This window comes from Leucobacter faecis (genome assembly GCF_054456635.2).
This window is the reverse complement of record NZ_JBTJEP020000004.1, coordinates 140,676-248,283: the sequence shown is the minus strand read 5'-3', so window position 1 is coordinate 248,283 and position 107,608 is coordinate 140,676. Positions and strand designations below refer to the sequence as shown.

95 protein-coding genes, 1 tRNA gene, 1 other RNA gene and 3 pseudogenes (1 of these 100 running past the window's edge) are annotated in these 107,608 nt (G+C 63.9%); 36 read left to right on the top strand and 64 right to left on the bottom strand.

The genetic code is table 11. The annotated features are described in order from the left end of the window. Positions 1-77 precede the first annotated feature (77 nt). Positions 78-520: pseudogene (locus ACXR2T_RS05450) on the top strand (transposase); the annotation flags it as partial. A 447-nt stretch (positions 521-967) separates the two neighbouring features. Here the strand turns inward: ACXR2T_RS05450 and acnA are convergent. The 4 genes from acnA to dut all read right to left on the bottom strand — a co-directional run bounded on the left by acnA (position 968) and on the right by dut (position 5,728). Then, a complete protein-coding gene (gene acnA / locus ACXR2T_RS05445; RefSeq protein ID WP_458840335.1) occupies positions 968-3,643 on the bottom strand; it encodes an aconitate hydratase AcnA in 2,676 nt (891 codons plus the stop codon). Positions 3,644-3,704: 61 nt separating this feature from the next. Next, positions 3,705-4,532, bottom strand: a complete 828-nt coding sequence (locus ACXR2T_RS05440) for a DUF3159 domain-containing protein (protein WP_458840333.1) — start codon at positions 4,530-4,532, stop codon at positions 3,705-3,707. Beyond that, positions 4,529-5,218, bottom strand: coding sequence for a DUF3710 domain-containing protein (locus ACXR2T_RS05435; protein ID WP_458812781.1), 690 nt, complete (start codon positions 5,216-5,218; stop codon positions 4,529-4,531). The genes ACXR2T_RS05440 and ACXR2T_RS05435 overlap by 4 nt, the downstream gene beginning before the upstream one ends. 66 nt (positions 5,219-5,284) lie before the next feature. Next, positions 5,285-5,728, bottom strand: coding sequence for a dUTP diphosphatase (dut, locus tag ACXR2T_RS05430; RefSeq protein ID WP_458812779.1), 444 nt, complete (start codon positions 5,726-5,728; stop codon positions 5,285-5,287). A gap of 81 nt (positions 5,729-5,809) precedes the next feature. Between dut and ACXR2T_RS05425 the strand changes: the two genes are divergently transcribed. Further along, positions 5,810-6,277 carry a DUF3093 domain-containing protein gene (locus ACXR2T_RS05425; RefSeq protein ID WP_458840331.1) on the top strand — a complete coding sequence of 156 codons (468 nt, stop codon included), beginning with the start codon at positions 5,810-5,812 and terminating at the stop codon, positions 6,275-6,277. A gap of 113 nt (positions 6,278-6,390) precedes the next feature. Here the strand turns inward: ACXR2T_RS05425 and ACXR2T_RS05420 are convergent, their stop codons facing one another. Further along, positions 6,391-6,681, bottom strand: a complete 291-nt coding sequence (locus ACXR2T_RS05420) for a DUF4193 domain-containing protein (RefSeq protein ID WP_458812775.1) — start codon at positions 6,679-6,681, stop codon at positions 6,391-6,393. 258 nt (positions 6,682-6,939) lie between these two features. Here ACXR2T_RS05420 and sepH point away from each other — a divergent pair, with 258 nt between their 5' ends. Continuing rightward, positions 6,940-8,367, top strand: a complete 1,428-nt coding sequence (gene sepH / locus ACXR2T_RS05415) for a septation protein SepH (RefSeq protein WP_458840329.1) — start codon at positions 6,940-6,942, stop codon at positions 8,365-8,367. Positions 8,368-8,404: 37 nt separating this feature from the next. Here sepH and ACXR2T_RS05410 read toward each other — a convergent pair whose 3' ends face one another. After that, a complete protein-coding gene (locus ACXR2T_RS05410; protein ID WP_458840327.1) occupies positions 8,405-9,667 on the bottom strand; it encodes an alkaline phosphatase family protein in 1,263 nt (420 codons plus the stop codon). 135 nt (positions 9,668-9,802) lie between these two features. Here ACXR2T_RS05410 and ACXR2T_RS05405 point away from each other — a divergent pair, with 135 nt between their 5' ends. Beyond that, on the top strand, positions 9,803-12,181 hold the full coding sequence (locus tag ACXR2T_RS05405) for a DNA gyrase/topoisomerase IV subunit A (RefSeq protein WP_458840337.1): 2,379 nt from the start codon (positions 9,803-9,805) through the stop codon (positions 12,179-12,181). Between the two features lie 51 nt (positions 12,182-12,232). Here the strand turns inward: ACXR2T_RS05405 and ACXR2T_RS05400 are convergent, their stop codons facing one another. Further along, positions 12,233-14,368 (bottom strand): DNA gyrase/topoisomerase IV subunit B, encoded by a 2,136-nt coding sequence (locus ACXR2T_RS05400; RefSeq protein WP_458840325.1) that lies wholly within the window; start codon positions 14,366-14,368, stop codon positions 12,233-12,235. A gap of 216 nt (positions 14,369-14,584) precedes the next feature. Between ACXR2T_RS05400 and ACXR2T_RS05395 the strand changes: the two genes are divergently transcribed. Beyond that, positions 14,585-14,806 carry a DUF7455 domain-containing protein gene (locus ACXR2T_RS05395; RefSeq protein ID WP_458812900.1) on the top strand — a complete coding sequence of 74 codons (222 nt, stop codon included), beginning with the start codon at positions 14,585-14,587 and terminating at the stop codon, positions 14,804-14,806. Positions 14,807-14,881: 75 nt separating this feature from the next. On the opposite strand, the gene ACXR2T_RS05390 is transcribed toward ACXR2T_RS05395, so the two are convergent. Together ACXR2T_RS05390 and ACXR2T_RS05385 are read right to left on the bottom strand one after the other, a co-directional pair. After that, the gene (locus ACXR2T_RS05390) at positions 14,882-16,219 is read right to left on the bottom strand and encodes an RNA polymerase sigma factor (RefSeq protein ID WP_458840323.1); all 1,338 of its coding nucleotides are present in this window, start codon (positions 16,217-16,219) and stop codon (positions 14,882-14,884) included. A 191-nt stretch (positions 16,220-16,410) separates the two neighbouring features. After that, positions 16,411-17,394, bottom strand: a complete 984-nt coding sequence (locus tag ACXR2T_RS05385) for a proteasome assembly chaperone family protein (RefSeq protein ID WP_458840322.1) — start codon at positions 17,392-17,394, stop codon at positions 16,411-16,413. Between the two features lie 137 nt (positions 17,395-17,531). Between ACXR2T_RS05385 and lpdA the strand changes: the two genes are divergently transcribed. Then, positions 17,532-18,905, top strand: coding sequence for a dihydrolipoyl dehydrogenase (gene lpdA / locus ACXR2T_RS05380; protein ID WP_458840320.1), 1,374 nt, complete (start codon positions 17,532-17,534; stop codon positions 18,903-18,905). Positions 18,906-18,942: 37 nt separating this feature from the next. After that, on the top strand, positions 18,943-20,619 hold the full coding sequence (gene sucB, locus ACXR2T_RS05375; RefSeq protein WP_458840319.1) for a 2-oxoglutarate dehydrogenase, E2 component, dihydrolipoamide succinyltransferase: 1,677 nt from the start codon (positions 18,943-18,945) through the stop codon (positions 20,617-20,619). Between the two features lie 87 nt (positions 20,620-20,706). Here the strand turns inward: sucB and ACXR2T_RS05370 are convergent, their stop codons facing one another. Next, complete coding sequence (locus ACXR2T_RS05370) at positions 20,707-21,138, bottom strand: hypothetical protein (RefSeq protein ID WP_458840317.1); 432 nt, start codon at positions 21,136-21,138, stop codon at positions 20,707-20,709. Between the two features lie 159 nt (positions 21,139-21,297). Between ACXR2T_RS05370 and ACXR2T_RS05365 the strand changes: the two genes are divergently transcribed. The 5 genes from ACXR2T_RS05365 (at position 21,298) to ACXR2T_RS05345 (ending at position 29,677) form a co-directional block, all read left to right on the top strand. Continuing rightward, the gene (locus ACXR2T_RS05365) at positions 21,298-21,990 is read left to right on the top strand and encodes a DUF4191 domain-containing protein (RefSeq protein WP_458840315.1); all 693 of its coding nucleotides are present in this window, start codon (positions 21,298-21,300) and stop codon (positions 21,988-21,990) included. Positions 21,991-22,004: 14 nt separating this feature from the next. Beyond that, the gene (locus tag ACXR2T_RS05360) at positions 22,005-22,511 is read left to right on the top strand and encodes an RDD family protein (protein WP_458840313.1); all 507 of its coding nucleotides are present in this window, start codon (positions 22,005-22,007) and stop codon (positions 22,509-22,511) included. A gap of 157 nt (positions 22,512-22,668) precedes the next feature. Further along, positions 22,669-24,093 carry a type I glutamate--ammonia ligase gene (gene glnA, locus ACXR2T_RS05355; protein WP_458812753.1) on the top strand — a complete coding sequence of 475 codons (1,425 nt, stop codon included), beginning with the start codon at positions 22,669-22,671 and terminating at the stop codon, positions 24,091-24,093. Between the two features lie 277 nt (positions 24,094-24,370). Further along, positions 24,371-27,625 (top strand): DUF7927 domain-containing protein, encoded by a 3,255-nt coding sequence (locus ACXR2T_RS05350; protein ID WP_458840311.1) that lies wholly within the window; start codon positions 24,371-24,373, stop codon positions 27,623-27,625. A 546-nt stretch (positions 27,626-28,171) separates the two neighbouring features. Then, a complete protein-coding gene (locus ACXR2T_RS05345; protein WP_458837849.1) occupies positions 28,172-29,677 on the top strand; it encodes an IS1634 family transposase in 1,506 nt (501 codons plus the stop codon). A gap of 118 nt (positions 29,678-29,795) precedes the next feature. Here ACXR2T_RS05345 and ACXR2T_RS05340 read toward each other — a convergent pair whose 3' ends face one another. The 3 genes from ACXR2T_RS05340 to ACXR2T_RS05330 all read right to left on the bottom strand — a co-directional run bounded on the left by ACXR2T_RS05340 (position 29,796) and on the right by ACXR2T_RS05330 (position 34,497). Continuing rightward, positions 29,796-32,804: a bifunctional [glutamine synthetase] adenylyltransferase/[glutamine synthetase]-adenylyl-L-tyrosine phosphorylase gene (locus ACXR2T_RS05340; RefSeq protein WP_458837848.1), complete on the bottom strand. Its 3,009-nt coding sequence runs from the start codon at positions 32,802-32,804 to the stop codon at positions 29,796-29,798. A 3-nt stretch (positions 32,805-32,807) separates the two neighbouring features. After that, positions 32,808-34,145: a type I glutamate--ammonia ligase gene (glnA, locus tag ACXR2T_RS05335; RefSeq protein WP_458812748.1), complete on the bottom strand. Its 1,338-nt coding sequence runs from the start codon at positions 34,143-34,145 to the stop codon at positions 32,808-32,810. A 148-nt stretch (positions 34,146-34,293) separates the two neighbouring features. Further along, on the bottom strand, positions 34,294-34,497 hold the full coding sequence (locus ACXR2T_RS05330) for a methionine aminopeptidase (protein WP_458812746.1): 204 nt from the start codon (positions 34,495-34,497) through the stop codon (positions 34,294-34,296). A 49-nt stretch (positions 34,498-34,546) separates the two neighbouring features. Here ACXR2T_RS05330 and map point away from each other — a divergent pair, with 49 nt between their 5' ends. Together map and ACXR2T_RS05320 are read left to right on the top strand one after the other, a co-directional pair. After that, positions 34,547-35,413, top strand: coding sequence for a type I methionyl aminopeptidase (gene map, locus ACXR2T_RS05325; RefSeq protein WP_458812744.1), 867 nt, complete (start codon positions 34,547-34,549; stop codon positions 35,411-35,413). A 112-nt stretch (positions 35,414-35,525) separates the two neighbouring features. Next, positions 35,526-35,702 (top strand): hypothetical protein, encoded by a 177-nt coding sequence (locus tag ACXR2T_RS05320; protein WP_458812742.1) that lies wholly within the window; start codon positions 35,526-35,528, stop codon positions 35,700-35,702. A 34-nt stretch (positions 35,703-35,736) separates the two neighbouring features. On the opposite strand, the gene ACXR2T_RS05315 is transcribed toward ACXR2T_RS05320, so the two are convergent. The 10 genes and pseudogenes from ACXR2T_RS05315 to ACXR2T_RS05270 form a co-directional block, all read right to left on the bottom strand. Then, a complete protein-coding gene (locus tag ACXR2T_RS05315; RefSeq protein ID WP_458837847.1) occupies positions 35,737-36,192 on the bottom strand; it encodes a hypothetical protein in 456 nt (151 codons plus the stop codon). A gap of 118 nt (positions 36,193-36,310) precedes the next feature. After that, positions 36,311-37,240 carry a hypothetical protein gene (locus tag ACXR2T_RS05310; RefSeq protein ID WP_458837846.1) on the bottom strand — a complete coding sequence of 310 codons (930 nt, stop codon included), beginning with the start codon at positions 37,238-37,240 and terminating at the stop codon, positions 36,311-36,313. Then, a complete protein-coding gene (locus tag ACXR2T_RS05305) occupies positions 37,237-37,545 on the bottom strand; it encodes a hypothetical protein (RefSeq protein WP_458837850.1) in 309 nt (102 codons plus the stop codon). Before ACXR2T_RS05305 ends, ACXR2T_RS05310 begins: the two co-directional genes overlap by 4 nt. A 195-nt stretch (positions 37,546-37,740) precedes the next feature. Next, a pseudogene (locus tag ACXR2T_RS05300) lies at positions 37,741-37,905 on the bottom strand (helix-turn-helix transcriptional regulator); the annotation flags it as partial. Positions 37,906-38,034: 129 nt separating this feature from the next. Next, positions 38,035-38,411: RNase P RNA component class A (rnpB, locus tag ACXR2T_RS05295), an RNA gene on the bottom strand. A gap of 50 nt (positions 38,412-38,461) precedes the next feature. Continuing rightward, positions 38,462-39,205, bottom strand: coding sequence for a zinc ribbon domain-containing protein (locus tag ACXR2T_RS05290; protein ID WP_458837845.1), 744 nt, complete (start codon positions 39,203-39,205; stop codon positions 38,462-38,464). A 10-nt stretch (positions 39,206-39,215) separates the two neighbouring features. Then, on the bottom strand, positions 39,216-40,055 hold the full coding sequence (locus ACXR2T_RS05285) for a Nif3-like dinuclear metal center hexameric protein (RefSeq protein WP_458837844.1): 840 nt from the start codon (positions 40,053-40,055) through the stop codon (positions 39,216-39,218). 5 nt (positions 40,056-40,060) lie between these two features. Then, the gene (locus tag ACXR2T_RS05280; RefSeq protein WP_458812736.1) at positions 40,061-40,726 is read right to left on the bottom strand and encodes a methionine ABC transporter permease; all 666 of its coding nucleotides are present in this window, start codon (positions 40,724-40,726) and stop codon (positions 40,061-40,063) included. After that, on the bottom strand, positions 40,726-41,763 hold the full coding sequence (locus ACXR2T_RS05275; RefSeq protein ID WP_458837843.1) for a methionine ABC transporter ATP-binding protein: 1,038 nt from the start codon (positions 41,761-41,763) through the stop codon (positions 40,726-40,728). The genes ACXR2T_RS05280 and ACXR2T_RS05275 overlap by 1 nt, the downstream gene beginning before the upstream one ends. Positions 41,764-41,885: 122 nt before the next feature. After that, complete coding sequence (locus ACXR2T_RS05270) at positions 41,886-42,770, bottom strand: MetQ/NlpA family ABC transporter substrate-binding protein (protein WP_458837842.1); 885 nt, start codon at positions 42,768-42,770, stop codon at positions 41,886-41,888. 226 nt (positions 42,771-42,996) lie between these two features. Between ACXR2T_RS05270 and ACXR2T_RS05265 the strand changes: the two genes are divergently transcribed. From ACXR2T_RS05265 to ACXR2T_RS05245, 5 genes are all read left to right on the top strand, one after another. Then, positions 42,997-44,433: a glyceraldehyde-3-phosphate dehydrogenase gene (locus ACXR2T_RS05265; RefSeq protein WP_458837841.1), complete on the top strand. Its 1,437-nt coding sequence runs from the start codon at positions 42,997-42,999 to the stop codon at positions 44,431-44,433. Positions 44,434-44,529: 96 nt separating this feature from the next. Further along, on the top strand, positions 44,530-45,375 hold the full coding sequence (locus ACXR2T_RS05260) for a universal stress protein (RefSeq protein WP_458812728.1): 846 nt from the start codon (positions 44,530-44,532) through the stop codon (positions 45,373-45,375). A gap of 1 nt (position 45,376) precedes the next feature. After that, positions 45,377-46,024 carry an MBL fold metallo-hydrolase gene (locus ACXR2T_RS05255; protein WP_458812726.1) on the top strand — a complete coding sequence of 216 codons (648 nt, stop codon included), beginning with the start codon at positions 45,377-45,379 and terminating at the stop codon, positions 46,022-46,024. A gap of 31 nt (positions 46,025-46,055) precedes the next feature. Beyond that, entirely contained in the window at positions 46,056-47,297 is a 1,242-nt protein-coding gene (locus tag ACXR2T_RS05250; RefSeq protein ID WP_458837840.1) for an MFS transporter, read from the top strand. 243 nt (positions 47,298-47,540) lie between these two features. Continuing rightward, complete coding sequence (locus tag ACXR2T_RS05245) at positions 47,541-49,904, top strand: HNH endonuclease signature motif containing protein (RefSeq protein WP_458837839.1); 2,364 nt, start codon at positions 47,541-47,543, stop codon at positions 49,902-49,904. Between the two features lie 111 nt (positions 49,905-50,015). Here ACXR2T_RS05245 and ACXR2T_RS05240 read toward each other — a convergent pair whose 3' ends face one another. The 6 genes from ACXR2T_RS05240 to ACXR2T_RS05215 all read right to left on the bottom strand — a co-directional run bounded on the left by ACXR2T_RS05240 (position 50,016) and on the right by ACXR2T_RS05215 (position 53,989). Beyond that, positions 50,016-51,128: a glutathione S-transferase family protein gene (locus ACXR2T_RS05240; protein ID WP_458837838.1), complete on the bottom strand. Its 1,113-nt coding sequence runs from the start codon at positions 51,126-51,128 to the stop codon at positions 50,016-50,018. Positions 51,129-51,178: 50 nt separating this feature from the next. Beyond that, positions 51,179-51,703 carry a flavin reductase family protein gene (locus tag ACXR2T_RS05235; protein WP_458837837.1) on the bottom strand — a complete coding sequence of 175 codons (525 nt, stop codon included), beginning with the start codon at positions 51,701-51,703 and terminating at the stop codon, positions 51,179-51,181. A gap of 175 nt (positions 51,704-51,878) precedes the next feature. Continuing rightward, the gene (locus ACXR2T_RS05230; protein WP_458837836.1) at positions 51,879-52,787 is read right to left on the bottom strand and encodes a phosphotriesterase family protein; all 909 of its coding nucleotides are present in this window, start codon (positions 52,785-52,787) and stop codon (positions 51,879-51,881) included. Positions 52,788-52,924: 137 nt separating this feature from the next. Then, a complete protein-coding gene (locus ACXR2T_RS05225) occupies positions 52,925-53,311 on the bottom strand; it encodes a hypothetical protein (protein ID WP_489945489.1) in 387 nt (128 codons plus the stop codon). A gap of 176 nt (positions 53,312-53,487) precedes the next feature. Then, positions 53,488-53,829 (bottom strand): hypothetical protein, encoded by a 342-nt coding sequence (locus tag ACXR2T_RS05220; protein WP_489945488.1) that lies wholly within the window; start codon positions 53,827-53,829, stop codon positions 53,488-53,490. Beyond that, the gene (locus ACXR2T_RS05215) at positions 53,798-53,989 is read right to left on the bottom strand and encodes a hypothetical protein (protein ID WP_458837833.1); all 192 of its coding nucleotides are present in this window, start codon (positions 53,987-53,989) and stop codon (positions 53,798-53,800) included. The genes ACXR2T_RS05220 and ACXR2T_RS05215 overlap by 32 nt, the downstream gene beginning before the upstream one ends. 234 nt (positions 53,990-54,223) lie before the next feature. On the opposite strand from ACXR2T_RS05215, the gene ACXR2T_RS05210 reads away from it, so the two are divergent. Continuing rightward, positions 54,224-54,934, top strand: a complete 711-nt coding sequence (locus tag ACXR2T_RS05210) for a recombinase zinc ribbon domain-containing protein (RefSeq protein ID WP_458837832.1) — start codon at positions 54,224-54,226, stop codon at positions 54,932-54,934. Positions 54,935-55,152: 218 nt separating this feature from the next. Here ACXR2T_RS05210 and ACXR2T_RS05205 read toward each other — a convergent pair whose 3' ends face one another. The 9 genes from ACXR2T_RS05205 to ACXR2T_RS05165 all read right to left on the bottom strand — a co-directional run bounded on the left by ACXR2T_RS05205 (position 55,153) and on the right by ACXR2T_RS05165 (position 65,222). Further along, on the bottom strand, positions 55,153-56,784 hold the full coding sequence (locus tag ACXR2T_RS05205) for an ATP-binding cassette domain-containing protein (protein ID WP_458837831.1): 1,632 nt from the start codon (positions 56,782-56,784) through the stop codon (positions 55,153-55,155). Between the two features lie 221 nt (positions 56,785-57,005). Continuing rightward, positions 57,006-57,206: a hypothetical protein gene (locus ACXR2T_RS05200; protein WP_458837830.1), complete on the bottom strand. Its 201-nt coding sequence runs from the start codon at positions 57,204-57,206 to the stop codon at positions 57,006-57,008. 334 nt (positions 57,207-57,540) lie between these two features. After that, positions 57,541-60,369 carry a type I restriction endonuclease subunit R gene (locus ACXR2T_RS05195; RefSeq protein ID WP_458837829.1) on the bottom strand — a complete coding sequence of 943 codons (2,829 nt, stop codon included), beginning with the start codon at positions 60,367-60,369 and terminating at the stop codon, positions 57,541-57,543. 54 nt (positions 60,370-60,423) lie between these two features. Continuing rightward, the gene (locus tag ACXR2T_RS05190; protein WP_458837828.1) at positions 60,424-60,639 is read right to left on the bottom strand and encodes a hypothetical protein; all 216 of its coding nucleotides are present in this window, start codon (positions 60,637-60,639) and stop codon (positions 60,424-60,426) included. Further along, entirely contained in the window at positions 60,636-61,859 is a 1,224-nt protein-coding gene (locus ACXR2T_RS05185) for a restriction endonuclease subunit S (RefSeq protein ID WP_458837827.1), read from the bottom strand. The genes ACXR2T_RS05190 and ACXR2T_RS05185 overlap by 4 nt, the downstream gene beginning before the upstream one ends. Further along, positions 61,856-62,836 (bottom strand): virulence RhuM family protein/type II toxin-antitoxin system death-on-curing family toxin, encoded by a 981-nt coding sequence (locus ACXR2T_RS05180; RefSeq protein ID WP_458837826.1) that lies wholly within the window; start codon positions 62,834-62,836, stop codon positions 61,856-61,858. The genes ACXR2T_RS05185 and ACXR2T_RS05180 overlap by 4 nt, the downstream gene beginning before the upstream one ends. A gap of 61 nt (positions 62,837-62,897) precedes the next feature. Beyond that, positions 62,898-64,475: a type I restriction-modification system subunit M gene (locus ACXR2T_RS05175; protein WP_458837825.1), complete on the bottom strand. Its 1,578-nt coding sequence runs from the start codon at positions 64,473-64,475 to the stop codon at positions 62,898-62,900. Between the two features lie 128 nt (positions 64,476-64,603). After that, positions 64,604-64,679 (bottom strand) — tRNA-Val (locus ACXR2T_RS05170). 81 nt (positions 64,680-64,760) lie between these two features. Beyond that, complete coding sequence (locus tag ACXR2T_RS05165) at positions 64,761-65,222, bottom strand: peroxiredoxin (protein ID WP_458812703.1); 462 nt, start codon at positions 65,220-65,222, stop codon at positions 64,761-64,763. Between the two features lie 247 nt (positions 65,223-65,469). On the opposite strand from ACXR2T_RS05165, the gene aceE reads away from it, so the two are divergent. The 7 genes from aceE to ACXR2T_RS05130 all read left to right on the top strand — a co-directional run bounded on the left by aceE (position 65,470) and on the right by ACXR2T_RS05130 (position 73,889). Further along, entirely contained in the window at positions 65,470-68,196 is a 2,727-nt protein-coding gene (gene aceE / locus ACXR2T_RS05160) for a pyruvate dehydrogenase (acetyl-transferring), homodimeric type (RefSeq protein WP_458812701.1), read from the top strand. 9 nt (positions 68,197-68,205) lie between these two features. Beyond that, a complete protein-coding gene (locus ACXR2T_RS05155) occupies positions 68,206-69,411 on the top strand; it encodes a PucR family transcriptional regulator (RefSeq protein WP_458837824.1) in 1,206 nt (401 codons plus the stop codon). 79 nt (positions 69,412-69,490) lie between these two features. Next, a complete protein-coding gene (locus tag ACXR2T_RS05150) occupies positions 69,491-70,411 on the top strand; it encodes an ACP S-malonyltransferase (RefSeq protein ID WP_458812697.1) in 921 nt (306 codons plus the stop codon). 20 nt (positions 70,412-70,431) lie between these two features. After that, the gene (locus ACXR2T_RS05145; protein WP_458812695.1) at positions 70,432-71,436 is read left to right on the top strand and encodes a beta-ketoacyl-ACP synthase III; all 1,005 of its coding nucleotides are present in this window, start codon (positions 70,432-70,434) and stop codon (positions 71,434-71,436) included. A gap of 39 nt (positions 71,437-71,475) precedes the next feature. Next, positions 71,476-71,724 carry an acyl carrier protein gene (locus tag ACXR2T_RS05140; protein WP_458812693.1) on the top strand — a complete coding sequence of 83 codons (249 nt, stop codon included), beginning with the start codon at positions 71,476-71,478 and terminating at the stop codon, positions 71,722-71,724. Positions 71,725-71,792: 68 nt separating this feature from the next. Beyond that, positions 71,793-73,031 (top strand): beta-ketoacyl-[acyl-carrier-protein] synthase family protein, encoded by a 1,239-nt coding sequence (locus tag ACXR2T_RS05135; RefSeq protein WP_458812691.1) that lies wholly within the window; start codon positions 71,793-71,795, stop codon positions 73,029-73,031. A 114-nt stretch (positions 73,032-73,145) separates the two neighbouring features. After that, complete coding sequence (locus ACXR2T_RS05130) at positions 73,146-73,889, top strand: glutamine amidotransferase (RefSeq protein WP_458812689.1); 744 nt, start codon at positions 73,146-73,148, stop codon at positions 73,887-73,889. A 138-nt stretch (positions 73,890-74,027) separates the two neighbouring features. Here the strand turns inward: ACXR2T_RS05130 and ACXR2T_RS05125 are convergent, their stop codons facing one another. From ACXR2T_RS05125 to ACXR2T_RS05115, 3 genes are read right to left on the bottom strand one after another with little or no spacing between them, the layout of a single operon-like run. After that, positions 74,028-74,813: a phosphatase PAP2 family protein gene (locus tag ACXR2T_RS05125; protein ID WP_458837823.1), complete on the bottom strand. Its 786-nt coding sequence runs from the start codon at positions 74,811-74,813 to the stop codon at positions 74,028-74,030. A gap of 8 nt (positions 74,814-74,821) precedes the next feature. Next, positions 74,822-75,679: a TrmH family RNA methyltransferase gene (locus ACXR2T_RS05120; protein WP_458837822.1), complete on the bottom strand. Its 858-nt coding sequence runs from the start codon at positions 75,677-75,679 to the stop codon at positions 74,822-74,824. Beyond that, positions 75,676-76,548 carry an alpha/beta fold hydrolase gene (locus ACXR2T_RS05115; RefSeq protein WP_458837821.1) on the bottom strand — a complete coding sequence of 291 codons (873 nt, stop codon included), beginning with the start codon at positions 76,546-76,548 and terminating at the stop codon, positions 75,676-75,678. Before ACXR2T_RS05115 ends, ACXR2T_RS05120 begins: the two co-directional genes overlap by 4 nt. A gap of 111 nt (positions 76,549-76,659) precedes the next feature. On the opposite strand from ACXR2T_RS05115, the gene ACXR2T_RS05110 reads away from it, so the two are divergent. Beyond that, on the top strand, positions 76,660-77,361 hold the full coding sequence (locus tag ACXR2T_RS05110) for an exonuclease domain-containing protein (RefSeq protein WP_458837820.1): 702 nt from the start codon (positions 76,660-76,662) through the stop codon (positions 77,359-77,361). A gap of 160 nt (positions 77,362-77,521) precedes the next feature. On the opposite strand, the gene ACXR2T_RS05105 is transcribed toward ACXR2T_RS05110, so the two are convergent. Further along, positions 77,522-77,770 (bottom strand): type B 50S ribosomal protein L31, encoded by a 249-nt coding sequence (locus ACXR2T_RS05105; protein ID WP_458812679.1) that lies wholly within the window; start codon positions 77,768-77,770, stop codon positions 77,522-77,524. A gap of 118 nt (positions 77,771-77,888) precedes the next feature. Next, positions 77,889-78,674: an ABC transporter ATP-binding protein gene (locus ACXR2T_RS05100; RefSeq protein ID WP_458837819.1), complete on the bottom strand. Its 786-nt coding sequence runs from the start codon at positions 78,672-78,674 to the stop codon at positions 77,889-77,891. 62 nt (positions 78,675-78,736) lie between these two features. Between ACXR2T_RS05100 and serB the strand changes: the two genes are divergently transcribed. Beyond that, positions 78,737-79,375 (top strand): phosphoserine phosphatase SerB, encoded by a 639-nt coding sequence (serB, locus tag ACXR2T_RS05095; RefSeq protein ID WP_458812675.1) that lies wholly within the window; start codon positions 78,737-78,739, stop codon positions 79,373-79,375. A 117-nt stretch (positions 79,376-79,492) separates the two neighbouring features. Here the strand turns inward: serB and fabG are convergent, their stop codons facing one another. Further along, a complete protein-coding gene (gene fabG / locus ACXR2T_RS05090; RefSeq protein ID WP_458837818.1) occupies positions 79,493-80,203 on the bottom strand; it encodes a 3-oxoacyl-ACP reductase FabG in 711 nt (236 codons plus the stop codon). A 144-nt stretch (positions 80,204-80,347) separates the two neighbouring features. On the opposite strand from fabG, the gene ACXR2T_RS05085 reads away from it, so the two are divergent. From ACXR2T_RS05085 to ACXR2T_RS05075, 3 genes are read left to right on the top strand one after another with little or no spacing between them, the layout of a single operon-like run. Beyond that, positions 80,348-80,842: a DUF3099 domain-containing protein gene (locus ACXR2T_RS05085; RefSeq protein ID WP_458837817.1), complete on the top strand. Its 495-nt coding sequence runs from the start codon at positions 80,348-80,350 to the stop codon at positions 80,840-80,842. Further along, positions 80,839-81,081 carry a hypothetical protein gene (locus ACXR2T_RS05080; protein WP_458837816.1) on the top strand — a complete coding sequence of 81 codons (243 nt, stop codon included), beginning with the start codon at positions 80,839-80,841 and terminating at the stop codon, positions 81,079-81,081. Before ACXR2T_RS05085 ends, ACXR2T_RS05080 begins: the two co-directional genes overlap by 4 nt. After that, positions 81,074-82,012, top strand: a complete 939-nt coding sequence (locus ACXR2T_RS05075; protein ID WP_458837815.1) for an SURF1 family cytochrome oxidase biogenesis protein — start codon at positions 81,074-81,076, stop codon at positions 82,010-82,012. Before ACXR2T_RS05080 ends, ACXR2T_RS05075 begins: the two co-directional genes overlap by 8 nt. Positions 82,013-82,156: 144 nt before the next feature. Here the strand turns inward: ACXR2T_RS05075 and ACXR2T_RS05070 are convergent. From ACXR2T_RS05070 to sufB, 11 genes and pseudogenes are all read right to left on the bottom strand, one after another. Then, a pseudogene (locus tag ACXR2T_RS05070) lies at positions 82,157-82,486 on the bottom strand (ABC transporter ATP-binding protein); the annotation flags it as partial. Positions 82,487-83,847: 1,361 nt separating this feature from the next. Continuing rightward, positions 83,848-85,446: an ABC-F family ATP-binding cassette domain-containing protein gene (locus ACXR2T_RS05065; RefSeq protein WP_458812665.1), complete on the bottom strand. Its 1,599-nt coding sequence runs from the start codon at positions 85,444-85,446 to the stop codon at positions 83,848-83,850. 103 nt (positions 85,447-85,549) lie between these two features. Further along, positions 85,550-86,311 (bottom strand): 6-phosphogluconolactonase, encoded by a 762-nt coding sequence (gene pgl / locus ACXR2T_RS05060; RefSeq protein WP_458837814.1) that lies wholly within the window; start codon positions 86,309-86,311, stop codon positions 85,550-85,552. Positions 86,312-86,313: 2 nt separating this feature from the next. Beyond that, a complete protein-coding gene (gndA, locus tag ACXR2T_RS05055) occupies positions 86,314-87,750 on the bottom strand; it encodes an NADP-dependent phosphogluconate dehydrogenase (protein WP_458812661.1) in 1,437 nt (478 codons plus the stop codon). Continuing rightward, positions 87,747-88,679 (bottom strand): glucose-6-phosphate dehydrogenase assembly protein OpcA, encoded by a 933-nt coding sequence (locus ACXR2T_RS05050; protein WP_458812659.1) that lies wholly within the window; start codon positions 88,677-88,679, stop codon positions 87,747-87,749. Before ACXR2T_RS05050 ends, gndA begins: the two co-directional genes overlap by 4 nt. Then, complete coding sequence (gene zwf, locus ACXR2T_RS05045) at positions 88,676-90,205, bottom strand: glucose-6-phosphate dehydrogenase (RefSeq protein ID WP_458812657.1); 1,530 nt, start codon at positions 90,203-90,205, stop codon at positions 88,676-88,678. Before zwf ends, ACXR2T_RS05050 begins: the two co-directional genes overlap by 4 nt. A 4-nt stretch (positions 90,206-90,209) precedes the next feature. Then, positions 90,210-90,533, bottom strand: coding sequence for a metal-sulfur cluster assembly factor (locus tag ACXR2T_RS05040; RefSeq protein ID WP_458812898.1), 324 nt, complete (start codon positions 90,531-90,533; stop codon positions 90,210-90,212). 36 nt (positions 90,534-90,569) lie between these two features. Further along, on the bottom strand, positions 90,570-91,328 hold the full coding sequence (sufC, locus tag ACXR2T_RS05035; RefSeq protein WP_458837813.1) for a Fe-S cluster assembly ATPase SufC: 759 nt from the start codon (positions 91,326-91,328) through the stop codon (positions 90,570-90,572). A 4-nt stretch (positions 91,329-91,332) separates the two neighbouring features. Continuing rightward, positions 91,333-91,659: a non-heme iron oxygenase ferredoxin subunit gene (locus ACXR2T_RS05030; RefSeq protein ID WP_458812653.1), complete on the bottom strand. Its 327-nt coding sequence runs from the start codon at positions 91,657-91,659 to the stop codon at positions 91,333-91,335. Next, positions 91,659-92,837 carry a Fe-S cluster assembly protein SufD gene (gene sufD, locus ACXR2T_RS05025; protein ID WP_458837812.1) on the bottom strand — a complete coding sequence of 393 codons (1,179 nt, stop codon included), beginning with the start codon at positions 92,835-92,837 and terminating at the stop codon, positions 91,659-91,661. Before sufD ends, ACXR2T_RS05030 begins: the two co-directional genes overlap by 1 nt. Before the next feature lie 2 nt (positions 92,838-92,839). After that, complete coding sequence (gene sufB, locus ACXR2T_RS05020) at positions 92,840-94,258, bottom strand: Fe-S cluster assembly protein SufB (protein ID WP_458812649.1); 1,419 nt, start codon at positions 94,256-94,258, stop codon at positions 92,840-92,842. Between the two features lie 297 nt (positions 94,259-94,555). On the opposite strand from sufB, the gene ACXR2T_RS05015 reads away from it, so the two are divergent. After that, positions 94,556-95,461, top strand: coding sequence for a COX15/CtaA family protein (locus ACXR2T_RS05015; RefSeq protein ID WP_458837811.1), 906 nt, complete (start codon positions 94,556-94,558; stop codon positions 95,459-95,461). Between the two features lie 7 nt (positions 95,462-95,468). Here ACXR2T_RS05015 and ACXR2T_RS05010 read toward each other — a convergent pair whose 3' ends face one another. Both ACXR2T_RS05010 and ACXR2T_RS05005 read right to left on the bottom strand, forming a co-directional pair. Beyond that, a complete protein-coding gene (locus ACXR2T_RS05010; protein WP_458837810.1) occupies positions 95,469-96,269 on the bottom strand; it encodes a methyltransferase domain-containing protein in 801 nt (266 codons plus the stop codon). A 461-nt stretch (positions 96,270-96,730) separates the two neighbouring features. After that, positions 96,731-97,657: a heme o synthase gene (locus ACXR2T_RS05005; protein WP_458837809.1), complete on the bottom strand. Its 927-nt coding sequence runs from the start codon at positions 97,655-97,657 to the stop codon at positions 96,731-96,733. An 80-nt stretch (positions 97,658-97,737) separates the two neighbouring features. Here ACXR2T_RS05005 and tkt point away from each other — a divergent pair, with 80 nt between their 5' ends. The 3 genes from tkt to ACXR2T_RS04990 all read left to right on the top strand — a co-directional run bounded on the left by tkt (position 97,738) and on the right by ACXR2T_RS04990 (position 102,691). Continuing rightward, a complete protein-coding gene (gene tkt, locus ACXR2T_RS05000; RefSeq protein WP_458837808.1) occupies positions 97,738-99,804 on the top strand; it encodes a transketolase in 2,067 nt (688 codons plus the stop codon). An 83-nt stretch (positions 99,805-99,887) separates the two neighbouring features. After that, a complete protein-coding gene (gene tal, locus ACXR2T_RS04995) occupies positions 99,888-101,003 on the top strand; it encodes a transaldolase (protein ID WP_458837801.1) in 1,116 nt (371 codons plus the stop codon). Beyond that, on the top strand, positions 101,000-102,691 hold the full coding sequence (locus ACXR2T_RS04990) for a glucose-6-phosphate isomerase (protein WP_458837800.1): 1,692 nt from the start codon (positions 101,000-101,002) through the stop codon (positions 102,689-102,691). The genes tal and ACXR2T_RS04990 overlap by 4 nt, the downstream gene beginning before the upstream one ends. Before the next feature lie 99 nt (positions 102,692-102,790). On the opposite strand, the gene ACXR2T_RS04985 is transcribed toward ACXR2T_RS04990, so the two are convergent. From ACXR2T_RS04985 to rapZ, 7 genes are all read right to left on the bottom strand, one after another. After that, a complete protein-coding gene (locus ACXR2T_RS04985) occupies positions 102,791-103,156 on the bottom strand; it encodes an RNA polymerase-binding protein RbpA (RefSeq protein ID WP_458812607.1) in 366 nt (121 codons plus the stop codon). 72 nt (positions 103,157-103,228) lie between these two features. Next, entirely contained in the window at positions 103,229-103,474 is a 246-nt protein-coding gene (gene secG, locus ACXR2T_RS04980; protein WP_458812604.1) for a preprotein translocase subunit SecG, read from the bottom strand. Positions 103,475-103,535: 61 nt separating this feature from the next. Continuing rightward, positions 103,536-104,330: a triose-phosphate isomerase gene (tpiA, locus tag ACXR2T_RS04975; protein WP_458837799.1), complete on the bottom strand. Its 795-nt coding sequence runs from the start codon at positions 104,328-104,330 to the stop codon at positions 103,536-103,538. Next, the gene (locus ACXR2T_RS04970; protein WP_458837798.1) at positions 104,327-105,529 is read right to left on the bottom strand and encodes a phosphoglycerate kinase; all 1,203 of its coding nucleotides are present in this window, start codon (positions 105,527-105,529) and stop codon (positions 104,327-104,329) included. The genes tpiA and ACXR2T_RS04970 overlap by 4 nt, the downstream gene beginning before the upstream one ends. Positions 105,530-105,606: 77 nt before the next feature. Further along, on the bottom strand, positions 105,607-106,224 hold the full coding sequence (locus ACXR2T_RS04965) for a superoxide dismutase (RefSeq protein ID WP_458812595.1): 618 nt from the start codon (positions 106,222-106,224) through the stop codon (positions 105,607-105,609). A 168-nt stretch (positions 106,225-106,392) separates the two neighbouring features. Beyond that, positions 106,393-107,367: a DNA-binding protein WhiA gene (whiA, locus tag ACXR2T_RS04960; protein WP_458812592.1), complete on the bottom strand. Its 975-nt coding sequence runs from the start codon at positions 107,365-107,367 to the stop codon at positions 106,393-106,395. A 65-nt stretch (positions 107,368-107,432) separates the two neighbouring features. Beyond that, a protein-coding gene (gene rapZ, locus ACXR2T_RS04955) for an RNase adapter RapZ (protein WP_458812590.1) crosses the window boundary here: on the bottom strand, positions 107,433-107,608 show its 3' portion. Its footprint extends 703 nt past the window's final position; the window shows 176 of its 879 coding nt (coding positions 704-879); the start codon falls outside the window, past its right edge; its stop codon occupies positions 107,433-107,435.

Below are 107,608 nucleotides of genomic sequence, written 5' to 3'. Positions count from 1 at the left end.
CGCCGGAGCGCTACCGGGTGCACCCACGCACGCTACCGGGTACCCCCACAGGCGCTACCGAACAAGTCGGCTAAACACAAAGCTTCATTCAATGGAACATTCTTCCCGGGGCCACGGTTAGTACTGACGCGTGGACGGCGTACCCGAACGCGTTGGCAGGCTATGTGCATGAACCCGTAAATATTTCGGCTTCAGGGCTACAAGCGCATGAGTCTTTGCCGGCGGTCCATCGTCTATTCGCGCTTGCAAAACGCATGATTGAAGGCACCTACCAAGGCGCGGGTACTGCCGCCCACATGCAGGAGTACTTGGATGAGTTTGTGTTCCGGTTTAACCGGCGACACAGCACTCATCGAGGGCTCGTGTTCTTCAGGCTTCTCCCGCGGCCACGCCGGTCACCTACCGAGAACTCGTGCGGGACTCCAAACCAAAGACTGCAAAGCCTCGTGGCGTCAGTGGTGAACGCGGAACGCCGGGCACGTTGACCGCGCTCTCGCCGTTACGTCCATGGCGGGAGTGAATGCTCAGGCACCGAAATTTGAGTCAATGACTCGGCACTTAAATGGATAACCCTTCAATACAAATGGTGAAGGCCAGAGGGAGCGCTCATTCGCCCAACAATGAAGGCAGCAGCTCCGCCCTCGGTTGATGCCTTACATATTGAAGTTTGGTGAGCTCGCAAATCCTGACAAGACGGAGGCCGGCTTATGAAAATCTCAGTCCAAGTTCAGCCTCAAGAGGGTTGCCAAAATGCGATGAGAATGAATCGTCGAACAGCGTTAATGAATATGACGTGATCGTTTGCGGCGGATGACAGTAATGGCCGCAACCCCCTGGAGTTCAGGTTGTTGCGGCCATTACTGTCATCCGCCAAAGCGAGACGTGTGCCAAGCTGGTATCTTTCGCCGGCACGCTGCTCTTACACTGGACTCAGAGTAGACGCCGAATCGCGACGAAAGATAGAGTTCTAACTACCGGCAAGTTGGCGCAGCACGTATTGCAGAATGCCGCCGTTGCGGTAGTAGTCCGCCTCACCCGGGGTGTCGATGCGCACGACCGCGTCGAATTCGACCACCGAGCCGTCGGCCTTCGTCGCCTTCACTGCAACCGACTTGGGCGTTGAGCCCTCGTTGAGCTGCGTGATGCCCGAGATGTCGAACGACTCAGTGCCGTCGAGGCCGAGGCTATCGGCGCTCTCGCCCGCGGGGAACTGCAGCGGCAGCACGCCCATGCCGATGAGGTTTGAGCGGTGAATACGCTCGAAGCTCTCGGTGATCACAGCGCGCACACCCAGCAGGCTGGTGCCCTTTGCGGCCCAGTCGCGCGACGAGCCCGAACCGTACTCCTTGCCACCGAGCACGACGAGCGGCACGCCCGCAGCCTGGTAGTTCTGAGCAGCGTCGTAGACGTACGACTGGGGTGCACCCTCGAGGGTGAAGTCGCGGGTGAAGCCACCCTCGACGTTGTCGAGCAGCTGGTTGCGAATACGAATGTTCGCAAACGTGCCACGAATCATGACCTCGTGGTTGCCGCGGCGTGAGCCGTAGGTGTTGAAGTCCTTCGGGGCGATTCCGTTCGCAACCAGGTACTGGCCTGCGGGCGTCTCAGCCTTAAAGCTACCGGCGGGGCTGATGTGGTCCGTCGTCACCGAATCGCCGAGCTTGAGCAGCACGCGTGCGCCTGCAATGTCGGTGACGGGTGACGTCTCGAGAGTCATGCCGTCGAAGTAGGGTGCCTTGCGCACGTAGGTCGACTTCTCGTCCCACTCGAAGGTGTTGCCCTCGGGGGTCGGCAGGCCGGTCCAGTGCTCGTCACCGTCGAACACGGTGGCGTACTTGGAGCGGAACATGTCGGCGTCGATCGACGCGTCGGCAATCTTCTGCACCTCGACCGGGTCGGGCCAGATGTCGCGCAAGAACACGTCGTTGCCGTCGCGATCCTGGCCGAGCGCCTCGGTGTCGAAGTCGAAGTCCATCGAGCCTGCAAGCGAGTACGCTACGACGAGCGGGGGGCTCGCGAGGTAGTTCATCTTGATGTCGGGGTTGATGCGACCCTCGAAGTTGCGGTTACCCGAGAGCACCGCGGTGACCGCGAGATCGTTGTCGTTGACCGCCTGCGAGACCTCTTCGTTCAGCGGGCCCGAGTTACCGATGCAGGTGGTGCAGCCGTAGCCGACGAGGAAGAAGCCGAGATCCTCGAGGTCACCCTTGAGGCCTGACTTCTCGTAGTAGTCGGTGACGACCTTCGAGCCGGGAGCGAGGGTCGTCTTAACCCAGGGCTTGGGCTTGAGACCGAGCGCGTTCGCGTTGCGGGCGAGCACGCCTGCCGCGAGCATCACTGACGGGTTCGAGGTGTTGGTGCACGACGTGATCGAGGCGAGGGTCACCGCGCCGTGATCGATCGTGAACTCGCGACCCTCGGCGTCAGTGACCTGAGCGGGGTTCGATGCGGGAGCGTAGTTCTTGAGGTCGACCTCGAACTGCTCCTTCGAGCGGGTCAGCTCAATGCGGTCCTGCGGGCGCTTCGGGCCGGCGATCGACGACACGACCGTGCCGAGATCAAGCTCGAGGTACTCGCTGAACTCGGGCTCAACGGCGGGGTTGTGCCACATGCCCTGCGCCTGCGAGTACGCCTTGACGAGCTCGACCTGCTCGTCAGGGCGGCCCGTGAGGCGCATGTAGTCGAGGGTGACCTCGTCGATGGGGAACATCGCGGCGGTTGAACCAAACTCGGGGCTCATGTTGCCGATCGTGGCGCGGTTTGCGAGCGGCACCGAGCCGACGCCCTCGCCATAGAACTCGACAAACTTGCCCACGACACCGTGCTTGCGCAGCTGCTGGGTGATGGTGAGCACCACATCGGTGGCGGTGACGCCCGCAGGAATCTCGCCCTTCAGCTTGAAGCCCACAACCGGCGGAATGAGCATCGAGATGGGCTGGCCGAGCATCGCCGCCTCGGCCTCAATGCCGCCCACGCCCCAACCGAGCACGCCGAGGCCGTTCTGCATCGTCGTGTGCGAGTCGGTGCCGACGCTGGTGTCGGGGTACGCCTGAACAACGCCATCAACCTCGCGTGTGAACGTGAGGCGCGCCAGGTACTCAATGTTGACCTGGTGCACGATGCCGGTCCCGGGGGGAACGACCTTGAAGTCCTGGAATGCACCCTGGCCCCAACGGAGGAACTGGTAGCGCTCACCGTTGCGCTCGTACTCCTTGACGACGTTGCGTGCGGCGGCATCGGCGCGGCCGTACACGTCAGAGATCACGGAGTGGTCGATCACAAGCTCGGCGGGTGCCAGCGGGTTAATCGAGTCGGGGTTGCCGCCCAGGTCAGTGACGGCCTCGCGCATGGTCGCAAGGTCGACGATGCAGGGCACGCCGGTGAAGTCCTGCATGATCACGCGGGCGGGCGTGAACTGGATCTCGGTGTCGGGCTCCGCATTCGGGTCCCAGTTGCCGAGCGCTTCAATGTGCGCCTTCGTCACATTCGCACCGTCTTCGGTGCGCAGCTGGTTCTCGAGCAGCACCTTCAGGCTGTACGGAAGTCGCTCGTGACCAGGTACCTGGTCGATGCGATAAATCTCGTATTCCTTCTCGCCCACTGCGAGGGTGCTCTTAGCGTCGAAGCTGTTTACTGCTCCCATGAGGCTCCTCCAAATATCTCGATGTCAAGATAACTCTACACTGAATCGGCGAGTGACTCCCCTACTGCGCAGGGGTGTCCTCGCCCGTGGTTTCAACGATATCGCCCCGCGAATCATCTGATGAACGGTGCAGCCCGCTGAGCACCACCCACGTCACGATGACCACGAGCGCGAAAAGCGGCAGCCCCATCACGAGGCGGGCGACGCCCAAGGCGTCTGTATATACCGCGCTCGCTCCGGATCGTGCCGCGAAATACAGCGGCAGCTGCACGCCGAGGCGCGCAAGAAACATCCCCAGCCACACAACGGTCAACCAGAATGCTGCCCGGCGCACCGGCCGGTTCTGGCGCCAGGCCGCCCCCTGACCCGTCGCAAAGCCGTAGACGATCCCAAACAGCGGCCACCGCACGACAAGCGAGATCAGTAGGCCCAGCGACCACGCGGCGTTGGTAAGAAACCCGGGCAGGTAGAAGTCTTCGCCGCGGCCGGTCATCAGCGTCGCCGCGACCGCGACCGCGGCTCCCAGCGCGCCCGAAATCGCAGACGTGATGTTTTCGCGCCGGGCGAGCCGCACAATGATCGCGAGCACCACAAACGCCGAAGGCGCGATCGCCGACACGCGTGGATCACGCGTAATCGTGAACCCGACGAGAAAGAGCAGCCCGGGCACGACGGCCTCGACAATGCCGCGCGCTCCCCCGATCGCGTCCAACACGCCGCGCGAAGAGAGCCCTTCGCCCTGCTGCACACGCCCGATCGCGTGCCCCATGCCGCCCAGCGCCTTGGGGTGCTTGGCGGCCTGGGGATCCGGATCACACCCATCGCCCGTACCGGGCGCCGGGCTCGCTTCGAACCCGGGCCCGGGGGCCGCGCCGCTTTCGCCGGTCACGCCTGCTGCGTGGTGCCGGGCTGCTGGGCGGCTTGCACGCCCGCGGGCACTTTGAGCGGCAGCAGCTCACTCGGGGGCATCGGGTGGTCTCCGCGCACGACGACGATCTCGCGAAAGAGATCGATCACGTTTGCGAGCGCCTCGGCATCACCGGCGGCCTTGCCCATGATGACGCCGCGCAGCAGCCAGCGGGGCCCGTCGACCGCGATGAAGCGTACGGGACGGGTGCCACCGCCCTGATCTGCAGGCACGGGTGTCTGCGCGACGAGCTCGGTGCCGAGGGCGCCGGGCTCTTCGCTCGTGGTTGCGCCCTGCTGGGTCAGCTGCGCAGCAAGTTCGCCGCGCACACCGTGCCACAGGCCCGTCGACTTGGGGGCGGCAAACGCCTGCACCTGCAGCAGCGACTCTGAGTACTCGAGCGAGACGGCGACCACGCGGTTCGCGCGCTCATCGACCTCGAGCCGCAACTGCAGCCCCTCGCGGGGCGCAACCTTGATGCCGCCCAGATCGACATAGGGGCGCATCGCCGGCACCTCGGTGGCGTCAAACGGCCCCGCCTCGGCGCGGTCTGCGGGGGCAGACTTCGAGTCGTCAACCTCGGGCGTGGCGTCTTCGCCCTCGTGGAGCTCGACGGCATCGGCGCCCGTGTCGGTACTCGTGTCTGCCGGGTTTTGCTTTTCAGCCATGATTACTTCTTCACTTCCTGTGGGCCGCTCGTAAGCGGATTGATCTAGGGGTGCCGCGGGGACGGGCTAGCTGGCATCTTTGACGCCGGTGGAGCCAAAGCCATTCGTGCCGCGCACGCTGTCTGGCAGTTCGGCTACCGGCACGAACACCGCCCGCGAAACGGGCATGATGATGACCTGGGCGATGCGGTCACCCGGGTCGACCGTAAAAGTGTTCTCGAGATCTGTGTTGAGCAGCGTCACCTTGATCTCACCGCGATACCCCGCGTCAACGGTGCCGGGCGAGTTGAGCACAGTAATGCCGTGCTTGGCGGCGAGGCCGCTGCGGGGCACGACAAACGCAGCGTACCCTTCGGGCAGCGCGATGGACACGCCAGTGCCCACGAGCGCACGCTCGCCGGGAGCGATAACGACAGGCTCGCTCGCGCGCAGATCGGCGCCCGCATCGTCGTGGTGCGCATATACGGGGGCGGTCTCGCCCAGAATCGGAATAGTTACGACATCAGTCACGCGAACAGGCTACCGGATCGGGTTCGACGCGCGGTGACCGCGGGGCCCTGATTGTCAGGCACCACACGACATAATGAAGCTATGTCGAGCGACTCACAAGCCAAGCCCCCTCTCGTCAGCTACCGCGAGCGGCTGGTGCCCGGGCCAGGGCTATTTTTTGCCCTGTTGCTGGTGGTGCCTGCCGTGGCGCTCGTGCTCACCCCGGTGCAGGCGAACATTGCGTGGCCCACCGGCATAGCTGTTTACATCATCTCGGTGGTGACATTGATATTGCTCGCGCCCGTCGTAACCGTCTCGGGCGACACCCTCACCGCGGGTCACGCCAGTATTCCCGCGAAGCAGCTCGGCGAAGCAGAAGCGCTCGGATCCGATGCGCTTCGTGCAGCGATCGGGCCTGGCCTCGACGCGCGCAGCTACCTGCTCGTGCGCGGCTGGATTCACCGCGGCGTACGCCTCGAGAACATTGACCCGGCCGATCCGGCGCCGCACTGGATCATCACGACCCGTCACCCACAAAAGCTCATCCAGGCCGTCGCCGCCGCGAAATAGTTGTTCGCCGCAACAAAAAACCCCGCCGGTGGCGGGGTTTTTTCATGCGCGTTTTACGCTGAGCATTCCGACGCTGTGGCGTCGGCGCTGAATGCCGTAAAACGCTGCGCGTTTTACGCTGAGCATTCAGCGCACACCGGGCCGAGCTTCGACTGGTGGTCGAGCTGCGAGCGGTGGCGTACAAGGAAGCAGCTCACGCAGGTAAATTCGTCGTCCTGTTGTGGCAGCACAACCACGTCGAGGTCTACGTCAGACAGATCGGTTCCGCCTATCGCGAAACTCGGGTTGTCTGCGTCCTCGGTGTCAGAACCCGAAGCACCCTTAGCGGGGCCGCGCTCCTTCAACGCTTCAATGGACTCAGCGTCTTCTTCCGTCTTGCGCGGGGCGTCGTAATCGGTGGCCATTTTCTCCTGCAATCTACGTGCCGTGTCTCGGCACCTCAACTCTCGAGCGGCCACAGTCTGCCCTATTTATAGGGGTTCACGCAAACCCTAAATGCCGTGAGTTCACTGAGCGCGTAGAGTGAAGTGGGTCATCTCGAGGCTGGGAGTGGTCCGAGGCACGCAAATTCGGGCACGATGTCGGTCACGCGCCGCAGCAATGTACCAATTCTCTGGCCCAGTGTGACAACCTTGTTTGCGAACCACGAAGGGAGCGCGCCGATGAACGAATTGCGTTTTGTGCGACGCGAAGAGCGATCGCTGATTCTCGCGACCGAGAACGACGATGAATTCCGCCTCGTGATCGACGATCTGCTGATCGCTGAACTGAAGCATGCCAGCCGCAAGGAACGCGAGGGCGCCAAAGTGCGGCCGCGCGAGATTCAGTCGCTCGTGCGCGCGGGCAAGTCCCGCTCCGAGATCGCCGCGATCACCGGGCTCGAAGAGTCAGACATCGAACGGTACGAAGAACCTGTGCTGGCTGAGCGACGTTACATTCTCGAGCGCGCGCACGCCGTGCAGGTGCGCACCGAGGCCAGCGAAGAGTCCGATCAACGATTCGGCGCTGTCATTGGCGAGCGTCTCATCGGGCTTGAGGCCGACGCGAGCGAGTGGACGGCGTGGCGAGACGAAGAAGCCGGTTGGCTGGTGAGCCTCGAGTTCATCTCACACGATGTGGCCCACAACGCGCTGTGGAGTTTTGACCATCGCAAGCAGACCCTCGCCCCCATCAACCCCGACGCCGTAAATCTGTCTAAGCAGGGAGATGTCGGCGACCGACTGATTCCAAAGCTGCGCGCCGTCGACAACGGCGACCGCACCTCGCAGTTTCCGCCCGTCACCGATGCGTCGTCTGCGTCAGCGTCCTCCGCGGCGCCCGCGGCGCCCGCGGCGCCCGCCGCCCGAGCGGAGAAACCCAGCACACCCGCAAAACCTGCGGTGGCACAGCTTACGGCGGCGCGTGACGCCGCCCCAGCCCCCGAGGCCGAGGCAGCCGAGGCATCCGTGGCATCCACTCCAGCAGAGCAGGCTGCGGCCGAGCGTACCGCCGCACCGCTCGATGCCAACGCCGAGTATGCCCGTCGCCGCGAGATAGATCAGCGAGCGATCAAGAGCGACGATTCAGGCCCCGTCGACTTCAGCCAAACGGCCGATCTGCTCGATGCGCTGCGGCGCAGGCGTGGCGAACGGCAGCTTGCGCAGGCTCAAGACCCAGACGACACCGAAACATCTCCCATCACGGCGCCGCCCGTTTCAATTCCCGTGTCGGCGAAGCCCGAGCCAGCGACCGCCCCCGCCGCAGAACCGAATGCAGCCGCGCCGGCCGCTCCCGCTGTGAAGAAACCACGCAGCATCTGGGGTGGCGCGGGCGTCGCCTCGGGTGTAACGCAGGCTAAACTTGGCGCGCCCGAAGCGCCGAGTGCCGCCGCGCCCGCCAACCCACCGGCAGCCCCCGCTGCAGCCGCGGCTCCTGAGCAGTCGCCGGCGGCAGCAACTCCCGAGGCGCCTGCAACGTCAGTAGCCACGGCGTCAACATCCACGGCGTCAACTTCTACGCCACAGGCGGGCCCGAAGAAGGGGCGCGCGTCGATCCCGAGCTGGGACGATATCTTGTTCGGCACCCGCAGCGACGACGACCCCAGGGCATAACTGGCTGCCCCCGGGTCAGAGCAAGCCGCGTACGCGCCTAACGCGCGTACGCGGCCGCGGCCCGCGTCACGAGCGACACAAACGGTGAACCATCGAACTCCCCCGCGAGCGCGAGCGGCACGCCGCGCTCTTCCTCGCTAAAGGAGCCGTGCTGCCCGATCATCTCGCGGGCGGCAGGGTCGTCTGACCCGAGATAGTAGGCGACCCGCTTGCGCGCCGCGATGATCACATCGCCCAACCGCTCGCTCACCCCGGGGGCCATGTCGCCGAAGCAGCCCGATGCAATGAACTCCTCGCGCGTGCCCACAAACGCGCGCGCCCCCTCGTGCTCGGCCCACCTTGCAGAGACCGCCGCAGCGGCCTCCGGTCCAGCATCGGGCGCGAGATACAGCGACCGCATGCGCGGCTCCCCACCCACCTCGGCCACACCATCAAGCAGCTCCGGCGTAGCGTCGAGCAGCACCTGCTCGTGCGCCGCCACATCTACAATGCCGTGATCTGCCGTGAGCGCGACACCTACGCCCGCGGGCAGTGTGCGCAAGAAATCACTGAGCGCCGCGTCGAACTGTTCGAGCCTTCGCACCCACTCGTCGCTCTGCCACCCAAACTTGTGAGCGGCGCGATCGAGCTCATCGATGTACAGATAGACGTAGCTGGGGTCGCCCGTTCGAAGGGCTCGAGACGCCTGCGCGAAACGGTCCTCGATGCGCTGCCCCTCGAGGTACTCGGCGCCCGTGAGATTGGCCCGCGTGAGCCCGCTCAACCGATGGGCGGGGCGGCCGATCGCGTAGGCGCGCGCGCCCAGCTCGGTCGCGCGGTGAAACAGCGGCTGGGCGCGCTGCCACGCGCGCACGGGCGCTATACCTTCCCACTCGCTCAGGGTCGTACGCAGCCCCAGCTCAGGGTGCCGGATCCGGTACCCCACGAGCCCGTGACTTCCGGGCAGCTGCCCCGTCACGAGCGTCGTGAGGGCGGCGCCCGTCGTCGACGGAGCGACCGTCTCGATGCGCTTACGCGGCATCCGCGCAAGCGTGGGCGCGTGCCCAATGCGCGCACCCAGATTCGCGTGCCCGAGACCGTCTACCGCGATCAGTACAAACGACCGGATCGCGGGCAGCCCCGCCAGATCCGGAGCTTTCGAGCCCCCCAGCACCTCGGGCGTGTCAGACGCGCCGGGGCGCGTGAAGGCAGCGGAGAGTGTGGCGGCGGGGTCGTGGCCGAGGCCGCGGGCGAGCGCGGCAAGGCCCATCGGCGCGATTGCGGCCAGCCTCCCGCCGTTGTCAGTGGCTGTCGATAGCATGGTTTCATTATGACCGAAGCCTCCAACAGTGCCTCACCCGATGCCGTCGCCACAGGCGCCGCCTCAGCTGGATCCCCCGCCCTGCCCCACGAGCTCGCGGGCGAACGCATTGAGGACATCGACATCTCGCAAGAGATGGAAGGCTCATTTCTCGAGTACGCATACTCGGTGATCTACTCGCGTGCGTTGCCCGACGCGCGCGACGGTATGAAGCCGGTGCAGCGGCGCATCTTGTTCATGATGCAAGACATGGGGCTGAAGCCCGAGAAGGGTCACGTCAAGTCGGCCCGCGTGGTGGGCGAAGTGATGGGCAAGCTACACCCGCACGGCGACTCGTCGATCTACGACGCCCTCGTGCGGCTCGCACAAGACTTTGCAATGCGCCTGCCCCTGGTCGACGGGCACGGCAACTTTGGCTCGCTCGACGACGGCCCCGCCGCATCGCGCTACACCGAAGCGCGGCTCGCGGGCGCAGCGCTCGCGATGGTCGACTCACTTGACGAAGACGTCGTCGACTTCGTACCCAACTACGACAACCAGATCATGCAGCCCGAAGTGCTGCCGTCTGCCGTGCCCAACCTGCTCGTCAACGGCGCCAGCGGCATCGCCGTGGGCATGGCCACAAACCTCGCCCCCCATAACCTCATCGAGGTCGTCGACGGCGCAAAACACCTATTGTTTCACCCGAAGGCCACCGTCGACGAGTTGATGGAGTTCATTCCCGGGCCCGACCTGCCCGGCGGCGGCACGATCGTCGGCCTCGACGGCGTGAAAGACGCCTACCGCACCGGCCGCGGTGCCTTTCGTACCCGCGCCAAAGTGACGGTGGAGCAGCTCGGGCCGCGCCGCACCGGTCTCATAGTGACCGAGCTGCCCTACCTCGTCGGCCCCGAGCGCATCATCGAGAAGATCAAGCAGGGCGTCGATGCCAAGAAGCTCTCGGGCATCTCAGACGTCGCCGACCTCACCGACCGCAAGAACGGCATGCGTCTCGTGATCACGCTCAAGACCGGGTTCTCCCCCGAGGCCGTGCTCGAGGCGCTCTACCGCTACACACCGCTCGAAGACTCCTTCAGCATCAACTCTGTCGCGCTGGTGAACGGGCAGCCACAGACGCTAGGCCTGCGTGAAATGCTGCGCGTGTTTCTCGATCACCGCATCTCGGTGATCACGCGTCGCTGCGAGTTTCGGCTGCGCAAGCGCCGCGATAGGTTGCACCTCGTCGAGGGGCTGCTCATCGCTATTCTCGACATCGACGAGGTCATTCAGCTGATTCGCACAAGCGACGATTCAGAGACCGCGCGCACCAGGCTCATGCAGGTGTTCGATTTGAGCGAGCTGCAGGCCGAGTACATTCTTGAGCTGCGCCTGCGCCGTCTCACAAAGTTCTCGCGTGTCGAGCTCGAAGCAGAACGCGACGAACTGCGGGCTGAAATCGATAAGCTGCTCGAAATTCTGGGCAGTGACGAGCGGCTGCGGCAGTTGGTGGCCGACGAACTCGACCAGGCCGCCGAATCGTTCGGCACCCCCAGGCGCACGCTACTCACGGGCGCGGTGGCGCGGCCCACGCGCTCTGCCGCGGCCGCTAAGTCCCTAGAAGTCGCCGACACCGCCTGCACCGTGATGCTCTCGGCTACGGGCCGCGCTCTACGCATCGAACGCGACCCCGCCGCGGGTGATGCGCCCCGCGGCACATCTCGGGCGACGAAGCACGGTGCCGTAATGTCTATCATCGACGGCACCGTGCGCGGTGAGCTGGGCGCGATCTTGAACGATGGCACACTGCACCGATTTACCCCCGTTGATCTGCCGATCGTGCCCGGGGCGAGCATCGCCTTCTCGGCCGGTGTGAAGCTGCGGGAGTATCTCGGCCTCACTGACAAAAAGCTCAGGGTCGTGGGGCTCGTGCCGCTCGACACCGATCAGGTGGTCGGGTTGTTTACGCGCGGCGGCGTGGTCAAGCGACTGTTGCTCACGGAGCTGCCCCCCAGGCCCTCGTTCGAAGTCATCACGTTGAAAGACAACGACCAGCTCATCGCCGCCTGCATCGCTCCAGACGGGACCGAGTTTGCCGCGGTCACAAGCGATGCGCAGCTGCTCAGGTTTGCGGCAGACGCTGTACGCCCCCAGGGCCGCGCCGCCGCCGGCATGGCCGGGATCCGCCTCGGGGCAGACGCGCGGGTGGTGTTTGCGGGTGTCGTAGCCTCGGGCAGTGAAGCCCGCGTCGTCACCGTGGCCGACAGCTCGATCACGCTGCCGGGCACAGACGTTGCGACCGCGAAGGTCACCGACTGGGCCGAGATTCCGGCCAAGGGACGAGCCACCGGTGGCGTCAGGGTGCAGCGATTCTTGAAGTGGGAAGACCAGATCGCGTGCGCCTGGGTGGGCGTGGGCACACCGCGCGCCCTCGCGAGCGACGGAGCCGCCCGCAAGCTGCCGACGGAGCTCGGCAAGCGCGACGGCTCAGGCACCCCGATCGACGGGGCCGCCGCCTACGTGGGCCTCGCACCGTAAGCCGCCAGGCGGCCGGATCGCGCGGGAACGCGCGCGATCCGGCACAGCAGGTTAGGCGTCGATGCGGTCGCGATCGAGGTCGTCAGCGTTCTCGATGATGAACTCCTTGCGCGGCGCGACCTCGTTGCCCATGAGCAGTTCGAACACCTGCGACGCGGCGTGCGCGTCTTCCATGCGCACGCGGCGCAGGGTGCGATGCTCGCGGTCCATCGTGGTCTCTGCCAGCTGGTCGGCATCCATCTCGCCGAGGCCTTTATAGCGCTGAATGGGCTCTTGATACTTCTTGCCGCGCTTGCGCAGGTTCGCGAGCAGCGCGGTAAGCTCACGCTCACTGTAGGTGTACACAACCTCGTTGGGCTTGCGGCCCGCGTGCTGCACGACGACGCGGTGCAGCGGTGGCACCGCAGCGTACACGCGGCCCGCTTCGAGCATCGGGCGCATGTACCTGAAAAATAGGGTGAGCAGCAGCGTGCGAATGTGCGCACCGTCAACATCGGCGTCACTCATGAGGATCACCTTGCCGTAGCGCGCCGAGTCGAGATCGAAGTCCCGGCCAGACCCCGCGCCAATCACCTTGATGATGGCGCCGCACTCGGCGTTGTTCAGCATTTCTGCCACCGAGGCCTTTTGCACGTTCAAGATCTTGCCGCGAATCGGCAAGAGCGCCTGAAACTCGCTGTCACGGGCCGGGCGCGCTGTGCCGAGTGCGCTGTCGCCCTCGACAATAAACAGTTCAGTCTCGGCGACGTTCTTTGAACGGCAGTCGATGAGCTTCGCGGGCAGCGAGGAGTTCTCGAGCGAGCTCTTGCGGCGGGCGGTGTCGCGCTGCGCACGCAGTGAGATGCGTGCCTTCATCTCAGACACCATCTTCTCGAGCAGCGCGCCGGTCTGCGTCTTGTCGGCCTTCTTGGTCGACTCGAAGCGCTCGGTGAGCCCCTTCGTAATGGCACGCGAGACAATCGACCGTACGGCCGCGGTGCCGAGCACCTCTTTCGTCTGCCCCTCAAACTGGGGTTCGGGCACGCGCACCGTCACGACAGCGGTGAGCCCGGTCAGAATGTCGTCTTTGTCGGGCTTGTCGCTGCCCGCCTTCAGCTTGCGCGCGTTCTGCTCGATCTGCTTGCGGAAGAACTTAGTGAGCCCCTGCTCGAACCCTGACAGGTGTGTGCCGCCCTTGGGCGTTGCGATGATGTTGACAAAGCTCTGCACCTCGGTGTCGTATCCGGTGCCCCAGCGCAACGCCACGTCCACTTCGCACTGCCGCTCGACCTCACGTGACACGAGGTGGCCGGTCTTCTCGTCCATCACCGGCACCGTCTCGGTGAACTTGCCGGTATCGGTGACGCGCCACGTTTCGGTGAGCGCAGCATCGACCGCGAGAAACTCGACAAACTCTGACAGGCCGCCCTCGTATGCAAACGCATGCACCGTCGGCTCGCCCGTCTCGCTGAGGCCCTCGGGGCGCTCGTCCCGAATCTCGATTGCTAGGCCCGGCACCAGAAATGCGGTTTGTCGCGCGCGGGCCACAAGCGACTCAGGCTCAAATCGTGCCGTCGCAAGAAAGATTTGCGGGTCGGCCCAGTAGCGCACACGAGTGCCGGTAACCCCGCGCTTCGCTTTGCCTACGAGGCGCAGCTGGGACGCGTCCTCGTACGGCGTGAACGGACTGTCGGGCCCTTCGCCCGCAAACTCGCCCGGTTCGCCGTGGCGAAAGGACATGGCCCAGGTTTTGCCACCCCGGTCAACCTCGACATCGAGGCGTGACGAGAGAGCGTTCACGACCGAAGCACCCACGCCGTGCAGGCCACCCGACGACGCGTACCCGCCGCCGCCAAACTTGCCGCCCGCGTGCAGCTTCGTAAACACTAGCTCGACACCGGTCAGGCCACTCTTGGGCTCAACGTCTACGGGGATCCCACGACCGCGGTCGGTGACCGTTACGCTGCCGTCAGCGTGCAGCGTAATGCCGATCTCTGAGCCGTGGCCGGCGAGCGCCTCGTCAACCGAGTTGTCGATGATCTCCCACAGACAGTGCATGAGGCCACGTGAGTCGGTGGTGCCGATGTACATGCCGGGTCGCTTGCGCACGGCTTCAAGGCCCTCAAGTACGGTGAGGTGCCGCGCCGAATAGCTCGACTCGCCCCCTGCTGCCCGGGGTGCTGCTGACGCTGCGTTCTGCTCGGCCACTCGGCGGATCTCCTTACGTAAACTGACCTCTCTAGCCTAATTCACACCACCGACATTGCCCCTGCGCTCGCTCGGTGTGTGCCGGATCCATGCTCCACGCAACCGGTCGCCCAGCCTTAGCTACGCGCTCAGCGAACCTGTGCGCCCAAAAATCGCGGTTCACGAAGATGAGTGCTTGGATGGAAGTAACACATGGACGAGCAACGGGAGGACACGATGTCGACCATCGAGCAAGATCGCCAGACAGACATTTTGGCCGCGGATCGCCCACTCAGTGCGCTGGACCGCTGCGACAGCTGCGGGGCACAGGCCTACGTGCGCGTCGTATTTAGCGGCAGCGAACTGCTATTCTGCGCCCACCACGCCACGAAGCACGAGGCGAAGCTGAAGCCCATGGCCGAGGTGTGGCACGACGAGTCACACAAGCTCACCGCTTAGCCTTCTAGACAGCTTCGCACCAACGACAACGCCCCGCGGGATTTCTCCCGCGGGGCGTTGTCGTTGTCTGCCGATTTACTCGAGGTAATCGCGCAGCTGCTGCGACCGTGACGGGTGGCGCAGCTTCGCCATCGTCTTCGACTCGATCTGGCGAATGCGCTCACGCGTCACACCAAAAGTGTCGCCAATCTGGTCGAGTGTCTTCGGCATGCCGTCACCCAGGCCAAAGCGCATCCGGATCACGCCGGCCTCACGCTCGGAGAGCGAATCGAGCAGCTGTTCGAGCTGCTGCTGGAGCATCGTAAAGCCCACAGCGTCTGCAGGCACGACGGCCTCGGTGTCCTCAATCAGGTCACCGAACTCGCTGTCGCCGTCCTCGCCCAGGGGCGTGTGTAGCGAAATGGGCTCACGGCCGTACTTCTGCACCTCGATGACCTTTTCGGGGGTCATGTCGAGCTCGCGGCTCAGCTCCTCAGGAGTGGGTTCGCGGCCCAGATCCTGCAGCATCTGGCGCTGCACACGAGCGAGCTTGTTGATGACCTCGACCATGTGCACGGGAATACGGATCGTGCGCGCCTGGTCAGCCATGGCGCGAGTGATCGCCTGACGAATCCACCAGGTGGCGTAGGTCGAGAACTTGAAGCCCTTGGTGTAGTCAAACTTCTCGACCGCGCGAATCAGGCCCAGGTTGCCCTCTTGGATGAGGTCAAGGAACTGCATGCCTCGGCCGGTGTAACGCTTTGCGAGCGAGACCACCAGGCGCAGGTTGGCGCCGAGCAGGTGGCTCTTGGCACGCTGGCCGTCACGGGCGACCCACTTCAGCTCGCGCTCGAGCTTCTTGGGCAGGCTCTTTTCGACCGACAGCTTCTCGGACGCAAACAGGCCAGCCTCGATGCGCATAGCAAGCTCGACCTCTTCGGCCGCGTTGAGCAGTGCGACCTTGCCGATCTGCTTCAGGTAGTCCTTAACCGGGTCAGCCGTAGCGCCCGGAATGGCCGTCGTGATGGTCGGAACATCTTCTTCGTCGCTCGCCTTCAGCACGATCGCGCCGGTGGGCACCGGATCGATCACGGTTGAAGCGGACTTCTTAGTTTCGACCTGCTCTTCTTCGACGTCTGGTGCGTCGTAGTCGATCTCGTCGGCGGCCGACTTCTTCCTCGAAGTGGTCTTCTTCTTTGCAGCGGGCTTAGCCTCAGCCTTCGCGGCCGCTGCCTTGGTGGCAGGCTTCTTAGCAGCGGTAGCCTTCGCCGCCGTAGTTTTCTTGGCCGCGGCAGCCTTAGTCGTGGTGGTCTTCTTCGCGGCAGCCTTCGGCGCCGCTTCGGTGGTGTCCTTCACCTCTGCGGCGTCCTCAGCGGCCGACTTCGCGGTCTTGGCCGAGGTCGAGCGAGTCTTGGGGGTGGATGCAGTTGCCACGCAGCCGCCTCTCTGTGTCTGAATTCGGGCTGTGTCGCCGAAGGCGAGTGCTCACAGCATGAAAACCCATGTCAAGTCTGGTTTATTCCCGATACGGGAGGTAAGCGCAAACTTGGATGGGCTAGCCCTACCATTATTGCATGCCTCGAGTGTAGATTCTGACCAAAACCTCGAAGCTGCAAGCCTTCGCGCTAGTGATTATTGTCGGACTCCCCACCCGGGGTGTCGTCGCCGGGTTCGGGGTGATCCGGATCATGGAACCCAGAGTCACCCGAGCCGTGCTGCTGAGCGAGAAATCGCTCGAGCTCGCTCGCGATCTGCTCTGCCGTGGGCAGTGACCCGTCCTCACTCACGAGCGGTGAGCGAGTCTCTTGATCCTCCATATAGGCGTCGTAGCGCTTCTCGAGCGTGTGCACCATTTCTGCCGTTTCATGGCTCTCTGAAATTTGGGCATCGACCTGCTCCATAAACGCGCGTGCGCGCGTGCGCACCTCATCGGTGGCGAAGATGAGGCCGGTCGCGGCCATGAGGCCGTCGAGCGCAGCATAGAGCGCCTCGGGGTACTCGGTGTTTGCGAGGTAGTGCGGAATGAGCAGCGCGAAACCCGCGACCTCCTCCCCCAGCGAGTGCAGTCGGTACTCAAGCACGTGTGCGGCCGAGGCAGACAACTTGGTGGTCGGCCGCCAGGACGAACGCGCCTCGATGAGATCCTCGCGCGAGCCGCTCACCGTCATCGAGATCGGGCGAGTGTGCGGCACAGGCATGGGAATCGCATGGCTCCACGTGGTGATGGAAACCTCGAATTCGTGCACCAGCATGAGCACCGCGTCGATGAATTGCTCCCACCGAAAGTCGGGCTCGTAGCCACTCAGCAGCAGAAACGGGGTGCCGAGCTCGTCACGCGCGAGGCTGAGCGTGAGCTCCTCAGGGCTGTAATCGGTGAAATGGTCACTGTCGAATGTGATGATGGGGCGCCGAGCCCGGTAATCGAGTAGCAGGTCGGCATTGAAACGCAGAATCTCTTCGGGGTGGCACTGCTCCCACAGATACTCGTCGAGCTGTGAAATGGCGCCACCAGCGTCGCTGAGCCCCTGGAGTGCCACGATCAGGGGCAGGCCGCGAGGTACGCTCGCCCGGCGCTCGGCGTGCTCTGCAGAAAAGATTGAATCGCTCACATCACCATCCTATGAAGCCTTGCCTCACGACGCGTGTGCATGCGTGACGCTGGCAGCGAAACAGTGGGGTGTAGGGTGGATGGGTACGCCCCTACCGGGCCTCACATACATTGCGAACACACCGAGGGAGACCCCACTTGGCCGATCAGCAGTTTGACATTGTTGTCTTGGGCGGAGGAAGCGCCGGCTACGCCACCGCGATCCGTGCAACTCAGCTGGGCATGACCGCAGCAGTCATCGAGAAAGATAAGCTCGGCGGCACTTGCCTGCACCGCGGCTGTGTGCCGACGAAGGCCCTGCTGCACTCCGCAGAAGTTGCCGACGTTGCACGCGACGGAGATAAGTACGGCGTGCTCTCGAGCGTCGCCGGGATCGATATCGCGAAGGTCAATAACTACCGCACGACGCTCGTGGCCGGCAAGCACAAGGGCCTGCAGGGCCTGCTCAAGGCAAACGGCATTACGGTGATTGAGGGCGAGGGCAAACTCGTTGCCCCGAACACTGTGCAGGTCGGCGCCGACCGTGTCATTGGTAAGAACGTCGTACTGGCGACGGGTTCATGCTCCCGTTCACTACCCGGCCTCGAAATTGGTGGCCGCGTCATCACGAGCGAGCACGCCCTTGAGCTCACCGAGGTGCCCAGCAAGGTCATCATTCTGGGTGGCGGCGTAATTGGCGTTGAGTTTGCGAGCGTGTGGCGCTCGTTTGGCGCTGAGGTCACGATCGTTGAGGGCCTGCCGCATCTCGTGCCGAACGAAGAAGAGTCGGTCTCAAAGCAGCTCGAGCGTGCCTTCAAGAAGCGCGGCATCGCGTTCAAGCTGGGCGTGCGTTTCCAGTCGGTCACGCAGGACGCTTCGAGCGTAACGGTGAACCTCGAAGACGGCACCGTGCTTTCGGCTGATTACCTGCTCGTCGCTGTGGGCCGTGGCCCCTCGACGCAGGGCATGGGCTTCGAAGAGGTTGGCGTGTCAATGGATCGCGGCTTCGTGCTCGCCAATGAGCGCCTCGCCACGAACGTGCCCGGCGTCTACGCCGTGGGCGACATTGTTCCCGGCCTGCAGCTGGCACACCGCGGCTACCAGCAGGGCATTTTTGTGGCCGAGGAGATCGCCGGCCTGAACCCCGTAGTGGTTGACGACGTCAACATTCCCAAGGTCACCTACTGCGACCCCGAGATCGCATCGGTCGGCCTTACCGAGGCGAAGGCTAAAGAGAAGTACGGCGCAGACAAGGTCGCGGCCTACGAGTACAACCTCGCGGGCAACGCGAAGAGCTCGATTCTGGGCACCGCGGGCACGGTCAAGGCCGTGCGCGTAATCGACGGCCCCGTCGTCGGTGTGCACATGATCGGTGCGCGCGTCGGCGAGCTCGTTGGTGAAGCACAGCTGATCGTGAACTGGGAGGCATACCCCGAGGACGTAGCCCCCCTGATCCACGGCCACCCCACCCAGAACGAGACCATTGGCGAGGCGATGCTGAAGCTCGCCGGCAAGCCGCTGCACGCGATCTAATTCGCCCAGAATTTTACAAACGAAGGAGAAATTCACGATGAGTGAATCAGTTGTGCTCCCCGCCCTGGGTGAGAGCGTCACTGAGGGTACGGTCACCCGCTGGCTCAAGAACGTCGGCGACACCGTCGAGATCGACGAGCCCTTGCTCGAGGTTTCGACCGACAAGGTCGACACCGAGATCCCGTCGCCCTTTGCGGGCGTGCTCGAGGCGATTCTCGTAGACGAAGATGAAACCGCAGAGGTCGGCGCTGAGCTCGCACGCATTGGCGACGGAAGCGCTGCGGCACCCGCCGCAGCTCCCGCAGCGCCCGTGGAAGCTGCCGCACCTGCAGCCGCACCTGCTGCTGCGCCGGCGGCTCCCGCGGAGCCCGCGGCAGAGCCCGCCGCTCCTGCCGCAGCGCCCGCAGGCGACGGCCAGGACGTAGTACTCCCGTCGCTCGGCGAGAGCATCACAGAGGGTACTGTTACGCGCTGGCTCAAGGAAGTGGGCGACTCGATCGAGGTCGACGAGCCGCTGCTTGAGGTTTCGACAGACAAGGTCGACACCGAGGTACCCTCGCCCGTTGCAGGCATCGTGCAGGCAATCATGGTGCAAGAGGACGACACCGTCGAGGTGGGCGGCGTGCTCGCGCGCATCGGCTCGAGCGCACCCGCAGCATCCGCAGCTCCCGCCGCCGCACCGGCGGCAGCAGCACCGGCTCCCGCGGCTGCTCCTCCGGCAGCACCTGCACCGGCCGCAACTCCCGCTCCCGCCGCGGCGCCTGCCGCAGCAACACCTGCCGCAATACCGGCGCCCGCTGCTGACGCAAGCAACGCCACCTACGTGACGCCGATCGTGCGCAAGCTCGCTAACGAGCGCGGAGTAGATCTCGCATCGCTCACCGGCACCGGCGTCGGCGGCCGTATCCGCAAGGAAGACGTGCTCGCGGCAGCAGCACCCACCGCTCAGGCCGCCCCGGCAGCAGCGGCCCAGGCGAAGGCCGTCGTTGAGGTCTCGCCGCTGCGCGGCACCACGGCCAAGATGAGCCGCCTACGCAAGGTAATCTCGGAGCGCGCCGTACAGTCACTGCAGAGCACCGCTCAGCTCACGACTGTCGTCGAGGTCGATGTCACGCGTATCGCTAAGCTGCGCCAGGCAAAGAAAGACGAGTTCCTCGCCAAGACCGGCTCGAAGCTCTCCTTCCTGCCGTTCTTCGCCCTCGCTGCGGCCGAAGCGCTGCGCACCTACCCGATCATCAACGCGACGGTAGACGGCGACTCGATCGTGTACCCCGACCACGAGAACATCAGCATCGCGGTTGACACCGAGCGTGGCCTACTCACGCCGGTGCTGCGTGATGCGGGCGAGAAGAACCTCGCTCAGATCTCGGGCGACATCGCCGATCTTGCTGCGCGCACGCGCGACAACAAGCTCACTCCCGATGAGCTCGGTGGCGGCACGTTCACCCTCACGAACACCGGATCGCGCGGCGCGCTGTTTGACACGCCCCTCGTGTTCCTGCCCCAGGTCGCCATTCTCGGCACCGGTGCGGTCGTCAAGAAGCCCGTTGTTGTTTCGGGCCCCGACGGCGACAGCATCGCGATCCACTCGACCGTGTACCTCGCGCTCTCCTACGATCACCGCATCGTAGACGGCGCCGACGCAGCACGGTTCCTCTCACAGATGCGTACGCGTCTCGAGGCGGGCGACTTCGAGGGCGACCTCGGCATGTAATCACGCCATAGACAGCACGCGCTGTCGCCGCTTGGGCCGCTACCACTTACGAGGGGTAGCGGCCCAAGCGCTTTCGGGACCACTGTTTCACCGCCCTGAGAGCTCTGAATCGGGCTCTGGCGAGCCCGCTGGTTTTGGCTCTGGCGTGATCCTGCGCCGGATCGCGTATGCGACACACTCCCGCGCGAGCTCCTCACTCCACACAGCTCCCCCGTCTTGTAACGCTTCGATCGCTTCGTCAATGGCCTCCATCAGGAGCGCAGCAACGCCCACGGTGTCCCACAGCTGCAGCGTGATCCGGATCGAACGGCGCGGCACCCCGAGCGCGCGGCACCCGGTGTCGTGTCCAAGCGACCTGTGCCTGGCCTGTGTCAGCCCCGGTTCGGCGCACGCTCCGCTTGCGCGGTACGAGATTGCGGTGGCGCAGAATCGTTCGAGACGCTCGGCAAGTGCCGCCCCCGCGCCAGGGGTCTCGGGCGGTGGCGACCAGCTACTTCTGCGTAAGCGTACTTGGAACATGTTCCCACTCTTGTCGGGTGCGCGTGGCGCTGCAAGAGGTACCCGGTGAATGTGGATAACTTGCCGATCCGGAGCGAAAACTGGGCGCTGTGAGCGAACAGCGGCCCGCTGGGTGCTCCGTGTACACCCGGGCCCGCAAGAGAGGATATTCTAGAGGGTATGGCAGAAAAGAAGGCGAAGCGTACCGGTCGCATCAAGCAGATGATCGAGATCTACCGGACCACAAAGGTTCACGATCGAAACCTGCCGCTGGCGCTGCTCGCGTGCTTCCTTGGCCCTGTTGCGGTGGCCGTGTTGCTCGCCCTGCTGCTCCCCGGTGGCAGCTGGTTCAGCTGGGTGCTGTGGCCGCTCACGGGCGTGCTCGTGGGCATTTTGCTCGTGATGATCGTGCTGGGCCGCCGCGCAGAGAAGGTCGCCTACAACCAGATCGAAGGGCGCCCTGGCGCTGTCGGAGCGGTTGTGCAGAGCTCGCTGCGCCGTTCGTGGCGCGGTTTAGAGGTGCCCGTGGCAATCAACCGTAACCAAGACGCTGTCTACCGCGTCATTGGCCGCGGCGGCGTCGTGCTGATCTCAGAGGGATCGCGTCAGCGCACCCAGCGCATGGCGGCCGACGAAGAACGCAAGGTGAAGCGGGCCCTGCAGGGCGTCACCGTCGTGCATCTCTACGTGGGCCCCGATGGTGACGGTGTGCCGCTCGCCAAGCTCTCGAAGAGCCTCATGAAGCTCAAGCCCGCGCTCAACCGCAACGAGATCGCGGCGGTCTACAACCGCCTCTCGTCACTGCAGGCGACCCCCGTCGGCATTCCCAAGGGGATGGATCCGAACAAGATCCGTTCCCAGCGCCCGCGCTAAGCGGGACTTAATCCATGGCACAGAAGAAGCGCAGCGACGCCCACTGGGCGAACGCGGGTAAGCCGCAGCCGCAGAAGTTTGGTGACCTCGAGCCGAGTGAATGGCCGGGTGAACGCCTGGGCCTCCCCGAATCGGGCGAGCGCTCGGTCGCACGACTGGGCCGTCGCGTCGTGGCAATCATCATCGACTGGGCCATCGCGGCGGTGCCCGTATATCTTTTCTTGGGCGGTTACTATGCCCAGTGGTGGTGGCAGCCGCTCATCTTTGCAGTGATGCAGATCGTGCTCATTCCCACGATCGGTGGCTCGATTGGCCACCGCATCATGGGCCTGCGAGTACTTCCGATCGCCGGCGGATGGATTGGCCCATGGCGGCCCGTCGTGCGCACCGTGTTGCTGTGCCTCGCGATTCCTGTACTCGTGTGGGACTCTGATCAGCGAGGCTTTCACGACAAGATCGCTGGCACAATTTTGCTTCGTTCGACCGCCCGCCCCTCAGCGAACGCAGGCGACCGAAACTAGCGCAACACTTTTGCCCCGTCCGGCGCAGGTTACCCAACCTGCGCCGGACTCTTTTGTAACACTCATGAAACATGCCACTCACGGCCACGAAACGCGGTTCGCGTAAGGTGGTAGGCAGCGAGCGATTCCGTTCGATGCACCAGCTACGAGGAGCAGCATGTTCAAGAGTGCCCAGGAAGTCATTGACTTCATCAAGGAAACGGACGTCAAGTTCGTCGACATTCGTTTCACCGACCTGCCGGGTGTGCAGCACCACTTCAACATCCCCGCCTCGGCCGCAGACCACGATTTCTTTGAAATCGGCCAGATGTTCGACGGCTCATCGATCGCAGGGTTCTCGGGTCTGGCAGACTCCGACATGCAGCTGATCCCCGACCCCACGACGATGTACATCGATCAGTTCCGTGCCGAGCGCACCCTCATCGTCGTATGCGATATTTTCAACCCTCGCACGGGCGAGATCTACTCGAAGGACCCCCGTCAGGTCGCGAAAAAGGCCGAGCAATTCCTGGCATCGACCGGCATCGCAGACACCGCTTTCTTTGCACCCGAGGCCGAGTTCTACATTCTCGACTCCGTGCGTTACGAAACGACCCCCCGCCGCACCTTCTACGAGATCGACTCAGAAGAGGCGCACTGGAACTCGGGCCGCAAGATGGAGGGTGGCAACCCCGGTTACACGACCCGCGAAAAGGGCGGCTACTTTCCCGTCTCCCCCACCGATAAGCAGGCTGACCTGCGTGACGATATCTCGCTGCGCCTCATCGAAGCTGGCCTGCACCTCGAGCGTGCACACCACGAGGTGGGCGCCCCCGGCCAGGCTGAGATTAACTACCGCTTCGACACCATGGTGTGCGCGGCCGACGACGTGCTCAAGTTCAAGTACATCGTGAAGAACACGGCCGACCTGTGGGGCAAGACTGCCACCTTTATGCCCAAGCCCGTCTTCGGTGACAACGGCTCGGGCATGCACACTCACATGTCGCTGTGGCAAGACGGCGAGCCGCTGTTCTATGACGAGAACGGCTACGCCGGTCTCTCGGATCTCGCACGCTGGTACATCGGCGGCATTCTGCACCACGCCCCCGCGCTGCTCGCGTTCACGAACCCCACGATCAACAGCTACCGTCGCCTCGTGAAGGGCTACGAAGCTCCGATCAACCTGGCATACTCAGCGGGCAACCGCTCGGCTGCTGTGCGCATTCCGCTCACCGGATCGAACCCGAAGGCGAAGCGCATTGAGTTCCGCGCGCCCGACGCATCGAGCAACCCGTACCTGGCGTTCGCGGCTCAGCTTATGGCGGGCCTCGACGGAATTCGCAATCGCATTGAGCCGATGGATCCCATCGACAAGGATCTCTACGAGCTGCCCCCCGAGGAAGCCAAGAACATTCCGCAGGTGCCGGCATCGCTCGAAGAGGCCCTGCGCGCACTTGAGGCCGACCACCAGTTCTTGCTCGAGGGCGACGTGTTCACCGAAGAACTGATCGAGACATGGGTCACGCTCAAGCGTGAAACCGAGATCATGCCGATGGCGCTGCGCCCGCACCCCTACGAGTTTGAAATGTACTACGGCATCTAACAGCCGCTAGTCTCTCGGCCCGATCACCCGCTGCGCGGGGTCGCCTTGTTCACACCAAGGTCGACCCAGCGCAGCGGGTTTTTGCATTTGTGGGGTCACAGCGGCAAAGACATCGACTCGTCCACAGGCACCTGATTTCACGATTTTTCATGACCTATCCACATTCGTAGTTTTACCGCCCCGAGAAGAGCGGGGGCCGCTCATGCTTGAGGGGAATCGCGCGTACGCAGCAGTTTTTGGCGTGCAGCGTGCGGCAAACACTCAATGAGGAGGAACCGTGAGACTGAAAGTTTGCGCGCTTACCGCACTGGTAACCGCGGTGTGCATGAGTGGCGTTCCAGCTGGCGCCATGGCGTTCGCGCCGCCCCCGCTGGTCGCTGCAGATGCAGGTGCGTCATCTGATGCCGAAGAGGAACTGGCGCAAGATGACTCCGAGCTTCAAACGCCAGACTCGGGTACCGATCCCAGCACAGGATCCGGCGGCGAAGAACATGCGAACCCGACCGATGAAGGGACACGCGAGGAGTCCATGAAACTAGTCGACGAAGCGGCAAGCACCTCGAAAGCTGACGGTGAAAACGATGCCGACGAAGACGAAGATACTGACGCCGCTCGAGACGTATTTTCCCCAGGCGGGATCATCGGGTATGGTCTGGTAAATTCAGGCACCCCTAAGACGGATTACTCTGGTTCAAGTATCGCCGGGACAGCGCTGCAGACGGGCACCTGGGCGGCCTATGTGGCGGCAGGTGACAACCTGGTGGTGGATCTGGTCACGCCCGACGATGGCTATCAGGCTCCGGGCGTGAGCGCGGCCAACGGAGGGCCACAGATCAAAGGCTTCGATCTGACACCCTTAAAAGTTGAGATCGTTCGACCAGACGGGACGACGGCGCACACCGCTACCGCCGTGAAAGAGGCGGGCAAGCAGTTGGGCCAAACGTTTACGGGCATCGACGCTGCGCACGCAGGTGTCTGGAAGATCCGAATAATTGGCGGAACCTCGAGCGATAACCGCGAACACGCTGAGCTGGACCCACGCTTGAAGTGGAACATCTACGTGCCCGGTAAGGCGGGGAGTGTGTGGACCTCGCAATTGAATATTGGTCAGAACTGGAAGAACACAGAGGGCCCGGGGGCCACTCCCATCGATGTCTGGGCGATCAATCAAGGCGGCAAGCAGTACAAGGTGTCTGCCCCGCATTACAACGGCATTCACTCGACATTTGTCATGAACAACCTCGGCGTGGTGCACAGCGACAAGGCCGACGACGGTCTGTGCGTGCGCGCCCCCTTGTCTGTGGCGATGCGTAACTCCCCCGAAACGATGCTCAACGGCAAGCAGGGCACGGCTTATCGCGGGCCGGCGAGCACCGGCGTCGGCGAGAACCAGTGCCCCAATCTGCGTCCGTTCAAAATGTTTACCAAACCGCCGCACCCGTCACTACCTGCCGACGCTGCGGGCTACGGTTGGGTGAAGCCCGCCTATGTGGCCCCGAGCTTTTCAAACATGAGCCTGAATCGCAGTACTGGCGTGCTCACCGGCACCATCACGGGACAAGATATGGACCTGGTGGTGAAGATCGGGGCGAAGGGCAGTCAAGCCGATGGGTACGATGGCACGGCCGTCACCACGCGCGTGACGGTCACACCTGGCACCAACAAACAGGTGCTGCAGTGGGACCGCAAGGATTCGACCGGTGCCGTCGTACCGTTCTCGAAAGACCTCAAGGTCACGGTGACCGGTGACGGGGCGAGCTACATTCATTTCACTCGAGCCGACGCTGAACACTCCAATGGCGGCGTGATCATCACAGACCTGCAAACCAATCAGGTCACACCCGTGAGCTGGGATGACAGCCAGCTCTCACAGATCGCTGGCCGTCAATCGGTCGGTTTCACCAAGACGGTCACGGCGGGCAACGGCACGGACCACAAGTGGGATGGCACCGGTGTCGCCAACAAGAACGACAACACGGGCAGTTGGGGCAACTCCCGCGTCATCAATGACTGGGCGAGCGAGACGTTCGCTACCACCCTCGAACTGTCGCCAGATGACATCATCGGGCCACGGCTACACGTCGACAAGACCCAAGTGGGTGAGCCTGATTACTCGTCAGATCGCAGCTCCGCCGATGTGAGGTGGCGCGTAGAGGTGCACAACTCGGGGGCGGCGGAGGCGCTCAACACCGTCATGAAAGACCTATACCCGGCAGGCGCCATCGAGCACACGACAATCGAACCGCCAACGCAGGGTGGCTTTGACGCGGGCAGTGGCGTGTGGGACATCGGAACCCTTGCCCCCGGGGCGACGGTAAGCCTCACGTTTAGCGCGGTGGTGCCAGCAGGCACGACACCGGAGGGGGTGACACACACCAACCGGGCCATCGTGAGCGCCACCGATCTGCCGCGCTCAGAGACGGGTGACTGCCAAGTGAATCAGAGTCTTGATACCGACACAGATCAGTGTGACGAGGTGCAGACGGAGATCGAGGGCGCGATACCCGCTCTGAAGATCGACAAGGAGCAGCTGGGCGAACCGGTCTACGCAGCGGACCGCAAGACCGCCAGGGTGACGTGGAAGGTGACGGTGCTCAGCGCAGGCGAAGCCCCCGCGCAGCAGGTCGAAGTGAAGGATGTGTACCCGACGGGCAGCGCCTCACCGCAACAGCTCGAATCCCCTTCGCACGGCACGTTCGACGCCGAGGCCGGTACATGGGAGATAGGCACGCTAAACAGCGGTGACATCGCTACCCTCACCCTGAGCGCGGTGATTCCCACGGCCGGCGCCTTCGAAACAGCCACACACATAAACCGCGCGATCGTCACGGCAACGGGCTTGCCACGCCCCGAGACCGGCGACTGCCAAGTCAATGCGGGCATCGAGGCAGACACGGATCAGTGCGACGAGGTCGAAACGAAGCTCGACGGCCCGAAGCCTGGCTGGAGCATGGCGAAAGACTCCGACCCAAAGTCGGGGGCGGAGGTGGCGGCAGGAAACCCCATCACGTACACGCTGACAGTGCGTAACACCGGCAACGTGCCGCTCACGGGCATTTCGTTGGTTGACACACTGGCGAAGGTCACACCGTATGCGCAGCTCGACGGCATTCCCCAAGAAAGAGTCTCGGGCGCACAATCGGTTGCCCGACCGAACGCAATCTCAGGCGATAAACTCGCGTGGACTGCACCGACGCTCCCAGCGGGCGCAGAGGCGACGCTCACGTACACCTACAGGCTGAACCAAGACGCCTGGGGAATCACGGTCGATAACGCCGTGTTCGGTACGGTGACGTACGGCGACACACCGCTTCTGCCCGACTCGTGCGGTGAGAGCGCAGAGAAGCCCTGCGCGACGGGCCACTCGACCCCGGCTCCACCGAGGAATGACCCACCGCGAAACGACCCGCCACGGAATGACCTGCCGGTGACAGGCGGCCCCCAGGCGGCCGCGGTGATACTCGGGGGCGGAGGAATGCTGCTCATCGCCGCAGGGATCGGGTTCATCGTCCTTCGTCGCCGTCAGCATTAGCGCCGTCGGCGCGATCATGCCCAAGCCTCAGAAAACGGCCTGCGCCCCATCTGAAACCAGATGGGGCGCAGGCCGTTTCGTTTCTCGGGCGCAACAGCTTCGTTGCGCGGTAGGTGATTGGTCAGGATTCTAGTTCATCTTCGAACTCAGCCCCGTCTTCAGCGAGCAGGGCTTCGAGGAAGCTTTGCAGGTACTTCATAACGATAAGGTTACGCTTGCGTAACGAATATCTCCAGTGTTGTTACCAAACTCGCCGTAACATTCTGTTGAACAACGGGTAAACCGATGCATGTGTCACTAACGGGGCAAAAAACGCTCGTCATCGTCATACCCAAAGAACACGCGCTCCGTCACGTTGCGTGCACGTCGCGACACCGCATACCAGCGTTCTTCAAGCTCTGTGGTGCGCCCAGACTCCCACCCCAGCACCCCCTGACTCGTGCCACTTTTTCAAGTTCCCGTGTTTTCTGACACGGAATCGTTGATTTGATGCGGTTTTCTAGAACGGTCGACCGCACTAATACAGGGCAGTCGTAGACTCGCGGCATGGGGTTACGGGTACGAACGGTGAAAACCGTTTCCGGTGCGACCGCGGTACAGGTCGTCGAGTACCGAGACGGCAAACGTCGCATCACCGAGCACGTCGGCTCCGCCCACACCCCCGCCCAGCTCGCTGTGCTGCATGCCCGCGCCGCCGAAATCGTTGCGGGCGAGCAGCAAGCATTCGATCTCGCTTCTCTCGATCCAGCCCGCCCCACGGCCCCCGCAGTGGTGGCCGCCTCGCGAGCATGGGCCCTGTGGGAAGTACTCGAACAAGCCTGGTACGAGATCGGGTTCGGCGAGATCACGAATGATGCGTTCCGTCAACTGGTGCTGGGCCGCGTCATCGAGCCAGTATCAAAAGTCGACACGATCCGTGTGCTTACCGAGTTGGGGTTAGAAGCACCCTCGCTGCGCACTATTTGGCGTGTGTTGGCGCGCTGCGTAGAACAGGACTGGCGTGATACCGTCCAGAAAGCGGCGTACACCTTCAGGCAACAAAATGGGGGCATCGGGCTCATCCTCTACGACGTGACGACCTTATATTTCGAGGCTGAGCACGAAGACGAACTCCGGAAGGTGGGGTATTCAAAAGAGCGACGCGTAGACCCGCAAGTCGTGATCGGCCTCCTCGTCGATAGCGAAGGATTCCCGCTCGAGATCCACTGCTTCGAGGGCTCTAAACCTGAAACCTACACGCTCATTCCCGTGCTCGAATCGTTCAAGAAGCGCCACCAGGTCACTGACATGATCGTGGCTGCCGACGCGGGCATGCTCTCGGACCAAAACCTCACCGCGTTAGAAGACGCTGGTTTTGGGTTCATCGTGGGATCCAGGACCGCGAAAGCCCCCAAAGATCTGGCTGGGCATTTTCAGACGAACGGGGCAGTGTTTGAACCCGGTGAAATTATCGAAACGACGACGGTGATGGGGCGAGGGAACACGCATCGCAGGCGGGTCGTGTACCAGTTCTCGAAGAAGCGGTGGGCGAGGGATAACAAGACCCTGGATTTACAGCGTGAACGGGCCCAAAAGATTGTTGAGGGGACCAGTACACCCAAGAAAGCAAGGTTTGTGAAGCAAACCGGTCAGGGCGAGACACGGCTTGATGATGCCGGCGTTGCGAAAGCGCGAGAGCTGGCAGGGTTGAAGGGGTACGTCACGAATCTTTCTGTTGACGTGCTGGATGGGGCAGGTGTGATCGCGGCGTATCACGACCTGTACCAGGTGGAGAGGTCGTTTCGGATGTCGAAGACTGATCTGCGGGCAAGGCCGATGTTTCACCACACTCGGGACTCGATCGAGGCGCATTTAACGATTGTGTTTTGTGCGCTTGCGGTGGCTCGTCATTTGCAGGAGCGGGTGGGGTTGAGCGTGCGTCGGATTGTGACGGCGTTACGGCCGTTGCGGGATGTCACAGTCATGGTGGGTGGCCAGGAGATCGTGGCGGTGACTCCCGCAGTTGGGGACGCGGAAATCGTGCTTGAGAAGATGGCGACGAAACCGCACTAAAGTGGCACGAGTCAGGTCATAACGATAAGGTTACGCTTGCGTAACGAATATCTCCAGTGTTGTTACCAAACTCGCCGTAACATTCTGTTGAACAACGGGTAAACCGATGCATGTGTCACTAACGGGGCAAAAAACGCTCGTCATCGTCATACCCAAAGAACACGCGCTCCGTCACGTTGCGTGCACGTCGCGACACCGCATACCAGCGTTCTTCAAGCTCTGTGGTGCGCCCAGACTCCCACCCCAGCACCCCCGCAATCCCGGCAAGGTCGCTCCAGTCCGTGGGCAAGAAGTCCCCGCCGCGTCCGTTCCACAGTTTGAACGCAGAGCGCACCGAACTCGCAAACTCCCACGACTCCTCGAGCTGTTCGGCGTCGGCCGCAGCGACAAGGCCGCTCTCGACGGCCGCCGAGAGCGCGGCCAGCGTTGACACGGTGCGCAACTGCACATAACGATCACCGTGCTCGAGCTGTAAGAGCTGTACCAGCCACTCGACGTCAGAGACTCCCCCTGGCCCGAGCTTCAGCTGCCTACGCGGATCCTGCCCGCGCGGCAGGCGTTCTGCCTCAACGCGCGCCTTGATGCGCCGCACCTCGCGCACCCGATCCTCAGGAAACGCGGGCGGATACCGGATCACATCAGCGAGAGCGACAAACGCTTCACCGAGGGACACGTCGCCGGCAACGGGGCGCGCACGCAGCAGAGCCTGCGCCTCCCACGTCACCGACCAGCGTTCGTAGTACGAACGGTAGGCCTCGAGGCTGCGGGCGAGCGGACCATTTTTCCCCTCGGGGCGCAGATCAAAATCGAGGTCGACGGGAAACCGCGGGTCTGACACGAGCTTGCGCAGCTGCCCCACCAAACCTGTGGCGTGCCGTAACGCGGTGTCACCCGCAGCACTGGGGTCTGCGCGAAACACCGCCACCAGATCGATGTCTGAGGCGAACCCCATTTCCCCGCCACCAAATCGTCCCATGCCTATCAGCGTCAGTGCGAAACCAGAAGGTGCTTGGTCCGCTCCTTCTTGCAGCACTGCGGCCAGCAGCGCATCAAGCAGCGCAGTGTGAGCCGAGTCGAGTCCGCGCGACACACTCGCGTCGTCAAGCACACCGGTGAGCCTACCGAGCGCGAGGCGCAACACCTCGCGTCGGTGAACAGCCCGCAGCGCGACCGCCGCCTCTGCGGCCGTCGCGCGTCGAGACGCGAGTGAGCGCATCTCGTCGGTCAGAACGCCGAGGGTGCGCGGCTGCAACAGCTCATCGCGCTCCAACCATGCCACGGCGTCGGGCATCGACTCCAGCAGCCCGCCCGCGAATTTTGAGCACGACAGCACCCGCATGAGCCGCTCGGCGGCCTCTGTGCCGTCGCGCAACAGTCGCAGGTACCACGGGCTCTCAACGTTCGCCTCGCTCAAGCGCCGAAACGCGAGCAGCCCATAGTCTGGGTCGGTACCGTCAGACAGCCAATTGAGTAGCACCGGCATGAGGTTACGCCTGATCCGGGCCCTGCGCGTCGTGCCGCGAGTGAGCGCCGCGAGATGCCGCATCGCGCCCGCAGGGTCACGAAACCCGATGCTGGCGAGCCTCGCGAGCGCAGCATCGCCGCTCAGCACGAGCTCCTCATCAGGAAGGGCCGCAACCGCACTCAGCAGCGGGGCATAAAAGATCTTGAGGTGCAGTTTACGCACCTCAAGCTTGGTGCGCTCCCAGAGCGCACGCAGGTCGCCCCCGGTCGTCGCGAAGCCCGAGGCGCGCGCCAGCACGCGCAGCTCATCGTCCCCGGTGGGCATGATCGCGGTGCGCCGCAGTCCGTGCAACTGCAGCCGATGCTCCAGCACCCGCAGCGTACGGTAATCGTGCGCAAGCGCCTCGCCGTCGGCCCGCGCGATGTAGCCGCCCGACACGAGCGCCCGCAGCGCATCGAGCGTGCCCGACACGTGCAATCGCTCGTCGTACTGTCCGTGTACGAGCTGCAGCAGCTGCGCGCTGAACTCAATATCGCGCAGGCCCCCTGGCCCGAGCTTTAGCTGCACCTCAAGCTCATCATCATCGATGTGCTCGGTCACACGCTGCCGCATGCGCTGCACCGAACCGACAAAATCGGGGCGCGACGCCGACGACCACACGAGCGACCGCGTGCTCGCCACGAAGTCCTCCGCGAGCGCGACATCGCCCGCGAGCGGCCGCGCCTTGAGCAGCGCCTGAAACTCCCACGCCTTCGCCCAGCGGTCATAGTATGCCCGCATCGACCCCGGCGTGCGCACGAGCGGCCCCTGTCGCCCCTCGGGCCGCAGATTCGCATCCAGTTGCCACAGCGGCGGCTCAAACGCAGGGTCATGAATGCCCCGCATCGTCTCGCTCGCGAGTCTTGTTCCGATCCGGATCAGCGCGTCGCCGTCCACAACATCGTCGTCGGCGGTATCGACCACAAAAATCACATCAACGTCTGAGACAACGTTCAGTTCACGCGCCCCGCACTTACCCATCGCGACGACGCCGAGGCGCACCGCGTCGAGTCGCGCGGCGGGTACCGGCGGACCAGACTCCCCCGTCGCCAGCGTTGCACGCGCCACCGCCAGCGAGGCCTCAATCGCCGCCCCCGCAAGGCCAGACAGACTACGCGCAACCTCCTCAAACACCTCGGCCGCGCGCCCCTGACGGCTGGCCGCCAAGTCAAACAGAGTGAGTTCGGCCAGCAGCTCGCGGTACCGGGTGCGCAGAGACACCCAGCCCAGCTCGCCCGACGGTGACGCCGCGGCCAGCAACTCTGCGCGCGCCTCGGCCTCTTGGACGACGCGACCGCCGCCCCGCAAGATAGCTTCAAGCTTCGCGGGATGTCGGCCAAAGAAGTCACCGAGCGCGGGGGACGCGCCCACGAGCAGGCACAGCCTGCCAAGGGTCTCCGGATCGAGCGCGCGAGCGCGATCCGGATGCTGCTCGGCCAGCCTGCGCACCGGGCCTAAAGCCGCGTCGGGATCAGCCGCGCCCGCGAACGCCGCGAGCACAGCAGCAACCGGTAGCTCCACGTGCTCAGCCAACTCAGTCAGCTCGTCACGCGCCACGCCCAGTTCTTGAAACCCGGCGCGCGCAACATCGGTGAGACGCAGCACTGCCTGCGTGTCGACCACTCGCTACACCGTGTCGAGCATCGAGGCGAGCTCGTAAGGCGTCACCTGACTGTGATACTCGGCCACCTCGCGGCGCTTGTCGCGAATAAAGTAGGCAAAGACCTGCTCCCCGAGCGTCTCGGCCACGAGCTCAGAGCGTTCCATCACAGCCAGCGCGTGGTCGAGGCTCACGGGGAGCGCGTCAAAGCCCATGGCGCGGCGCTCGCCGTCGCTGAGCGCCCAGACGTTGTTTTCTGCTTCGGGCGGCAACTCGTATTCTTCTTCGATGCCTTTGAGTCCGGCGGCCAGCAGCACTGAGAAGCCCAGGTAGGGGTTTACGGCCGTATCGATGCCCCGGTACTCGACGCGTGCCGCGCCACCCTTGCCGGGTTTGTACATGGGTACCCGCACGAGTGCAGAGCGATTGTTGTGGCCCCAGCTCACAAATGAGGGAGCCTCATCGCCGCCCCACAGTCGCTTGTACGAGTTGATGTATTGGTTTGTGACGGCCGTGATCTCGGGCGCGTGGCGCAGCAGGCCGGCGACGAAACGACGGCCCGTCTGCGACAGTTGGTACTTTGCGCCGGGGTCATAGAAAGCGTTTGTGTCACCCTCAAAGAGAGACAGGTGCGTGTGCATCCCTGATCCCGGGTGGCCCGCGAGCGGCTTGGGCATAAATGTTGCGTGCACGCCCTGCGAGATCGCGACCTCTTTCACCACGGTGCGAAAGGTCATGATGTTATCGGCGGTCGTGAGTGCATCGGCGTAGCGCAGGTCGATCTCGTTTTGACCCGGGCCTGCCTCGTGGTGGCTGAACTCGACCGAGATGCCCAGGTCTTCAAGCATCTCGACGCTTTCACGCCTAAAGTCGTGAGCGGTGCCACCGGGCACATTGTCGAAATAGCCGGCGCGGTCGACGGGCACCGGCCCACCGGGGCCGAACTCTTTCGACTTCAGCAGATAGAACTCAATCTCGGGGTGCGTGTAGCACGTAAACCCGCGGTCGGCCGCCTGCTCGAGGGTGCGCTTGAGCACGTTACGAGGATCGGCCACGGCCGGCTCGCCATTGGGGGTGCGAATTTCGCAGAACATACGCGCGGTAGGGGCCTGCTGGCTGCGCCACGGAAGCAGCTGGAACGTGGCGGGATCGGGAATCGCGAGCAGGTCTGACTCGTACGCGCGAGTGAGGCCTTCGATCGCTGAACCGTCGAATCCGATGCCCTCGTTGAACGCGCCCTCAACCTCGGCGGGGGCAAGCGCCACCGATTTAAGGGTGCCCGAGACGTCGGTAAACCAGAGGCGTACAAACTTTACGCCACGCTCTTCAATCGTGCGGAGAACAAAATCTCGCTGCTTACTCACGCCCACTCCGTCCTGTGCTGAGGTATTTGTGCTGGTGCTTGATTCGTGAGGCATCGTTGCGTCTCACTGGCACACGATACCGCGCGCCCGTGTCGAGCGTGTTACAGCCCAAACGCGGGCGCGCGGGTGGTGCTGCGAGGCGCCGAGGTTAGGACTCGTCGTTGTCCTCTTCGTTCCACAGGCGGGCCTTCTCGTTCACGATAGCCTGCGCGCGCTCTGCCTCTTGGTGGGTCTTGAACGGGCCGATGCGATCCACGCCGGGCGATTGCGGCCCGCGCTCGACCAACTTCGTGAGCGTGTTGAACCAGTACGTCTCTTCGGGGTCATCGATACCCCAGTCTTGACTGCTCATTTCTTTCGCCTCCTTCAGCGCGACTAGTGCGCACTCCTAGGATAGAGCTATGCCCTTCGATACACACGGACATTTGATCCCCGGTTCTCTTCCCCCCGTTCGCACGGTGCCGAGCGACATTGAGCGCCCACCATATGTTGGGCTGAAGACTCCGCCACCGTACGAGGGCGATAACACGTACACAGAAGAGGAGATCGATCGAATCCGTATCGCGGGCGGCATCGCCTCGCGGGCACTCGACGCCGTCGCAGAAGCGGTACGGCCCGGCGTCACCACAGCTGAACTCGATCGCATCGCCCACGACTATGTGATTTCACAGGGCGCCTACCCTTCGACGCTCGGCTATCGCGGCTATCGCGCGTCATCGTGCACGTCAGTGAACGAGGTCATTTGTCACGGCGTGCCCGACGATACGGTGCTGCGCGAGGGCGACATCGTGAACGTTGATGTGACGGCGTATCGTGACGGGATGCACGGCGACCTCAACCGCACCTTTCGGGTCGGGCAGGTGCCTGACGAAGTGGATCTGTTGATCGAGCGCACACACGAGGCCATGATGCGCGGCATCAAAGCAGCGAAACCGGGGCGCGCGGTAAACGTGATTGGGCGCGTCATTGAAACCTATGCAAAACGGTTTGGTTACGGCGTGGTGCGCGATTTCACCGGTCATGGCGTTGGCTCGTCGTTTCACTCTGGTCTCATCATTCCCCACTACGACTCGGCCCCCGCCTACGGTGACATCATCAAGCCGGGCATGGTGTTTACCGTCGAGCCCATGCTCACCCTCGGCACCCACGAGTGGCGGCAGTGGGATGACGAGTGGACCATCACCACCCGAGACAAGAGCATCACCGCCCAGTTTGAGCACACGATCGTGGTGCGAGAGAACGGCTTTGAGCTCCTCACGCTGTCGTAACGAGAGTCGCTGAGCGGACGCCTCAGACGGCGCCTCAGACGGGCGTTACGCACCCCCGTGCACTTTCTGCGCCAGAGGCGCATACTGGAAGTACGAGGAAATGAGGTGTGTGATGCAACCGCCAGACGTAATGTTTCTAGAAGTGATGCTTGTCGCTGTCGCGATGATCATCTTTGGGGCCGCTCTCACGGAGGTGAGTTTTCTACTGTGGGCCGGTATCGTGCTCACGGTGGGCATTGGTACCTGGTGGGCGGTGAGTAAGACGCGCCGCCACGGCAGCCACTACTAAAGTGGCTGCCCCACCGGGCACCTACTCCGGGCATCTACTCCGGGCGCAGGCTCGTCGCTGATCCCGTGCTGGTACCGTCGCCACAGCTCCATGTGCCGCTGCAATTTAGCCCCTGATACTCAAACGTGCCCTCGACTTGGCAGCCGTCGTCGCTAAGTATTGCCCGCAGGCGGTATTGCGCACCGTGCGGCTCAACAATATCGCCGAGCCACACTCCCGAGGCTTTCTCGCCAGTAAGCAGCACGTCACGCTTGGCTGAACCGTCCTTGCACAGCGCGGGCCCAGCGGTCTCGGCAGGTGCGGGTGCGGGTTCCGCGGGGCGCGGGTCTTGCGGCGGCGAAGGGGCGGGCGCTTGAGACGAGCTGCCGCCGCCACTGTTTGAGACGAGTAACGAAAGGTCGAATGCGCCGCAGCCAGTCAGGCTTGTGGCCAAGGCAGCGGCGCCGAGCACGGCTACGAGCGTGCGGGGGCCCTGAAATGCGAGTGTCACGATAGATTCGCCCCCTGCTGACAGTGAAATCAAAGTATTCTGACTGGAAGCATATACTCAAAGAGCAGCCCACGTGATGCTCAAGAAGCGGCAGAACAGGGGCGTTGCGGTGCACTGGCTACTCGTTGAACTGCTCGATCCAAGCATCCAGCCGCGCCTGGACGTCCACGCCGCCGTGTAGTTCGGCAACCGCGTGCTCGCGGACGAGCCCATCCAGCGATCGCGAATGATACATGGAGGAAAGAAAGCAGAATCCTTCCTCAGAAACAGCCTCCGTTTCAGGATGCTCACGCGCGATCTTCTTTATGGCTTGGGCCACTTCCAGCGGGTCGGACGACAGCATTAGTAATGCGATGTCTCTTGAATCTTTAGGCCTCAGCCTGTGCGGATTGGCGTCCAAAGCTTCAAATCTGTCGCGCACCTTGTGAGCCTTGGCCACGAGAAGAGCGCCGGCGCCGGCAACCCTCACCTTGACTGACAGCGGGGCCTTATCATCCGGAAGCGTCTCGATAGTTGCCCACTCATGGTCAAATAGAGCGAGCTCAAGGCCGGACGCGCGCGTCATTGTGCCCTTTTGCCCCGGCACTCGCGCTGCGCGCCGGCCTGCACCTGCATACATTTCAGGAACTATGAGATCGATCGTGGTTCGTTGCCGTTGAGGGACATCGCCGTCTCCCGCATACCCATAGATGCCTGGCCTATCCGGGCTGGTCAGCTCGAGCCCGGCGGACCCCATGACCTCGAGAATGTTTGGAGTTTGAGCAACCAGGGAGGGATTCATCACGGCATCAGCGTCGGCCGTTGAATCAGGAACGTAGCCGAGCCTTGAGGCGTGGTGCATCACTGCATGGGCCCCGACGACCGTCAGGGCACCCTCGAACGGCCTGAGAAGCTCAACAACTTCGACAAGCAGTCGCCGAGATCGGACAGTAGGCTCTGGAGCCCTCGTCGCGAGGTTTGATCCCAGCGCCTCAGTGCGCTTGAACTTAGCGAACTGACCGCCATTTCCAGGAATCCGCAGGTCGTTGTTTTGTGGCGTCGGCGTCATGCTACCAACTCCCGACTCATCTCGAGCAGGTCGAGCGCAACGTCTGACTGTCGACCCGGGCTTGCAATGGCATCCATGAGCGCCCAGGCGGGCGGCATGAGAGGGTCGGGGCCCCTCCGATCTATCAGGGCTTCCTTGCGCTCGTCGAGCGGGAGGATATATGATCCTCGATGCCCAAATGCGGGCTCCCCCCAAGGTAACGCAACATTGGCGTTGATGTAGAAGATCGGCTCGAACGAGGTTTCATTCGAGCAGGCTTCAAGCCCAGACACCGCATACGGCTTCTCCGTCCGCTGAAGGTGCATGAGAACATCCCTCAGGTCTGCGGCCACGTACCGAACCCCGGGTCGGTCCCGAATTGGAGCAGCCTGCGCGGCGATCCGTAATCTCTCGCTGGCGTCTTTTTCAGAGATCAGGCCCGAGGAGTATTCATCCATGAAGCGGATTAACTGGTCATCTGTAACCTGAGGGCGGAGATGATCAGACGCTTCGAAACCGATCGAGTTTAATAGCGTACGCATCATCTCGAACGATGGGTTAAGCTTCCCTGACTCAAGCCGAGAGATCGAAGACTTGCTTACCCCCGAGAGCGTTGCAAGCTCGGCAGGTGTAAGTCCCCGCCGAAGGCGAGCACGACGGGTCAGTTCAGAGAGCTGAATGGCCATAAACAAAAACTACCCCCAAAGTTGCTAATATGCAACCAGTATGGAGCAGCGGCGCATACCTAGCCGCAAAGACGCCGACAAGAAAACCCCCGCTCTGCCGCGTAATCATGCGGCAGAACGGGGGTAAGCGGAATGGGCCAGATCATACGCCGGGTTCTGTTCCTCGAAGCGAACTTCGAGGCGACGGTCATCTCTCTCGGCTTGCCGTTACCGACACGCTCTAGCGGCCTACCCGAGAGCTCGGCGGGGCGCGTCATCACTCTCTGTCTGGCCTTGCTCCGAACGAGGTTTACCTGGCCGCCCGTGTTACCACGAACGCCGGTGGTCTCTTACACCACCCTTTCAGCCTTACCAACCGCGGCAAGCCGCGGCAGGCGGTCTACTCTCTGTTGCACTTTCTCGCGGGTTACCCCGGGTGGGTGTTACCCACCGTTCTCCCCTGCGGAGCCCGGACGTTCCTCGGCGCGAACACTTGCGTGCCGCGACGCGGCCGTCTCACCGACCCATTCCAAGCATCAACTATACCCGCCTCAAGCTAAGCGGGCGCACGCGCGCGTTACTGGGCGGGGTCTGCCTCTGCGGTTACGCGCACGAGAATCGCGCCGGTGCCCGGGCAGAAAGTGACCTCGTCGGGCGCCGCTTCAAGAATGCCCGCGAGTTCTGCCGGGGCGAGGGCCATGTTGCTGGCCTCAGAAACGTTACCGCGCAGGCGGGCGGCGCCAATGCCAATGCGGCCGCGCAGCGACTCGTAGAGGTCGAGCAGGTCGCGCTGCAGCTCGGCCGAAAGCCCGAGCCGCTCCTTCTTGGAGATAGCGAGCTCGCGGTTAATGGCCGCTTCGGCGTCGTCAAGCGCACTCTGCAGCTCAGCGCGGCGGCCGTCAACGCCCTCGAGCGCTGCGGTGGCAGAAGCAAACGCCGCTTGCGCGCCCTCCTGCAGCTCCATGATCTCGAGCTGCTTGTCCTCGAGCTTCGCGCTGCGTTCAGCGAGCTGCGCGAGCTCCGCCGTCAGCGCCTGCGCCTCTTTAGGTGCCGTCGAAACAGCGAGCAGCTGCTCATCACGCTTCACTCGCTGTGCCACGAGCTCGACGTCGGATTCAACACGCTCGAACTCGGCGGTGTGCGCGTCGAGCTCGCGCTGTGCCGCCATGAACACGCTCTTCGCCCCGTCGAGCTCACCGGCGAGGGCCGCGATGGCTGCGCGCTGCGGCAGCAGCTTGCGTTTGCGCAGATGCTGCGCAATGAGAGTGTCGAGATCTTGCAGGTCGAGCAGCAGCTGCTGCTGGCGGGGGCTAGCCTTCATAGCTCTAAGCCTATCGGGCCGCGCCCGCACCTACGGCAAAGCTCCACGGATCAGTGCACAGATCGCTCACGCGCACTTCCACCCCCGGCAGCAGCTGCTTCAGCGTCTCAGCTGCTCCGTCGAGCCACAGCGACTCGCTCGCCCAGTGGGCCACGTCGACGAGCGCGGGGCCACCGGCGGCACTCGAGAGCTCGATCGACTCCTGCGCCGGGTGATGCCGCAGATCGCTCGTGAGGTACACATCGGCTCCGCGCACGAGCGGGTGCTCGAGCAGGCTGTCACCGGCGCCCCCCAGCAGGGCGATGCGCTGCACGGCACGATCCGGATCCCCTGCCACACGCACCCCGCTCACCGTGGGCGGCAAGATGCTGGCGACGCGCGCCGCGAACTCGGCGAGGGTCTCGGGCGCGGCGAGGCTGCCTACGCGCCCGATGCCAATCGCCGGATCCTGGGCGAGCGGCACAATAGGGCTCGCGTCCGTGAGTCCCAGCCGCTTAGCGATCACGTCAGAGACGCCTCCCGCGGGCTGATCGGCGTTGGTGTGCGCGGCGAACAGCGCGCACTCCCCCCGAATCAGGTCGGCCAGCAGCGCGCCCTTCGACGTGTCTTCGGCGACGGAGTGAATGCCGCGCAAGAGCAGCGGGTGGTGCGTTACGAGCGCGCTCGCACCCCACTCGAGCGCCTCGGCCACGGTCGCCTGCACCGCATCGACGGCGAGCAGAATGCGCGTGAGCGGGGCGTCGTCGCGGCCCGAGACGAGGCCTACACGGTCCCACGACTCGGCGGTGGCCGCGGGCCAGAGCGTCTCGGCCACTAGGCGCAGGTCGGCGATCGTGTGTGATGTGGTCATGGGGGTTACCTCCGAAGCTGCCTGCGGGCGAAGATGTTACCGAGCAGCTGCACAAGCTGTACGAGGATCACGATGACGAGCACGGCCGCCCACGTGACCCACGGGTTGAACTGACGGTAACCATACTGCAGCGCCATGTTGCCGAGCCCACCGCCCCCGATCACGCCGGCCATGGCGGTCATGTCGACCACCGCGATGAACGCGAAGGTGTAGCCGAGCACGAGCGGGCCAAGACCCTCGGGGATCAGCACGGTACGGATGATCCGGAACGGGCTCGCCCCCATGGCGCGCGCCGCCTCGATGACCCCCGGGGGCACCGTGAGCAGGTTCTGCTCGACGAGGCGTGCCACGCCGAAGGTGACGGCGAACGACAGCACGAACATGAGCGCGCGGTCGCCGATGCCGGTGCCCACGACGACGCGTGACAGCGGCTGCAGGGCGGCGATCAAGATCACAAACGGGATCGGCCTGAAGAAATTGACGAGTAGGTTGAGCACCCAGAAGATCGCCTTGTGTGCAAGCAGCCCGCCCTCGCGTGTCACCGTGAGCAGCACGCCGATGACGAGCCCGAGCGCGCCACCAATGCCCATCGCCACGACGACGTAGATGAGTGTTTGAATTGTCGCCTCGAGAAACTTGCCGTTCGCGAGGAGTTCAAGAAGCCGGTCCATTACGCCAGCACCTCCAGTTCGGTCTGCTGGGCAAGGGCCGCGATCGCGTGTTCCACGCGCAGCTCATCACCGATGAGTTCAAGGGTGAGCTTGCCAAACGTGCGGCCGCCCACCTCGGCGATGCCGCCGTGCACAATACTGACGCTCACACCGCGTTCGGCGAGCGTCGTGAAGACGACGGGTTGGTCGACGCTGCCGTCTCGGAAGGTGAGGCTGACGAGGCGGCCGCGGTGGCGTTCCATGAGCGTCGCGAGGTGCTCTTGTGTCGGTTCGCTCGGCAGCGCGGTCGCCACAAACTTGCGCGTCGTGTCGGTCTTGGGGGCCGAGAACACGTCGAAGACCGCCCCCTGCTCGACTGCCCGTCCCGAATCCATCACAGTGACGCGGTGCGCGATCTCACGCACCACCTCCATCTCGTGGGTGATGAGGATGATGGTGACGCCGAGCTCGGCGTTGACGCGCTTGAGCAGCGTGAGTACCTCTTGCGAGGTTTCGGGATCAAGCGCGCTCGTAGCTTCGTCGGCGAGCAGCACGCCGGGGTTTGTAGCGAGGGCGCGGGCGATGCCCACACGCTGCTTCTGGCCGCCCGAAAGCTGGTCGATGAACGCCGTGCCGCGGTCGCCGAGGCCCACAAACTCGAGCAGCTCGGCGACGCGACGCTTTCGCTCATCGGCTGGCACACCCGCGACGATGAGCGGGTACTCGACGTTTTTAGCGGCCGTTTTCGAGTGAAACAGGTTGAACTGCTGAAAGATCATGCCGATCTTCTGCCGCACCGGGCGCAGCTCGCGCTCGCTCAGAGCCGTTAGCTCATCATCACCCACGCGAATCACGCCGCTCGTCGCGCGCTCGAGGCCGTTGACGAGGCGCAACAGCGTGCTCTTGCCCGCCCCCGAATAGCCGATGATCGCGTGAATCTCACCCGAAGCGACGTCGATCGAGACGTCGTCTACGGCGACGATCTCGCTGCCGCTAGCGCCGCCCTTCTTGGGGGCCGGGTAGCGTTTACCGACGCCGCTTAATTGCACGCGTGTCATGAGGTCCTCTCGCCGCGGATTGTTCCATCTATTTTCACTGCACAGGCCACCAGAACACGAATCGGGGCGGCGAGAAATCTCGCCGCCCCGATTTCGAGCTAGTGGCCCGTCACGCGGGTCGCTTACTGTGCGCTGTAGTCCTTCTCGGCCTGAGCGAGAATCTTAGCCAGCTCGGCCTGCGGCGTGTTGACGAGGATTGCGCCCTCACCCACGTAGTCCTTCACAGCCTTCTGCACATCGGCGTTGTTCTGGTAGATGTCTACGAGCTTGAGGTAGGTCTCGTTGTCCTTGTCCTCAGCACGTGCAGCGAAGATGTTCGTGTACGGGGCGGCCGCTGCGTCATCTGCACTGTCGGCGCCGAGTGAGTCCGAGAACTTCAGGCCCGAAGGCTCAACGAAGTCATTGTTGACCACGCCAGCATCAACGTCGGGCAGAGCACCGGGGATCCCGGCCGCGTCGAGCTCGGTCACCTTCACCTTGGACTTGTCGGCGATGATGTCCTCGAGAGTGGAACCCGAGTTGCCGCCATCCTTGAGCTCGATCAAACCGAGCTTCTGCAGCACCAGAAGTGCACGTGCACGGTTCGACTCGTCGTTGGGCACGGCCACCGTGCCACCCTTCGGAATCTCGTCGAGGCTCTTGTACTTGCTCGAGAACAGGTTCATCGGGTAGATGACGGTCGAGCCGAGGGCAACGAGGTCGTCATCAGCGTCAACATTGTGCGCTGCCAGGTATGCGATGTGCTGAAACTGGTTCAGATCGAGTTCGCCCTCTGACACGAGCGGGTTGGGCTGCGGGTACTCGGCGAAGTCCTTGATTTCGACCGTGATGCCCTCATCTGCGGCCGCTTCGACAAAGGTATCCCAGTAAGGCTGGCCGCCCGGCACGACGCCAATCGTGACGACGTTGTCGTCTGCGGCCGGTGCGCAACCCGCGAGCGTTGCCGCACCAGCGAGTGCGAGTGCCGTGAGTGAGGCCGTGATGAAGCCGCGCTTCTTGCTGAACATGTTTGGAGCCCTCCCAGGCGTCTCAAGTGTGGTGGTGCTGTGCGCGGGGCGCTGCCCGCACACCGCCCCGCTGTACGGGGCGAACTCTTCAAGAATGGGGCACCGGAGCGTACCTGCGAAATCGCGGTGTCACACTCTGTCACAGGCATGGGATACTGGTCGATGACACTCTTCGTCGCGGCGGGCAGGCCGAACTCGTCAACATCGAAAGGAATCTTCCGTTCACATGATCCAGCGTGCTGATGCTCACCTCGAGGCTTGGAAGGCGAAGCAGGAACTCGCAGAGCGGATGATTCCGCTGATTGGCCAGCTCTACCGCGACCGCGACATCGTCATGTCGGTGCACGGTCGCTCGCTCATCGGCCGGTCACCCATCGACATCATTCGGGCGCACAGCTTCGCCCGCAAGATCGACGACGCTGAGCTGCCGCTCACCGAGACGTCGGCGATCGTCGAGGCCATCGCCCAGATCCAGCCCGGCCCGGTCTCGATCGACCTCGCCCTTCTCGCCGCGGGCTTCCGCGCCTCAGGCGAAACCGATCTCGACGCGTACCTGCGCGAGACGCTCGCGCCCGCTATCGGCGCGGCTCCCAGCACCGGCACCGATGTTGTGCTCTACGGCTTTGGCCGGATCGGTCGCCTGCTCGCCCGCATCATCATCGACCACGCCGGCAGCGCCAATGGCCTGAACCTGCGCGCGATCGTCGTGCGCAAGGGCGGCGCTGACGACCTGATGAAGCGCGCCAACCTGCTGCGCCGCGACTCGGTGCACGGCCCGTTCAACGGCACCATCAAGGTGCTCGAGGACGAGAACGCGATTCTCGCCAACGGCGTGCGTATTCAGATGATCTACTCGAACGATCCCGCGTCGGTCGATTACACCCAGTACGGCATCAAGGACGCGATCCTCGTCGACAACACGGGTATCTGGCGTGATGCCGAGGGCCTCAGCCAGCACCTCAAGAACCAGGGCATCGCTCGCGTGCTGCTCACGGCTCCCGGCAAGGGCGACATGCTCAACGTTGTCTACGGTGTCAACAGCGACAAGATCACCGATCAGCAGATCGTGAGCGCCGCTTCGTGCACCACGAACGCGATCACCCCCGTGCTCAAGGTGCTGAACGACCGCTACGGCGTCAAGCGCGGCCACGTCGAGACGGTGCACTCGTACACCAACGACCAGAACCTCATCGACAACTTCCACAAGGGTGACCGTCGCGGCCGCTCGGCCGCGCTCAACATGGTGCTCACCGAGACCGGCGCGGCTAAGGCCGTGTCGAAGGCGCTGCCCGAGTTCGAGGGCAAGCTCACCGGCAACGCGATTCGCGTTCCCACGCCCGACGTGTCGATGGCCGTGCTCAACCTGCAGCTCGAGCGCGAAACCACGAGCGACGACATCAACGACTTCTTGCGTCAGGTCTCTCTCACGGGCGCACTGCGCACGCAGATCGACTTCGTGGAGTCGCCCGAGATCGTATCGACCGACTTTGTTGGCTCGAACCGTGCGGGCATCGTCGACGGACTCGCCACCATCGTGACCGGCGACAGCGCCGTGGTCTACGTCTGGTACGACAACGAGTACGGTTACAGCTGCCAGGTGGTGCGCATCATCGAGCAGCTCGCGGGCAGCCACCCGGCACACCTGCCCGCACTCGACGCGTAAATACTCTCGGTTATCGCGCGCACCCTTTCTGGGTGCGCGCGATAGTCTTTTGGTAGGACGCCACAGAAGGCGTTTCTACCGAGAGAAGGGACCATCATGGCCGAGAAATATCTCATCGGAGTTGACGGCTCAGAGCACAGCCGCGTCGCCCTCGCCTGGGGCCTCGCGCGGGCCGCCGAGCGCGGCGCGCACGTTGAGCTGCTGCACGTCGCCGACGATTCGTTCCTGTCAGAGAGCGTCGCGTTTTTGTCTGAGGCGCAGCAGGCCTCCCAGCAGATGCTCGACGCCGAGATCGCCTACGCGAAGACGCTCGGCTACACGGGCGAAATCAGCGGCACCGCGGTCGTGGGGCACCCCATCGCCGAGGTCGAAGAAGCGTCGAAGCGCGCCGACCTACTCATTCTCGGCGCACACAGCGGCAGCCGCTTTGCAGGCTCCTTCTTTGGCACCCGCGCGGTGAAGGCGGCGGCGACCGCGCACTGCCCCGTCGCGGTGATCCCCAAGGAGAACGAAAATACCGGATCCGGCATCGCGGTGGGCATCGATGGATCTGAAGCATCGAAGGTCGCGATTGCGTACGCGGCCGAAGAAGCGTCGCTGCGCGGCGTGCCTCTGATCGCGGTATACGCGTGGATGCCGCCGCTCACGCCGGGGCTCGAGTACCTCTGGAGCGAGGAGCTCGTCGAGTCGCAGCGCGCGGCGGCCGAAGAAGCGATCGCCATTGGCGTCGCGGGCCTCGCCGAGCGCTACCCCGATCTCACGGTCGAGCGGCGCATCGTACAGTCCCCGCCGGTAGCGGCGCTGATCCAGGCGGGCGAAGAAGCCGACGCGCTCGTCGTGGGCAGCCGCGGCCGCGGCGGTATTTCGCGGCTGCTGCTGGGCTCGGTGAGCCACGGTGTGCTGCAGGCGCTCCCCTGCCCCGTGATTGTGACGCGTGCATAGTATGAGCGACGCGCGTATTGAACGACTCATCACGAACGGGTTTATCGGCGTGGGCGCCCCCGGGTTTCCGCCCGAGGGCGTTCCCATCGACAACAACGTCTGGCTCGTCGGCAACGACGACCAGGTGATCGTGGTCGATGCGGGGCACGACGCTCCCGCGATCGAACAGGCGGTCGCGGGCCGCGACGTGCTCGGCATCTTGCTCACCCACGGGCACCAGGATCACATCGATGCCGCAGTCGACGCTGCGAAGGCCCTCGACTCGCACATCTACCTGCACCCGGCCGACCTGTTTCTGTGGCAGCAGGTCTATGAGGGTGTGCTGCCCGACTTCGAGCTTGAGGATCGTGCGACGTTTAAGGTGGCGGGCACCGAGGTGCTCACGCTGCACACTCCGGGCCACACTCCAGGGTCGGTGTGTTTCGCGCTGCCTGGATTGGACACGGTACTCTCGGGAGATACGCTATTTCAGGGAGGGCCCGGGGCCACAAGGTGGGACTACTCGAGCTTCCCTGAAATTCTCTCGTCGATCGACCGGCAATTGTTCACGTTGCCCGGTGCCACCCGGGTGCTGCCCGGCCATGGCGCGGAGACGTCGATCGAACGTGAAATCCCCGAAATGGAGGCCTGGCGCTCGCGCGGCTGGTAACTCCCCGCCTGTCCCCGCTTGAAAGGCCAGCATGGCTCAGCTCTCCCCCGCCCGCCGCGCGATCGCGCTGTTTACCCTCGCACTCGGCGGCTTCGGCATCGGGGTGACGGAGTTCGCCAGCATGGGGCTTCTGCCCGATATCGCCCGCGAACTTCTGCCGGGCTATGACGCGTCGCCCGAGACCGTCATAGCCCGGGCGGGGGTGCTCATCACCGCCTACGCGCTCGGGGTGGTCGTGGGAGCACCCGTGTTTGCGGTGCTCGCGGCGCGCATGCCGCAAGCGACGCTCACCTACTGGCTGCTGGGGCTCTTTGTGCTGGGTACGGTCGCCTCGGCGGTGATGCCCACCTTTGGGACGCTCGCCATCTTCAGGTTCATCGCGGCGCTGCCCCACGGCGCGTACTTTGGTGTCGCCTCACTCATCGCGGCCCGGATCATGGGCCCGGGCATGCAGGGCCGTGGCGTCGCGCTCGCCCTGTCGGGCCTCACCATCGCGAATGTGTTTGGTGTGCCGCTGGCGACCTGGCTCGGTCAGACCTCGGGCTGGCGCTCGGCGTACATTCTCGTCGCCGCCATCTTTGCGGCCACCCTCGTGCTCGCGCTCATCTTCTTGCCGCGGTACCCCGGTGACCGCAGCCGAAGCCCGCTCAAGGAGCTCTCGGCGCTCGCGAACGTGCGCGTGTGGATCATGATCGCGGTCGGCGCGATCGGCTTTGGCGGCTTCTTCGCCGTGTACTCGTACATCGCCGAGGTGACGACCCGCGAGACCGGCCTCGGTGAACACACCGTACCCTGGGTGCTCGCGTGCCTCGGTGTCGGCATGACGATCGGCAACCTGCTGGGCGGTTGGGCGAGTGACAAGAGCATGGCCCGCACGATCACGTGGGGGTTCTCACTGTTCATCGTGTCGCTCGCAGCCTATGCGCTCACGGCCCAAACCGTGGTGGGCCTGCTCGTCACGGTCTTCTGCATCGGTGTCACGTCGTCGTCACTCATTCCCACGATTCAGACCCGCCTGATTCGTATCTCGCACGAGTCTGCGCTGCTGGGCGCCGCGGTGAACCACGCAGCGTTTAACGTCGGCAATAGTCTCGGTGCATGGCTCGGCGGCCTCGTCATTGCGGCGGGCCTCGGCTACCGCGCGCCCGGTTGGGTGGGCGTCGCGCTCGCGGTCGCCGGCATGCTGCTCGCGGCGCTGAGCCTCACGGTCGAGCGTCGCGACAAGGCCCGCAGCCGCGATACGGTCGGGCTGCCCGTCATCGGCGAGCTGTAGCTTCTCGTCTTCCTGCGCACCCCTCCTGTCATCCTGCGCGGAGCGAGCTTGCGAGCGCAGTCGCAGGATCCATTCCCGGTCATCCTGCGCACACCCCTCCCTGTGTCATCCTGCGTGCGCCCCTCCCTGTGTCATCCTGCGCGACGGAGGAGTCGCAGGATCCACAGCACCTCAATCACACTCAACTTCCGTATATTTTCAACGGTAAATCGTAATGTCGTAGGTCCCTGTTGTAATGGAATCATGCAACATCCTTTCAGTGTCGAAAGCCCCAACCGGGGGCGATTGAACGACCTGGTCTCCCGGGTCGTGGAGGTTGACGCGCGCATGCGGGCGCTGCAGGCGGAGCTGACGGTGCTGCTGGCTGAGGCGTACAAGTTGGCAGAAGCAGAGGGTGACTGGCCGTTCAAGCCCGCGCCGGGCGAAGACGACGATGCCGGCGCCGAGGGTCATGACGCCGAGGGCGTTGGCACCGAGGGCACTGAGGATGCAGCGGGCGCTTCGTCTGCGGTGGAGCAGCCGGCGTTTGTGACCGACGAAGCCGTCGTGCGAGCGAGCATCGCCGCCAGGGAAGCTGAGCCCGGCACGAGCGGTAGCGCCGACGACGACACGAGCAGCGACGCAGAAGCAGACGGCAATCGTGCCGTGGGTGGCACAGGCAACACTGACGGCAACACAGGCAACGCTGCGGGTGCGGGCGGGGAGTCGTTTGGTCTACCTGCGATTAAGCTTCCGCGGGGTGCGCAGGTGTGGCGTGACCGGTCGTACCGGGTGGTGCGGGCCGAGATCGCGGCCGCGCTGCGGGTGCCCGAGGGGCGGGTGGGGCACGACATGTCGCATGCCGTTGATGCGGTCGAGCGTTGCCCGGTCATGTTGGGTGCGCTTGCGAAGGGTGAGGTCACCGACCAGCATGTGCGCGGCCTAGTAAACGCGGGCCGCATCATCGGCCACCAGGCCGCTGCTCAAGCAGCCGCCCAAGCAAGCGCTCAAGCTGACGGCGCGGTTACCAACGGTACAGACTGCGCTGCAACAGCCAGCGATGAAAACCCCAGCGACGCGACCGCCGCCGGGCCTGATAGCGGCGCGGCTGCCGACGGCACGACCGGTGACGGTGAGCCAGCGGGTACCGGCGCGCCCAGCAGTGAGTCACCCGAAGGGAACGCGGGTGGCGCGGCCTATGAAGAGGCCGCGGTGGCGCGTGAGGTGGCGCGCCGGTATGCGCTGCTTGATCGGGCGCTGGTGGTGCACGCGAAGCGCGATACCGCGCCTAAGGTGGCTCCGACGGCGAAGCGGATGGCTGAGAAGCTGGCCGGGGTGACGTTTGATGAGCGGCACCAGCTGGCCAAGCGTGACCGGCATGTGCGCCTGGTCGAGCTCGATGACGGCATGTGCCAGGTGCAGGCGGTCGTGACGAGTTTTGAGGCGCACGTCATTTTTGATCGTGTCACCCAGTACGCGAAACTCTTGCAAGAACGCGACATGGCCGCGGGCAAGCAGGCGGCCGAAGGATCGGGGACGCCGTTATCGGCGGCCGCGGTGTCGGCGCTGAAACGGCCCCTAGGGGAGGCGCGGGCCGATAGCCTGACCGCGCTGCTCGCGCATGGTGAACTCACGGATGAAGACTTCTACGGTGCTGATGTAACCGACGCTGATCTGGCTGACGCTGATCTGGCTGGTACTGATGCGACTGGCGCTGATCTGGCTGGTACTGATGCGACTGGCGCTGACGTGGCAGGTGCGAGCTTTGGGGCTGCGGGTACGGGCCGCACGGCAGGGCGAAAGCGGCTCGGGTTGCGGGTGACCGCGCGGGTGCAGGTGCTCGTGCCGGTGTCGCTCACGGGCCGCCTCGATACCGCTGGCTCCGCCGGCACTGCTGACACCATTGACACCTCTGCAGCCGAGCGCAACGTTCGCAAGGCTGAGCTTACGCGCGGGTTTCAGCCCGAACTCGTGGGAGTCGGCCCCATCGACACCGACACCGCGGTAAGAATCCTGCACGACACTCCCAGCTGGGACATCATCACCGTCACCGACGGCACCGGAACAGGGACCAGCACCAGCACCAGCACCGACACTGACACCGACACCAACGACATTGCTGACACCAGTGCCACGACGATCTGTGGCAGCTGCGGCACCGTGAACAGCGGTAACACCACCGTCGGCGACATTCTCACGGTCGATAGCTACCGGGTGCCGGCCCACCTGAAACGGAATTTGGCGGCGCGAGACACATCTTGCCGGTTCCCGGGGTGTACTCTGCCGATTTACCGGTGCGACATCGACCACACGGTCGCCGCAGAAGATGGCGGCCCCACCTCCCTCACTAATGTCGGCGCCGCCTGCCGCGGTCACCACGTGATTAAACACCACGGCGGGTGCCTCCCCGTACAGGGCGACAACGGTGATTTCACGTGGACGTTCCCATCGGGTCGCAAATATCGCACCGAGCCACCCTCGCGGGTGATGTTTCGAACCATGCTCGAACCACCCGACGTACAGGCCCTCGCCGACGAGCACACCCGCAAGCACCCGTTCGGGGAACACGAATGGGACGTACCCGGCAGCGACAATAAAGCTTCGGGCGAAGACACCCTTCCGTTTTAGGGGGTGGGTGCGCCGTCGTATCGCGTTGGATTCACAGCGACTCCTGCGTCGCGCAGAATGACGGTCGGAGGGTGCTCAGAATGATGACGGCGGTTTGTGTTGGATCCTGACCTAGCCGAGCGGCGAATGCCCCGCGGGCACTCGATCAGCCGCGGGCACAGGCCCGGGAGCGCTCCCCTCCCCGAAGGGCGAACCGCCGAGTCGTTCGCGGCCGTGAGGTTCGAGCCAGCCCGCGAGGTCGGGGCCTGCGGGCACGATGCCGGTGGGGTTTACGTCGAGATGCGTGCCATAGTAATGCTGCTTGATCTGCACAAAATCGATCGTGTCACCAAAACCTGGTGTTTGAAACAGTTCGCGCGCGTATGCCCACAGGTGAGGCATCTCGGTGAGCTTTTGGCGGTTCGCCTTGAAGTGGCCGTGGTAGACCGCGTCGAAGCGTGCGAGCGTTGTGAACAGGCGCACATCGGCCTCGGTGATCACGGGGCCCATGAGAAAGCGGTTCTTCGCGAGCCGCTCTTCGAGCCAGTCCATCGCCCGCCACAGCCGTGCGTACGCTTGTTCGTAAGCGTCCTGGCTGCCCGCGAACCCGCAGCGATAAACACCGTTATTGACTTCGGTGAAGACGCGTTCAATGACCGGCCACATGTCTTCCATGAGCTCATCTGGCAGCAGATCGGGGGCGCCATCGCGATGAAACTCGCGCCACTGAGTCGAGAAATCGAGCGTGATCTGCGGGTAGTCGTTCGTGACGACGCCACCCGAAGCAACGTCGACGATCGCCGGCACGGTGATACCGCGGGGGTAGTTCGGAAACCGCTTGAAGTAGTTCTCTTGCAGTCGCTCAGTGCCGAGCACAGGGTCGACGCCACCGTCATCGAGATCAAAGGTCCACGACCGCGCGTCATGGATCGGGCCTGGGCGCCCCAGCGAGATAGCCTCTTCGAGGCCGAGCAGCCGTCGCACGATCACGGTGCGGTTCGCCCATGGGCAGGCCGCCGCCGCTACGAGTCGGTACTTACCGGGCTCGACGGGCCAGGCCTGGGCGCCTGCGCTCAGACCGTAGCCGAGTGCACCCACTTTTGACGCAGGCGGCACCGGGAGCGTGGCGACCTGTGCAGGATCTTGCACGATGCGATCTTCGATGTAGGTTGTATCACGCTCAAACGATTCGCCAGCGTTGATGTAGCTGGCGACGTGCTCTTGCTGCTCTTGTCGATTCGTCACGGTGGGCTCCTTTGCTCTTGCTGCTCTTGCTCGTGCTGGCGTTCGTGCGGTTACGGCGCGAGGGTGTGAAACTTCCGATCCACGTAAACGAGCGGGTCAGCGGTTTCGCCAAACACCGCATCGAGCACCTCGGCCACGACAATGACCGACGCCCCAACCGCGAGGGAGTGCAGGGTGCGGCAGCGTAGCGCAACGCGTGTGCCGGGCAAGTGCGGCTCGCCCGTGGGCAGCGCCTCCCACCCCTGCTCTTCGGTGAAGCGGTCGGCACCTGAGATCGCGAATGACTGAGCAATCTCGGCGTGCCGCGAGTCAAGCAGGTGCACGAGGTATGTCTCAGCGTTCAAGATGCCACCGGCGCTGCCCGTGGCGCGGGTCACCGAGAACGAAATCGCCGCCGGGTCGATGCCCACCGACGCGACACTCGATGCCGTAAGCCCCACGGGGCCAGCACTCGTGTGCGCGGTAATGAGTGAAACACCTGCGGGGTGCTCGCGGAACGCACGTTTCAGGGCATCGGCCCCTGCATGGGGTGCAGCCTGGCTGCTGTTGTCTTCGCCTGCAATAATGCGCGTCACGCGTGTGCTCCCGTTTCGATGTATGTGAGTGCCGGTTCGTGGATGTATTGATCGCGTCAGCGACCCTACGTCTCAGTCAACACCCTGGAGCTGAAGAACATTCCGAGATGCACGACAGGCGCCAGTGATAGCGAGCTACTTTGGAGATGACGCCCCGCGGGTTATGCCGTTTGAACTACGCCGTGCCGGTGAGCAATCGCCAAGCGTTGTGGGTGACGATGCGCGTGGTCGCATCTGTCGATACGCCGCGCTCATGCAGTGTAGGGAGCACAGTGGTGAGCGTCTTGGCGTAGCCCGGCCCGCCTCCCGCGGCTCGGCCGCTCGGGGTGCACACGTCGTGAGAGAGCAGCAGTTGTTCGGTGTAGCCGCGACGCACCATCTCAACCGCGTTTTCAATGCGTGCGGCGTCAAGCTCTGGGCTGGGCAGGCTTTGAGTGTCATACATCACGAATGCACCCCGTTCGGCAAGACGCACGTGGTAGTCAATATCTGGGTAGAGATCGCAGTGGCCCACACCAACACGGCTGAGATCGACTCCCTCGTCTTCAAGCACGTCGAGCTGCCAGGCGCCCACCTCACTCATTACCGCGTGAAGCACGATTGCGAGACCCGTGTGTTTGTGCGCCCGGGCACAGGCACGCAGGGCGCGTTCTTCGAGCGCTGAGAGATAGTCGTGGTCGGCCCCGATCTCACCGATCACGCCTGGTCGCACGCCGTCTTCGCCGGCCTCAATATCTTTGATGAGGCGTTCGGCCAACTCATTGACCGAACTCTTGTTGAAGTCCTCGGTGTAGAACGATTCGCGATACCACCCGGCCCCCATGACGATGTGCACACCCGACTCTTCTGAGGCGCGGCGCAATGCCCGGGGGTCGCGGCCGAGGTCGGGGGTAGTGAGATCTACAACAGCTCCCCCGCCGGCCTCTTTGAAAGCGATGAGATCAGCGATCGCGCCTTCAATGTCGTCAAGCGGGCCCTCGCCCATGCCGAGTTCTTTACACAGCACATGCTCGTGCGGCATTACCCGCCCCAGAGACTCCGCGTCTACCGGGCCCAACACCGTCATCACCTGTGGGTTCGTCATGGCCACATGGTAGCGGTTTTTCTACGTACGGCGAAAGATGACTTAGAAAACTCGAATTTGGAAACCAATACCCCCACAGCAGCGCAACGCTTTACAGAAGCCACGATTGGTGCCGCCTTAAATCCAGCTGCTCGCGATTACAGATCCCAAATCGATTGCGTCTGCCACCCGACTATCGCCCCCGACTGGCTAATATCTACCCCAGGGACGCCCTCGGGAAAGCGGGTGAGTGCTTCCTTAAGTTCGATGATCTGCTCATCAAACGCACCTCGCCTCAACAAGAATGCAATAAGTGCGAGCGTCGAATAAAACTTCATCGAATCGGTAGAGACCGACAACATGCTGCATCGTTGCACCCGGCACAAATTCGCTGAGTCTGCGATGGGCGCTTCCCCTGGTGCAGGCTGGCGTAGCGGGTAAGCGCAACCTCCAAGTCGGTAGTAACCGATGATTGCGAGTTCTTCACGAAAGTCAGCAGCATCGGCGAGTCCGCGTTCACTCAGAGCGGCGACTTGGTCATCCAAGCTCGTCCACGTCTTACCTGCAGCCACCTGTCACCAATCAGTGGTTGATAAAAAGAAGACCGGCTCTGACCTCGAGAGGCGAGCCGGTACTGGTAAATCCAACTCTAGCAGTTCTCGCGCCATGAATCCATGAAACCCGACTTGGCTCAAGTTAGTGTCCCCCAAAATATCGGCCATCATTCCCGCATAAGCGCAGCCACAACGGCTGCGTCATCGCTTTCCACTGGGTCAGCCGCGACCACGAGCTGACCATTCACACTCAACTCGATCCGCTTGTAACGCCGAAACGTCTTCACCACCCGCCGAATCGACCACCCCGACCTGGCCTCCACCCACCGCGACACGGCAAGCGCTGCCAGCACCACCGACAAGTGCGCCTGGATGGATTCCTCGGTACGATGAAAAATCGGGCGCGCTTGAAGGTCATGCTTGGACATGCGGAAACTCTTCTCCACCTGCCAGGGCCGGTGATACGCCGCCACCACCTCACCGGCCGGTAACTCCGTCAAATTCGTCACGTACCCCTTGATCCCCCGCCAAGTCTCGCTTGCGGGTCGCGAGGTCCTCGTTCACGCTCTTGGTCGCGTCGGTGAGTTTCACGTACCTGTTCTTCTTCACCGACGCTTCAGCAGTGACGACCTTGCGTGCTTTGACGAGCTGTTCCTCTACCCCTTTCATCGTGCGGCGAGCATAATCAGCGCGATACCGGTATTGACACACGGCGGCGTGCCGCGGCTGTGTGGCATGACCCGCCCGGGAGGGCCTGTGCCGACCGTGTCGGGGAAGCCGTGGTCCCTGGCGCGCGTCTCGAACATGATGGCCAATCCGCGCTATGCCGGGATCGTCCTGATGAACGGCGAGGCGGTCGAGCTCCTGGAAGGATGCACAGCCCAGTGAGAGCCAGCCATAAGCATGGACGTCTGGGAGCAGTTCAGGCAGAAGCGGCTGCTCTCCAAGGTGCCGAGGTCTTGGGCCACCAGCGCGAAGCACCTGCTGAGCGGGCTCATGTCGTGCGGCGGCTGCGGCGGCTCGCTGCTCGCGATGAGCCGCGAGTACCGCGTGCGCGACCCCGAGACGAAGAAGGTCGTCGAGGACATGAGCCAGCCGAAGTACGTCCACTACGGCTGCGTCAAGGGCTACGGTACCGGCATCCGCGGCGAGTTCGCCGACGAGTACGTGGGCGCGGTGGTCGTGCAGCAGATCTACGACCCGCGCATCAGGCAGGCGTTCGTCGAGGTCCCCGACACGGGGCTCGTGGAGGAAGAGCTGCTCGAGCCGCAGCAGCGGGCCGAGCAGCTGCGCGAGATGCACATGGACGGAGCGCTCACCAGGGCAGCGCTCAACGAGAGGATCGCGCCGGTGCCCGCCCAGGTCGAGCGCCTGCAGCGGAGGCTCAGCGCCATGCGCGCGGACTCGCCGGTGGCGGACCTCGCGCTGGCGGACTCGATCCAGGAGCGCTGGGAGCAGCTCACGGTATTGCAGAAGAGCCGCGTGATCACGGAGCTCGGGCTCACGATTACGATCCTGCGCGACCAGCGCGGGAAGGCGCCGCTGGTGCCGGACGGGAAGGCCCTGCTGCCCGAAGAGCGCACGTGGGCGCGCATCGTGGTCGAGAGGCCGTAGCCGGAGGCGCTCGTGGTCGAGTGAGCGACGGTGAGAAGCGCTCCGGATGAGTGGGTGTGCAGGGCTGTGGAGGATCAATGACCGCAGCTTCGTGCTGCAACGCAGCTCCTCTACCCGAGCCTGAACTGATCGACGTCCGGGCACGGATGCGCTAGAGCACCCGTGCCCGGCCACTCTGAAGAATGAAGAAGGCGGGAAGGCCGCGCGAACAGCAGATGTCAGCTCAGCGAGAGCACTGGCCACTCAGACAAGTCTTGAATCATTCCCCTGTCATGCGTTGAGACGACGATCGCGCAGGGCAGCTCGGAGATCGCCGACGTGAGTTCATCGACGAGCGATATCGAGAGGTGGTTCGTCGGCTCGTCGAGCAGCAGTACATCCGGTTGCGCGAGAAGGGCGAGCGCCAGGTCAAGGCGACGCATCTGCCCCAATGACAGAGCTGCGATCGGCTTCACTTGAGCGGGTTCCTCCAACAGTCCGACCTCCTTGAGCGGAACAACGCGTTCCTCGGTGAGCAAGCCCCGCGCGACTAGTTGATCTGCTCGCTTTCGGTAGACCGCTGCCGCAGTCGGTTCCGCCCCATCACGATAGATGGCCTCGGACTCCTGAGCGAGGAGCTCGACGCGGGCACTGAGCCTCCGCGTGAGCAGTCCACGGGTTGGCTGCAGCTGTCCGCCCAGCATGCTGAGCAGCGTCGACTTCCCTGCACCGTTAGGGCCGACGACGAGCAGCCGGTCCCCGGCGCTCAGGGCCATCGAAGCCGGAGCGTGCAGCCGCCCGGAGTAGTCGATATCTTCCGCGGTCAGCAGCGCGTCTGTGCCATTGACCGGCCAGCTCGGCACGTCCAAGTGCAACGGCGGCTCGGGAATTTCGACCAGTCGTGCATCGAGATCCGACTGACGTTGCTTCACATTCGTCACGAGCCCAGCTGCACGCGTCGCTCGCTGGTGCTTTCCCGTGCCCTTTGGCGGTCGCCACCCGTCCACGAGTCGAGCCTGAGCAGCTTCCAAGTCATGCTGCAGCCTCTGCTCCGCGTCCTGCTGGTCACGGTAGAGCTGTTCCCAACGGATGCGCTCGGCGCGTTTGCCCGCGACCCACTCGGAATAGCCACCACCGGTGACTCGGGGTCGGCCGTCTCTGCTGGGATCGAGGTCCACGAATGTTTCAGCTACGTCTCGGAGGAGCTGCCGGTCATGGCTGACCACTGCGAAGCCCTTCGTCCCCTCCTGGAGCTTCGCGGTGAGGAACTGAAGTGCGGCTGAATCTAGGTGATTGGTCGGTTCGTCGAGCACCAAGAGGTCTGCGTCTCCACCGAGAAGGCATGCGAGGCGGACTCGGTAGCGCTGGCCGACCGAGAGGCTTGACAGCAGCCGGTCGCGCTCGGTCACTGCCCCGAGCGCTTCGAGCGCCATAGTGACTCGACGCTCCGCATCCCATGCGTCCAGGCGTGTGGCCTCGTCGAGCGCTTCCGCGTACGCAACAGCGGCGTGTTCGGCGTCCGCGGCGAGCTCGAGCGCTGCCGCATCGAGAGCCGCAAGCGCGACCCGGGAGGCCTGAATCGCGAACTCGATCGAGTCGCCGACGGTTCGATCGGCGCCGGTGGCCATGTCCTGCTCTGCGACGCCGATCCGACCGCGCCTGACGATGCTTCCCGAATCAGGGCAGAGGGCGCCGACGAGCGCGGCTACCAGCGTGGACTTTCCGCGACCGTTCTCACCCACGATCGCGATACGTGATCTGCCGTCGATCGTGAGGTCGGCATCTTTCAGGACGGTGGTCCCTGCGCGTAGAACGGTCAGCCCGCGCACAGTGATTTGGGCGCGCGGACGCGCGCGTTTAGAGGTCTGCATTGGTGATACTTTCTTCTTCTCATCGGGCGCGAAGACCTTCGCGCAGCAACGATGGCTATATGGAGTGACGTGTGACGTGACTCGATCTAGAGGAAGAAATAATGACGCATAGGAGCCATCATATCGGAAATCCGATTTCGAAGACGATCTCATGATAAACCCAGCGGCCCCGGTCGAGCGCGATACTCGCCGAGGCCGCTGAGAGGTGCCAGGTATGCCGGCTAGCCGCCTGGGACCTGCAGGCCCACCCCGAGGGCTGCCGCGTAGTCGGGGCGCTTCGCGTGCAGGCCCGTCATGGCGTCTTCGCTGGCCGCGAGGTACTCCATCATCTCCCCTTCGGTGATGCTGTTTTTCTGGAGCAGTGCGTCGATGGCGGCCACGGTGCTGGCCTCGCCCGGCTGGCTGACCGCTGCTTCGTCCATGAGGTTGAACGCCTCGATGACGCTGGTGCGCGTTGCCGTCGATCACGGCGCGGAGCCGGACGAGGCGGCAGGATCGCTGTCCTGTGTCGGCGTCAAAGCGTCGCATTGGACGCCAGTAGCCGGAGAGCCGATAATATCTCAGCTTGCGCCGCAACGCTTCAGCAGGTGCAGGGTCTTCGATGGCCATGCCGCGCTGTTCGAGGATTGCAAGCTGCTGCGTGTACGTCTTGAACTGTTTAGGGTTCGCCATCGTCACCGCCCGGGAGGAAAAACGAGGACCGGCCCTGGACTCCCACCAAAGTGGGTAGCGGAACCGGTCTTGTTAAATACAAAACTAGCCCATGCCCTCAGAACTTAGCCCAAAGAATCGATCGAAGAAGTCACCCAGCAGCCGGATCACGCGCTGCTTCTTCGCACTGTGGTTCCTGTCCTTCGAAAACCGCGACACCGGCGGCAGCACCTTCGTGATCGCGGTGCCGGTGGTGCGCAGTGCGCCGTCGCGGAACGCCGCTTCTACGAACCGTGCCGTCTCCTCGGGCTTCAGGTTCTCGGACCCAATAATCTCGGCCAGCTCCTTCTCGCGCTGCGCCGCGACGTAGGCCCGCCACTCAGCCTCGATCTCGCCCTTCACCGACACGGAATCTACGAAGTTCTCGATGAGGTCCTTCTTATTGCGTAGGGACGGGCTCGAATCGATCGCACGGCTAATGCCGGCGCGCAGCTCCTGGTCGTCACCGTCGCCGCGTTCTTCACGGTACTTCTGCACGAGCAGCAGAATGTAGTCGACGTTAATCTCGACCTGTTTGATCAGCTCGATCTCGAAGACCACGTCCTCGATGATGGATTCCTTCTCGCTCTGGGCCGCGCGTTTGCGCTCGTTCCACAGGTCGAGGTAGGTGGACTGGTAGTCCTGCCGGTCACGGTCAGAGAGGATCTCGTCGTTTGCGAAGTCATCGAACGAGGTGAGAATATTGCGCAGCTTCAAGATCTCGCCGTAGAGCTTCACGAACTCGACCTGGGCTTCTTCACCCACGATCTGCGCCCCCGGCTGGTACTGCTGCAACAGCTGCGTGACTTTCTCGGCATACTGCTCGAAGTACTCACGGTACGGCCTCAGCAGCACAATCCCTGCAGCGTCCTTATTCCCAAAGAGCGCGATGGCATCGTTCGTCGCTTTCTCGAGGTCGCGAAAGTTCACGATGTTGCCGTACGTCTTCACCGAGTTCAGAATGCGGTTCGTACGCGAATACGCCTGAATCAGCCCGTGACTGCGGAGGTTCTTATCTACCCAGAGCGTGTTGAGGGTGGTCGCGTCGAACCCGGTGAGAAACATGTTCACCACAATGACCAGGTCGAGCTCACGGGTTTTGAGCTTCTGCGAAAGATCTTTGTAATAGTTCTGGAAGCTATCCGAACTCGTATCGAAGCTCGTGCCGAACATGTGGTTATAGTCGGAGATCGCGGTTTCCAAGAATGAACGCGCATCACCCGAGAGGGCATCGGTTTCGAAGCCCTCCTCTTCGAGCAGCCCGTCTTCACTGTCGGGGTTTGCGGCATACGAGAAGATCGTCGCCACCTTAAGCCGCTGATCGGGCAGCAATGCTTCTTGCTGGCTCTTGAACTCTTGATAGTAGGTGCGTGCCGCCGTGATGGAGGCGGTCGCGAAGATCGAGTTGAAACCCTTCACACGCCGCTCACCGAGCGCGTACCCTTCTTGACGTTTCGTTTTCTGGTCGAAGTGTTCAAGAATGTAGCGGGTCACCTGCGACACACGTGCCGGCGCGAGGAGCGCGTTCTCCGTATCAATCGCACTGACTTGTTTATCGCCGGTAGCACCCATTTTGATGGTGTTGATGTAGTCGATGCGGAACGGCAGCACGTTCTTGTCGTTGATCGCATCGACGATCGTGTACGTGTGCAGCTTGTCGCCGAACGCTTGCTCGGTGGTGGCGGGGCCGATGGTTTGAGCACGCCCGGTCTTTGCGGCCGCCAGCGCAGAGTTTTTCACGCCCGGGCTGTTTTCGGGGAAGATCGGGGTGCCTGTGAACCCGAACAGGTTATACCGCTTGAACGCCTTCGTGATGGCAGTATGCATGTCCCCGAACTGCGAGCGGTGACACTCATCAAAGATCAGCACCACGTGGCCCGCATACACGTCGTGGCCCTTGTTGCCGCTGATGAAGTTGGAGAGCTTCTGGATCGTCGTAATGATGATCTTCTTCGACGGGTCTTCGAGCTGGCGTTTCAGCACCGCCGTCGATGTGTTTGAGTTCGCAGACCCCTTCTCGAAGCGGTCGTACTCCTTCATCGTCTGGTAGTCGAGGTCTTTACGATCGACCACGAAGAGCACCTTGTCCACGCTGCCCACGCGCGAGGCAAGCTGCGCTGTTTTGAATGAGGTGAGGGTCTTGCCGGATCCGGTGGTGTGCCACACGTATCCGCCTGCGTCACGGGTGCCGAGGGTTTTATAGTTTGTCGAGATGTCGATCCTCTGCAGGATCTTCTCGGTCGCCACGATTTGGTAGGGGCGCATCACGAGCAGCAGCCGGTCCTCGGTGAGCACGCAGTAGCGGGTGAGGATGTTCAGCAGGGTGTGTTTCGCGAAGAAGGTCTTCGCGAACGCCGTCAAGTCGAGGATCGGCTTGTTGCGGGCATCGGCCCACCACGACGTGAACTCAAAACTGTTCGACGTCTTCTTGGTGCGGCGCGAACCCGTTTGGTCAGTGACGTGCTGGCGGCGGGTGGTGTTTGAGTAGTACTTGGTTTGCGTGCCGTTCGAGATCACGAAGAGCTGCACGTACTCGAAGAGACCGGAGCCTGCCCAGAAGCTGTTGCGCTGGTATCGGTCGATCTGGTTGAACGCTTCACGAATCGGCACCCCTCGCCGCTTTAGCTCCACATGCACCATCGGCAGGCCGTTCACCAGGATGGTGACGTCGTACCTGTTTGAGAAGGATGCGCCGGCAGTGGTCTCATCTGCACCGTGGCCGCGGTCGACCGCGTACTGGTTGATGACCTGGAGTCGGTTGTTGTGAATGTCGCGCTTATCGAGCAGGGTGATGTTCTTCGTTGAACCGTCATCGCGCGTGAGGAGTTGTTTCGTGTCGTCCTCTTGCAGGCGAGCCGTCTTCTCGGCAATACTTTCGTTGCTGCTGGCGAGCACACCATTGAAGAACCGCTGCCACTCTTTGTCTGAGAACCGGTAGTCGTTCAGCGCCTAGAGCTGAGCACGCAGGTTCACGATGAGATCAGTCTCGCTCGTGATGTGCACGCGCTCGTAGGCTTGAGACTCGAGCTGACGAATGAACTCGTTCTCAAGCTGCGACTCCGACTGATACGACGCTTGATCGCGCGGGTCAGGTTCGTACTCGACTACAACGGTCGACTCGCCACCAAACGCGATCAGGTCGTAGTTCACGCTCGAGCCGGTCATACTGCCGCCTCCAACTCTTTGAAGGTGAGGAGCTTGTCACGGTAGTACTCGTACTGCTGGCGACGAGCCGCCAACTCAGCAGGCAGACCAACGCTGAGGTCGTTCACGAGGGCGTCGAACTTGTCGAGGATTCCGACGATGCGGCGCTGCTCGTCGAGCGGCGGAACCGGTATCGGGAAGTCCTTGATGAGCTTTGCATTCAAGTCAGCCCGAGCGCCTCGCCCAAGTGATTTAAGTTCTTCATATTTCGAACTCACCCAGTAAAAGACGAAGCGGTAATCTGCACGGGCTTCGTCGATCTGGAGGTTACAACAGTGCTGGTTCGTTGTGAGTGGAATCTTATTGATTGCGGAACGAGCAGCTGTTGCACCTGAGATGGCGACGATCACACAGTTCTCCTTGATCCATGACACACCGGTGGTCTTCAACGCCTGCTCAGTGATCTTGACTTCTGTGTCCCAGATCTCGCCGAACGTCACTTCCCCGGTGCGAAGCCAAGGAATAGTGCCGTCCTCGTAAAATTCTCGCTTGCCCGCTTTGGGTGTAGCGCCAGAAGACACTCGTTCGCTGATCGCCCCAAGGGTGCTCCACTCGGCTGACTGTGCGGTCGTCATGAGTTCTTGACGGTAGTGCTCGTATTGCTGTTTGCGGGCTTCCAGCTCCGCTTCCAGCTCCGCTTCCAGCTTGCTGAACGTATCCAGCACCTCGACGATTGCACGCTGCACCTCAAGTGGGGGCACCGGAATAACGATCTTAGCGAGTGATGCGCCAGAAATGCGGCGGACCTTCGTGCCAGAGATATGACGTCGCTTCTGGTCTTGGAACTGCTCCGATTGAAAGTAGTAGGCAACATACTTGGGATCAAGCTCGTGACGGTAAATATAAGCGTCGCCGCTAAGCACAACGCTTGAATCACCGAGCCAAGCGGTTGCTTTCGCCACGGCTTCGTCATCTTCACTAGTCGTCGCAATCAGCAAGTCACCAGTGTGAGCATGTCGAAGTTTTGCAGCAATGTCAGGAGTCGTAAATGACACCGCTTCTGTCACCCATACGCCATATCGCGTGTGAATTTGTCCGTAATGAATCGCAGGGATTCCTTCGTCGAACAAGTCCTTCTTTTGCAAACCGTTGCCGCGAATAAACTCACCGACTGCCCCAAGAGGCTTGTGCTCCACACCATCGGGACAGTGCTCCGCGATCAGGTCATCGATCCGGCTCATCGGCCCTCCTCCGTCAGCATGCGAATGATGAGTTCGACCATCAGTTCTTTCTCTTTCGGGTCGCTCATCGCGACCAATAGGGTGATCGCCGCGAGCGCGTTGTTTGACACGCGTGCGCGCCCTGCCGCATCGTGCAGCGCCTCATTGTGCGCCAAGAACGTCACGAACAGGGCCGCGGCGCTGCGCTTATTGCCGTCTGACAGCGGGTGATCTTTCACAATCAGGTAGAGCAGGTTGGCTGCTTTCTCTTCGACCGTGGGGTACAACTCAAGACCCGCGAACCCCTGGTAGATCGTCGCCACGATACCGGCGAGCGCGTCACCGCGTTCACGGCCAAGCAGGGCATCTGCTGGAAACTCTGCCGCTACCTGTGCCACCACAGCCCGCGCCCCTTCGAGCGTGAGCTGCCAGCCGGGCACCGCCCGCGGCTGAGCCGCAAGCCGGGCGTTGTCGTAGTCGCGCAGCAACGTGAGCCCGGGTAGATACCCCGCCACTACTTCGGCGACCCCAGCGATCAGCTCGTCTGAAGAGCGCGCAAGAATCTGCACGACCTGCCCGAGCTCGTGCAGCCTGCGCTCGTTGACGGCTACCCCCTCGATCAGATAGCTTCGCAGCACCCCAGACGCCCAAATGCGAAACTGTGTAGCAGTCTTGCTCTTGACCCGGTAACCAACCGACAAAATCGCGTCGAGGTTGTAGTGTCGAACCTGCCGCCGAACCGTTCGCGAACCTTCATTTCGAACCTGTAAGAAATCCTTACTAGTTGCCTGGTCGTCGAGTTCGCCCTCATCAAAGACATTGCGCAAGTGGATAGTGATGTTCTCACGAGTGGTTTGAAACAGCTCTGCGATTTGTTGCTGGCTCAACCACAGCGTTTCGTTCTCGAGGCGTACATCAAACGCCGGCGAACCATCGTCTCGAATATACGAGACTACTTCGCCCGCGGTGCGTTCGTTTGCCTGCGACTGCTCGGTCATGAGAATGTCTCCTCTATCACTATGCGCACGGCTTCTTGGTTATTTGAAGGTGCCCGACACCTCAGACATTGCGCCCCGCGCCTTCGAGATCGGCCACGATCGCGTCGATCTTGGTGCGCAATTGAGCCTGGCTGGCGACGATGTGCGCGATCCGGCTATTGAGTTCAGTAATGTCGATGACCTCGCGGGTGTCTTCGGCCTCGACGTAGGAGGACACAGCGATGTTGTAATCGTTCTCTGCGATCGCGCTGTTCGCGACCGTGGCTGCGAAGTGATCCTGGTGCTCACGTTCTTCAAGAGCCACAAGAATCTTCTGCAGGTTGCCTGACGCGAGCTTGTTCTTGTTGCCGCTGCGCACGAACTCTGCCGACGCATCAATGAACAGCACGTCGTTCGTCTTCTTCGACTTCTTGAGCACGATGATGCAGGTGCCGATCGTGGTGCCAAAGAACAGATCCGGCGGCAGCTGAATCACGGCCTCAACATAGTTGTTGTCGATGAGGTACTTGCGAATTTTCTTTTCAGCGCCGCCGCGATACAGCACACCGGGGAACTCGACGATCGCGGCGGTGCCGTCGGTCGCGAGCCAGTGCAGCATATGCATCGTGAACGCGAGGTCTGCCTTCGACTTCGGCGCCAGCACACCAGCAGGGGCGAAACGCGGGTCGTTGATCAGCAGGGGGTTAGCATCGCCCTCCCACTTAATCGAGTATGGCGGGTTCGAAACGATCGCTTCAAACGGTTCGTCGTCCCAGTGCGCCGGCTCGAGCAGGGTATCGCCGAGCGCAATGTCGAACTTCTCATAGTTCACATCGTGGAGAAACATGTTGATGCGAGCCAGGTTGTAGGTGGTGAGATTGATCTCTTGACCGTAGAAGCCACCGACGTTTTCTTTGCCGAGCACCTTCGCAAACTTCAGGAGCAGTGACCCAGAGCCAGCAGCAGGGTCGTACACCTTGTTGACGCGCGTCTTGCCCATCGTGGTGATGTGCGCGAGCAGCTCAGACACTTCTTGCGGGGTGTAGTACTCGCCACCAGACTTACCGGCGCTCGAAGCATACATCTGCATCAGGTATTCGTACGCGTCACCGAACAGGTCAATCGAGTTGTCGGCGAACTCGCCCCCAAGCGGGAGGCTACCGATCGCATCGAGCAGCTTCACGAGCTTCTCATTGCGCCTCGCAACCGTACTCCCCAGCTTCGAGCTATTCACGTTCAGATCGTCGAAGAGCCCCTTCAGATCGTCTTCACTGTCGGTGCCCACGGCGGAGCCCTCGATATCGCGAAAGATTGACTCGAGGGTCTCGTTCAGGTTCTCGTTTGATGCAGCCTGCCCCCGCACGTTCTCGAACAGCTCAGATGGCTTAATGAAGAAGCCCTTCTCAGCGACGATCTCATCGCGCGCGAACTCGGCCTCTTCATCTGAGAGGTGGGTGAAGTCAAAGTCGGGTGCGCCTGCTTCGCGCTCACCCTTGTTGATGTAGCTTGTGAGGTTTTCGGAGATGAACCGGTAGAACAGCATGCCGAGCACATACGACTTGAAGTCCCAACCATCGACTGAACCGCGCAGGTCGTTTGCGACCTGCCAGATGGTTTTGTGGAGCTCAGCTCGCTGCTGTTCTTTCATACCCTGTGTCATCGACTTTCTTCCGTGCAGCGTTGCACTATGAACGCGTAGCTGCCTGCAAGCTCTAACCGTATCGTCAGGCACCGACATTCGGTGCTAATGCGAAAACCCCCACTCGGAAGTACCGAGTGGGGGTCATATGGTGGGCCCGGCCGGGATCGAACCGACGACATCCACGGTGTAAACGTGGCGCTCTACCAGCTGAGCTACAGGCCCTCGCTCGCCGAAGCGAACTCCATAATCATATGGGCGTTCACCCCGGCTGCGCGAATCGAGAAATCCCGCGCGCGTCGCGCGTTACGCGATGGCCGCGAGAGCTTCCTTGTACGACGCGAAGTCGCGGGCCTCGCCGGGAGCGGTTTCGAACGCGGCGAGCACCTTGCGGTCTTCGCCGATCACGAAGGTTGCACGCGTGGCAATGCCGGCCTCCTCAACGAAGACGCCGAACTGCTTGGCGACTTCGCCGTGCGGCCAGAAGTCAGACAGGATCGAGAACTCGTACCCCTCGGTCTCTGCCCACGCCTTGAGCGTGTACACCGAGTCGACCGAGATGCCGACGAGGCGAACCTTGCTGTCGGCGAAGATCGACAGGTTGTCGCGCAGCTCACACAGTTCTCCCGTGCAGATCCCCGAAAAGGCGAGGGGGAAGAAGACGAGCGCAACGGGGCCCTCTGCGACGAGCTCTGAGAGAGTCAGTTCTTCACCGTGCTGGTCTGACAGCGTGAACTCGGGGGCCTGGGTTCCTACTGCGAGTGACATCTATGCTCCGTTCTTGACGCGTTGCGCCATTCGATTCTTCGGTCACTCCCACCCTAGCCACAGGGCAGGCACCCGTGCACGGCGAATTTTGTGCGCACATTGACACTTTCAACCATAGAATGCACGCTTTTATCGTGGATATTCGCTAGTCTGGTAGGTGGCCCGCGAATCAGCGGGATCGCCCGTGCCGCACTTGCGCAAGAACCCGCGCAACCCCGGCACGCAGCATGGTGAATGGAGCACAATCTTGGCTGTGAACACACAGGATCCCTACGCGCCGGATCAGGACGATGTGGATCCTCAGGAAACCGCAGAATGGCGTGAGTCACTCGACGCAGTAGTCGATGAGCGTGGCCCCGCCCGTGGCCGCGAGATCATGACGAGCATGCTTGCGCGCTCGCGTGAGCTGCGCCTCGGCGTGCCGATGGTTCCGACCACCGACTACGTCAACACAATCGCGGCGGGCGACGAAGCGCCGTTCCCCGGCAACGAGGAGCTTGAGCGCCGCTACCGCTCATGGATTCGCTGGAACGCTGCGGTCACAGTGCACCGCGCACAGCGCCCCGGCATTGGCGTCGGCGGCCACATCTCGACTTACGCGTCGGCGGCGTCGCTGTACGAGGTCGGATTTAACCACTTCTTCCGCGGGCAGGATCACCCCGGCGGCGGCGACCAGATCTTCATTCAGGGCCACGCCTCCCCCGGCATCTACGCGCGCGCGTTCCTCGAAGGGCGCCTGTCTGAAAAGGATCTCGACGGGTTCCGTCAAGAGAAGTCGCACGAGGGTCACGCTCTGCCGAGCTACCCGCACCCGCGCAGCCTGCCCGACTTCTGGCAGTTCCCCACCGTATCGATGGGCCTCGGCCCCATCAACGCGATCTACCAAGCGCAGCTGAACCGCTACCTGACGAACCGCGGCATCAAGGACGCCTCGGACCAGCACGTCTGGGCGTTCCTCGGCGACGGCGAGATGGACGAGGTCGAGAGCCGCGGCCAGCTGCAGGTCGCAGCTAACGAGGGCCTCGACAACCTCACCTTCGTGATCAACTGCAACCTGCAGCGTCTCGACGGTCCCGTGCGCGGCAACGGCAAGATCATTCAGGAGCTTGAGAGCTACTTCCGCGGCGCAGGCTGGAACGTCATCAAGGTTGTGTGGGGTCGCGAGTGGGACGACCTGCTCGAGCGCGACACCGAGGGTGCGCTGCTGAACGTCATGAACACCACGCCCGACGGTGACTACCAGACCTACAAGGCTGAGAGTGGCGGCTACATTCGCGACAACTTCTTCGGCAAGGACGAGCGCGCCGCTCGCCTCGTCGAAGACATGACCGATGACGAGATCTGGCAGCTGCGCCGCGGCGGCCACGACTACCGCAAGGTCTACGCCGCGTACGCCGAGGCACTCGCCCACAAGGGTCGCCCCACCGTTATTCTCGCGAAGACGGTCAAGGGCTACGGCCTCGGCCCCCACTTCGAGGGGCGCAACGCGACGCACCAGATGAAGAAGATGACGCTTGAAGACCTCAAGCTCTTCCGCGACACCATGCACATCCCCATCACCGATGAGCAGCTCGAGGCAGATCCGTACCAGCCGCCGTACTACCACCCAGGTAACGACGATCCGGCCATCCAGTACATGTTCGAGCGTCGTCGCGCGCTGGGCGGCTACGTGCCCGAGCGTCGCAGCACGCACAAGGAGCTCACTCTCCCCGAGCCCAAGTCTTACGCCATCGCGGCGAAGGGCACGGGCACGCAGGAGGCCGCGACCACGATGGTGTTCGTACGCATGCTCAAGGACCTGATGCGCGACAAGGGCTTCGGCCCTCGCTTCGTGCCGATCGTTCCCGACGAGGCGCGCACGTTCGGCATGGACGCGTACTTCCCCTCGTCGAAGATCTACAACCCGCACGGTCAGAACTACGCGTCGGTTGACCGTGAGCTGCTGCTCGCCTACAAGGAGAGCCCGCAGGGCGTCATGCTGCACGTGGGCATCAACGAGGCTGGCGCTACGGCCGCGTTTACCGCGGTCGGCACCTCGTACTCGACGCAGGGTGAGCCGCTCATTCCCATCTACATCTTCTACTCGATGTTTGGGTTCCAGCGTACCGGCGACGCCTTCTGGGCTGCCGGCGATCAGATGGCGCGCGGCTTCATCATTGGCGCCACCGCCGGCCGCACCACGCTCACCGGCGAGGGCCTGCAGCACGCTGACGGCCACTCGCTCGTGCTCGCGAACACGAACCCCGCGGTCGTCTCGTATGACCCGGCCTACGGCTACGAGATCGGTCACATCGTGCGATCCGGCATCGAGCGCATGTACGGCGGAATCCACCCGGATCCCAACGTCATGTACTACATGACCGTGTACAACGAGCCGATCGTGCACCCGGCAGAGCCCGAGGGCACCGACGTTGAAGGCATTGTGCGCGGTATGCACCGTGTGCAGGCGGGCGAAGCTGACGGCGTGAAGGCGCAGATTCTCGCCTCGGGCGTGGCTGTTCCCTGGGCTCGCGAGGCCGCAGAAATCCTGGCCCGCGACTGGGGCGTCAGCGCCGATGTGTGGAGCGTGACGAGCTGGTCAGAGCTGCGCCGCGACGGCGTCGATGCAGAGAAGCACAACTTCTTGCACCTCGATGAGACCCCGCGCGTACCCTACGTCACGCAGCGCCTGCAGGGCTTTGAAGGCCCCGTTGTGGCCGTCAGCGACTGGTCGACCGAGGTTCCCGACCAGATTCGCCAGTTCGTGCCCGGTGACTACTCGGTGCTCGGCGCAGACGGCTTTGGCTTCTCTGACACGCGCGCTGCCGCGCGCCGCTTCTTCCACATCGACCGCGAGTCGGTCGTGGTGAAGGTGCTGCAGCGCCTCGCTGCGCAGGGCAAGATCGCGGCCGACGTGCCGCGTCGCGCCGCCGCGCAGTACCGCCTGCTCGAGGTCAACGCCGGTACGACCGGCGGTGCGGGCGGGGACGCGTAACACACACCTATGGAGGGCACGAAGGAGCAAGAGCTCGCCTGGCTGCGCAGCATCACAGGCGAGCTCTCCACCCGCACGATCACCCGGCTCGACGACACGCTGCCGTGGTACGGCAACATGCCGCCGAGCCGGCGGTCGGCCGTCGGCCTCGTCGCGCAGACGGGTATCTCCTCGTTCATTCAGTGGTACGAGGATCCGACATCTACGCCGTGGATCGCGTCTGACGTGTTCAGCGCGGCCCCGCGTGAGCTGCTGCGCTCGATCAGCCTGCAAGAAACTCTGCAGCTGATTCGCGTCGTCGTTTCGGTTGTTGAGGAGCGGGTTGCCCCGCGCAGCGAGGCGTTGCGCGAGGCCGTGCTGCACTACTCGCGCGATGTCGCTTTCGCGGCCGCCGACGTCTACGCGCGCGCCGCCGAGGCGCGCGGCCTCTGGGACGCGCGCCTCGAGGCGCTCGTCGTCGATTCGATCCTCACGGGCGAAAGCGACGACGAACTTCCCAGCCGGATCGCGGCGCTCGGCTGGCACGGCGACGGTGAGGTGGCGGTGCTCGTGGGCACCGCCGAGCGCGTCGTCGACGTCGATCAGCTGCGCCGCAACGCCCGTCACGCGGGTGCCGACGCGCTCATTGGGCTGCAGGGCACCCGGCTGGTGCTGGTGCTCGGCCGCGTTGACCCGGCAAGGCTCCCCCAGCACCAGCAGGGCGCGGCTGCAGAAGAGCTCAGCTTCATCGAGATCTCGTCTCGCCTGGCGAGCGGCTTCTCAGACGGCCCCCTGGTGCTGGGCCCCACCGTCGACAACCTGATAGATGCTTCTCGTAGCGCCCGCGCCGCCCTGGCCGGGGTGGCCGTGGCGCGGTCGTGGCGCCACGCCCCGCGGCCCGTGAACGCAGACGACCTACTCCCCGAGCGCGCGCTCGCGGGCGACGGACTCGCCCGGCGCACGCTCATTGAACAGATCTACGAGCCGCTGCAGGCGCACTCGACCGAGCTGCTTGAGACGCTGTGGTGTTATCTCGACAACGGCCGTTCGCTCGAGGCCACCGCGCGTGAGCTGTTTGTGCACCCCAACACAGTGCGATACCGGCTCAAGAAGGTGTCTGAAGTGATTGGTTGGAACGCGACCGGCGCCCGTGAAGCACTGATCTTGCAGTCGGCATTGATTGCGGGTTCCATCGCGCAGCACGGACCGAAACGCCCCACGACACCCAAGAAATGAAGCTATTCCACAATGAATTCCCGAATTTATGGTGGGTTATATGCAGTCATTCCGGTCTCCATCTGAGAAACTGTAAAGCGTGATTGTTATCGCCTGCCCGGGTCAGGGCTCACAGACCCCCGGTTTCTTGAACGAGTGGCTTGCCCTCGACGGTGCCAGAGAGTTTATTGCTGAGGCGTCAGAACGCTCAGGCGTAGACCTCGCTACGCACGGCACCGTGAGTGACGCTGACACGATCAAAGACACCGCCGTCGCGCAGCCGCTCATTGTGGCCGCGAGCCTGCTCGCTTGGCGCGAGCTTGAGGCACGCACCTCGCTCGCTGGCGCAGGCGTCGCGGGTCACTCCGTCGGCGAGTACGCCGCGGCCGCGGCCGCTGGCGTATTGACCCCGGGCGACGCCCTGTCGCTCGTAGGCACCCGCGGCCGCGCAATGGCCGAGGCGGCCGGGCGCGAACGCACCGGCATGGCCGCCGTCGTCGGCGGCGTCGAGGCCGACGTCTTGGCCAAGATCGAGGCGCACGGCCTCACCCCCGCCAACCGTAACGGTGGCGGGCAAACGGTCGCGGCGGGCGCGCCCGAGGCGCTTGCCGCGCTCGCTGAAGACGCCCCGCGTGGCGCACGCGTCATTCCGCTGCAGGTCGCGGGCGCCTTCCACACGAACTACATGGCGTCTGCGGTCCCCACGCTGCAGCAGGCAGCGGCGGGCGTGAGCGTCAATGATCCGGATCGCCCGCTGTGGACCAATGCTGACGGCACGCGTGTCGCTTCGGGCGCGAAGTTTCTTGAGCTGCTCGTGTCGCAGATTGCGCACCCGGTGCGCTGGGACGCGTGCATGGCGAGCTTCCAGGAGGCCGGTATTACCGGACTCATCGAGCTTGCCCCTGCGGGCGCACTCACGGGCATCGCCAAGCGTGCACTCAAGGGCGTGCCCACCGTGGCAGTGAAGACTCCAGCCGACCTCGATGCCGCGATCGCGCTGATCGCCGACACGGCCAACTAAGGCCGACCGAAAGGACTCCCATGGCCCCCCTCGTGCAGCCGACAGGCCCCGCTCACACCCGCATCCTCTCGATAGGTGCGGCACGCGGTGACGTTGACGTGCCCAATGACGACATCGTCGGCCCGATCGACTCCTCAGATGAGTGGATCAGGCAGCGCACCGGCATCATTCAGCGCCGCCGCGCGAGCGAGCACGTGGGAGCGGTCGACCTCGCCGTTGCCGCGGGCGAAGAAGCGATCATCAAGTCGGGCCTCGACCGCAGCGACATTGATGGCGTCATCATTTCGACCATCTCGAACGTCGCGGTCACGCCCTCGATGGCCGCTCTCGCAGCGCACCGACTCGGTCTCACCCCCGCGGCAGCCTTCGACATCTCGGCCGCGTGCGCCGGGTACGTGTACGCCGTGGGGCAGGCCGACGCGCTCGTGCGCGCGGGTAACTGCAAGAACGTGCTCGTCATCGGCGCAGAGAAGCTCTCTGACATCATTGACCCGACCGACCGCAGCATCTCATTCTTGCTCGCAGATGGCGCCGGAGCCGTCATCGTGGGTGCGAGCGACCACACCGGCATCGGCCCCACCGTGTGGGGCTCAGACGGCGAGAAGTGGGACACGATTCGCGTGACCTCCACGTTCCAGGAGTACCGCGAGAACCCCACCGAGGTGGCGTGGCCGACGCTGCGTCAAGACGGCCAGACCGTGTTTCGTTGGGCGGTGTGGGAGATGGCAAAGGTCGCTCGCCGCACGCTCGAGGAATCAGGGATCAAGCCAGAAGAGCTCGCCGCGTTTGTGCCCCACCAGGCCAACCTGCGTATCATCGATGAGTTCGCGAAGCAGCTGAAGCTGCCCGAGTCGGTCATCGTGGCCCGCGACATCGAGATGCAGGGCAACACGTCTGCCGCCTCAATTCCGCTCGCGCTGCACGCGCTGCGCGAGGAGCACCCCGAACTGTCGGGCGGTCTCGCCCTGACCATCGGTTTTGGTGCTGGCCTCGTGTTTGGCGCGCAGGTCGTCGAGATCCCCTAAACTTTTACAGCCACAACCCATATTCAAGGAGAAACAACAATGGCATTCAGCAACGAAGAGGTCCTCGCAGGCCTGGCCGAGCTCATCAACGACGAGACCGGCATCGCCGCAGACGTTGTCGCACCGGGCAAGTCGTTCACCGATGACCTCGACATCGACTCGATCTCGATGATGACCATCGTCGTCAACGCAGAAGAGAAGTTCGACGTCAAGATCCCCGATGAAGAGGTCAAGAACCTGAAGACCGTCGGCGACGCCGTCGACTTCATCGTGAAGGCTCAGGCCTAAGCGTTTTCCCGGCGGGGCGCGATAGCGCCCCGCCCCCAAAACTTTTCACCTACGTGGAGCACTCACACATGACGAAGAAGATTGTCGTTACCGGCATCGGCGCATCGAGCCCCATTGGCGGCACCGCATCCGAAAGCTGGGACGCACTCCTCGCCGGAGCCTCCGGAGCCGCCACCCTCGACAACGACTGGACCGAACAGTACGACCTCTCGGTCGCGTTCGCCGCTAAAGCGAAGGTGCAGCCGGGCGAGGTTCTCGCCCGCCCCGTCGCGAAGCGCCTTGATCCTTCAAGCCAGTTTGCGCTTGTCGCCGCGATGGAGGCGTTTGCCGATGCGGGAAGCCCCGAGCTGCCGCACGAGCGCCTTGGCGTCGATTGGGCAACCGGAATTGGCGGCCTGTGGTCGCTGCTTGACGCGTGGGACACCCTGCGTGAGAAGGGCCCGCGCCGCGTTCTGCCGTTGACCGTGCCCATGCTCATGCCCAACGCCCCCTCCGCCGCCGTGTCGATGCACTTTGAGGCTCGCGCCTACGCGCGCACCGTAGCCTCGGCGTGCGCGTCGAGCACCGAGGCGATCGTGAACGCCTACGAGCACCTGCAGGCCGGCTACGCCGACGTGGTTATCGCGGGCGGATCTGAGGCGGCGATTCACCCGATCACGCTCGCATCGTTCAACTCGATGCAGGCGCTGTCAAAGCGCAACGATGACCCTGCGACCGCGTCGCGCCCGTACGATGTGAGCCGCGACGGTTTCGTCATGGGTGAGGGCGCTGCGGCGCTCGTGCTCGAGACCGAAGAGCACGCGCTCGCGCGCGGCGCGCGCATTTACGCCGAGATCGCGGGCGGCGGCGTAACCGCTGACTCGTACCACATCACCGCCCCCGAGCCCGAGGGCAAGGGAGCCAGCCGCGCAGTTGAGCTCGCGCTCGAACAGGCCGGCGCGACCGCTGCCGACGTGACGCACATCAACGCGCACGCGACGTCGACTCCCGTGGGCGATATCGCCGAGTACACGGCGCTCAAGCGTGTCTTCGGTGATCGCGTACACGAGATTCCCGTGTCTGCCACGAAGGCGGCCACCGGTCACCTGCTCGGTGGCACCGGCGCGCTCGAGGCGATGTTCACGGTGCTCGCGGTGCGAAACCGCGTCGCTCCCCCCACGATCAACCTCACCGAACAGGATCCCGAGATCCCGCTGCAGGTGTCGGGCGAGGCGCAGGCGCTGGGCGATGCCCCGCAGCTGGCGATCTCGAACTCGTTTGGGTTTGGCGGCCACAACGCGGTTCTCGCGGTGCGCTCCTACAACTAATTCTCGTGCTTTGCGCCGCGGCCGCGGCACCCCTGACCCGCGTGGGTTACGGTGTGTTGCGGCCGCGGCGTCTTGCGTGAGCGACTCGCGCTGTCACACGATACGGTAACTATTATGAAGCCCTTTCTGCTCATCACCACGCGCGGTGAAGACACTGAGGCCGCAGATGAGCACGCGGCATACTGCCGTCTCACTGGCCTGCTGCCTGAGGACCTTGAATGGCGCCGGATCGAGTCGGGCCCGCTCGGCCCCATCGACTTCTCGGCGTATTCGGGCATTATTCTCGCGGGCAGCCCCTTCACGGTGAGTGAACCCGATGAGCTGAAGTCGCCGACTGAACGGCGGGTTGAGCAGGAGCTTGCGCAGCTGCTCACCGAGGTCGTGCGACGCGACTTTCCGTTTCTGGGGGTCTGCTACGGGATCGGCACGATTGGTGCGCACCAGGGGGCGCGCGTCGATCGCACCTACGGTGAAAGCTCGCAGGCCGCTCGCATCACACTCACTGACGCGGGCCTTATCGACCCGCTGCTACACCAGTTGCCCGCCACATTTGACGCGTTCGTGGGGCACAAAGAAGCAATCACCGAGGTGCCCGACACGATCACCGTGTTGGCGAGTTCTCCCACCTGCCCCGTGCAGGCGTTTCGCGTGGGAGACAACGTGTATGCCACCCAGTTTCACCCCGAGCTCGATACCGCATCGTTCACGTCACGGGTGCGCGCGTACGCGCACCACGGCTACTTTGAACCGAGCGAGGTAGACACGATTGTCGCGGGCGCCGAACGCGCCGATGTGCGCGCGTCACACATGGTGCTGGGCCGATTCGTTGAAGAATACATTTCTTCTGGCGACCGCTAAGGGACCACATCAGTAGGCTGATTCGTCATCCTGCGCGAGCGTAGCGAGTCGCAGGATCCACAGTTGATTCTGCGACTACGCGCAGAATGACACAGGCCCCGCTGGCGACCGCTAGGGGCGGACAGGGACGCAGGGGCTCTACCAGGGCGAGCTCAACAGCAAGATTGATCGGCTCGCCAGCGCGCTGAGACCGACACTCCCAAACTCCCCCGCGCTCAGCATCAGCGCCGGGCTATCGCCGACCCATGCGGCCAACGCCAGTACGCACGCTCCGCCGAGCAAGATCCAGCCGCACATCGCCAGCCCCACCGAGACTGATCGCCCCAGCATGGCCTGGCCGCTCGCCGTCACGGGCTTGAGCAGGCAGACGAGCGAGAAGGCCAAGGCTCCCAGCGCGACTCCCCCGAACACGTCGCTTGGCCTGTGCCACCCAAACGCGAGCAGCTGCCACCCCACGGCGCCCAACAAAGCCGTGCTGCCGAGTGCCACAATCGCCCTACCGCGGGCCGGCACCGCCCAGATGAGGCCCGCCATGAGCGCCATAAACACGGTCATGTGTCCGCTCGGAAACGTGTTGGGCAGGTCGAGTTCAAAGAGCGCAGGCCTGGTGAGCAGCTGCTGTTTGAGCAGCTGCGACGCGATGATCGCACCGGCGGGAACAACGGTCACCACGATCGCCCGGCGCACGCCGTGTACTGCGAGGGCGATGACGCCCACGATAATCAGCGCTACCGCGACCGAGGGAATCGATACCAGGTTGAGCGGTGGCGGCGGGCTCGTCGTAAACTCGGCCGCGTCGAGCACGCTCTCCTCGGCCCGTTGACCGAGCTCGTTGCGCACTCCGAGCACGTACGAGCCGACACCCAGCGCTGCCCAGAAGATCGTGAACCACAGCGCCCGCCGGCGCCCCCTCACCCTCTGCACGGCGTCGCTCACCGCCCCGCGGCGGCTACGACAGCGGGAGCCGCCGCACGGGCCTGTGCGTCGCCCGTGCGCACCGCCCACAGCGCGAGCGCCGCCGCTGTGGCGACGTTCAACGAGTCGACGCCGTGCTCCATCGGAATCACGACCGAGCGTGCCGCCGAGGCGAGTGCCCTGCGGCTGAGCCCGGGCCCCTCGGTGCCAAACATGAGGGCCAGGCGATCCGGAATATCACCAACAAACTCAGCAAGGTCTTGGGCGTCGTCACGCAGCGCGAACGCGGTGAGCTCGTAACCCTCCTCGCGAAACATCGGGCCCGCCTCGCGCCAGTCTGGCAACCGCGCCCACGGCACCTGCAGCACCGCCCCCATGCTCACGCGCACCGCGCGGCGGTAGAGCGGGTCTGCGCAGCCGGGCGACAGCAGCACGGCATCGACTCCGAGCGCCGCGGCAGACCGAAACACAGCGCCAACGTTCGTGTGGTCGGCCAGGTCCTCGAGCACGACGACGCGTCGCGACGCGCGCAGCAGCTCCACCGGATCGAGCGGTGTCGGCCGGTGCATCGATGCGAGCGCACCGCGGTGCATGTTGAACCCGGTCAGCTGCTCGAGCTGTTCAGAGGTGCCAACGTACACGGGCACGTCGGGGTAAGCCGCGAGCACCGGCTCCATCTGTTCAAGCCACACCTCGGCGAGTAGCACCGCCCGAGGCCGGTGCCCCACGCGCAGCGCACGCTCAATCACCTTGGGTGATTCGGCGAGGTAGAGACCCTCGGCGGGCTCGCGCACCCGCCGCATCGCCACGTCGGTGAGACCCGTGAAATCGGTCAGCTCGGGAGCGTGGATGTCGGTGATGCGAATGATGTTCACGCTGTTACTTCTTCCGTCAAATGCCAGATCACAAACGCTACCGCGTCCTCGACCGCTTCATAGTGCACCAGGTGGCCCGTGCCGGGAATAATGCGCAGCGTCGCCTCGGGAATGCGTCGCTGCAGTTCGAGCTGCTTGGCGAGCGGCGTGATGTCGTCACGGTCACCCGCCACGATGAGCGTCGGCATGGTGTACACCCGCGCGTCTTCAATGACGGTGTGCGACACCGACGCGCGAAACGCGTCGAGTAGCGTCGCGGCATCGGCGAACCGGCTGAAATAGGCGCCGTGTTGCCCGTGAATCCACGCGCGCAGTTCGCGGTCGCGGGTCTTCGCCATGACTTCGCTCATGCCGCGCACGATCGCAGGGTTGCCCAGCAGTGCGCGGGCACCGCGCTCGGGCAGCATCTCGGCCAGCTTGTAGTAGCCAATGGCGAGCTGCGTGAGGAGCGCCTGCGGCCCTTCGAGCGCGGGCGCAGAAATCGGGTTGATCAGGATCGCGCGCACGGGGTCGAGTCCGCCCTTGATGGCGGCTGTCACGACGAGCGACCCAAAGGAGTGCCCTAGGATCGCGAACCCTGTGGGTGCTGTGGCCGCTGCGAATGCGCGCAGCCACTCACCGTAGAGTGCAATGTCGTGCGTGCGGCCGCCGATCGCGGGCGAAGCACCAAAGCCGGGCAGATCAGGCACGATGATGCGCAGCTCGGGCCGCGCCTTGGCGAGCGCCTGCGCGATGCCTTCGAGCCCGTGGTGATCGCCGCGAAACCCGTGCACCATGATGAGGGCCGGGCCTTCGGCGCTGCCGTACTGCCAGGCTTTCGTGGGCGCGCCGAGCACCTCCACGGTCAGATGCTGCGCGGTGTCACTCACTCCCCCATCGTAGCGAGCAGCCCTGGCAGGGTTCTGGGCTGGCCGCCCCAAAGCTCTGGGCCGGGCGTGTCGGTGGCGGCCGATAGCATCGACATAACGAAAGGAACTGACGTGACCAAAACACTTCCCCTCTGGGCCACGCACCTTGCCGTCTTTGACACAGAGACCACGGGCGTTGACACCTCTCAGGCGCGCATCGTGAGCGCCGCCATTGCGCTCCTCGGGCCAGCGGGCGAGGTGCTCGAGCGCTATGACTGGCTTATCGACCCGGGGGTGCCTATTCCCGACGCCGCGGCGAACGTGCACGGCATCACGACCGAAGTCGCGCGCGCCAGCGGCATGGATGCGGCCGTCGGTGTCGCCCAAATCGTCTCGCAGCTGCGCGAAATGCTCGACCGCGGCTACCCCGTTGTCGCCTATAACGCGCCGTTCGATCTGACCCTGCTCGCCGCTGAGGCCGCCAGGCACGGGGTCGCCTGGCCCGAGCAGGTCACGCCCGTGCTCGATCCGCTGCTGCTCGATAAGCAATTTGACCGCTACCGCAAGGGCAAGCGCACCCTCGAGGTCGTCGCGGCTCACTACGGTATCGAGCTTGGTCACGCGCACGACGCGGGCGAAGATGCTATTGCGGCCGGCCGCGTGCTGCAGCAGATCGCTCTCAAGTACGCCGATGTCGCGCCGCCCGAGCTCGACGAGTTGCACGCCGCGCAGGTGGGATGGTCTGCAGCGCAGGCCGAAAACTTTCAGGCCTACATGCGCCGCGCGCGCGACCCACAGTTTGTCGCCGACGGGCGCTGGCCGCTGCGGGCCTAGCTCGCGGGCGGGTACCCGGGCTCGCGGGCTGGGCTCGCACCCGGGCCCCCGGGCTCGCGGGCTTAGCTCGCGGGCCCGCCCGCGTGCTGAACTGCTTTCGCGCATAGCAAAGCGGGGCCGGATCCCAAGGATCCGGCCCCGCTTTGTACGCAGCAGCTGGTTAGGCGCCGAAGCCCTTGAAGCGCTGGTTGAACTTCTCGACGCGGCCGGCCGAGTCCATGATGCGCTGCTTGCCCGTGTAGAAGGGGTGCGATGCGCTCGAGATCTCGACGTCGATGACGGGGTAGGTCACGCCATCAAGCTCGATGGTCTTTGCGCTCGACAGGGTCGAACGGGTGAGGAACGTCTCTCCCGATGCGAGGTCGCGGAAAACGATTGCGTTGTACTCGGGGTGAATCTCGGTCTTCATGAGTGTTCCTTTAAGTTGTTTGCCTGGATGGGAGCGTGTAACAGCACGCTCCGAGGTCTTGGGATGGCGCGGATTACCGCACAGCGATCTAGTTTAGCAGACGTTCGCCAGCGTCGTGCTAGCCACGTGCGGTCGCCGCATAGCGCCCGTTCGTCTCGGTGAGCGCGAGCGGCAAACCAAACGTCGCTTCGAGGTTTTCTGCGGTGAGGGTCGTGCTGATGGGCCCGGCCGCCTGAATGTGGCCGTCGCGCACCATGAGCACGTGCGTGAACCCGGGCGGAATCTCTTCGACGTGGTGGGTGACCATGATCATGGCCGGGGCATACGGCGACTGTGCGAAGCTCGACAGGATCTCGATGAGGCGCTCGCGCGCGCCCAGGTCGAGGCTCGCGCTGGGCTCGTCGAGCAGCAGCAGCTCGGGGTCGGTCATCACGGCCCGGGCGATCATGGCACGCTTGCGCTCGCCATCGCTGAGGGTGCCAAACGCGCTGTCTGCGAACGCCGAGAGGTTCCACTCTGCGAGCACGCGATCGGCCTGCTCAATATCGATCTCGTCGTATTGCTCACGCCAGCGGCCCTCAACCGAGTAGGCGGCGGTGAGCACGACGTTGCGCACGGTCTCCTGCGGCGGAATGCGTCGCGCCGAGGCAGAAGACACGAAGCCGATGCGCGTGCGCAGCTCAAACACGTCCACCTTGCCGAGGCGTTCGCCGAGCACGTCGACGGTGCCGCGTGTCGCGAAATCCTGTGTCGTGGCGAGCTTCATGAGCGTCGTCTTGCCCGCCCCGTTCGGGCCGAGCACCACCCAGCGCTCTGAATCCTCGACCGCCCAACTGACGTTGTCGAGAATCGGGCGTTGGTTTCGCACGTATGAGACATCAGTGAAGCGCAGCACATTGGTCATGAACTACAGCCTAACGACTTCGCGCGCGGGCGCCGGCATGGCACGCTGCATAGACTGGAGTCATGACCGTTGCTCCCCTTGTTGTGCTTGATTGTGATTCGACGACCATTCAGGATGAGGTGATCGAACTCATCGCCGACGCGGCGGGCAGCCGCGAGGCGGTCGCCGAGGTGACCGAGCGTGCCATGCGTGGCGAGCTCGACTTCGCCGAGAGCCTGCGCGAGCGCGTGGCGACACTCGCGGGCACACCCGAATCGGTGTTCGCCGACACCTACGCTCGCGTGCGCCTCACCCCGGGCATCACCGAGCTCATCGCCGAGGTGCACCGCCGCGGCGGCAAAGTGGGCGTCGTCTCGGGCGGATTTCACGAGGTGCTCGACCCGCTCGCGAAAGATCTGGGGCTCGATTTTTGGCGCGCTAACAGGCTCGAAGTGGTCGACGGGCAGCTGACAGGCCGCACCGTCGGCCCGATCATCGACGCCACCGCCAAAGCCGAAGCGCTGCAGGAGTGGGCCGCATCGAGCGGCCTCCCGCTGTCAGCTTCTGTCGCGATCGGCGACGGCGCCAACGATCTCGAGATGATGAAGGTGGCGGCCCTCGGGGTGTCGTTTAACGGCAAGCCCGTCGTCGTAGAGCGTGCCGACGAGGCGATCGAGGCCGATCTGTCGCGCGCGATCCCGCTGCTCGACCGCCTGAGCTAACACGCACGAAGCTGCCTCGCTCAGCTCCGCGCCACACATACGAAGCGCCGCTGGCATCTTGATCCGGATCGAGATGCCAGCGGCGCTTCGTGCTGTGTGTGCTTAGTGCGTTGGGAGTTAGTGGCCCATGCCGAGGCCGCCGTCGACCGGGATCACTGCGCCCGAAATATAGCCCGCGTCATCGCCCGCGAGGAACGATGCCGCGCCCGCGATCTCGGCCACCTGACCGAACCTGGCGGCGGGGATCGAGGCGCGGTACTGCTCTTGCTGTGCCTCGGGCAGAGCCGCGGTCATGTCAGTCTCAATGAACCCGGGAGCGATCACATTGGCGGTGATGTTGCGTGCGCCGAGCTCGCGGGTGAGCGAGCGGGCGAAGCCTACAAGCGCGGCCTTCGAGGACGAGTAGTTGATCTGACCGGGTGAGCCGTAGAGCCCCACGACGCTCGAGATCAGAATGACACGCCCGAAGCGACCCTTCAAGAGCCCCTTCGCCGCGCGCTTCACGACGCGGAAGGTGCCCGTGAGGTTCGTGTCGATGACGCTCGTGAAGTCCTCCTCGGTCATGCGCAGCAGCAGCGTGTCTTTCGTGATGCCGGCGTTGGCCACGACGACCTCAACCGGGCCGTACTCTGCCTCGACCTGCGAGAAGGCCGCGTCGATTGATGCCGCGTCCCCCATGTCTGCGCGCACGGTGAGTGAGCCCGCGGGGCCTTCGCCCGAACGAGCGGTTACGGCTACGCGGTGGCCGTCGGCGAGCATGCGCTCTGCGATGGCATAGCCGATGCCTCGGTTGCCGCCCGTAACGAGAACGGTGCGCGATGTAGTCATGAAGGTCCCTCCGTAGGTGAAAGTCTCGCTCTAGCTTATGCGACCGTCATCGCTGCACCCGATATGGGCAGCGTGGAGTATGAGCCGGGCTTGGGTGAGGTCTCAGCCGAACAAAGTAAACTGGGGTGGTTGAAGAGGGAGCGCATGAGTCAGGAATATCGCGTCACATCGGCGGGTGTGAGTGCGGCAGAGGACCGGTCGCACCGCATGCGCATGTACTTCATTGCCATGGCACTGCGCGTGGTGTGCGTGGTCTCGCTTTTTTGGGTGCACGGCTGGTGGATCATCATTCCCGCCGTCGGCACGGTCGTGCTGCCCTGGTTTGCTGTGATGGTGGGTAATGCCGTCGCGCAGGGCACGCGCGAGGAGTTTGACGCGGCCGAACCCCTCGAGATTCGCGCTCCCGTCGAGCCCGAGGCGGCTCCCGAGCCCGAATTGATCGTGCTCGACGTCGAACCCACACGGCGCAGAGAGCGCCCCGCGCCTGCTGCTGGAGCAGAGACGGCGGCTGCGCCTGTCGCTGAGTCGGAGCCAGAACCTGAGCCTGAGTCGGAACCCGAGTCAGAGCCTGAGTCGGAACCCGAGTCAGAGCCTGAGTCAGAGTCTGAGTCAGCGTCTGACGCCGAGGGCGCAGCGTGAGCGGCGTGATCTCCCCCGGTGTACTCGGCGGGGACGCCGCCCAACGCTTCGAGTGCTCTCGCGCGGGCTGCCGCGACGAAGCAGCCTTTGCGCTGCTGTGGCGCAACCCCAAGATTCACGCGATTGACCGCCGCAAAACCTGGCTCGCCTGCGAGCCACACCTGGAGTACCTGCGCGAGTTTCTTGCCGCGCGCGACTTTCCGCTCGAGGTACGCACCATTGAGGAGCTTGATGACTGACACGCAGACCGTCCAGGCCCAAGGCCCTGGCGTGGAGGCCAGCGCACAGCCTGGCTGGAGCTTCTTGCGTTCTCGCCGCTGGGCGGGCTACTTTGCGATGTTTCTCGTGTTCTCAATTGCATGCGTGTGGCTCGGCAATTGGCAGTTCGATCGCCGCGCCCAGGCGCGCGCCGAGATCGCTCGCATCGACGCGAATTACGGGGCACCTGCTGTCGAGCTGGCCACGGAACTCCCCGACCCTGCAGTGTTTGATGAGAGCGTGCAAAAGTGGCGCACTGTGAGCGTGACGGGCGAGTATGCGGGTGACCCGGTGCTTGCGCGCAACCGGCCAGGGCCCGGCGGCGTCGGCTCCGACCTCATTCAGGGGCTACGAACCACCGACGGTCGCGTGTTCTATGTCAACCGTGGCTGGGTGCCCGTCAACGGCAACGAGGCCGAGGCCGACAACTTTGACACGGCACAGCTCCCCGCGGCCCCCACCGGGCCCGTGACGGTCGAGACACGGCTACGCGCTTCTGAACCCGAAATCACGGGCCGCTCGGCGGGCGAGCGCACGGTAGCGAGCATCGATGTGCCCGCGATCGCGCAGGTAACCGGCGTTGACGGTGAGACCTATCTTGGCGCCTACGGCATGCTCATCACCGAGACGGGCAGTGCCGCGACGGGCAGTGCAGATACGGGAACTGCCGAGCACGGCGTACTGCCCGCGAAGCCCGAGCGCGACGAGGGGCCGCACCTGTCATACGCACTGCAGTGGTACATCTTCATCCTGATCGCGGCGATCGGTGTCGGGTATGCCGCCCGCCACGAGTATCGCTCGCTCAACGCTGGCAGTGATGTGGTGCGCGAGCAAGATCGCCGCACCGCCCTGCGCAAGAAGCGACGGGGCCCCAGCGATAATGATGAAGAAGACGCGCTGCTCGACGAGTAGTTACACACCCTCACGAAGGTGCCCCGCGCATATGCCATCAGCACATGCGCGATACACACGAAGCCCTCACTCTCGCACAGAGACTGAGGGCTTCGGCGTTTAGTGAGCGCCTGTAACGACCAGCCCGCGTGCCCCAACGTCTCGTTACGATAGCTCGATGAGCTCGAGGAAGTCCTTTGACCAGTGGCCCTCGGTAGCCTCCGGCATGATCGACACGCGCTCGGGGCTGAGCGCTTCGACCGCGCCGTGGTCGTGCGACACCAGCACCACAGCGTCGGTGAAGTGCGCCAGCGCATCGAGAATCTCTTCGCGGCTCGCGGGGCCGAGGTTGTTCGTCGGCTCATCAAGCAGTAGCACGTTGGCACTCGAGACCACGAGCATCGCGAGCGCGAGACAGATTTTCTCGCTGCCCAACAGCACGCCCGCTTGCTTCAACACGTCGTCACCGGTGAACACGAACGAGCCGAGTACGCGGTGCCAGAACAAGAGTGCTTCGGTCGGCTCGACACCGATGGCCTCCTTATCGGGAAGTGCGCTTCTGATAAGCTGAGTGGCAGGATTGTGGAAGCTTAGGTCGGAGAAGTTAAGTCACGATGGTCACTTCAAAAAATTTTGCACTCTTGACCGTTAGTGGGCTGCTAGTTTTGGCATCCACTTCTTGCAGCTTCTCTGCGCTTCCAATCCCTGATATGGCCCCCCAAAGCGAATCTGAAAGCAACATAGCACCTGAACCTGCTGACACGACGGACGCTAGTCTTTGTGAGTCCGCCACTGCAGAGTCGATCGAGCTTTTTAGAGCGGCACTAGACCGGGCAGACAGGGCATCTACCCAATCCGAAGTCGATGCTTTCGCTGCTGCGGTACCGGAACTTTTTGGGCAGATCGGGAGGAGTGCCGGAGAAAAGTGCGGCACAGAGGGCAAAGGGGCCATTTATTCCGAGTTGATTGTCTGGCTTTCTGCGGAGGCAGGTGTTCGAGTGGCGAATAGTGCGGCTTTTGCGGAGGGAGCATTGCAAAGTCTCTGCGCAGCTGATGTAGAACTCACTGCTGCAGCAAATCTGGCCTGTATTTAGTAGCCGCATGCTGGGCTTCGGCTGCGCCGTACCAGCACAGCGGAAACCACAGTAAAGAGTTGGCCCGTTCCGCGGCCCGGCAAGGCGCGACCCGAGCATTTTATGCGGACCCGTGACATGTTGCCTTGCCCTGCTTCTCAGGGACAGCGTGAATAAGTATTGGGCGGCATGCCCGGTCATCGGCTCGATCAGCATGAGTGAGTCATGCACCTGCTGCCCATAAGATCGGGCCTCCCCGGCCGCGGCGTCGACGAGGGACACTGTGCGGCACCGGTTGAACAGGTATTGCGTCCGACGGCTGAACCGGGCACTCCATGTGATCGCGGTGCCCCGGGCACGGTGTGACGAGGCTACGCGTGCGTACGTGGAGCAGAGGCATGGTGAAGGGCTGACGCTAAAGGAAGTGCGCCGCTGGTTGAAGCAGCATATTGCACGTCAAGCATTTCGCTGCAGCTGCCCCTCAAATAGCGAGTTGACATACGTCGAAGAATCAGAATCCAACTCCAAGTCCCCACCTCATGCAGGCGATCAGCACTCGTGCAGGAGATCAGCACTCGTGCAGGACCAAAACACTGATTCAGTCCTGCATAAACGCTGATCTCCTGCAAGAGCGAAAATCGGGCGTTGGGTCGTGGATCCTGCGACTCCTTCGTCGCGCAGGATGACGAAGGAGACGCGCAGGATGACGAAGGAGACGCGCAGAATGACGAAGGAGACGCGCAGGATGACGAGTCAACCTATCGGCGCGGCCGCTGAGAACTGTTACGAGAGTTCGATGAGCTCGAGGTAGTCCTTTGACCAGTGGTCCTCGGTGGCCTCCGGCATGATCAGCACGCGCTCGGGGTTCAGCGCTTCGACCGCGCCGTGGTCGTGCGACACCAGCACCACGGCGCCGGTGAAGTGCGCCAGTGCGTCGAGAATCTCCTCGCGGCTTGCGGGGTCGAGGTTGTTCGTGGGCTCATCAAGCAGCAGCACGTTGGCACTCGAGACCACGAGCATCGCGAGCGCGAGACGGGTCTTTTCACCGCCCGAGAGCACGCCCGCCGGCTTCAACACATCGTCACCGGTGAACAGGAACGAACCGAGTACGCGCCGCGCCTCAGTCTCGGTGAGGTGCTGTGACACCGACACCATGTTCTGTAGCACACTCGCCTTTACGTCAAGCGTCTCGTGCTCCTGCGCGTAATAGCCGACCTTGAGACCGTGCCCCGCGATGATCTCGCCCGTGTCGGGCTCGTCCACCTGTGCGAGCATACGCAGCAGAGTGGTCTTGCCCGCGCCGTTCAACCCCAGCACGACGACCTTCGAGCCACGATCGATCGCGAGGTCGACGCCCGCAAAAATCTCGAGCGAACCGTACGACTTCGACAACCCCTGAGCCATGAGTGGGGTCTTGCCGCACGGCGACGGGTCTGGGAACCGCAGCTTCGCGACGCGCTCGACCTGGCGCACATCGTCGAGCCCTGACAGCATCTTTTCAGCACGAGCCACCATCTGGTGCGCTGAGGCGGCCTTCGAGGCTTTGGCGCCAAACCTGGCAGCCTGATCCTTGAGCGCCGAAGCCTTCTTCTCGACGTTCGTGCGCTCCTTGCGGCGTCGCTCTTCGTCTGCCGCGCGCTGGCGCAGATACAGCTTCCAGTTCATGTTGTACACGTCGATGACCTGGCGGTTGGCGTCGAGGTAGAACACCCGGTTCACGGTCTCGCCCACGAGCTCGATGTCGTGCGAAATCACGATCACGCCGCCCTTGTACGTCTTCAAGAACTCGCGCAGCCACACGATTGAATCGGCATCGAGGTGGTTCGTTGGCTCATCGAGAATCATCGTGTCGGCGTCTGAGAACAGAATGCGCGCGAGCTCGATGCGACGCCGCTGACCGCCCGAGAGCGTCTTCAGTGGCTGGTCGAGAATGCGGTCGGGCAGGCCGAGGTTGCTCGAAATCGACGCGGCCTCTGACTCTGCCGCGTACCCGCCGAGCGCGTGAAACCGGTCGGTCAGGTTACCAAACCGTTTCATGGCCTTCTCAGCGACCACCGGGTCGTCTGATGACATGTCCTCGGTCGCCTTGGCAATGTTCTTGGTGAGCGTGCCGAGACCGCGAGCATCGAGGATCCGGTGCCTGGCGATCTGCTCGGGGTCACCGACCCGAGGGTCCTGAGGCAGAAAGCCGAGCTCGCCCGTCACAGTAATCTTGCCCTCTGCGGGCTGCAGCTCCCCCGAAAGGGTGCGCGTAAGCGTGGTCTTGCCGGCACCGTTTCGGCCCACGAGGCCGATCTTGTCACCGGGGTTCACGCGGAAGTTGACGCCGCCCATCAGACGGCGGGCGCCGACGTCAATTGCGAGATCCTCGACGGTGATCACGAGTGGGGCTCCTTAAAACAGCAAACGGCCAGATAGACGAGCCCACCGGGTGGGCAACCTCACTAGTCTACCTGGCCGAGCTGAGCCCGCGGGGCCGGTGCCGTTAGCGACCGGCTCCGAGCGCCGCGGCGTCTGCCCACAGTACCGTCTCGCGGCTGCCAGTCACCCGCGCCGCGGGCACGAGCGGCTCACGTCGCGTACGCAGGTGAGCTACGGCCTCGGCCTTGCCGTCGCCGCAAGCGAGCAACCAGACACGGTCGGCGCGTCGCAGCGCGGGGACACTCAGCGACACCCGCTCGGCGGGCGGCTTCGGCGACTCGCGCACCGCAAACGCGGCGGGGGTCTGTGCCCCCTCCTGCAGCAGGTCATCGCGGCCGGGAAACAGCGAGGCCACGTGAGCGTCCTCCCCCACCCCGCACAGCGCCACATCAATCTGCGTAAGCCCTGCGATGATCGTCGCGTACTCGGCCGCAGCCTCATCGAGCGACAGTTCGGCCGCGCTCGAAGCCACCCTGTGCACGAGTGCCGGATCAGTCTCCACGGCCGCAAACAGCGTGCTGTCTGCCAACAGGTCGTTGCGCTCGGCATCGCCCGCGGGCAGCCAGCGCTCATCGCCCCATACGAACCGCACCCGGCGCCAGTCGACACCCGCCGCCAAGTGGGCTGATGTGCGATCGGCCTGCGCCCGCGCACCGAGCGCCGCGAGCACCGCGGCGCCCGCACGGCCGCCCGTCAAAACGATGCAGGGCACGCTGCCCTCGGCCTGTCGCGTGCGAAACACGCTCAGAATCTCGTCAGCGCATGTAAGGCCCAAGTCTGCGAGGCTGTCAACCTCGCGCACGGTGAGCATCGCTTCGGCAGCCACGGTTACACCGCTACTTCGCTGCGGTCGCCCGACCACAGCGTGTGGAACGACCCTTCACGATCGGTGCGACGGTACGTGTGTGCACCAAAGAAGTCACGCTGACCCTGCACCAGCGCCGCCGGCAGTCGATCTGCGCGCAGGCCATCGTAGTACGCGAGCGACGACGAAAACGCGGGCGCGGGAATGCCGGCCTGCGTGGCCGCGATGACCACGCGGCGCCAGGCTGCCTGGCCGCGCGAGAGGGCGTCTGCGAAGTACGGAGCTGCCATGAGCAACGTCAGCTGGTCATCCGCCGCAAACGCGTCGGCGATCCGGTTCAAGAACTGCGCGCGAATAATGCAGCCGGCACGCCACAGACGCGACACGGCCCCGAGGTCGATGTTCCAGTTGTACTCGGCCGCGCCAGCACGAATTTCGTCGAAGCCCTGTGAGTACGCCACGATCTTCGACGCATAGAGCGCCTGCCGCACGTCCTCGATGAATGCCTCTTCGTTCTCGACCGTAAACGTCTCGCTCGGCCCGGGCAGCGCGGCCGCGGCCGCCCGCTGGCCCGCCTGCGACGAGAGCGAGCGCGCAAATGTCGCCTCGGCGATGCCCGACACCGGCACGCCCAGTGACAGCGCCGTCTGCACGGTCCAGGCCCCGGTGCCCTTGGCGCCCGCCCGGTCGAGGATCACGTCGACGAGCGGCGCGCCGGTCGCCTGGTCCACCTGGCGCAGCACCTCGGCGGTGATCTCCACGAGGTACGACTCAAGCTCGCCTGTGTTCCACTGCGCAAAAATATCTGCAATCTCGGCGGGCGACTTCCCTGTTCCGCGCCGGATCAGGTCGTAAGCCTCAGCGATGAGCTGCATGTCGGCGTACTCAATACCGTTGTGCACCATCTTCACAAAGTGACCGGCGCCGTCGTGGCCAACGTGGGTGACGCACGGCTCACCCTCGGCGACGGCCGCAATGCTCGTAAGGATCGGGCCGAGGGTCGCCCAGGCCTCGTCAGAACCACCGGGCATAATGCTCGGGCCGTTCAGGGCACCCTCTTCGCCGCCCGAAATGCCGACGCCCACAAAGTTGATGCCGCGGGCGCGCATCTCGCGCTCGCGCCGAATAGTGTCGGGGAAATAGGCGTTGCCGCCGTCGACGATGATGTCACCGGGCTCAAACACGTCGGCGATCGCGCTGATCGTCGCGTCGGTTGCCTCTCCCGCCTGCACCATCAAAATCGCGGTACGCGGCTTCGTCAGGCTTGCCGCAAACTCGGCGTACGATGCTGCGGGCACGAAGCCCGCCTCGGGGTGTTCGCCCACGAGCGCTTCGGTGCGGCTGTGGCTGCGGTTGAACACTGCCACCGTGTTGCCCTCACGGCTCGCGAGGTTCCGTGCCAGGTTGGCGCCCATGACCGCGAGCCCTACGACGCCAATGTTTGCTGTGCCTTCGCTCATGCGGGCTGCTCCGTTCGTGTGTGTGCTTCAAGTTGGGCGACGACTCGGCCATACATGGCGTCTTCGTCGAGGATGCGTAGTTCTTCTGCCAGGCACTCGCGCAGCGTACGCCTGGGCAGCACGATCTCGTGCTCGGGCTGGCCCGGCTGGCGCAGAATCGCACGATCCGGAGCGACGCGCTCAAGCTGCGCTCGGCCGTTCGCGCTGTGCAGCGTGACCGAGCGCACGCCACCCAGCGGCGAGTCGTCGCGCTTGAGCGTGCAGTGCGTGGGGACTTCGAGTGCGAGTTCGAGCCAGGCCGCCAAGATGTTCGTGGAGGGTGACTCGGGGCCGCCCACGACCTCCACCTCGGTGACAGGGCCAAACTGCCGCTGATCGAGGATCGCCGCCAGGTACTCCCGCCAGCGCGTCAGCCTGGTCCAGGCAAGGTCGGTGTCGCCCGGCGTGTAGGCGCGCACCCGCTGCGTAAACGCGTCTGAGTGCACGGCGGCGCTGTCGGTGATGCGTCGCTGGGCGATGCGCCCGAGTGGGTGCGCTCCCGGCAGGTACGGCGCCTCCCCCGGCCACCAAACGACGACGGGAGCGTCGGGCAGCAGCAGCCCGTTGACTAGGCTCTCGAGCCCGCTGCACACGTCACCGTAGGCGCGCAGCACCACGACATCGCTCGCGCCAGCGTCTGCGCCCACTCGGATCTCGGCGTCAAGGCGCGCTTCAGGCTCATCGGGCAGCTCGACCAGCACGATCACGCGCATAGGGTGCTCACTCGACGCGTGATTTGCGGCTTCGACGACGGCTTCGTCGATGGGCTCAGTGGCGGCGATGACCAGCGTAAGCACACGGCCCAACGCTGACACGCCACCCTCGAGCCGCAACGACACCAGCCGGTTAGCAATCGCACTGACGTTTGTGTTTGGCAGCTGTACGATCACGGCCGTCTCCAACTTCTACCATCGCGGGCCATGAGGGCGTGCGCCGAATCTGGACCCCACGAGCCGGGCGCGTACTGCTCGGGTTTGTCGGGCTGTGCCGCCCAGAACTCCTCGATCGGGTCCAGGATCTTCCACGACAGTTCCACCTCGGCCTGCCGCGGGAACAGCGGCGCGTCGCCCAGCAGCACGTCGAGGATGAGTCGCTCGTACGCTTCTGGGCTCGCTTCGGTGAACGCGTGGCCGTAGCCGAAGTCCATGGTGACGTCACGCACGCGCGTGCCGGTGCCGGGAACCTTGGCATCGAATCGCATGGTGATGCCCTCGTCGGGCTGTACCCGGATCACGAGCGCGTTGGCGCCCATGTCGGTGCCGTGCGCTTTCGCGAACAGTTCACCGGCCTCGCGCCGAAACACGACAGCGATCTCGGTCACCCGCCTGCCCAAGCGTTTACCGGTGCGCAGGTAAAACGGCACGTCGGCCCAGCGCCGGGTGTTCACAAACAACTTCAGCGCCGCATACGTTTCGGTGTGCGACTCGGGGTTCATGCCGTCTTCTTCGAGGAAGCCGGGCACGAGCTCACCGCCCTGCCAACCGCCCCCGTACTGCCCGCGCGCGGTCGCTTCGGCCAGGTTCTCTGGCAGTCGCACCGCCTCGAGCACCTTCTCCTTCTCGGAGCGCAGGTGTTCTGCACTCAGTGCAATGGGCTCTTCCATCGCGGTGAGCGCGAGCAGCTGCAGCAGGTGATTCTGAATCACATCGCGGGCCGCTCCCACACCGTCGTAGTACCCGGCACGACCACCCACGCCAATGTCTTCGGCCATGGTGATCTGCACGTGGTCAACGTAGTTACGGTTCCAGATCGGTTCGTACATCGAGTTCGCGAACCTGAGCGACAGAATATTCTGAACGGTCTCTTTGCCCAGGTAATGATCGATCCGGAAGATGGAATCAGCGGGAAACGCGTGCTCGAGAGTCTCATTGAGTGCCTGAGCAGAGGCAAGGTCTTCACCAAAGGGCTTCTCGATGATGACGCGGCGCCAGCGCGCGTCGTCGGCCTTCTGGTCGACGAGCCCCGAGCTCGACAGGTGGTGTGCGACCTCAGGGAAGGACTTCGGGGGGATCGAGAGATAGAACGCGTGGTTGCCCATCGTGCCGCGCTCTCGGTCGAGCGCGTCGACGGTGTCTCGCAGCCGCACATAGGCATCGGGGTCGTCGAAGCGACCCTGCACGAAACGAATGCCCTCTGCGAGTTGGCGCCAAGTCTCTTCCCTGAACGGGGTGCGCGCGTACTTGCGTACAGCGTCGTGCACAATCTCGGCGAAATCGCGGTCAGCCCAATCGCGGCGGCTAAACCCGACGAGCGCAAAGCCGGGTGGTAGAAGCCCCCTGTTTGCGAGGTCGTACACCGCGGGCATGAGCTTTTTACGGGAGAGATCCCCCGTCACCCCAAAGATGACGAGGGAGCTGGGCCCGGCGATCCGGTTGAGACGCGGATCGCCGGGCGAGCGGAGCGGATTAGAGCTCACGTGATTAGATCGAGAAACCCAGGGCGCGCATCATGTCGCGCCCGTCGTCCGTGATCCGAGCTGGGGTCCACGGCGGCATCCACACCCAGTTGATGCGGAACGCCGTCACGAGCCCGTCGAGGCACTCGGCAATATCGTTCTCGATGACGTCTGTGAGCGGGCAGCCCGCGCTCGTGAGCGTCATGCTAATCACAAGCGCATCGTGCTCTTCGTCAAACGCCAGATCGTAGATCAAGCCCAGGTCGTAAATATTTACGCCCAGCTCAGGGTCAGAGACGTTCTTCAACGCCTCGATCGCTTGTTCTTTGAACTCTGGATCGATCGACATGGGTGAGACCACCGTTTCGTCAGCCATACGACTAGCTTACGCCTTGGCGAGGAAGCGGTCGTAGCCCTCTTCTTCCAGGCGCGTCGCGAGCTCGGGGCCACCCTGCTCTGCGATGCGACCGTCAACGAAGACGTGAACGAAGTCGGGCTTGATGTAACGCAAGATACGCGTGTAGTGCGTGATCAGCATGACGCCAAGACCGGTGTTGTCCTTGGCGCGGTTGACGCCCTCAGACACGATCTTGAGCGCGTCAACGTCGAGGCCAGAGTCGGTCTCGTCGAGCACTGCGAACTTGGGCTTGAGGAGCTCGAGCTGAAGAATCTCGTTGCGCTTCTTCTCGCCACCCGAGAAGCCCTCGTTCACGTTGCGGTTCGCGAACGACTGGTCCATACGGAGGTTGTCCATCGCGGTCTTGACGTCCTTCATCCACGTACGGATCGCGGGTGCCTCGCCGTCGATCGCGGTCTTCGCGGTGCGCAGGAAGTTGGAGTTGGTGACGCCGGGAATCTCGACGGGGTACTGCATCGCGAGGAAGAGGCCCGCGTGCGCGCGCTCGTCAACGCCCATTTCGAGCACGTCTTCGCCGTCGAGGTGAATCGAGCCGCTCGTTACCTCGTAGCGGGGGTGACCTGCGATCGCGTACGACAGGGTCGACTTGCCCGAGCCGTTGGGGCCCATGATCGCGTGGATCTCGCCCTGCTTGAGCGTGAGGTCGACGCCCTTCAGAATCTCTTTGTCGCCCTGCTCGGTCGTGACGCTGACGTGCAGGTCCTTGATTTCAAGAACGGAAGCCATAGCTTTAAATCTCTTTCGTGATGGTGGGGTCAATGTACACGTCGCCGTCTTCGATCTCGACGACATAAACGGGAACCGGCTCGTAGGCAGGCAGGTTCTGCGGCACACCCGTGGTGAGTGAGAACTGGGATCCGTGCGCCCAGCACTCGAGCGTGTCGCCTTCAACAAAGCCTTCTGAGAGGCTGATCTGGCCGTGAGTGCAGGTATCGCCAATGGCATGCACCACGCCACTCGAATCGAGGACGAGAGCAATCGGCACCCCGTCGATGTCAACCTTTACCGCTTGGTCTTGGGTGAGATCAGCGAGGGCAATTGCTTTCTGCCTGGCCATTACGCGAGCACGCTCTGTTCGAGCTCAGCGTCGATTGCCTGCTGCAGACGAGCCTCAATCTCCTCGTTACCGATGCGCTGAATCACGTCGACGAGGAACCCGCGCACAACAAGCTTGCGCGCCTCGTCTTCTGAGATACCGCGGCTCTGGAGGTAGAAGATGTGCTCTTCGTCGAACCGGCCCGTGGTCGAGGCGTGGCCCGCGCCCGCAATGTCACCCGTCTCGATTTCGAGGTTGGGGATTGAATCGGTGCGCGTGCCCTCGGTGAGGGTCAGGTTGCGGTTCTCTTCGTAGCTATCAGTACCTGCTGCCACGCGGCGGATCAGCACATCGCCGATCCATACGGCGTGCGCACCCTCGCCCTGCAGTGCGCCCTTGTAGGCAACACGGCTGCGGGTGTGGGGAGCGTTGTGGTCCATGTAGACCTGGTGCTCGAGGTGCTGGCCAGCGTCGGCGAAGTATGCGCCGTAGCTTTCGCCGTTGGCGCCCTGCTCATCAAGGTGAATCGAGGGGTTGAGCCGCACGATCTTGCCACCGAGCGAGACAACAATGTGCTGTAGGTTCGCGTCGCGTCCCACCGTCACGTTGTGGCTTGCCAGGTGAACCGCGTCCTCGTCCCACTCCTGGATCGATACGACGGTTAGGTTTGCGCCCGCGCCGACAACGATCTCGACGTTCTCGGTGAGGTTTGCCTGGCCCGTGTTCTCGATGATCACGAGACCCTCTGACTGCGGAGCCGCCTCGATCACCGTGTGCGCGGCGGTCGCCGCGGTGCCGAGCTCCTGGCGCTTAACCGTGACGGTCTGACGCTCGGGGCTTGTCAGCAGAATGTGCTGCGCCACCTGGGCCTGGCCCCACGCGTTCGCGGCGGCCTGATCCTCAGGGATACCAGCGCGGCCCACGAGCTCAGAGTCCATGGGAATGTAGCTCACCTTGAGGCCGTCAGCCTCGCTGATCACGCTCGGCAGCTCGCCGCCGCGCAGTTCGCCGGTCAGCAAGCCCTTGAGCTGGGCCACCGGGGTGAACTTCCAGTTGACCTCGCGGCCGGTGACCTCGGGGAAGTCAGCGACGTTGGTCGATTTGAAACGATCTGAGCGGGTCTGAATCGGTGCCCGATTGTCCCAGTCGCCGTCAGTGTGTGCCTTGAAACCGTGTTGTTCAGTCTGAAGCGTTGACATCTTTAACCGACGGATCCTTCCATGCTCATCTCGATGAGCTTGTTCAGTTCGAGTGCGTACTCCATGGGCAGTTCGCGCGAAATCGGCTCGATGAAGCCGCGCACGATCATGGCCATTGCCTCTTCTTCAGACAGGCCGCGGCTCATGAGGTAGAACAGCTGTTCTTCGCTCACGCGCGTCACGGTCGCTTCGTGTGCCAGCGTCGCATCATCGGTACGAATATCGATCGCAGGGTACGTGTCGCTGCGCGAGATCGTGTCGACGAGCAGCGCGTCACACACCACCGAGTTTGCTGCGTGGTGCGCGTTCGCCTCGACGCGGATCTCACCGCGGTAACCGGTGCGCCCACCGCCACGTGCGATCGACTTCGACAGAATTGACGACTTCGTGTTGGGGGCGAGGTGCACCATCTTGGCGCCCGCATCCTGGTGCTGGCCGGGGCCCGCGAAAGCAACCGAGAGGGTTTCGCCCTTTGCGTGCTCACCGACGAGGTACACCGAGGGGTACTTCATGGTGACCTTCGAGCCGATGTTGCCATCAACCCACTCCATCGTTGCGCCCTCTTCAGCGATCGTGCGCTTCGTAACGAGGTTGTAGACGTTGTTCGACCAGTTCTGGATCGTCGTGTAACGCACGCGTGCGTTCTTCTTCACGATGATCTCCACGACTGCCGAGTGCAGGGAGTCAGACTTGTAGATCGGGGCCGTGCAACCCTCGATGTAGTGCACGTAGCTGCCCTCGTCAGCGATGATGAGCGTACGCTCAAACTGGCCCATGTTTTCCGTGTTGATACGGAAGTAGGCCTGCAGCGGGATCTCGACGTGCACACCCTTGGGGACGTACACGAACGAGCCACCCGACCACACCGCGGTATTCAGGGCCGCGAACTTGTTGTCGCCCGACGGGATGACGGTGCCGAAGTACTCCTTGAAGATCTCGGGGTGCTCGCGCAGCGCGGTGTCGGTGTCGAGGAAGAGCACGCCCTGCTCCTCGAGGTCCTCACGAATCTGGTGGTAGACCACCTCCGACTCGTACTGTGCAGCGACGCCGGCAACGAGACGCTGGCGCTCGGCCTCGGGGATCCCGAGACGCTCGTACGTCTCTTTGATCTCCTCGGGCAGCTCTTCCCAGCTCGTCGCCTGCTTCTCAGTCGACCGCACGAAGTACTTAATGTTGTCGAAGTCAATTTCCGACAGATCAGCACCCCACGTGGGCATGGGCTTGCGTTCGAAGATCTTAAGGGCCTTCAGGCGGCGCTCAAGCATCCACTCTGGCTCATTCTTCAGAGCCGAGATTTCACGCACGACCTGCTCGTTGAGGCCACGCTTGGCTAGCGCGCCGGCCTCATCAGTGTCGTGCCAGCCGAACTCGTACTGACCCAAGCCTTCAAGCTCGGGCCGGTCGATCAATACCTCTGGCATGATCCCTCCCTCATTAGTTCAGTTCCGTTTCGCGAGAAACCCCATGCCGCGCCGAATTAGCGACCCATGCGACTGATGCCGCACTCATCGGGTTCCCTGCCACGGTGCAGTAGTCTGGGCCGCGAACGATGGCGATCCGTAGCGAGAAATTGCCTATCGGATCGACGATCACAACCACAGCTTCCTATTCTACAGTTTTTTGTATGAAAACGGGAGGGGCACGCCCTGCCCCATGGTGTATGTAGGAGCTGCCTGAGAGGAGCCCAGTTGTCTCGCGCGACCACCAGCCATTCACCCGTGAGCAGTCCCCCCGCCACGGGTCACACGATTTCACGCTGGCTGCGCTTCAGCGCGTGGACCTCGTTCGTGCTCAACACTGTCATTATTGCGACGGGCGGGGCCGTGCGTCTCACGGGTTCTGGGCTCGGCTGCCCCGAATGGCCGCTGTGCGCCCCGGGATCGCTCGTGCCCACGGAAGAGCTGAGCTACCACTCGCTCATTGAGTTTGGCAATCGCACCATTTCTGGCCCGCTGCTGGTCTTTGGCATACTCGTGGTGCTTCTGAGCTGGCGCATTCGTCGTGCTCGCCGTGATCTGTTCAGCATGTCGGTGATCGTGTTGGCACTCGTAGTGCTCCAGGCACTCGTCGGCGGCGTCATCGTCTGGATGCACCTGAACGCAAACCTAGTCGCGTTCCACTACGTAGTGTCACTCATTCTGGTGTGCCTAACGGCTGCCTATGTTGCTCGCATGTACGAGGCCGCTGGCCCCCGCGAAATCGTCGTACCCAAGCCGTTTCTCATCACCACGCACATTGCAACACTGGTCATGGCGATCACGGTGTTGTTTGGCGTGATTACTACGGCCTCGGGCCCACACTCGGGAGATGCCACGATTCAGCGGGACGGTGTTGACGCAGTGTTCATGAGCCATGTGCACTCGTGGCCCGGTTACGCCTCCCTCGCCCTCACCATCACGCTCGTCATTTGGGCTGCCGCACAAAAGCTGCGCCCGCTCCGCTGGTTCGTGGCGCTTCTTGCGGTGCTCGTTGTGCAGATCTTAGTGGGTGTCTTTCAGGCGCGCGCCGGCCTGCCGCCATTCCCAGTGGGCGTGCACATGGTCCTTGCGACGCTGACGACCGCAGCGATGACGGTCGCCGTGCTGCGACTCAAGCGCCCAGTCGCGCTCGTGCCCGCCGCTTAGACAGGCACTATACGGTCGCGAGGATCTCGGCGTGCGGCATCAGCAGCCAGCCGTCGGGATCCTCCGCGAAGTGCCTCCAGCCAGCTGCGATCCGTTCGAGCGACGCCCGGTCTGCGAGCCCTAAACGCAGCGCGTTCTCGGCAAACGCAGATTCGAGCGCACGCTCGGCCCACATGCCACCCCACCAGGCACGATCCTCGTCGCTCTCAAAGAGCCACAACGACGCCGAGCAGGTAACGTCTGACAAACCGGCCGCTCGAGCCCAGCGCTTCAAGTGGCGGCCCGCCGCGGGCTCCCCGCTCACTCCGCGGTGTACACGGAGGTACAGTTCAAGCCACTCATCGAGAGCGGGCGAATCGGGCGCCCAAATCACGCCCTCATAGTCGACGTCGCGCACCGCGACCGTACCGCCGGGTGCCGTCACCCGTTTCAGTTCTCGCAGCATGGCAATCGGATCGCCAACGTGCTGCAGCACCTGGTGCGCGTGCACGACATCGAACGACGCGTCAGGGTACTCAAGCGCGTACGCGTCGCCCGTCTCAAACCGCAGATTGGGTAAGCTCGCCCCGTCAAACTCGGCTGCGGCCTTGGCGACTACGTCGGCCGAAGCATCGAGGCCAACGGTGAGCCCCGGGGCCACGATCTGGGCCAGATCGGCCGTGATTGTGCCGGGCCCTGCACCGACATCGAGTACGCGCTGGCCCGCGACGAGCCTCGGCAGCAGGTAAGCTGCCGAGTTCTCGGCGGTGCGCCAGGTGTGCGAGCGCAGCACGCTCGCGTGATGGCCGTGGGTGTATTCGTCTGCCATGCCCGCAGCCTAGCGACTTTCGCGCGCCCGCGCGGGCGCTTAGAAACTGGGCAGTCCAGCGAGCTTGCCCTAGGTGGGTGGGTCGGTACCGTGTCCCAGCCCTCCGGCACCGTCACCACATAGCGCGCCAGTGGCCTCGCACCGCACGCACACAGCGCGAGGAGCTGGGTGAACAGTACACTGAATGCCTCGAGGTGATACTTCTCTGAACCGCGCGAGGGACCGATAGTCGGGTGGCTGGTGGTCTACACGGCGGGGGTCGACTGGTGTGATTGGGGGCAGACCGCGTGAGTCTTGCATCGTCGACGAGGCGGCATCGAAATGACGAGTCGCCACGATAAAAGCGTACTTATCGTGGCGACTCGTTATTTCGATGCATAGTCGTGGTTGCTCGAGGGCGCGGCTACAGGGCAGAACGCATTACTGACCCACGCATCTAGGGGAGGCCGGCGAGATGCGCCCTAGAACGGCAGCAGCGGGTCGACCGCGATCGCGATCGAAAGCACCGAGAGGTATGTGATCGACCCGTGGAACACGCGCATCGGCTTGCCCTCACGGCCGCGAATCGCGCTGCCGTACAGGCGGTGCGCCTCGAACAAGAAGTGCGCCCCGGCGGCGACAGCGACGATCGTGTACACCCAGCCCATCGGGCCAAAGGGGATCAGCAGCAGGCTCGACACGACGGTCGCCCACGTGTACAGAATGATCTGCAGGCCCACGGTCACGCGGCCGCGCACGACCCCGAGCATGGGCACGCCAGCGGCGGCATAGTCGTCGCGGTAGCGCATCGACAGCGGCCAGTAGTGTGCCGGGGTCCACAAGAAGATGATGAGGAAGAACACCCAGGCAGCCCACCCGAGCGTGCCGGTGACGGCGGCCCAGCCGATGAGCACGGGGAAACAGCCTGCGATGCCGCCCCAGATAATGTTTTGTTCGCTGTGGCGCTTGAGCAGCAGCGTGTAGATCACCACGTAGAAGAAGATGGCGCCGGCGCCGAGCGCGGCAGCGAGCCAGTTCGTGGTGAGTGACAGCCACACCACCGAGAGTACGCCCAGCACCCACGAGAAGATCAGCGCGTTGCGATCAGAGATCTCGCCCGTGACGAGCGGCCGGTTCTTGGTGCGCTTCATCTTGCGATCCATGTCGCGGTCGATGTAGCAGTTGAATGCGCCAGCAGACCCGGCGCTCAGCGCGCCACCGATGAGGGTGGCGAGCACGAGCCAGAGGTTCGGCAGCCCGCCCTCTGCGAGAATCATCGCGGGCACGGTCACGACGAGCAACAGCTCCATCACTCGCGGCTTGGTGAGCGCGACATAGTTCTTGATCGTGCGCCCAATCGACCGAGGGGTCTTGGGAACCTGAACATGAGCTTCATTCTGGGTGGACATCACACCCCATGGTACCTGTTCAACTCTGTAGGATCATTGAGGGTGCGTATTCACGCGCGCGTAACGAGGAAAGGTTTGCCTTGGGTAACGAACTTCAGTGGGATGAGCTCGACAATAAAGCGGTAGACACCGCCCGCGTGTTGGCGGCCGACGCCGTCGAGAAGGTGGGTAATGGTCACCCCGGCACAGCGATCAGCCTGGCACCGGTGTCGTATCTCTTGCACCAGAAGGTCATGAACCATGACCCCGCCGACCACAAGTGGGCGGGGCGCGATCGTTTTATTCTGTCGATCGGCCACTCGTCACTCACTCAGTACGTACAGCTATACCTGGGCGGGTACGGGCTCGAGCTCGACGACATTAAGGCACTGCGCACATGGGGTTCGAAGACCCCCGGCCACCCCGAGTACGGCGACACCGACGGGGTCGAGATCACCACCGGTCCGCTCGGCCAGGGCCTCGCGTCGGCCGTCGGCTTTGCGTACGCGGCCCGCTACGAGCGTGGCCTGTTCGACCCCGAGGCCGCGCCCGGCACGAGCCCCTTCGACCACAACATCTACGTGATCGCGGGCGACGGCGACCTGCAGGAGGGCGTGACCAGCGAGGCTTCGTCGCTGGCGGGTCACCAAGAGCTCGGCAACCTGATCGCGATCTACGATTCGAACCAGATCTCGATCGAAGACGACACCGACATCTCGTTCTCTGAGGACGTGGCGAAGCGCTACGAGTCGTACGGCTGGCAGGTCATCGAGGTTGACTGGAAGAAGACCGGCGCCTACGTTGAAGACATCGTCGAGCTGAACGACGCGATCGAGACGGCAAAGGCCGAGACCGGCAAGCCGAGCCTCATCATCCTCAAGACCATCATCGGCTGGCCTTCACCTGGCAAGCAGAACACGGGCGGCATTCACGGCTCGAAGCTCGGGGCCGACGAGCTCGCTGGCCTGAAGACCGCTCTGGGCTTTGATCCGGATCAGCATTTCGCCGTAGCGCCCGAGGTCATTGAGCACACTCGCCTCGCCGTGGCCCGCGGTGCCGAGCGCCGCGCCGCTTGGCAGGAGCGCTTCGATGCTTGGGCCGCCGCGAACCCCGAGCGTAAGGCACTGTTTGACCGACTCGAGGCGCAGGAGCTGCCCGAGGGTGCACTCGAGGCGCTGCCCGAGTTCGAGACCGGTTCGAGCATCGCGACGCGCGCCGCCAGCGGCAAGGTGCTCGCGGCCCTTGGCCCGATCATGCCCGAGCTGTGGGGCGGCTCTGCAGACCTCGCAGGCTCCAACAACACCACGATTCCCGGCGCCGCGTCGTTTGTGCCCGCAAACCACTCCACTTCGACCTGGACGGGTAACGAGTACGGGCGCGTGCTGCACTTCGGTATTCGCGAGCACGCCATGGCCGCGATTTTGAACGGCATTCAGCTGCACGGCAATACGCGCAGCTACGGCGGCACGTTCTTGCAGTTCGCCGACTACATGCGCCCCGCTGTGCGTCTCGCCGCCCTCATGAACGTGCCCAGCGTCTTCGTGTGGACCCACGACTCGATCGCCCTGGGCGAAGACGGTCCGACGCACCAGCCAGTGGAGCACATGGCCGCGCTGCGCGCGATTCCGAACCTCGCAATGGTGCGCCCCGCCGACGCCAACGAGACCGCTATCGCGTGGCACGAGGTGCTGAGCCGCCACGCGGGCCCCACCGGCCTCGCGTTGACGCGCCAGAACGTGCCCGTGTTTGAGGGCACCGCGACCGACGCGGTGCGCCGCGGTGCGTACGTGCTCGCAGATACCCCGACCGGGCAGCTTGACGTGATCATTATCGCGACGGGCTCCGAGGTGCAGTTGGCTGTCGAGGCGCGCGAGCGTCTCGCCGCTGAAGGCGTAGGCGCGCGCGTTGTGTCGGCGCCCTGCCTCGAGTGGTTTGCTGAGCAGACCGCTGAGTACCGCGCCGAGGTGCTTCCCGCCAGTGTGAAGGCCCGCGTGAGCGTTGAAGCCGGCATTTCGCTGGGCTGGGAGCGCTACATTGGCGACGCCGGCCGCTCGGTCTCGATCGAAACGTTTGGCGCTTCAGCCGACTACGAGACCCTGTTTGAGAAGTTTGGCATCACCACCGACGCCGTGGTCGCCGCCGCACACGACAGCATCGCCCAGGTCTAATCCGGGCACCCGGTGTGGCACGGCCCTGCGCCGTGCCACACCCCCAAAGCCAACACCCCCTATCAAGAACGGAGACGCATTCTATGACGAATTTGCGTACCCAAGCGCTCAGCGATGCTGGCGTAAGCATTTGGCTCGACGATCTCTCGCGCGAGCGCCTCGAAACCGGCAGCCTCGTGAAGGCTGTTGAAGAGCTCAACGTGGTGGGCGTGACCACGAACCCCACCATTTTTCAGAAGGCCATTGGTGCGGGCATCGGTTACGGCCCGCGCATCGCCGAGTGCGCACGCCAGGGTCTTGACGTCGACGCCACCATCACCGAGCTCACGAGCGCCGATGTGGCCGATGCCTGCGATGTACTGCGCGGCGTATATGACGCCACCGCGGGCCGCGACGGCCGCGTCTCGATCGAGGTCGAGCCGAACCTTGCGCGAGACACCGCGGGCACCGCACAGCGTGCCAAGGAGCTGTGGGCGAAGGTTCAACGCCCCAATGCGATGATCAAGATTCCCGCCACGCGCGAGGGCCTCGAGGCCATCACTGAGGCGACCGCGGCGGGCATCAGCGTGAACATCACACTGATTTTTAGCCTCGAGCGCTACCGCGAGGTCATCAACGCTTACCTCACGGGTCTCGAGCAGGCCCGTGAGGCAGACCACGACCTGTCAACCATTCACTCGGTCGCTTCGTTCTTCGTATCGCGCGTCGACACCGAAGTTGATGCTCGCCTCGAAAAGATTGGCACGGCCGAGGCGCTCGCGCTCAAGGGCAAGGCAGGCCTTGCGAATGCTCGCCTCGCATACGAGGTCTACGAAGAGTCGTTCGCGAGCGAGCGCGCGGTGCACCTCGTGTCACTGGGCGCGAATAAGCAGCGCGCGCTGTGGGCTTCGACCGGCGTGAAGGATCCGGCGCTGCCCGACACGCTCTACGTGACCGGACTCGTCGCCCCGAACGTCGTCAACACGATGCCCGAGGCCACGCTCGAGGCCGTGGCAGATCACGGTGACTTCGCAGACGCCGCCACCGTTGTTACGAGCTCCTACGCCGAGTCGAACCAGGTGCTCAACGCACTCGACGGGCTGGGGATCGACTACGCCGAGGTGACAGAGCTGCTCGAGACCGAGGGACTGTCGAAGTTCGATGATTCGTGGGACGACCTCACCGCTACGGTTGAGGCGGCTCTGAAAGCGCAAAAGTGACCGCCCAGCCTCTCGCTGAGGTGCACGTGCGCATCGCCGATCACCTCACCGCTACCCCCGTGTTTCGTGACGCCCTCGCCGCACTCGTGCGCGATCAGGTCGCGAGCCGCACGTTCGCGCTTGACGCGACCCTGTGGGGCAAGGCTGCACAGCCCGAAGCTCAGGTGAGGCTCGGGTGGACCAACGTTGACGCGGCGGCGGCCGAGCTGCTGCCGCGCATCGCGGCGCTGCGCGCCGAGTTCGCGGCCCAGGGCGTCGATCGCTTTGTGCTCTGCGGCATGGGCGGTTCGAGTCTCGGCCCGGCCGTGATCGCGCAGTGGGCCGGCGTCGAGCTCACGATGCTCGACTCGACCGACCCCGCCGCCGTGGCGCGTACGCTCGCGGGCGATCTCGCTCGCACGGCCGTCATCGTGAGCTCGAAGTCGGGCAGCACGATCGAGACTCGCAGCCACCTCGACACCTTTGAGCAGGCGTTCGAAGCCGCGGGTATTGAGCCGGGCAGCCGTCTCGTGATTGTCACCGACCCGGGTTCTCCCTTCGAGGGCGAATCACGCGACGCGGGCCGCCACGTGTTTCTGGCCGACCCCAATGTGGGCGGGCGGTTCTCGGTGCTCACGGCGTTCGGGCTGGTGCCCGCGGGGCTCGCAGGCGCCGACGTCGCGGGCCTCGTACGCGAGGCCGATGCGGTACGCACGTTACTCGGCGAGGACTCCCCCGCGAACCCCGCGCTGCAGCTCGCTGCCGCCATGTTCGCGGGTCTCCCCGCAAGGTTTGTGCTCGCCCTCGACGAGGCACCCTCGGCTCGCTGGGGCCTCGGCCGCTGGGCCGAGCAGCTCGTCGCCGAGTCGACGGGCAAAGAGGGCCTCGGGGTGCTGCCTATCGCGCTGCCCTCCGATGCGCCTGAGTTCGCGGCCGTACCGCCTTGCGTCGTCACCGCACGGGTCGCCGGCCCTGGCGCTGAGGCGGCAGAAGCGGCAGCGACGACAGCGACGGCAGAGGCCGGATCCGGAGCGCGAGACCTCACGGTCTCGGGCGCGCTCGGTGCGCAATTTCTTGCGTGGGAGCTCGCGACCGCGGCGCTCGGCCGGCTCATGGGCATCGACCCGTTCAACCAGCCCGACGTGGAGTCGGCGAAGGTTGCGGCACGCGCCGCCCTCGCCGAGGCAGAGTCCGTCGCCGCTGATGACGCAAGTGCGGCCGCGGCCACACGAATAACTGCGTCCAAGGGGAACACCACCGTGCTCGCGAAGCCCGCTGGTGCCACGGTAGAGACCGCCGCTGACATCGTGCGCACCCTGCGCGCGATGACTCCCACAGACGGTTACCTCGCGGTGCAGTGCTACGTTGACCCGCAGGGGGCGCTGCGCGCACCCCTCGAGCTGCTGCGCACGCGCCTCGCCACCGCCCTCGGGGTACCCGTGTCACTCGGCTACGGGCCCAGCTACCTGCACTCTGTCGGGCAGCTACACAAGGGCGGGCCGGCGCTCGGCGCGTTTTGGCAGCTCACTGATCCGGGGTCTGAGGATCTCGCGATCGCGGGCGCCGAGAGCAGCTTTGGCACGCTGCTGAGCGCGCAGGCGCGCGGAGACCGCGGTGTGCTCATTGAGCGGGGCAGGCCCGTGCTCGCTCTAGCGCTCGCGCCGGGCGATGCGAGCGTGCTCGAGCAGGTCATCGAGCTGCTCGCGTAGCGACCTCTCCTGGCACGCTGCCGCGCCTAGCATTCGGCCGCGTACAGCAAAGCGGGCGAGACCAAAAGGTCTCGCCCGCTTTGCTGTATCTAGCTCGGTCTATGCCTTGCTGCGTGCCGTGCCGCGACGTGCGCGCAGCTTCTCGAGGGCGGCGTCAAGCAGTTCGACGGCCTCCTCCTCGGTGCGGCGCTCCTTCACGTAGGCGAGGTGCGTCTTGTACGGCTCGTTCTTGAGCACCTGCGGCGGGTTCGCCTGGTCGCGGCCCGCGGGGAGGCCCGAGGCCGGGCAGTCGATCTGCTCGGGAATGTCTTCGGGCGAAACATCTGATGCGAAGTAACGCACCGTTTCGTTTCCGAGGGCATCCCAGTATGAAATTGCCGTGCGTTCTGCGCGTGCGCCGTGATCCATCTCCCCCATGGGGCCCGATCCGACACGTGCGCCGCGAATGGCGTTACTGCCTGCCACTAGAAACCTTTCTTTCGAGTACGAACGTGTGCCCGACGCCTCACAGGCGCCGGGCACACGTGTGATGAAGCTTTAGAGCGAGAACCGCTCGAGCAGCCCCAGGCCCACGATGGAGGCCACCCACACCACCGACACGATCACGGTGATGCGGTTCAGGTTGCGTTCGGCGACCCCTGATGAGCCGAGGCTCGAGGTCACACCGCCACCAAACATGTCAGACATGCCGCCACCCTTGCCCTTATGGAGCAGAATGAACAGCGTCAGCAGGAGGCTCGTCAGCACGAGGATGACGATCAGGGCGATCTTAAAAATGAGCACGCGAGTGACCTTTCACGGGTTGCGGGCGTGGAAAACCTACGCCCCAGTATAGTCGGGCTACCTAGGCGCCCGTGACGTGCTTGCGAAACTGCGCGATCCGCGAGAACTCATCGGCTTTGAGGCTTGCGCCACCGATGAGCGCGCCGTCAATGTTGGGCTGCGCCATGAAGCCCGCGATGTTCTCGCTCGAGACCGAACCACCGTACAAAATGCGGGTCGCGTCTGCGCGCTCGTCTCCCACCACATCGCGCAGGGCTGCGCGCAGCGCCGCGATAACCTGTTCGGCTTGCTCGGCTGACGCCGCCTGGCCGCTGCCAATCGCCCAGACCGGTTCATACGCAATCACAAACTCGGCCCCCGCGGGGAGCTTCGCGACCGCAGCCGTCATCTGAGCGAGCGGGATCGCGGCCGGGCCGTGCTCTTCAAGGTCTGCCGCGGTTTCACCGACGCAGATCACGGGTACCATGCCAGCGTTGCTGGCCGCGGCGGCCTTTGCCCCGATCAGCTCGTCGGTTTCGCCGTGCCCGTTGCGACGTTCAGAGTGCCCCACCAGGGCGTACCGTACATCGAGCTTCGCAAGCATCGCCGCCGAAATGTCACCCGTGTATGCGCCCGCCGCCTCGGGCGAGAGGTCTTGCGCACCGAGCGCCATCGGCAGCTTGTCTGCGGTGAGCAGCGTCTGCACCGATCGCAGGTCGGTGAACGGAGGAAACACGGCGACTTCGACGTCACTGTAATCGTGCCGGGCGTCCTTCAGTGACCACGAGACCTTCTGCACAAGCGCAATGGCCTGCAGGTGGTCGAGGTTCATCTTCCAGTTGCCCGCAATGAGGGGTGTACGTTGTGCTTCGCTCACGCGAGCACCTCCAATCCTGGCAGCTGCTTACCCTCGAGAAATTCGAGGCTCGCACCGCCGCCGGTAGAAATATGTCCAAAATCGGTGTCGGCAAAACCGAGGGCGCGCACGGCTGCAGCCGAGTCGCCACCACCCACGACGGTGAAGCCGTCGGTGTCTGCGAGCGCCTGCGCGACGGTGCGAGTGCCACCCGCGAATGCCGCCATCTCGAAGACGCCCATCGGGCCGTTCCAGAAGACGGTGGCAGACTGGCTGATCACCCGCGCGAACTCGGCGGCCGAGTCTGGGCCAATGTCAAGGCCGATGCCCGTTGCACCAAAGCTCGACTGACCGATCGCGTCTGCCGCCACGGTCTCGTGTGCGGCGTCTGCCGCGAAGGCCGCTGCCACGACCACATCGGTCGGCAGCACGATGCGTACGCCGCGGCGTTCGGCCTCGGCCAGGTAGCCGCGCACGGTGTCAAGCTGGTCTTCCTCGAGCAAGCTCGACGCAACGTCGTGCCCCTGAGCCGCGAGGAACGTGAAGAGCATGCCGCCGCCAATGAGCAGCGTGTCGACGCGTTCGAGCAGGTGGGAGATAACGCCCAGCTTGTCTGACACCTTCGAGCCGCCGAGCACGACGGTATAGGGGCGCTCGGCGCGTGCGGTGAGGCGCTCAAGCACCTCAAGCTCTGCCGCGACGAGACGGCCCGCCGCGCTCGGGAGCACACCCGCGAGTTCGGTGACGCTCGCCTGGCGGCGGTGCACGACACCAAAGCCGTCAGACACAAACGCGTCTGCGTGCTCGGCCAGCTGCTTCGCGAACGCGAGACGCTCCTCCTCGTCTTTGCTTGTTTCGCCCGGGTTGAAACGCAGGTTTTCGAGCAGCACGACATCACCGTCAGTAAGCTCGGTGATCGCGGCACTTGCGTCTGCGCCTACGGTTTCACCGACAAAGCGCACGGGGGCTTCAAGCAGCTCGCCCATGCGCGTAGCGACGGGGCGCAGCGAGTAGCGCTCTTCTGGGGCGCCCTTGGGGCGGCCTAGGTGGCTAATGAGTACCACGCGGGCGCCCGCATTGCGCAGCTCCCGAATCGTGGTGAGTGAGGCGCGAATGCGGCCATCGTCGGTGATGACGCCTTCAGAGAGCGGGACATTGAGGTCGCAGCGAACGATCACGGTCTGTGAACGCAGCGAACCCAGTGATTCAATAGTGCGCATGTGGTGCAGAAGTTCCTTCGGGTTGCATAACAGCGCCCCGGGGCCCGCGCGTGCGAGCCCCGGGGTACTTGAACGGGTTAGATCAGGCCCGGCGTCTGAGCGCGTGCAGCTTCGAAACGCTTCGCGACGTCCTGCCAGTTCGCGATGTTCCAGAACGCCTTGACGTAGTCAGCGCGCACGTTGAGGTAGTCCAGGTAGTACGCGTGCTCCCACACGTCGAGCATCAGCAGCGGCACGGTGCCAGCGGGGAGGTTGCCCTGCTGGTCGAACAGCTGCACAATGTTGGCGCGCTGTCCGAGCGCGTCCCATGCGAGCACTGACCAGCCCGAGCCCTGCACGCCCATGGCCGAGGCCGTGAAGTGCGCCTGGAACTTCTCGAACGAGCCGAAGAACTCGTCGATGGCTGCTGCGAGCTCGCCCTCGGGGCGGTCGCCACCCTCGGGCGACATGTTGTTCCAGAAGATCGTGTGGTTGACGTGACCGCCGACGTTGAACGCGAGGTCCTTCTCAAGCTTGTTCACGTTTGCGAGGTTGCCCGACTCGCGGGCTTCTTCGAGTGACACGAGCGCAGCGTTCGCGCCGGTGACGTACGCCTGGTGGTGCTTCGAGTGGTGCAGCTCCATGATCTTGCCGCTAATGTGCGGCTCGAGCGCCGAGTAATCGTAGGGAAGATCGGGAAGTGAGTAGGCAGCCATAGGGGCCCTCCAATCGCAGTGACGAACAGTTGTCACTGCCCAGTCTACGCCTCTCACGACGAAGACAGCCGGGGGCCCGCCGTCGATTTCTCGACGGGCGGACCCCCGGCTTCGATCAAGCGGCGCACACGCGCGCAGCCTGGCGAATCAACCTAGCGGTGTGACCGCTTAGTCGATCACCTCGGGAAGACTCGCCTCGGTGCCTGGGATCCCACGCGCCTCGGCCTCCTTGTCGGCCATCGCCAGCAGACGCCGGATCCGGCCCGCAATCGCGTCCTTCGTGAGCGCGGGCTCTGCGCGCGCCCCCAGATCGTCGAGGCTCGCCTCGCGATGCGTGAGGCGCAGCGTGCCAGCGTACTTCAGGTGCTCGGGCACCGCATCGCCCAGGATCTCGAGCGCGCGCTCGACACGCGCGCACGCCGCCACCGACGCCTGCGCCGAGCGGCGCAGATTCGCATCGTCAAAGTTCACGAGGCGGTTGGCGGTCGCGCGGGTCTCACGCGCGCGCTTGAGCTCCTCCCAGCGCGTGCGAGCCTCCTCGGCCCCCATCACACCGAGCATCTGCCCGATAGCGTCTGTGTCGCGCACGATGACACGGTTTTGGCCGCGAATTTCACGGCTCTTCGCGTCAACACCGAGCCGGCCTGCGGCGCCCACGAGCGCCATCGCCACCTCGCTCGTTGGGCATGCCAGCTCGAGGCTCGCTGAGCGACCGGGAGCGGTCAGGCTGCCGCGGGCGAGAAACGCGCCACGAAGAATCGCAGCGAGCTCGGGCTGAGCGCCCGTGGTGAGGCGGTTCGGCAAACCGCGAATCTGGCGCCGGCGCTGGTCGAGGAGGCCCAGCTGACGCGCGAGCGTCTCACCGTCAATGACGCGCACCAAGAACTGGGGTGCGCCCGGCCTGGTGGTCGACGGCGGCAGTTGCTTCGCATCAGAGCGCACACCGTAAAGCTCGGCGAGGTCCTTGCGCACACGCTGCACGATCTGAGGCGTGTGCAGCTCAACTTCAAGGGCAATGCGACCCGAGATCGAGTGCAGGCCACCCGCAACCCGCAAAACGGTCGCGACCTCAGCCATGCGCTCGCTGGTGCGTTGCACCTGGACGCGAACGAGCTCGTTCTTAACCTCGGGGGTAGACAGCACGAATAGGGATCCTCTCAAACAGGAAGGCGAAAAAGAAACGGGGCGGGCGTGAACGCGAACGCGTCTTATTCGCGACCGAGGTCGCGGTGACGCAGACTCACGCTGACGCCCGGAAGCCCGGCGAGGCGATCCGCTAATTCACGGGCCGTCGCCACCGAACGGTGCTTACCGCCGGTACAGCCGACTGCGAGCGACGCATGCCTTTTGTTTTCGCGCTGGAATCCCGCGAGAACTGGCGTGA

Coding starts and splice junctions, on each gene's coding strand:
- ACXR2T_RS05425 (WP_458840331.1), top strand. CDS start 5,810: ATGTCGAGCGACTCACAAGCCAAGCCCCCTCTCGTCAGCTACCGCGAG.
- ACXR2T_RS04965 (WP_458812595.1), bottom strand. CDS start 106,224: ATGGCTGCCTACTCACTTCCCGATCTTCCCTACGATTACTCGGCGCTC.
- ACXR2T_RS05290 (WP_458837845.1), bottom strand. CDS start 39,205: ATGAAGGCTAGCCCCCGCCAGCAGCAGCTGCTGCTCGACCTGCAAGAT.
- ACXR2T_RS05100 (WP_458837819.1), bottom strand. CDS start 78,674: ATGACCAATGTGCTGCGCTTCACTGATGTCTCATACGTGCGAAACCAA.
- fabG (WP_458837818.1), bottom strand. CDS start 80,203: ATGACTACATCGCGCACCGTTCTCGTTACGGGCGGCAACCGAGGCATC.
- ACXR2T_RS05260 (WP_458812728.1), top strand. CDS start 44,530: ATGGCCGAGAAATATCTCATCGGAGTTGACGGCTCAGAGCACAGCCGC.
- ACXR2T_RS05250 (WP_458837840.1), top strand. CDS start 46,056: ATGGCTCAGCTCTCCCCCGCCCGCCGCGCGATCGCGCTGTTTACCCTC.
- ACXR2T_RS05215 (WP_458837833.1), bottom strand. CDS start 53,989: ATGAAAGGGGTAGAGGAACAGCTCGTCAAAGCACGCAAGGTCGTCACT.
- ACXR2T_RS05420 (WP_458812775.1), bottom strand. CDS start 6,681: ATGGCCACCGATTACGACGCCCCGCGCAAGACGGAAGAAGACGCTGAG.
- ACXR2T_RS05010 (WP_458837810.1), bottom strand. CDS start 96,269: ATGGCAGACGAATACACCCACGGCCATCACGCGAGCGTGCTGCGCTCG.
- ACXR2T_RS05175 (WP_458837825.1), bottom strand. CDS start 64,475: ATGACACAGGGTATGAAAGAACAGCAGCGAGCTGAGCTCCACAAAACC.
- ACXR2T_RS05280 (WP_458812736.1), bottom strand. CDS start 40,726: ATGGACCGGCTTCTTGAACTCCTCGCGAACGGCAAGTTTCTCGAGGCG.
- ACXR2T_RS05230 (WP_458837836.1), bottom strand. CDS start 52,787: ATGACGAACCCACAGGTGATGACGGTGTTGGGCCCGGTAGACGCGGAG.
- serB (WP_458812675.1), top strand. CDS start 78,737: ATGACCGTTGCTCCCCTTGTTGTGCTTGATTGTGATTCGACGACCATT.
- ACXR2T_RS05320 (WP_458812742.1), top strand. CDS start 35,526: ATGCAACCGCCAGACGTAATGTTTCTAGAAGTGATGCTTGTCGCTGTC.
- ACXR2T_RS04970 (WP_458837798.1), bottom strand. CDS start 105,529: ATGCGCACTATTGAATCACTGGGTTCGCTGCGTTCACAGACCGTGATC.
- ACXR2T_RS05165 (WP_458812703.1), bottom strand. CDS start 65,222: ATGTCACTCGCAGTAGGAACCCAGGCCCCCGAGTTCACGCTGTCAGAC.
- ACXR2T_RS05155 (WP_458837824.1), top strand. CDS start 68,206: ATGGAGGGCACGAAGGAGCAAGAGCTCGCCTGGCTGCGCAGCATCACA.
- ACXR2T_RS05130 (WP_458812689.1), top strand. CDS start 73,146: ATGAAGCCCTTTCTGCTCATCACCACGCGCGGTGAAGACACTGAGGCC.
- ACXR2T_RS05180 (WP_458837826.1), bottom strand. CDS start 62,836: ATGACCGAGCAGTCGCAGGCAAACGAACGCACCGCGGGCGAAGTAGTC.
- ACXR2T_RS05135 (WP_458812691.1), top strand. CDS start 71,793: ATGACGAAGAAGATTGTCGTTACCGGCATCGGCGCATCGAGCCCCATT.
- ACXR2T_RS05040 (WP_458812898.1), bottom strand. CDS start 90,533: ATGTCGATCGATCCAGAGTTCAAAGAACAAGCGATCGAGGCGTTGAAG.
- ACXR2T_RS05205 (WP_458837831.1), bottom strand. CDS start 56,784: ATGCAGACCTCTAAACGCGCGCGTCCGCGCGCCCAAATCACTGTGCGC.
- ACXR2T_RS05345 (WP_458837849.1), top strand. CDS start 28,172: ATGGGGTTACGGGTACGAACGGTGAAAACCGTTTCCGGTGCGACCGCG.
- ACXR2T_RS05210 (WP_458837832.1), top strand. CDS start 54,224: ATGGACGTCTGGGAGCAGTTCAGGCAGAAGCGGCTGCTCTCCAAGGTG.
- ACXR2T_RS05405 (WP_458840337.1), top strand. CDS start 9,803: ATGGAAGGCTCATTTCTCGAGTACGCATACTCGGTGATCTACTCGCGT.
- map (WP_458812744.1), top strand. CDS start 34,547: ATGCCCTTCGATACACACGGACATTTGATCCCCGGTTCTCTTCCCCCC.
- sufC (WP_458837813.1), bottom strand. CDS start 91,328: ATGGCTTCCGTTCTTGAAATCAAGGACCTGCACGTCAGCGTCACGACC.
- ACXR2T_RS05005 (WP_458837809.1), bottom strand. CDS start 97,657: ATGTCCACCCAGAATGAAGCTCATGTTCAGGTTCCCAAGACCCCTCGG.
- ACXR2T_RS05270 (WP_458837842.1), bottom strand. CDS start 42,770: ATGTTCAGCAAGAAGCGCGGCTTCATCACGGCCTCACTCACGGCACTC.
- ACXR2T_RS05305 (WP_458837850.1), bottom strand. CDS start 37,545: ATGCACCTTCAGCGGACGGAGAAGCCGTATGCGGTGTCTGGGCTTGAA.
- ACXR2T_RS05190 (WP_458837828.1), bottom strand. CDS start 60,639: ATGACCGGCTCGAGCGTGAACTACGACCTGATCGCGTTTGGTGGCGAG.
- tal (WP_458837801.1), top strand. CDS start 99,888: ATGACGAATTTGCGTACCCAAGCGCTCAGCGATGCTGGCGTAAGCATT.
- ACXR2T_RS05255 (WP_458812726.1), top strand. CDS start 45,377: ATGAGCGACGCGCGTATTGAACGACTCATCACGAACGGGTTTATCGGC.
- ACXR2T_RS05085 (WP_458837817.1), top strand. CDS start 80,348: ATGAGTCAGGAATATCGCGTCACATCGGCGGGTGTGAGTGCGGCAGAG.
- ACXR2T_RS05310 (WP_458837846.1), bottom strand. CDS start 37,240: ATGACGCCGACGCCACAAAACAACGACCTGCGGATTCCTGGAAATGGC.
- ACXR2T_RS05145 (WP_458812695.1), top strand. CDS start 70,432: ATGGCCCCCCTCGTGCAGCCGACAGGCCCCGCTCACACCCGCATCCTC.
- ACXR2T_RS05360 (WP_458840313.1), top strand. CDS start 22,005: ATGGCACAGAAGAAGCGCAGCGACGCCCACTGGGCGAACGCGGGTAAG.
- ACXR2T_RS05275 (WP_458837843.1), bottom strand. CDS start 41,763: ATGACACGCGTGCAATTAAGCGGCGTCGGTAAACGCTACCCGGCCCCC.
- glnA (WP_458812753.1), top strand. CDS start 22,669: ATGTTCAAGAGTGCCCAGGAAGTCATTGACTTCATCAAGGAAACGGAC.
- acnA (WP_458840335.1), bottom strand. CDS start 3,643: ATGGGAGCAGTAAACAGCTTCGACGCTAAGAGCACCCTCGCAGTGGGC.
- ACXR2T_RS05285 (WP_458837844.1), bottom strand. CDS start 40,055: ATGACCACATCACACACGATCGCCGACCTGCGCCTAGTGGCCGAGACG.
- sepH (WP_458840329.1), top strand. CDS start 6,940: ATGAACGAATTGCGTTTTGTGCGACGCGAAGAGCGATCGCTGATTCTC.
- ACXR2T_RS05105 (WP_458812679.1), bottom strand. CDS start 77,770: ATGAAGACCGAGATTCACCCCGAGTACAACGCAATCGTTTTCCGCGAC.
- ACXR2T_RS05245 (WP_458837839.1), top strand. CDS start 47,541: ATGCAACATCCTTTCAGTGTCGAAAGCCCCAACCGGGGGCGATTGAAC.
- ACXR2T_RS05410 (WP_458840327.1), bottom strand. CDS start 9,667: ATGCTATCGACAGCCACTGACAACGGCGGGAGGCTGGCCGCAATCGCG.
- ACXR2T_RS05395 (WP_458812900.1), top strand. CDS start 14,585: ATGTCGACCATCGAGCAAGATCGCCAGACAGACATTTTGGCCGCGGAT.
- sucB (WP_458840319.1), top strand. CDS start 18,943: ATGAGTGAATCAGTTGTGCTCCCCGCCCTGGGTGAGAGCGTCACTGAG.
- ACXR2T_RS05265 (WP_458837841.1), top strand. CDS start 42,997: ATGATCCAGCGTGCTGATGCTCACCTCGAGGCTTGGAAGGCGAAGCAG.
- ACXR2T_RS05370 (WP_458840317.1), bottom strand. CDS start 21,138: ATGTTCCAAGTACGCTTACGCAGAAGTAGCTGGTCGCCACCGCCCGAG.
- ACXR2T_RS05435 (WP_458812781.1), bottom strand. CDS start 5,218: ATGGCTGAAAAGCAAAACCCGGCAGACACGAGTACCGACACGGGCGCC.
- ACXR2T_RS05185 (WP_458837827.1), bottom strand. CDS start 61,859: ATGAGCCGGATCGATGACCTGATCGCGGAGCACTGTCCCGATGGTGTG.
- ACXR2T_RS05030 (WP_458812653.1), bottom strand. CDS start 91,659: ATGGCCAGGCAGAAAGCAATTGCCCTCGCTGATCTCACCCAAGACCAA.
- ACXR2T_RS05365 (WP_458840315.1), top strand. CDS start 21,298: ATGGCAGAAAAGAAGGCGAAGCGTACCGGTCGCATCAAGCAGATGATC.
- sufB (WP_458812649.1), bottom strand. CDS start 94,258: ATGCCAGAGGTATTGATCGACCGGCCCGAGCTTGAAGGCTTGGGTCAG.
- ACXR2T_RS05140 (WP_458812693.1), top strand. CDS start 71,476: ATGGCATTCAGCAACGAAGAGGTCCTCGCAGGCCTGGCCGAGCTCATC.
- ACXR2T_RS05075 (WP_458837815.1), top strand. CDS start 81,074: ATGACTGACACGCAGACCGTCCAGGCCCAAGGCCCTGGCGTGGAGGCC.
- gndA (WP_458812661.1), bottom strand. CDS start 87,750: ATGAGCGAAGGCACAGCAAACATTGGCGTCGTAGGGCTCGCGGTCATG.
- ACXR2T_RS05200 (WP_458837830.1), bottom strand. CDS start 57,206: ATGGACGAAGCAGCGGTCAGCCAGCCGGGCGAGGCCAGCACCGTGGCC.
- sufD (WP_458837812.1), bottom strand. CDS start 92,837: ATGTCAACGCTTCAGACTGAACAACACGGTTTCAAGGCACACACTGAC.
- ACXR2T_RS05330 (WP_458812746.1), bottom strand. CDS start 34,497: ATGAGCAGTCAAGACTGGGGTATCGATGACCCCGAAGAGACGTACTGG.